Here is a 112,106-nt window from a genome sequence, read left to right as displayed (position 1 = left end):
ACGGAAGCCCGCGCCGCAGCCCACTCGCCCTGCGGTGCCTTGCACGCTGCCCGTCCCTTCCCCTCCCGCCCGTCCGCAGGCATCGGGAGGAGGCACGCCCGCCGAGGAGCGCTCGGCGGGCGTGCCACGATCCCCTGGAGTCACCATCCGCATCACACCCGCCATATCCGGCACCGTAGCGGTCCGCGCCGGCATCGGTCTGCTCGCCGCGATCGGCTTCGCGCTCTCCTACGACGCCCTGCGCCAGACGGCCGTCGCCATCCACATCCGCGGACTGCTCACCTACGCCTTTCCCCTGGTGATCGACGGGTTCATCGCCATCGGCATCGCCGCCCTGCTCATCCTGCGCACCGCGCCGCTGTACGCGCGCCTGTACGTGTGGGCACTGGTCGGGCTCGCCACCGCCACCAGCATCTGGGCCAACGCCCTGCACGCCGTCCGCCTCAACCAGCAGACGCGGCACGAGAACGGCCTGCACCTGGACGACGTCACCGTCGGCGTCCTCTCCGCCATCGCCCCGCTCGCCCTGGCCAGAGTCGTCCACCTCTACCTCCTCATCCGCCGCCACCCCGTCCACCGCCACAACCGGGCCGAAGAAGCACAGGCCGCGATCCGCCACACCGGCCACCGCCCATCCGCCACACCTACGCGGGCGCTGCCGGAGCCCAGCACGGGCGGCGAAGACAAGGCGCCCGACGTGGCGAAAAGGACCGCGATCACGCCGCCGAAGCCGGACACGGCCGCGACGCCCAGCGCACAGGGGCGTCAGCCCAGTGCCTCGATGGACGAACTCCTGGCCATCGGCCGCACCGCGCCCCGTGGCCGAGGCGGACGCATCTCGCGCCGCAACGTCGAAGAAGCCATCCGCGCCGCAGGCCACACCATCGGCAAGGACCGCCTCACCGAGGCCACCCACACCCTCCAGGCCGAAGCCGACCGCCACGAGGCCCAGCGCGCCCTCGCGAACACCTGATCCGCCCTGGCTGCGTGGCGGAAGCCCACCGCCACATCCGCCACCCACGCCCCCGCACCACGAAGACCCCACCGACCCCGTACGACCGGAGACCGCCCCATGCACAACAACAGTCCCCAGCCCCGCACCGAAAACGCGAAGACTTCCACCACTCCAGCCACAGACGCAGCAGCAAGTTGTCGGGTAAGGAATCCTTCCCCGAACCCCGCCCCGGGGGTGGCGGGGCAGACCGGCCCGGGGGTGCCGGTCGAGGGGGCGGGCCCGGTCGACGCCGAGCCGCCGCGACGTCGTCTGCGTCAGCCCGCCCTGCGCGACCGCCGCATCTGCCCCCGCTACAGCGCCGGTGAGTACGCCGAGCTGGAGCAGGCCGCCGACGCCTGCCGGATGACGCCAGGCGGCTACCTCGCCGAGGCGGGCCTTGCCGCCGCCCGCTCCGACAACCCCCAGGCCGCGGTGGCCGACTACCGCCACGCCGTACGCCAGGTGATGGCCGCCCAACGGCAGGTCGCCGCCATCGGCAACAACCTCAACCAGCTCACCCGCCACCTCAACAACGACCAGCCACTCCCCGAAGCGGAAGTCGTCCACAGGCTGTTGGCGCAGGTGCACGAGGTCCTGGACGGGATGGACCAGGCCGTCGAGCACCTGACGCGACGGTGACCGCATGATCCCGAAGATCATCCTCGGCACGGGCAACTCCACCCAGCTCATCCGCTACCTCTACGGGCCCGGACGCGCCAACGAACACACCGACCCCCACCTGGTCGCCTCCTGGAACGACTTCGCCCCCGACCCCGGACGCCACCCCAGCCGCACCACCGCCCAGCTCGCCCGCCAGCTCGACCACCCCGTCAAAGCCCTCGGCGAGCGCGCGCCGAGAGACAAGGTGTGGCACTGCCCCGTGCGCGCCGACCCCGGTGACCGGCACCTGACCGACGCCGAGTGGGCAGACATCGCCCACCGCATCGTGCACGCCACCGGCATCGCCCCCGCAGGCGATGCGGAAGCCTGCCGCTGGGTCGCCGTCCGCCACGCCCCCGACCACATCCACATCGCCGCCACTCTGGTACGCGAGGACGGCAGGCGCCCCGTACGCGACTTCGACCGCAAGAAGGCCCAGGCCGAAGCCCGCCGCATCGAGACCGACTACCGTCTGCGCCGCCTCACCCCGGGCGACGGAAGCGCCGCCCAACGCCCCACACGGGCAGAGCAGGAGAAGGCCCACCGCAGCGGCCACACTCGGACCGCACGGGAGCGGCTGCGCACCACCGTCCGCACCATGATCGCCGCCGCCACCAGCACCGAGGAGTTCCTCGACCTGATCGAGCGGACCGACGGCATCGACCTACAGGTCCAGCGCTTCCCGTCCGGTGACGTACGCGGCTACAAGATCGCCCTTGAAGGCGACACCAACACCGCCGGGCAGCCCGTCTGGTTCGCCGGCTCCACCCTCGCCCCCGACCTGTCACTCCCCAAGATCCGACAGCGCCTCGACGCCACCAAAACCGCACCCACCAGCCAGCGCACGCCCAACCCCTGGCACGAAGCGAGCGCCGCCACCGAACGCATCCCCTACCACCTCGACCAGGCCGACGACGCAGCCGCCCAGGCCCACCTCGCCGCCCTCGGCGAAGCCCCCGACGCCCTCCCCCTCATCGCACCACCAGCGCTCCGCCCCCACCTCCACCAGGCGGCCACCACCTTCGAGCCCGCCACCCGCTCCCGCACCCGAGCCGAACACCACCACGCCCGCGCCCTGCGCAACGCCGTCCGCTCCGTGCTGCGCGAACCGGCGCCGAAGGACACAGCCGCGCTCGCGATGCTCCTCGACGCGGCGCTCCTCGTCGTCCTGGCCGCCGAGCGCTGGCACGAGCGGCGCCACCACCAGCAGCAGGCCAACGCCGCCCGCCACACCCTTGCCCCGCTCCAGACCGCCTACGAGCAGGCCGCAGCCGCACCCCTGGCCGCGCTCGCCGAGCGCAGGCCGCCACACCAGACGCAGGAACGGCACGCCGCCCTCGTTCGCGACGTGCTGCCCGCACACGCGGACCAGATCATCAACAGCCCCGGGTGGGAGGCCCTCACCGCTGTCCTCACCGACGCGAAAACCGCAGGACACGCCCCAGCCCGCCTCCTCGAACAAGCCGCAGACGAACGCACCCTGAGCGACGCCCGCGCCCCGGCCAACGTCCTCATCTGGCGCATCAACCGCCTGAGCCAGCACCCCGCACCCGACCCCCGAGCCCAAGCCGCCCAAGCACGCAGCAGCGCCACGCACCGCGTCGCCCCCTCGCAGGTGCCTGCCTCCGCCGCTGTCCCGGCCCAGCCACAAGCCGCCCGACGACACCGCCGCTGATCTTGCACACAACGTCGGCCCAGAGCGCCTCTCAGGACTGTGTGACGGGGTCGAGTACGAGCCTGGTGGAGGACTTGTCCAGGACCGTCACGGAGGGCAGTTGCTCGTCCGGCGTTCCAGCTGGGTAAGCGGTGATGGTGGGGTGCGCATCACGGTCGGTGTCCCAGTCGCGGATGCTCTGGACGAGACGGTTGGCGAGTGGCTGGCCATTCGGGCCGTGTCCGACGGCACCGAGTTCGGCGCCGCGCTGGGGGTCGTCCAAGCGTCGGAGGGTGAAGTAGGCCAGGGAGTCGCCTTCGGCGAGGGCGGGGCTGCGGACCGGGATGGCGGGGTTGCACAGTCCGGATCGCACGGCGGTGGTGTCGGCGGCGATGCGGCAGGTGCCCTGCTCGGTGGCGGTCAGGCGCAGCCATACGCCGTCGAAGGAGTCGGTCGGGCCCACTGTGACGTGTGACCAGGCTTCGGTCCGCTGCTCGCCGAGCACCCCGTGCAGTGTGTGGGGGTCGATGTCCTGGTCAGCGTCCCAGTAGAGGGTGACGTGGCCGCCGTCGTCGATGGTCCCGTCGTGTTCGCCTTCCTGGCCGATCATGGGGACGAAGCCGCACAGTTCGACGGAGTCAGCTCGCAGACGGTCGGGTTCGCGGACGAAGGCAATCGAGCGGGTCTGGCCGCGCCAGCGCAGCGGGACCACGAGCCGTCCGCCGGTGGCGAGCTGATCCCACCAGGCGGTGGGCAGGTCCCAGGAGCCGACGGTCAGGATGATTCGCTCGTACGGGGCATGCGCGGCATCGCCCAGGGCGCCGTCACGGGTGGCGACGTGGACGTGCTCGTTGCCGGTGGCCTTGAGTGCTCGGGTCGCCTCGGCAGTGACGTCAGGGTCGATGTCGACGGTGGTGACCGCGCCGGTGGGGCCAGTGAGGTGGGCCAAGAGCGCTGCGTTGTAGCCGGTCCCCGCGCCGATCTCCAGAATGCGCTGGCCGGGCCGGACGTCGAGCTGCTGGAGCATCATGGCGACGATGGAGGGCATGGACGCGCAGCTCAACGCCGTACCGTCATCGGCGCGTTTGGTGATGACGGCCTCATCCGCGTATGCCTCTTCCAGGCCGGCTGCCGGGAGGAAGCGGTGGCGGGGAACATCGCGCATGGCCTGAGTGACGCGTGGGTCGCGCAGGGTTCCCTCGGCGGTGAGCTCGTCGACCAGACGGGTGCGCAGCTCTTCGGGTGAGGAGCCTGTGGCGGTGTTCATCGGGGTCCTAGGAGTCCTTCCGTGCGGTGCCCGGCGTGGGAAGCGGAGAGCAGATCGTAGTGGATTGGCCTGGTTTGCTGGGCCGGTCCGGGCCTCTATCCGGCCAGCAGGAGGCAGGCGTCCCAGCGGGCAGTGCCCGAGAGGGCTTCGGCAGTGGTGAGGCGGATGCCGGTGGTGCCTTCCAGCAGCCCTGCGGCCTCGGGTGCCCCGTTCTGGTGCAGATGCTGGCCGAGCCGCTGATGCAGGGCGGTGAGGCGGGCGCTGAGCTGGGTGTCGGGGTGAGCGTCGGCGGCAACAGTGCGGGCGGTGTGGAGGAGACCGGCCCAGCCGTGGCACAGCGAGGCGTCGGTGAGCTGACAGAGCTGGGCTTCGTCGTCCAGGCATGCGGCCAGGGCCTGCTCGGCCCGTCGCTGAGCGGTGGTGTCGCTGAGGGCGAGGGCGGCCAGTTGCTGGGCTCGGACCAGGCCGGGGGTGCCGTAGCACCAGGAGGGTCGACCGGGGCCATGCCAGGTGACGACGTCTTGGGTCTGCTCGGTGCGAGAGAGCGTCTGGGGCCACCAGGGTGCCTCGGCCGGGCCCTGCCGCCAGTGGTCGAGCCAGGAGCTGACGCGCGTGAGCATGCCGGTCTGACCAGGAACGACGATGCCGTGGCGCGTCGCGGTGGCGGCGAGGGCGAGGGGTCCGGCGATGCCGTGGGCCAAGCCCAGGTTGCCGTGCCCGCCGAGCGGGCAGGGACGGCCGCTGGTGTCGTCCGAGGTCCACCAGCCCGGCAGCACCCCGCCGTCAGCCTTGACCGGTTCGGCCAGGCGTACGAGGTAGGTCAGCACCTCCTTGAGGAGCGCTTCCCCGCTGTCCTCGTGTCGGTGGAGGAGGTAGGCGCCGAGACCGGTGAGGCCGCGGATGAGGTCGAACTCCCGCAGCCGAGGCTGGTGCCCGGTGTCGATGCGAGCATGCGCGGTCTCCAGCCGGGTGCGGACCAGGACGGCGATGTGGGCGTCGAGTCGGGCGAGGGCAGTGGCATAGGCGGGGTGGCCAGCAGTGTGGAGGGCGAAGGAGACAGCGGGGGCGCCGTGAAAGAGGCCAGCAGCGTCCGGGTGGGCGAGCACCGGGGCGCGGGTCATGGCCGAGGCCCAGGCGTGCGCCGTCTCCCAGCCGACGTCACCGTTGCGGGCGGCGGTGAAGTGGGCCAAGGCGATGCCGGGGGCTCCGGTGGACAGCGACTGGCTCCATCCGGGCGCCGGTTCCCTGTGCGGTGGCGGTCCGCCCGCCGGGAGGAGGGGCACCGCGCGATCCCGCCTTGTCGGGCCTGCCAGGTGACGGCGACTTGTCGGGCAAGGCGACGACAGACGGCCTCGCCTTCGCGTTCGATGCCGCGCTGCCGGTTGTGGTGCATGTGCAGCAGGGACTCGACCACCCCGTCCAGGTCGGTCTCGGGCGGGAGAGCACGACGGTAAGCGGCCAGCGCGCGGTCACGCGCCTGCCAGGCGGCAGCAACCTCAGCGGGCAAGCCGTCGACGACGTTCGGTTCGGCCAGACGGAGAGCGTGGTCGGTGACCATGCGGTCGGTCGCGCTGTTGGGAGCGGGACGCGCGTACAGCCATGCCATGGCCTCATGCTGGCCGAGGAGACTGCGGACGGTGGCGACCATGCCGACGGCCGTCAGCGCGAGCGGATCGACCACGTTTTCGGGCAGGTGTCGCAGCTGTGCGGCGACCACAGCGGAGTCGGCGGCGAAGACCTCCTCGGCCGCCTCCATCACACTGCCTGCTCCGTAGCGACCGGTCTCCGGGAGGTAAGTGCCCAGCGTGAGCGGCCCGGCCAGATCGGCCTCGCGCAGATGCTGTGCCCACTGGACGAGCGCTGTGGTGCGCGCGACGCTCTCCTGGGCGTCGCGGGTACGCAGCCGCAGGCGCAGGTGGTCGCTTTCGTAGGCGCTGCGGTAGCGCACGAACCACCAATCGCGGTCCGCCTGGAGGGCTGTCAGCAGCGCGGGAAGGTGATCGGTGATGATCTCCGCCATCCGCTCCGGATGGGTGGGGATCTGCGCGTGCAGCCAGCGAGCCTCCGTGTGGACGGGCAACTGTCCGTGGGCGGAGTTGGCCAGCATAGGCAGTGGGCCGGACAGCGGGTTGGGAGCGGGTGGTCCGACGGCGGTCAGGGGGAAGGCAATCTCGTGGGCGTAGCCGTCAATCCATCCCAGCGATCCGGTGGTGTCCCGCGCTTCGGTGAGCTGGGCGGTCTTGTAGCGGTCCAAGTGGGCCTGGAGCAGCGCGGTGTGGGCAGGTTCGTCCAGGTCGAGGCGGAGGCCGCGGTCTTCGTCGCGCAGTTCCACCAGGCCGGGGCAGTGCCAGCGGCGGCGCCAGGCGGCCAGCGCCTCGCGCAAGCAGGCCACGTCGGAGGCGCGGCCGTGGGGCAGGGCGAGGTCGCCGCGCTCCAGGCGCCAGCGGGCCGGGGAGAGCACGCTGCGGCGGTACCGCACCCTCGGTAGGTAGGGCAGCTTCGCGTGCGGGCCCCAGTCGAACTCGGTCCAGGCCGCCAGACCGCCACGAGGGACCTGGAGGAGGAAGCGAGCCAGAGGCGGGAGCTGTTTCTCGATCGACAGGGCGTGGAAGATCTGCGGCTCGATCACACGGCGGCGGGAGACGCTGACCAGGTGCAGGCGTTCACGGGTGGCGGTCAGTGCCAGGTCCTCCAGCCCGATCACCTCCGCGCCTCTGCCGTCCGTTTCCGAGGCCGGCTCCCGGTGTTCGCCAAGCGGGATGAGGTGCGGCAGGAAGGCGCCGGTACGGCAGATGTTCTCCGCGTGCGGGTAGACCGGGGGAACCGAGACCTGGGCGGCCAGCGCTCCGTCGGTGACGGTGGGCAGCTTCGCGTACACCTCGGCAAGGCCGGGCGCGATGTTGGTGAAGCGGGCGGTCAAGGTGCCGGCGGACCGGCCCGGGGAGACGGTGAGCGTGAACTCGCCACGGTCGACCGCTGCCGCGTCGGTCGCGTGCAGTCGGGCGGAGATCTCCACGTGTGGCGGGATGTACCTCTCGTCGAGGAAACCACCGGAAAGCTCGTCGACCATGGCGTCGGTGAGGGTGATCTCCTCGGCGCCGTCGGCGACAGCCTGCCAGGCCAGCGCGGCCAGCCGCTCGTCCCGGCGAGCGAGGAGGGGGCGCGGGGCGGGCCGGGTGCCGCTGGGGTATCCGGCCGGGAAGCCGAGTCCCGCATCAGGATGGACGGCCTCGGTCACGGGGACGAGGGTGCCGGTGCCGTAGCGCTCACAGAAGGCGACGAAGTACTCGCGCCACGCGGCTGGCCCGGTCGGCTCCCGCGTGAGCCGTATCAGCGCGGAGGCGGCCCGTTCGGCCTCCCGCGCCACCTGCTCGGGCAGCCGGACGTCGCATCCTAAGCGCAGGTCGAGACCGACCGGAGTACGTCCGGCAGCCGAGAGGCGCCGCATGCGCTGCCCCAACTCGGTACGGATCCGGTTCTGCTCATGACGGTCCGCGCGATGGTGGCGGTGAAGTCCGGCCTGCACGGCTTCCAGTCCGGCCAGCAGCCCGGACGCCTCCGGCACCTTGGCCGCGCCCGCAGCGTGCAGCGTCTCCACCAGGTGAGCCAGCGGATCGGGAGCCGTAAGCGGGGAGCGGAGACTGGTGATCAGGAGGCCGCGTCGCACCAGTTCGGTGAGCATCTCCCGCGCCCTCTCGGACGCGGCCCCAGGAAAGCGCGCGGCCAGCCTCTCCACCGCAGCGCCGAAGGGGATCGGGACGGACGTCACCTCCCAGGCCGCCTCCACAGCCGGAGTGGCGCGGACGGCGACCCGGCCGGGACCGTTCGGGGCCTCGATATGCCGACCGCGACGGACAGCGAGGTTGGTGAAGACCACCGACAGCCGCTCCAACAGGTCCGGCAGGGACTCAAGCCGGGCTGTGACATCCACGATCCACTGCGCATCCACACGGGCAGTCCCCGTGTGCTCTTCGCACCAGCCCACGCGAGCCGGACCACCGAGTGTGACGGGCGCGGCCCCGGCGAAGAGCCCGAAGGGAGTGGGGCGAGAGACGGTACGCAGCAGGTAGCGGGCCACGGACAGGGCAATGCGCCGCGTCCTCGGTACAGCGGTGCGGTGTCCCTTGCAGACCGCGTCCACGCGCTCGGCGAGGCCGGGGCTGGCCAGACGGACCGCCTCGGCAAACCGCGTATCGGTCCAGATGCGCCCCAGCCACTCCCGCGTGGCTTCGAGATTGTCCAGGTCGGGCCAGGAGCCGGGGGTAGACGTCAGGGGTGTGGAGGCGGCGCGCAGCACTGCGGTGCTGCCGTGTCGGTACAGCAATGGATGGGTCGGTGTGCGCATCGGCATCCCTTCCAACCGGTTCGCCGGGGACCAGGCGGGTGGGGCCGGGAGAAGGCTCCGGCCCCACCGGGCGGACTGTCGGTCAGGTGCTGGCGCAGGACGAGGCGCAGCTCGGCTTGCAGCCGTCGTCGGTGCTACAGGCTGTCGGCAGCAGGTCGGGGCGGACGTCGGAAATGACGTGCACGTCGAGGACAAAGGGGTCCTCGCCGGTCTCAGCGACAGGGGCTGGGGGCGCCGAGACGGTATGGGTCTCCGCCGGTGCCTCGCGGGCGAGTGTTTCGGTGGTCATCTGACCTCCTGCGGTTGTGGATGGGCCCCTGCCCACTCGTGGCAGGGGAGCTGTAAAGCACGCGGCGCGGAGCCGAGCGGGACGGCACGGCACGTGGCCAAGTTGAGGAGCGGGATATGGCACGGAGGGAGCGACTGGTGGTGCCGGCTTCGGCCGGTGACGCGCTCCCATGTGACGAGCCTTCAGCTCTCGGCACGGGTGCCGCAAGAGTGCCTATGCCGTCGTGCCCCGGTGGACGGGCGGGGCGGGGCTGTGAGGACCGTCCGCGTCGCGGCATACGTGCCGGGACTCGCCCGGCGGAACGGAGGACATGATCGTGTCCTCCGTCATCACGGCCGGGCACGAGGCTTGAGCGTCCTCCGCAGTCAGGGCATCAGGGACCACCGCCGCGTGCAGGCTCTCGGGAGTCTGGCTGACGACGGCGGCACCGATACCGAAGACATTCGCAGCCACCAGGACGATCCCTGCGAACACGCCGTCCCCGTCCGGCTTTGGCATGCGGTGGCGGGCGCTCACCGGTCCGCCCGCCCAGCTTCGGCCGGGTCGAGCAGCTCGGTGTCACGGACGAGGGCCTGGCGTTCGGTGTGGTCGTCCACCCGCGCCCACAGAAACGCGCGGTCCGCGTCCACCCCGGCGTAGCCGCTGCCGATCTGCACCACCGTGCCCTGGAACTCCTCCGACGCCTCCCGCTCACGCCGCTCGGCTGGCACGTAGGAGATGCCGCGCACCCGATCACCGACCCGGAAAGGAGCCACATCCCGCCTGCTCACGCGACACCGCCTCCTGCGGCCTCTGGGGCGGGACGTCCGCAGTGCTCCAGGTCCAGGTAGACCTCGAAGTCCTGCGCGCTCCACAGGTGAGGAAGGCCGTGGGCCCTGCGGAAGGCGACGGCCTCAGCGGCTATCGGAGCCGTCGGCCGCCCGGCCACCAGGCACGGGGTACTCGCCGGTTCGCTGAAACTGGAGCGCAAGGACATGCCGCCTCCCAAGGCCGATGCCGCAGTGGGGTGGTGGGGCCTGCTTGCTCCCGCCGAGGGCGCGGGAGCAAGCAGGCCCCCTTCGTGCCCGCCGTCTCAACTCCACGAATTCGGGGGCTCATTCACCGTGGCCGCAGGCATAGTGGGGCCGCAAGTGAAACCGCACTGAAAACGTCGCTGCGGGGAAAATGGCACATGCCAGGGCAAGCGCATCGCTGTTTCAGCAGGCGCGTGCCGTGCCACACTCCGCACATCGCAGCGGCAGCGCACGCATACGCGGGGGAGGCAAGCAGGTGCCAGCACGAGCCAGACCAACAGCACGGCGCATCGAACTGGGCTACGAGCTGCGAGAGTTGCGCAAGCAGGCCGAGCTCACCCTGGAAGAGGCCGTCCACGGGCTGCCGCTGTCGGACACCAAGCTCTACCGCGTCGAGACCGGCTTGCAGGACCTGCGCAATGCCGGCGACCTGCGCAAACTGCTCGCCCGGTACGGCGTGGCCGAGGAAGAGGACATCGAGCGGCTGCTGTCTATCCAGCGCGCGGCATCCAGCCGCGAATGGTGGACCCAGTTCAAGGGATCGATGCCCTCAGGGATGCCGCGCTTCATCGGCATCGAGTCCGCCGCCGTCGATATACAGGCGTTCCATCCCGTCGTGGTCCTCGGGCTGCTCCAGTCCGAGCGCTACGCCCGAGCCCTGTACGAGATCGCCAAGCCGGTCGAGGACACCACCAACGAGTTCATCGACCAGGGCGTGACGCTGCGCATGAAGCGCAAGGAGTACCTGACCCGCGCCGAGGAACCCGGCAAGCTGTGGGCGATCCTCTACGAGCCCGCCCTGCGCTACCTCGTCGGCGGCCCCGAGGTGATGCGCGAACAGTACGACGAGATCACAAGGCTGGCCGCGCTCGACAACGTGACCGTCCAGGTCCTCCCGCACACCGTGCGCGGGTACGTCGCGGTGAACGACTTCAGCATCCTCCACCTCGGCGACACCCTGCCGGTCACGGTCCAGGTAGACAACGCCTGGGGCGCCTCCTCGGTCTCCGACACCCCGCGCGAGGTCGCCAAGTTCTCCCGGAAGTTCAACACCCTGGTGGCGTCGTCCCTGCCGCCCGAGGACACCCCGAAGTTCCTGCAACAACTATCGCGAGAGATCACCGAATGACCACACACCCCCGCACCCTCACAGCAACCGACCTCGCAGGTGCGGCCATCTGGTTGAAGTCGTCCTACAGCAGCGGCTCCGGCAACAACTGCGTAGAGATCGCCGACCTGACCCACACCCCCCACCGCGCAGTCGCCATCCGCGACTCCAAGAACCCTGACGGCCCCGCCCTGCTAATAGAGCCCGAGCAATTCAGTCACCTCATTAACTGCGTACGCGGAAGGCAAGCCACTACCTGACCCCTTGTTCCGCTCACCGGCAGACCTCGCCCGCCGCCTGAAAGCGCGTATACCGACCGCTACGGAACTTGGGGCAGCTCAGCACAGACGGGGCATCCGACCGAGGCCGGTGCTCGTAGCATCTACCAGCCCGTAATGACAAAAAAACCTCTACCCTGAACATCGGCCGTCTGATGCGTCTGAAACGTGAGGGTCGCGAGTGAGACTGAGGCAAGAGGCTCGTGTCCTCAAAGAGAAGGCCGTTTCTTCGATGGTCGCGGCGGCCGAGGCATTCAACTCGCCGCACGATCGAGGGCGAGAAACGAAGGTACTTCTGCACCTTCAGCACTCCTTCGAGATGCTGCTGAAAGTTGTCCGCCGTGGCGGTGGTCGCTGGCGATGATCTCGGGGAAGTGCTTGTTGAGGCGATTGACGTCGCTCATGCCGATACGGCGCGGCGATGCGGTGCCGGGTGCGGCTGCTGCGGCGGCAGCCTCCGCGATGCTACCGACCGCTCCTCCACCTGCCGAACTACGCAGTCACCGCGTTCGGCGAGCGCCTGGACCGGCACGGTACCGAGCCGGGGTTCACGGCCGTCCTCGCCTACTCGGACGGACATCCGGTCGGCTACGCCTACGGCAACACCATCGAGCACGGCGACCGCTACTAGCAGCGAACCAGCCCGACGCCGGCGGAGAAGTACACCGAGCGCCCAGCGGTGGCCCTGAAGGAAATCGGCGTCCGACCGACCTGGCGCAAGACCGGCACCGCCCGCCGCATCCACGACGCCCTCCTCGCCACACGCGACGAATCGTTCGTCACGCTCATGGTCAACCCGGCCGCTGGCGACGGAAAGGTCCACGCGCTCTACAAATCGTGGGGATACGAGGACATTGGGCAAAGCCAGCCGTCACCGGCTTCACCGGTCCTCATCGTAATGATCCGCGACGCCCTCTGACCCAAGAGGCAGGCAGGCTAAAACGTCGGGGCGACCGAGGGGGTCTGGTGCGTATGACGGCGGCGCAGACGGGTTCGCTCGCCCCGACGCGGTCATGAGCCTCGACGGCGTCACGTGCTCGCGTCGCATGATCAGCCGTCGTCCCTTAGCTCGAGCTTCAGGCCGAGGGCACGAGCGACCTTGGCGATAGTCGCGGTCGTGACGTCATTGTTCGCCTCGATGCGCGCGATGGTCGGACGCGATACCCCTGACCTCTCGCCGAGCTCCCCCTGTGACCACCCCTGCTTCTTGCGGGCCTCGCGGATGACGTCACCAAGGCTCGCCTCGGACTCCTGCTCCATGCGCCTTATCCCTCGGTCTCGGAGCACACGTCCCGGTGGGAGCTGTGCTCGGCGTGGAGGGCGTCCGCTGCGATGTCGGCGATCTGCCCGATAAACGCCGGATCGGTCACGTACGACTGGATCTCTTTCGACTCGTTCACCGTCTTCAGGACCGCGAGCCCGACGGCACCACTGAAGCCCTCGGACGCTTTGAGCTGGGCGACGGTGTTGTTCTTGGCCATCGCCACTGCCTCCTCGTTCGCGTCGAGGAAGCCCCAGAAGGTCGTGATGAACCCGGAGACGCTCTCGGGGCTAACGTCGACGCCCTTGGCCTTGAACATTTCGTTGACCTTGTCTATGGCCTCCTCGAGCGGGCCGCGCTTCGGCGCGGCACTGCCCATGTGCTCGCCGTCGAAGATCGGGAGCTTGATGCCCTCACCGCTCCCCTCACTCACCGAGTGGTCCTCATTGATAGCGGAGGGCACGAGCTTGACGCCGGAGAGCTGCACGCCCTCAAGGAAGCTGTCGTCGTGGTCGTTGCCGTCGGTGTGGAGGTTGCGGCCGAGCAGCGTCGCCAGGATCGCGCGGCGGTGCAGCTCCGGGTCCTGGTAGTCGACGATCTGGCTGAGGAACTGCCACGCATTTCGGTACCCGAGCACGTCGGCGCGGAACGACTCCAGCTGCTCCTTCCGCGCCTTGTCCTTCGAGAGCACTGCCTGACGCCACTGGCCGCCCCAGCGGTTCTTGATCGGCGACAGCGCCTTGGCGAGCGCCTCGCCACCGGCGTCCTTGAGGAAGGCGTTGGCGACGGCGTCCATCTCCTCGTGCGTGTAAAGCCCGGCTGTGTCGAGACGCTCCCCCACCGTGATCAGCGCGTTGGGATCAACGTCGCCGTCGACGTGCGCGTCGGAGTAATAGAGCTTGAAGTCCTTCTGGACGCTCGCCGGAGTGTTGCGGAAGTCGACGACCATCGGCGCGGTCTTGCCGGGGTAGATCCGGTTCAGCCGGGAGAGGGTCTGCACGGTGGCGACGCCGGAGAGCTTCTTGTCGACGTACATCGCCATCAGCCGCGGCTCGTCGAAGCCCGTCTGAAACTTGTTCGCCACGATGAGGACTCGGTAGATGCCCTCTTCGCGGAACGCCCTGCCGACGTCGCTCACGCCGTTCACCGACACCTCGGTGACACTCTCGCCGCTTTCGTCGGTGAGCGACCCCGAGAAGGCAGCGAGCGTGTGCAGGTCGTAGCCCTTCTCTGCGATGTACGCGTCCATCTTCCGCGACCAGCTCAGCGCCTCGACGCGCGAGCTCGTCACGACCATGGCGCGCGCCTGACCGCCGAGCATGTGCATGACGTTGCGCTGAAAGTGCTCGACGACGACCCGGACCTTCTGCGCGATCGCGGTCGGGTGCAGCCTCGCGTAGCGGACGATGCTCGAGACCGCCTCGCCCGTGTTGACCTGGATCTCGCTCTCTGACTCCTCGACCTCGAGTGTGTTCTTCACCCGAAGGAACATGTCGTAGGTCGAGTAGTTGGTGAGCACGTCGAGGATGAAGCCCTCCTCGATCGCCTGGGCCATCGTGTACGTGTCGAAGGCATCCCAGCGGTCCCCGACCTGAGTGCCGAACAGGCGCAGGGTCTTCCCCTTGGGCGTCGCGGTCAGGGCGATAAAGGTGATGTTGCTCGACGCGGCGATGGCTGAGTCCTTGGCCATGAGGAGGTCGTCAGCGCCGATGTCGTCCTCCCCTGCGTCCAGCTCGACGTCGGCGAGCAGTTCTTTAAGCTGACGCGAGGCCGAGCCCGACTGCGATGAGTGCGCCTCGTCGGCGACTACGGCCCAGCGCCGGCCGCGCAGCTCCTGGGTGTCCTCGATGAGCTTCATGACCTCTGGGAAGGTCTGCAAGGTACAGGTGATGATGTGGTCGCCCTCAAGGAGCGCCTTCTTCAGCTGCGGCGACTTCGCGCCGGACTTCTCCCCGACGGCCACGACGAGCCCCTTGCTCGACTGCACCAGGTTCATGTCGTCGCGGATGTTCTCGTCGAGGACCGTGCGGTCGGTGACGACGATAACCGAGTCGAACGTCGACTTTGAGTCGGCGCTCATGTGGCGGATCAGGCGGTGGCTCAGCCAGGCGATCGTCTTGGTTTTGCCCGAACCGGCCGAGTGCCAGATCAGGTAGCGCTTGCCGGTGCCGTTCGCCTCGACGTCGGCGACAACGCGCTCGACGGCGCGCAACTGGTGGAATCGAGGGAAGACGAAGCGGCCTTCGTCCTTCTTGCCGGACTTGCCCGGCTCGAAGAGCGCGAAGTCCTTGAGGATGCGCATGAAGGTCGGGCGGGCAAGGATCTCGCGCCACAGGTAGTTGGTCGACGAGCCAGTCTCCGACGGCGGATTGCCCGCATGGCCGTCGTTGCCCTGGTTGAAAGGCAGGAACACGGTGTCCCCGCCTTGGAGCTTCGTCGTCATGTAAACGAGGTCGTTGGAAACCGCGAAGTGCACGAGGGCGCGCCCAGGCGCGAGCAGCGGGCGGCTCCTCCCCGGCTTTCGGTCTTCCTTGTACTGGCGGATCGCTTGGTTGACCGTCTGCGTGTTGTCGGTCTTGAGCTCCAGGGTAACGACCGGCAGGCCGTTAGCGATGAGCACGACGTCGATGCTCTCGTTGGTCTTCGTGTCGAAGCGCACCTGGCGCAGGATGCGGAGGCGGACGGAGCCAGCCGCCTCGACCACCTCGGTCAGGTTCGGGTTCGCCGGCGGGAAGGCCATCATCGCGCCAAACTTCGCGGCAGGACGGCCTATCTGGGCATAGGAAAAGCCCTTGCGCAGCACGCCGAGCAGGCCACCGACCGGGTGCCCGGTCGTGGGGTCCATCCGCGTCACCTTGGCGAGCTCCTTGGTGATGTGCTCGAGGAGCTTCCGCTCAGCGTCCGCCTTCTGCTCGCCGACCAGGTCGCCAGGGACGGCCTTCTCGTACTCGTCCGGGTACTGAGTGGCCAGCCAGTGCAGCACGTCGGTCGGCACCATCGCGAGGCCGACGTCCCAGCCGGTCGGCTTCCCGTCGTCCTCGTACAGCCAGCCGCGCTCGGCCAGCTCCGAGCAGAGGTTCTTCTCGAACTCCCGCTCCATCATCTGCGCGTGGCTCATGCGACTTCCTTCTTGCCGGTGACGACGTCGGTGATAAGCGCCGCTCGGCGCACAAGGAGCAGGGACTTGAGATCAGCGACCTTCGTCAACATGTCATCGACGCGAGCGGCCGCTTTATCAAGCTCGTCTGCGATCCTGATCTGCTCGTCGAGGGGCGGCAGCGGCACTGGAGTCGCGTCCAGCACGGTCTTGGTCACCCGCTGGGCATTCGGGCGCACGCCTGTCGCAATAGCGGCGAAGTAGTCGATGTACCGCGAGCTGCGGAAGAGATGGTGGACGTAGCGGGGCTCGAAGCGGTCCGAGATCCAGAACGCCTTGTAGTCCGGGCTGATGTACCCGGTGAGCGACGACACCCCAAGCCCTCCGTGGTTGAGCCACATCATGTTGGCCGCGAGCTGGCCCGGCCGCACGACCCGGTATTTCGAGACGTCCAGCGACGCCTGTTGGCCTTCGGTTCTCGTGTTCAGCTCCACGCCCCGGTACTCGGAGATCGAGAGCAGCGGCCCAGGCGGGTCGTCGCCGTTCCGCTCGGTGCTCTCGGTGAAGTCATAGCCGAACTTCGTGCGGTCCCAGTGGTCGGGGATGCCGGACAGGGGCGAGTGGGCACTCAGCTGGGAGGTGTCGTGAATCGCGGGAAGACCGCAAACCAGGCGTGTGCGTACGACGGCCTCGCGGTTCCGAAGTATGCCCGCCAGATCATCGAGCTTGCCGATGATCTCTTCGATCTCACCCGTCTCTCGGTCGAGGTAGTCACTAAGGAGGGCCTGATCATCACGCGAGGCATCAAGCACTTTGTATTCCTGCACAAAGCGCGGCGTGATCCGCCGGAGATTGCCCACGCCTTGCAGTGAATGCGCCCCCTCGTCCAGGAACGGCTGGCTCTGAAAGGTGTACTGCAGAAATCTCGGGTCAGCGCCATCGTTAGCCCTGACAACATGGACCTCAGTGGAGGCAAGACCAGCGACGGAAGGGATGTCAGCGATGATCGTTCTTCCAGCCTCGAACGTCGGCGTGATCTTCGGCACGAGGATGTCTCCTCGCCGGAACTGCGTGTAGCTCAATTTCGGCGACCATGGCAACGTACGACTGTAGTCGCAGTTGACACCAGGCCAGATCGCTTCCAAAGGCATGAAGGCGACGTCGGTGCCATCAGCTAGCGACTTGAACTCGGGAGTTTCCGGGTTGACTTCTGCGAATTTCCAGACAGGAGCGAAAGCTTTCACTCTGCGCTCACCTGCCGGAACAAGTCGCCCAGCTCCCCCATGAGCTTTTCCACATCGGAGTCGATCTCAGCGAGAGGTCGGGGCTCCTCCGGAACGTAGAAGATCCGCGTGAACGGGATGTCCGTGCCGTGTTTCGCTTTGCTCTCGTCCCACTGCGCATCGGGGGCATACGGGAGCACTTCGCGCGCCATGTGCTCGTCCAGGTCCTCACTCAGAGGCACGCGCTCCGTAATCTTCCAGCCCGGGACGATTACAGGTTTACCCTTGCGATCGACGGCGAGCGGCGCGGAATCATCCGCGACGCCCATGGTCTCCATGACCGCGTCGACAAGACCGACGGGGGTCTTCAGCCCAGCGGCCTTCGCCGCTTGGGGGAACGCCTTCGGCAGATCGTTCCACGGGGTGCCGTCGAGCGACTGCAGCACCGCGACATGGTCCTGAGTGAAATCACGACGGCTGCGCAGCGCCTCGACCGCGGCATCACTGAAGCGTGTCGCGAACCGGGCCTGCTTGTACACCGGCACGTCGCGGAACATGAAGTCCTCGTGCGCCATCACGCGAGAGATTGCAGGATCGGCGAACTCGAACGCCTTGTACGCCTCCAGCAACCTGGCTCGGTGGGCCTTTCCCATATTGCGGCGCTTCTCACCCATGGGCTTCCGCAGCGATTCCGACTGGTCCGAGCCGTCGAGGAGCTGGATCTTGTGCTTGCGCTCAGCGTCCTTGTTCGTGTCGAGAATCCAGACGTAGGTCGCGATGCCGGTTCCGTAGAACATGCTCGTGGGCAGGGCGATGATCGCGTCGATGAGGTCCTCTTCCAGGAGCCACCGGCGGATCGCGTTCGGCCCGTTGTCGCTGTTGAACAGGGGCGACTGGTTCGAGACCACCGCAGCGCGGCCGCCCCGCCCATTCTTGCCAGCGGGGCTGAGCTTCGAGGCGCAATGGGCGAGGAAGAGCATCTGCCCGTCGGAGGTGCCGGGCAGGCCGTGGCTGAAGCGCGAGCCTTCGGTCTTGGCCTGCTTCCGTACCGACTCTTCCTCGACCTCCCAGTCGATCCCGAACGGAGGGTTCGAGAGCACGTAGTCGAAGGTCTGCCCTTCGTAGAGGTCCTCGACGAGGGTGTTGCCCTTCTTGATCGCGTCGGGACGACCGCCCTGGATGAGCAGGTCGGCCTTGCCAAGCGCGAAGGCGGACGGCATGAGCTCCTGGCCGTAGAGCGTGACGTCGACCTTCTCATTGGTGCGCTTTAGCGCCTCCTGAGCGATCAGCAGCATGCCGCCGGAGCCGGCCGTCGGGTCGTAGACCGAGCGCGCGGCGTGGTCGGACGCGATCGTGTCGTCATCATCGCTGATGAGCACGTCGACCATGAGCCGGATCGCGTCTCGCGGCGTGTAGAAGTTACCGGCCGCCTTGCCCTTCTTGTTGAAGGCGCGGTACATGACGTCCTCGAAGACGTCGCCCATGCCCGTGTTGCTCAGGCTGCCGGGACTGAGGTCGAGCGTGGAGAAGTGCTTGACGACGGCGTGCAGCCGGTTGGCGTCGGCGAGCACCTTCGCGCGCCGGTTGAAGTCGAACGAGATCCAGATGTCGGCGATGTTGTTCGAGAACCCGTCGATGTAGCTCTTGAGGGACTTGTCCACGTTGTCGTCGACCGACGCGATCGCGGCCAGATCGAGCGGCGAGACGTTGTAGAAGCCCAGTCCGAAGCGGTCCTTGACCGCGATGTCGATTAGGTGCTGAGGCATGCCGGCCAACGCGTCGACGTACTTGTCGACATCGTCCTTGCTGTCGGCAAGCATGCACTCCAGACGCCGAAGCACCGTGAACGGCAGGATGTAGTCGCCGTAGTCCTCTTCATCGACGATGTTGCGCAGGTACTTGTCCGCGGTGTCCCAGACGATCCGTGCTGTCGTCTTCCTGGATGCCTCTGCCGACTCGGCCATGCGTGCTCGTTCCCGATTGTCCCAGTACTGCTCTGCATCAAAGACTTTACATCGGCACCTGTATCAGGAACGTGACATTGCGGCTCGCGTCCGAGGCGATCGGACCACGCCGGCGATGCGCGTTCCGCGAGGCCCTCCGCCCCCCCCGAAGCTGCCCGATCTGTCCGATGCCCTGACCTGCTAGGTTGTGACTATCGCGGTTCAGGGTGACCCCCGTTCGTCATTCGGGACGAAGAGGTAGTGCGTCAAAGCGTTCCACAGCTCCGCGAGGGCTGGTCCAGAAACGTCGGCGGTAAGTGACGGAAGACTTGCTGGCCACACGGAGAAATGCGTGAGCGATGCGTGAGCGGACGGTCCAGCATCAGCCGTCAGGTGCAGGAACAAGCAGCATGCCGGACGCTGCTGAGCTGCGAGGACAGCACCGTCCGGCATGAACGAGCACCCTCGATCAAGGATTCGATCCCACTCCTAAAGCGGGTGTCGCAGGTTCGAATCCTGCCGGGGGCACCGGACAGAAGGCCGTCTGCCCACCCGGGCGGGCGGCCTTTCGCGTTCCAGGGATCAGTGCCGTGGGACGCATGTATACCCGCCAGTAACGCGGGCTGCTTTGATGGGTGGGCTCATGCAAACCCCCCACATCGCAGGAGACGCAGTGCGCAAGCCGATAGCGCGGATTCCGGTTCGGGTACGGGCAGGCAGGACGGCGGGGGCCGTCGTCGGGGTCGGGGCCGCCGTGGCGGTGCTGGTGGCGGCCGTGCCCGCCACGGCCGTCGGCCACGCATCAGGGCAGGCATCCGGGCAGGCCGTCGGGAAGAGCTCCCAGCGGACGGAGACGCCCCGGCTGAAGGTCCTCACGTACAACGCGTTCTTGATGAGTCGGTCCCTGTACCCGAACTGGGGCCAGGACCACCGGGCCCAGGCGATTCCCGCGGCGGACTTCTTCCAGGGGCAGGACGTGGTCGTGCTCCAGGAGGCGTTCGACAACTCCTCGTCCGAGGCGCTGAAGCGGAACGCGGCCGACCGGTACCCGCACCAGACGCCCGTCGTCGGACGGAGCAGGAGCGGGTGGGACGCCACGGGCGGCGCGTACTCGGCGACCACCCCGGAGGACGGCGGCGTGACGCTGCTGAGCAAGTGGCCGATCGTACGGCAGGAGCAGTACGTGTATCCGGACGCGTGCGGCTCGGACGCGTACTCCAACAAGGGCTTCCTGTACGCGGTGCTCGACGTGCACGGCACCAAGGTGCACATCGTCGGCACGCACACCCAGTCCACCGACTCGGGCTGCGGCGAGGGGGAGGCCGTCGCCGACCGCGCGGCGCAGTTCCGGCAGATCGACGCCTTCCTCGACGCGAAGCACATCCCCTCGGACGAGCAGGTCATGCTGGCCGGTGACCTGAACGTCGACTCGCACGGCGACGAGTACGGGTCGATGCTGGCGAACGCCGGTGCCGTGCCCGCCGACGCGCGTACGGGGCACCCGTACTCCTTCGACACGGACGAGAACTCCATCGCCGCCGAGCGCTACCCCGACGACCCGAGCGAGGACCTCGACCACGTGCTGCACCGGCGCGGCCACGCCCGCCCGGACAACTGGCGGAACCACGTGGTGAAGGAGCGGAGCGAGCCCTGGACGGTGTCGAGCTGGGGCAAGGACTACACCTACGTCAACCTTTCGGACCACTACCCGCTGACGGCGGGCTGAGCGGGCACGGCGAGAAAGCCGATTAGACGGCCCGAGGCGAGGTACCCGGCCCGGCGTGACCGACGTAGCGCAGCAGACAGGGAAGCGGCACGTGGACGGGCAGACGCCCGTCAGCACGCTCGTCTCCCGCGCCTCCGCGCAGCTCTCTCAGCTCGTTCGGGACGAGATGCGGCTGGCGTGGGTGGAGCTGAGCGTCAAGGGCCGGAGCGCCGGGCGCGGCGGTGGGCTGTACGGCGCCGCCGGGCTCCTCGGGCTGCTCGCGGCCATGGCTGGGGTGGCGACGGGGATCGCCGGGCCGGCCGAGGTCTGGCCGGTGTGGCTGTCCGCGCTCGTCGTCACCGGCGTGCTGCTCGCCCTCGCGGGCGTGCTCGCGCTGATGGGCAGGGCGCAGTTGCGCAAGGCGGCGCCGCCCGTACCGCGGCAGGCGATCGAGGGCGTGCAGGCGGACATCGAGACGATCAGGACGAAGGGCAGGACACGCCGATGACCTCGAAGGACACCCGTACCAGCACCGATACACGCGCCGATACGCACGCCGACGCGAAGAGCGCGGCCAACGGCGCGGGCGCCGCGGACTCCGACGGCGTCACGGACACCGACGGTCTGCGCGCCAGGATCGACCGTACGCGCGACGAACTGGGCACCACCATCGAGGAGCTGGTGGCCAAGGCGGATGTGAAGACGCGGACCCAGGAGGCCGCGGCGCACGCCGTGGAATCAGGCCGCCGCAACGCCAAGCCCATCGCCGCGGCCGGTGGCGCGCTCGTCGCCGTGACCGCCGCCGGGCTGCTGGCCCGCCGCCGCTTGGGCGGCAAGGGTCACGGCGCGGGACGGGCACGCGCCCTGCGCCGCCTCGACGCGCTGAACGCGCCCGCCGTGCGCGAGCACGCCGAGGCCCTCGGCGCGGCTGGCAAGGCCGCGGGAAAGAGCGCTGGCAAGACGGCCAGGCGGACCGCCCAGCGTGCCGCGCGGGAGACCGCGCGCAGCGCGCGCAGGACCACGGACACGGCAGGGTCGGCGAGCAGGCGCGCGAGCCGGACCACGAGCAAGGCGGCGGGCAAGCACGGCAAACGGTGGTACAGGAGCGCGCGGCACACCGTGCCGTTCGCGAAGCGGCACTGGTACGACTCCGTGCCCGGCAGCACCGCCCTCGCCTACAAGGCGGGCAAGGCAGTCGGCGCGACGAAGCGCGGCACGAAGGACGCGGTCCACCACTGACCGACGGCAACAGTGCCGGTGGCCGGTGACGGGCCGCCGGTCCGTCACCGTTGCCACCGGCCACCGGCATCAGCGCCGACGCGGCGGGCGGGTCCTGGCCGGGCCCGCCCGCTCGTCGTGCCCGCTGACCCGCCCCGTGGCGCGCGGCGCGTCGTCGCGCGGCCTCAGTCCTCCCCCGCGACGCTCCACTGACGGGACGGCAGGTGGACGAGGACGAGCACGAAGGCGCCGACGGCGAAGTTGCGCGCCGCCGCGTCCAGGCCGTTCCAGTCCGAGGACTGCCACATCGCGAACCACTCGCCGCCGACGGCTATGAACCCCGCGCCGAACAGCAGCAGATGCATCACCAGCCCCAGCGTGCTCGCCCTGCGGGCCCGCTCGTACGTGCCGGGGCGACGCAGCCCGCCTGCCCACAGCGCCGTCGCCCAGACCAGCACGAGGGCCGTCACCGTCTCCCAGGCGATGATCGCGACGTACGTGGCGTCCTGAAGCCCTCTCGACTCGATCGCGCGCCACATCAGGTCCTCGTCCTTGAACGTGGTGTCCATGGCGAGCACGTGCCGCACGAACTGCTGGTTCGTGCCGAAGTCCGTGATGTTGCCGAAGGCCACCAGCGCCATGTAGAGCGCGAGCGTGCCCGTCAGGGCCGTGGCCACGACAGGGAGCGTGCCCAGCCGCAGCACCCCTCCCCGCGCGCCACTGCCGCCTCCGCGAGCACCGCCGCCGGCACCGGCCCGGGCCGACGGCCGTCTCCCCGTACGTTCCTTCTCCCTCATCGTTTCCCCTCCCCGTCCCCGCGCCCCGGTGCTCGGGTGTCCCGTTCTGGGCCCCGAGGACTAAGCCGAAAGGCCGAGCACATTCCGAAATAGCGTTGCTTGTCGCTCCCGTTGGAATGGACAAGCCTGTCAGCAGAGCCGTACCACCGGGACGTCAGGAGAGACCGACCATGTCTGTTCAGCTCAATCACACCATCGTCCATGCCACTGACAAGAAGGCGTCGGCCGACTTCCTCGCCACCCTGCTCGGCCTCGAAGTGCAGCCGCAGTACGGGCCGTTCATCCCCGTCGTGACCGGCAACGAGGTAGCTCTCGACTTCGCCGACGCGGGCGACGGGCCGATCACCCCGCAGCACTACGCGTTCATCGTGTCCGAGGACGAGTTCGACGCCATCTTCGGCCGCATCAAGGACAGCAAGATCACCTACTACGCGGACCCGCACCGCCAGCGCCCCGGCGAGATCAACCACAACGACGGGGGCCGCGGCGTCTACTGGTCCGACCCCGACGGCCACATCCTGGAGATCATCACCCGCCCCTACGGCAGTGGAAGCGGTAGCTGACGCGAAGCGCCATCCCCTCGACCACGGGGCGCACGACTACGGGCCGGGACAGCGTGTCCCGGCCCGTAGCGTGCGGCTTCACCGTGAGGCGTTATCCGAAATTGGTTATCTGTTAGCTGTCAGCTGATACCCGTCAGCTGACATCCGTCAGAGGATGCGGGTGAGCTTCGAGCCGAAGCTCGGCTCGCTCATGTCGTCCTGGAGCGCGACCGGTACGCGCACCTGGCCGGGGCCGTCGCCCACCGTGAGGTTGCCGACCACGTCGCCGGCGGCGCCCTCGTGGGGAACGCTCTTGCCCTTGTCGCTCAGCGCGAGCTTGACCTTCAGCCCGGACCAGCCGACGGCGGACACGTCCTTGGTCGCGACGACCGGTGTCTTGCCGCCGAGTTGGTCGTCCACGTAGCCGACGACGTCGCCCTTCTGCACGACCTTGCGGGACTGGAGCGCGTCCTGTGCGGAGTCGATCAGCTTCTTGCTCTCGCCGAGCACCGTGTCGAGGATCGACGGCTTGTACTGTCCCAGCACGGCCCCGATGATCAACTGCTTCGTGCCACCGATTTCCTTCTCGGCCGCGAAGAGCAGGTTGCCGCCCGCCCTGGTGGTGGTGCCGGTCTTGATGCCGACGACGCCGTCGAGCGGAACGAGCCGGTTCCAGTTCAGGTGCTTCTCGCCCTTGGTGTCGGTGTACGCCGGCAGCCGGACCGTCTTGTTGAACAGGTCGATGGCCATTGCCTTCTTGGCCAGCTTCACCTGGTCAGCAGCGGTGCTCACGGTGGAGTGCTTGAGACCGCTCGGGTCGGTGTACTTCGTGTTCGTCATCCCGAGGTCCTTGGCGGCGGCGTTCATCTTCTTCACGAACGCCTCCTCCGAACCCGCGTCCCAGCGGGCGAGGAGTCGTGCGACGTTGTTCGCGGACGCGATCATGATGGCCTCCATGGCCTCGCGCTGCGAGATCTTGTCGCCCTCCTTCACCTCCACCGTCGACTCGTTCTGCGCGCTCAGGCCCGCCTCGTCCTCCGCCTTCTTGTCGACGGGGATGTTCACGCCGTCCGAGCCCTTCTTGACGGGGTGGTCGCGCAGGATGACGTAGGCCGTCATCACCTTGGCCACACTCGCGATCGGCACGGGCTTCTGCTCCCCGTAGGAGCCGAGCGAGCCCAGCCCCTGGACGTCGAGCACCGCCTGCCCCTCGGAGGGCCACGGCACCGAAGGCTTCGAGCCCTCGAAGGTGAACGTGTCCGAGGCGGTGAGCGTGAGCGTGGACTCCGGCAGCGGGCGCACGGCCTGTGCGATCACGAACAGGACCAACAGCAGCAGCACCAGCGGAGTCCAGATCTTCACCCGGCGCGCGGCCGTGCGCAGCGGGGTCTCCGGAGGCGGAGGCGTATTGGTGAGCTGCGCCAGCAGGTCCAACGGCGCCTGGTCGGGCCGCGGCTGCAAACGCGTCAGCTCCGCCTCGGTCAACGGGCGCTGCTCCGCCTGCGGCTGCGCCCCGGCCTCCGACGGCGCCGCCGCGGAAGCGGACGCCGCTGCCGCGCCCTGGCCGCCCGCGGACGGTTCGGCCTGCGGCAGCGGAAGCCGCGGGTCCTGGGCGCCCGTACGCGGCTTGCCCGAGGGCTTCGGGGGCACGGCGGGCGTGGGCTTCTTGGGGGCACGCGGTGCGTCGTCGGCGGACTTCAGCGGTACGAACTGGCTCGTCCGCTCCGACTCCGACTCCTCGACGGGCTCCTTGTTACCGCCCTTGGCGTCCTTGGCGCTCTGGTCGCTCGCGGCGCCCTTCGCACCCTTGGCTTCTTCGGCGCCCTTGGTGTCCTGCTTGTCCGCACCGAGGGCGCGGAAGACGGCCGTGGGCTGGTCGACGGCTCCGGCACTCTCGTCCTTGGCGCCCTCACCCTTGTCGGAGGGCGCGTCCGAGGCGCCCTTGTCCTCGGCCTTGCCCTCGTCCCCGCCCTTGTCGGGGCCGACCGCGCGGAAGGTCGTCGTGGGCTGGTCGACGGCCGCCCACGAGGGCGTGCTCTTTCCGGACGGGGCGGCCTTCTCCGAGCCGGAACCCGTGGCGGACCCGGGGCTCTTCGCGGAAGTCCCCTCGCCCTTGCCGCCCTTGGCGTCCTTACCGCCCTCGTCCTTACCGCCCTCGTCGTCCGCGGAGTCCTTGTCGCCGTTCTTCGCTGCCGTCGGCTCGTCGTCCTCGTCGCCACGCTTCGTGCTGCCGAAGAAGGCCGAGGTCATGTGCTCGGCGCGACGCGCCGCGGCCTCTTCGTCGTCGGCGTCGGCGGTGCGGTCGGCGTCGGGCCGCAGGACGCCGAACATGGCGGTCGGCTGGTCCACCTCCGCCTCGGCGCCCCGGGTGCCCTCGGCCCCCTCAGCGCCCTTGCCGTCGTCCCCACCACCGGCGACGGCACCAGCACCGCTCTTGGCCGCCCCGGCGCCCTTCGCACTCTTGGCAGCGCCCTTGGCGGCACTCTTGCCGGGCTTGCCACCCTGCTTACCGCCCTGCTTGCTGCCGGACTTGCCACCCTTGGCCGCCCCGGCGCTCTTACCTCCCTCGGCACTCGCGGCGCGCTCGCCGCCCTTCTCGGGCTCCTCCGGGTCGCCGTCGCCCGGCTTCGGGCGTATCGGCAGATCGCTCGGCGCAGCTTGGCCGGAATCCCCCTCGCCCTCCGGCGCTTTACCGCCCTTGGAACCAGAGGCGGCGGGTTCGTCGCCGCCGCTCCCCTTCTTCTCGGACCTGTCGGCTTCGTCGGCTTCACCGGGTTCGTCAGCTTCGCCGGAGTCCGCACCCTCCGGGTCGTCGTTCGCGTTCGCAACCCATGCGGCGACGGCCACCTTCAGCCGCTCGTCACCGCCGCCCTCGCCGTTGCCCTTACGGTCGCCCTGCGCCTTGACCTCAGTGTCACCGTCCGAAGACGCAGTGTCACCTTCGGTCTCGACGGCCGGGGACTCCACCTCGGGTTCGGCCTTCGCGGCCCTCCCGTTGTCGGACGGAACCACTCCGCCGTCCGCCGTCGTCTCCCCCGACGACCTCTCGCGCTTCGACTTGTCGGGGGACTCGCCCGCCACCGATGCCTCCTGATGCTGATGCTCGCCGCTCGCCATACCAGTTAACAGTGTCCTGTGCACCGTGCCCGCCACGTCACGCGGCGGCGGCTCCACAGGTCTGCTACCGGCCTTCCCAACCGGGCAGACGAGAACGACATACCTACTGGTTCCCGCCCATAACGTCCACGCACTCTCGACAGACCATTGTGAGAGGGGTCACCCTGTCATTCATCCACGCGGGGAGGCATGGATGGGCAGGAGCCGCAGAACAATTCCGGAGGAGCTTCTGTTGCTCGCCTTGGACCCGGCCACGGGCACCACGGCGCAGCCACAGTCGCTCGACCTCGGCCTGGCCGGGGCACAGCTAGTGGAGCTGGCTCTGGCAGGACGGATAGCCCCTGATGGGGATCGTATCGCCGTGGTGCTGCCACGGCCGACCGGAGATCCGACTCTGGACTCCGCGCTTGAGTTGCTGCGAAGGCGTGGCAGCCCGGTGCGCGCCGTTCACTGGATCGGCGGACCCCGGCTGGGGTTGCGCCAAACCTATCTCACACACCTGGAGCGGTGCGGCATGGTGCACGCCGTATCCGGCCAGATGTGCGGGGTGCTGCCGACGACGCGCTACCAGGCGACGGAGACAGCGATCAGCCGGGAGATCAGGACCCGGCTGGACTCGGCGATCCGCACCGGCGTACCGCCGGACCCGCGGACCGCGGCGCTCGCCGCGCTGGCCCACGCGGTCGGACTCGGCAAGCACCTCTACCCCGGGAACGAGGGGCGGTCATGCCGCTCCCGCCTCCGGGACCTGATCAGGCACGACCCCATGGGTGGTCTGGTCGCGCACGCCGTCATGGACGTGCAGAACGGTGTCGCGGCCCAGCCGCGGCGCCCGGCGGGGAACAACAGCGGTGGCGGCCCGGTCGGCCGCCCACCGGCGACGGCGCGGGCGACCTCATCCCCCGGGCCCACGCAGTCGCGGCAGTTCCCCGAGCAGGCACGGCAACCGGCGGGCGGCATGGCCCGCGCCGGCGCCCGCTGAGGCAGGAGGAGCACCACCGCGCGTACGTCCGGTCACCACCAGGGCATGGCGCGGGCACGGCACCAGGGCACCACTGAGGGCGTACGACCCTGGCGCGCACCACAGCACCACAGCACCACAGCGCCACAGCACCGTAGGCAGGCAGCACCGCACACAGCACGAGGCAGTACGCCGTACCCACGGCTGAACCACCACCGGGAGCCGCGAAAACGCGCGGGGTGGCGATCCGACCGCCTAGGACGACGGCCGGGTTCGCCACCCCGCGCGGGCGTGCGCGGCCCCGTAAGCCCTCCACGGAGGGCCCTGGACCCCGGGAGCAAGGGCACCCCTGTGGCGCGGCGACAGAGCGCTCGGGGGCGTGCCGAAGGGCCTGCACGGGCATGCGCGCACCCCACGTCCGCCCGCGCACAACCCTGCCGCGACTGAGGGCGGAGTCCGTACGCGTACCGCCGTCGGCCCCGTACGCCCACGTGCGGGGCGGTGCTCACTCCGCGACGCCCGCGCGCCGGTTGTGCGCGCGGCTGGCCGTATCCCGACGCAAACGCGTACTCAAACAGGCACCCTCTGTTGCCATTTGCCAGCGCAGCCGCACATGTTGGTGGCAACCTGCTGGAAGTAGTCGTACTTACGCGGAGGTGCAGATCCAGTGGCGTCCAACGTGAACCCCACCGTCCGACGCCGAAGGCTGGGGCAGGAACTGCGTCAGCTACGCGAGCGGAAGGGCATGACGGCCGAGGAGGTCGCGGACCGTCTGCTCGTGTCCCAGTCCAAGATCAGCCGCCTGGAGAACGGGCGCCGCAGCATCAGCCAGCGCGACGTCCGTGACCTCTGCGGGGTCTACGAGGTCGACGACCGGCGGATAGTCGACTCGCTCATGCAAATGGCCAAGGAGTCCCGCCAGCAGGGCTGGTGGCACGCCTTCGGCGACATCCCGTACAGCGTCTACATCGGCCTGGAGACCGACGCGTCCTCGCTGCGCGTCTACGAGCCGCAGGTCGTGCCCGGCCTGTTGCAGACCAGGGCGTACGCGGAAGCGGTCTGCGTGGGCGCCCTCCCGGAGGCGTCCAACGCCGACATCGAGAAGCGGGTGCAGGTCAGGATGCGGCGCCAGGAGCGCATCACCGACCCCCGGCAGCCGCTGCGCCTGTGGGCGGTACTGGACGAGTCGGCGCTGCGGCGGGAGATCGGCGGCCGTCAGACGATGATCGAGCAGTTGGAGCACCTCAACGAGATGGCGACCAAGCCCCACGTCACGATCCAGGTGATGCCGTTCTCGATGGGTGCGCACCCCGGGGTCAACGGGCAGTACGCGATCCTGGAGTTCCCCGACACCTCGGACTCGTCGGTGGTCTATCTGGAGGGCGTGACGAGCGACCTCTATCTGGAGAAGTCGCACGATGTGCAGCTCTACAGCGTGATGTACGAGCATCTGCGCGCCGAGGCACTGAACCCGGAGGAGACCCGCCGGTTCATCGAAAAAGCGGCCAAGGATTTTGCCAAACCCTGAGGGCGGAGAGGGTACCCCTCGCCTGTCTGCGGTGTGAAGACCGGACTGGAATATGCCATCCAGTCGAGTGAAGGACCTCTTCGCGCCCCGATATCGGGGCGTACGGTCGATCACAAGGCACCAACAAATGGAGCAGACATGGCTATTCGACAGGGAAACACCGACAACTGGACCAAATCGACCTATTCTGCCAACGGCGCGTGCGTCGAGGTGAGGTCGCCGATCGTGTCCGCGATCGCCGTCCGTGACTCGAAGGCGCCTGGCGGCCCCTCGCTCAGCTTCCGTCCGGAGAGCTGGACCGGGTTCGTCGACGCGGTGAGCGCCAGGGTTCTCGACCCTCGCTGACCGACTCGGCTTCTGCCACGTATTCGGCGCGGCAGAACGCCACGAGTGCGACAAGGTAAGTGACACCAGCAACACCCAAGAGCCCTCTCGACTGGTCCGCCGTCCCGGCCGAGGGGGCTCGGCCTTGCATCACCCCGCATCACCTCGCGCCGCTCCGCACCACCCCACGCCACCCCGTCGCGCCGACACTCCCGTCCTTCGGATGTCCGCCCGTTTCGGGAACTGCCTCTCCTCCTCCGCAGTTGTCACTGTGAGGAGCTTCCGTGAGGGTCCTCCCCGCGTGTCCCTCCCCTCACCCTCACCGGAGTTCCTGACGGAGTTCGTCCACGTAGGTGTCGGTTCCCGGCACCGTCGGGAGGAAAGGAGCCACCAACTCCACGCGTCCCAGGCCCGAACCGGCCACCGCCTCGTCCAGGCCCGTGAACCATGCCTCCCAGCACTCGCGCGGGTCCTGCTCCAGGAACCACAGCAGCGTGAGCCGGGTGCCCACGCCCTCGACCTGCTTCACGTACGACATCCGGTCACCCGGCAGCGGTGTGGGCCGGAAGAGGGTGACCATGGCCGTCGGTGAGCCCTTCAGCCGCTCCGGCAGGTGCGTGTCGCGCAGCCAGGCGGCGAGTTCGCCGCAGCGCTCCGGGCTCTCGGCGTCGATGACCTGCATGACCAGCCCGCGGTAGGGGTGGTCGAGCGCGTGGAAGTCGCGGGGGCCGCTGTCGCCGTCGCGGTAGACCGTCGCCTCGTGGTCCTGGAAGCTGGTGAAGACGTGGGTGCGCTCCTGGTGCACCCGGTTGTCGCGGTTGAGGCGCTTGTTGATGCCGACGGTCCACTTCATGTGTTCGTCGTAGCGGCCCTCGGTGATCCAGTACGTCGAGAGGTAGCAGCCCGCCGTCACGGGCTTCGCGACGGCCGAGTCCTCCGGGTAGCGCAGGAGTTGCAGCGTGCGGGTGGCGACCCAGCGGCGGCCCGCGTAGATCCAGGGCATGGCCATGGCGCCAGCGATGAAGTGGTCGTCCTCGTACCAGCGGTTGTAGGCGTGCTCGTGCCCCGGGTGCGGCTCGACCATCGTGATCAGGGCGTGTCCGGGCCGCACTCCGTACGGGCCGACCGCGGCCAGCTCGGCGTACGTCCCGCTCCGTGTGTCCTCCGGCATGGGTGCCTCCCTGTGGCGACGACGGTCCCCCCGCACCCCCGCACGTATAGCTGAGGTGGCATCAGAAGACGAGGGGTGCGACGCACGGGGAGGGCGCCCGGGGCGTGCGCGGCTCTGGTCTTCTCGCGGGCGCGTCCCTACCCTGACGAGCCGTCAGTTACGGCTCAGCGGGTGGGAGGGACCGACAGTGCTGCTCGAAGGCAGGACCGTGGTGGTGTCAGGCGTCGGCGCGGGGCTGGGGCACCAGGTCGCCGCGGCGTGCGTGCGGGACGGGGCGAACGTGGTGCTGGGGGCCCGTACGGAGACGAATCTCGCCAAGTCGGCCGCCGAGATCGACCCGTCCGGTGCGCGCACAGCCCATCTCGTCACCGACATCACCGACGACGACCAGTGCGCGGCGCTCGCCGCGCTGGCCGAGTCCCGCTTCGGCGGGATCGACGCGGCCGTGCACGTCGCGGCGCTCGACAGCTACATGGGCGGCCTGGAGGACGCCGACTTCGGCGCCTGGCGCGACGTGCTCGACGTCAACCTCCTCGGCACCCTGCGCATGACACGGGCCTGCCTGCCCGCGCTCAAGCGGCGCGGGGGCGGCGCCGTCGTCCTCATCGGCACGCAGTCGTCCGTGGCCGCGCCCTCGCAGGTGAGGCAGGCCGCTTACGCGGCGTCGAAGGGCGGGCTGGTGTCTGCCATGTACTCGCTGGCCCGCGAGCTGGGCCCGCACCGCGTCCGCGTCAACACCGTGCAGCCCGGGTGGATGTGGGGGCCGCCCGTGCAGGCGTACGTGCGGTGGACCGCCGACGCGGAGGGGGTGCCGGAGGAGGAGGTGCGGGAGCGGCTGGCGTCGCGGATGGCGCTGCCCGAGCTGGCGACCGACGGGGACGTCGCCGACGCGGTCACCTTCCTCGCGTCCGAGCGGGCCCGCTCGATCACGGGCCAGTGCCTCCTGGTGAACGCGGGCGAGCTGATGCGCTGACGCGTGACGCCGGCCCCTTGGCGGTGTGCCTCCGCTGAAACCTCCCGGCCGCCTCCCTCTTCGGCGTCCCGCACGCGAGATGCCCCCAGTCCCTCCAGGGAGCCGTTACGCGCGCGGGTAGCGGAGGAGCCAGGCCGGGCTGGCAGCGCCGGGGGCGTGGAGCGCCGGGCCCTGCGTCATCTCCATCGCGAAGTCGTCCGCGAGTTCCAGGATCGTCGCGCGCCCCTCCAGCTCCGCCACCCACCCGGGCGGCAGCGCGGTCTCCCCGTGGATCGCGCCGAGGAGGTTCCCGCAGACGGACCCCGTCGAGTCGCTGTCCCCGCCGTGGTTGACGGCGAGCAGCAGCCCGTGGCGGACGTCCTCGGCGACCAGGGCGCAGTAGACGCCGATCGACAGCGCCTCCTCGGCCGTCCAGCCCTCTCCGAGCGCCGCGACGCGCTCGGCTGTCGGCATGCCCTGGCGCACGGCGCCCAGGGCGCGCTTGAGCGCGTCCGAGGTCTCCTCGTGGCCCGGGCGGGCGGCGAGCTGGGCCAGTGCCTTCTGGACCGCGTGGTCCAGGGAGTCGCCGCGGGCCAGCGCGTGGACGATCGCGGCGAAGGCGCCGGCCGCGAGGTAGCCGGTGGGGTGGCCGTGGGTCTGGGCCGCGCATTCGACGGCGAGCTGGAAGACGAGCTGGGGCTCCCAGCCCACGAGCAGCCCGAAGGGCGCGGAGCGCATGACGGTGCCGCAGCCCTTGGACTGGGGGTTCTTGGGCGTCTCGACGGTGCCCATGCGGTCGTCGGCGAGACCGCTGAGGCAGGCGTTGCCGGGCGCGCGGCGCGCGTACAGCCACTCCTCGCGCGCGAGCCAGCCGTCTTCCTTCTTGCGCTCGTCGGGCCCCCAGTCGCGCTGGGTCGCCGCCCAGCGGCGGTAGGCGGCGTGCACGTCGGTGGGCGGGTGCCAGGCGCCCGTGTCGCGGCGGACGTGGGCGCGGATCAGGCCGTCCATGGTGAACAGCGTCATCTGCGTGTCGTCGGTGATCGCGCCGCGTCGCCCGTAGGCCGCTACGTAGTCCGTGACGCCGCTCGCGCCGTGCGTGCGCCGGATCGTGTCCAGCGAGTCGAACTCGATGCCCGCGCCGAGTGCGTCACCGATCGCGCCACCGAGCAGACAGCCCCGCACCCTGCTGCGGAAGTCCTGCTGTTCGGCGCGGCCCCATATGGCATCGCTGCCGGAAGCGGCCACCGTCCTCCCCTTCCCTTGCTCCCTCGTGTCGCCGTCGTCTCGCTGGCCGCGCGGGGAACGCGTCGCCCTGCTGTGCCGTTCCGGACGCTGCCGTGCCGGACGTACGCCTTCCGCCCCGCCTGACCGGGTCAGCACTCTAATCGACAAGGTTCTGTCAGTTGTGGGCGCTGTGTGAGCTGTCCGTGGTGTCCGGATGACGGGGCGGAAGGGGCGGGCAGTGGGTTCAGCGGGGGTCAGTCGCCCAGTACCGGCAGCAGCTCCGGGAGGTGGCCGTCCGAGGCGTGGGCCGCCGCGCTGCGCTCCTCGGAGACCGGCCCGTACGTCGTCGTACGGACCCTCGCCGGGCGGCCCGCCTCGTCGGCGATGGCGATCAAGTCCTGGATGGAGCGGTACGAGCCGTAACTGGAGCCCGCCATGCGCGAGATGGTCTCCTCCATCAGCGTGCCGCCCAGGTCGTTCGCGCCGGAGCGCAGCATCTCGGCCGCTCCCTCGGTACCGAGCTTGACCCAGCTCGTCTGGATGTTGGGGATGTGCGGGTGGAGCAGGACGCGCGCCATGGCCGTGACCGCGCGGTTGTCGCGGGTGCTGGGCCCGGAGCGGGCGATGCCCGCGAGGTAGACGGGGGCGTTGGTGTGGATGAAGGGCAACGTGACGAACTCGGTGAAGCCCTCCACGCCCTTCGCCTCCGCCTTGCGCTGAATGTCCGCGAGCAGCCGCAGATGGCCCAGCCAGTGGCGGGGCTGGTCGACGTGCCCGTACATCATCGTCGAGGAGGAGCGGATGCCCAGTTCGTGCGCGGTCTCGACGACCTCCACCCACGTCGCCGCCGGCAGCTTGCCCTTGGTGAGGATCCAGCGGACCTCGTCGTCCAGGATCTCGGCGGCCGTGCCCGGGATGGTGTCCAGGCCCGCTTCCTTGGCGGCCGTCAGCCACTCGCGGATGGACAGGCCGGTGCGGCTGGCGCCGTTGACGACCTCCATCGGTGAGAAGGCGTGCACGTGCATGCCCGGGACGCGCTCCTTCACGGCGCGCGCGATGTCGAAGTACGCCGTGCCGGGCAGGTCCGGGTGGATGCCGCCCTGCATGCAGACCTCGGTGGCGCCGACGTCCCACGCCTGCTGGGCGCGGTCGGCGACCTGGTCGAGGGAGAGGGTGTAGGCGTCGGCGTCGGTACGGCGCTGCGCGAAGGCGCAGAAGCGGCAGCCCGTGTAGCAGACGTTGGTGAAGTTGATGTTCCGCGTGACGATGTAGGTGACGTCGTCGCCGACCGTCTCGCGGCGCAGGTCGTCGGCGGTGCGGCACAGCGCGTCCAGCGCGGGCCCGTCGGCGTGCAGCAGCGCGAGGGCCTCGTCGTCGGTCAGCTTGGTCGGGTCGTCGGCGGCCTGCGAGAGCGCGGCCCGTACGTCCGTGTCGATGCGCTCGGGCACCATGCCGGGCTTGGCGCGCTCGCGCAGGTCGTCCCAGTCGCCGTAGACCTCGTCGAAGTCGTCGCGACGGTCGCCCGTGCGGCCCTCGGTGTCGATGGTGCGGTGCAGGTCGGTGCGGCCGACGGGGGCGATGTAGCCCTCGTCTGGCTCCTGCCAGGGGCGGCCCTCGACGGTGGCGTCCTCGCGCGCGAGGCCCGTCTCCGGGTCGGCCAGCGCGGTCACGTGGGGCAGCAGCCTGGGGTCCATCCAGGGCTCGCCGCGCTGGACGAACTCGGGGTAGGCACACAGCCGTTCCCGCAGCTCGAAGCCGGCCGCCGCCGACTGTGCGGCGAGTTCGTCCAGCCGCGGCCACGGCTTCTCGGGGTTCACGTGATCGATGGTCACCGGGGAGACTCCGCCCCAGTCGTCGATCCCGGCGCCGATGAGACGCGCGTACTCGCCGTCGACGAGGTTCGGCGGCGCCTGGAGGTTCCCGGCGGGGCCCATGATGTGCCGGGCCACGGCGACCGTCGCGACGAGCTCGTCGAGGTCCGCGTCCGGCATACCGCGCATCGCCGTGTCCGGCTTGGCGCGGAAGTTCTGGATGATCAGCTCTTGGATGCCGTGGTACGCGCGGGCGACGCGGCGCAGCGCGAACAGCGACTCCACGCGCTCCTCGTACGACTCCCCGATCCCGATGAGCAGCCCGCTGGTGAACGGCACGGAGGAACGGCCCGCGTCCTCCAGCACCCGCAGCCGGACCGCCGGTTCCTTGTCCGGGGAGCCGTAGTGCGGCATTCCCGGCTCGGACCACAGCCGCTCGGCCGTCGTCTCCAGCATCATCCCCATGCTCGGCGCGACGGGCTTGAGCCGCTGGAAGTCGGTCCACGACAACACGCCCGGATTGAGGTGCGGCAGCAGACCGGTCTCCTCCAGGATGCGGATGGAGATGGCCCGTACGTAGGCGATGGTGTCGTCGTAGCCGTGGGCGTCGAGCCACTCCCGGGCCTCGGGCCAGCGGTCCTCCGGCTTGTCGCCGAGAGTGATCAGCGCTTCCTTGCAGCCGAGTTCGGCTCCGCGCCGCGCGACGTCCAGCACCTCGTCGGGCGACATGAACATGCCGTGGCCCTCGCGCCGCAGCTTGCCCGGCACGGTCACGAAGGTGCAGTAGTGGCACTTGTCGCGGCAGAGCCGGGTCAGCGGAATGAAGACGCTCTTCGAATACGTGATCACTCCCGGCCGTCCCGCGGCCTCCAGACCCGCGTCCCGCACCCGGGCGGCCGAGGCGGCCAGATCGGCGAGATCGTCGCCGCGCGCCTGGAGGAGCACGGCGGCCTCCGTCGCGTCCAGCGCGACACCGTCGCGGGCGCGGCGGAGTGCACGTCGCATGGCGTTGGCTGTGGGGACTGCCTGCGCGCTCGAAGTCATCCCCCGAGCATACGAGCAAGCGCTTTGTGCGGTTCGGGGCGGTAAGGGGGCTCGCGGGGGCCAGGGCAGGGCGGGGCAGGGCGGGCCGCTCCGGGCGCGGCGCGACGGTCAGGACGGCGCGGCGCGACGGTCAGCGCGCCGTGTCGGCGGTGTCCAGTTCCCCGCTCTCCTCGTCGCTCAGCGAGGACCGCAGGCGCGCGCTCGCGCAGTTCATGTGCGCGGCCATGGCGCGCTCCGCCGCGTCCCCGTCGTGGGCGCGGATCGCCGCCAGGATCTCCGCGTGCTCCTTGAGGGTGCCGGACACGGTGCCCTCGACCCCGCCCGCGCGCTCCATCCACACCTGGAGCAGCGCGCGGATGCTGTGCAGGATGTCGCTGAGCACGGAGTTTCCCGCGATGTTCGCGGTCTCCAGGTGGAAGGCGATGTCCGCCTCGACGAACGCGGGCACGTCGTCGCCCGCCTCCCGCATCCGGTCCAGGAGCTGCTGGAGCCGATCGGCGTCCTCCTCCGACGCGCGCTCGGCGGCGAGCCGCGCGGACACGTTCTCCATGAACGTCCGCACCTCGACGAGGTCATGGGTGCGGCGCTGGCCCAGCATGAGGCCCCAGTTGATGGCGCGGGGCAGGAACTCGGAGGTCCCGGCCCGCACGTAGGAGCCTGAGCCCGGGCGGATCTCGATGATGCCCAGCACGTCGAGCGCGGAGAGGGCGCCGCGGACGCTGGAGCGGGCGACGTTCAGCGCCTCGGCGAGCTGGCGCTCGGCGGGCAGCCGCATGCCCGGCTTGAGGTGCCCCTCGGAGAGGTGGTCGAGCAGCCGCTTCGCGACCTCGCTGACGGACGACTCCCGGACGACCGGGCGCAGCAGCGCCTCGAAGCTCGGCTCGTCGGACCGGGCGGGCTGGCCGGGCTGGCCGGGCTGGCCGGGCTGGTCAGGCTGGGCGCTCACGCGGCGTTCCCTTTCACGTACGGAGGCTCCCTCGGTCGGCGCCGCTCCCGGCGCGTGCTCCCGGAGGGAGGGCGGGCGGCGGCCCGGCTCCAGTACATCAGAGCACGTCGCAAAGGGGTCCCGGGTGGGCCGTCAAGGGGATTCAAAAGCGACATACATCACTTTGGTAAATTGGTGACCAATTTGCTGGTGCAGGCTTAGCGTGCTCCGTACAGCCCCCTGTCCAGCGAGTTCTCTCGCGGAGCCGCCGCCAGGTGGACAGGGTTTCTTCTCCGGACGACGCGGTCCGGATCGGAAGAGGAGTTCGTCATGAGTGCCACCGCCGCTCCAGCCGTGGAGCGATCAGCGATCAAGAAGATCGCCGTCCGGCTCGTCCCCTTCGTCGCCCTGATGTTCTTCGTGAACTATCTGGACCGGACGGCCATCTCCTTCGCCGAGCCCAACGGCATGGGCCAGGACCTCGGTCTGACCGCCGCCCAGTTCGGCCTCGCGTCGGGCGTCTTCTTCATCGGCTACATCGTGCTCGAAGTGCCCAGCAACATGGCGCTGCACAAGTTCGGCGCCCGCCGCTGGCTGGCCCGCATCATGATCTCGTGGGGCGTCGTCTCGCTGCTGTTCACATGGGTGCAGAGCAGCGGGCAGCTCTACTCGCTGCGCTTCCTGCTGGGGGTGGCCGAGGCCGGATTCTTCCCCGGCGCGATCCTCTTCCTCAGCCAGTGGGTGCCCGCCCGGCACCGCACGAAGATCCTCGCCCTCTTCTACCTCGCCCAGCCGCTGACCACGGTCATCGGTGCCCCTCTCGCGGGCTGGCTCATCAACCAGCACGGCGCCTTCCTGGGCCTTGAGGGCTGGCGCTTCATGTTCCTCGGGGTCTCGATCCCGGCGATCGTCCTGGGCGTCGTCGCCTGGTTCTACCTGATCGACCGCCCGGCCGACGCGAAGTGGCTGACCCAGGCCGAGAAGGACTGGCTGACGGCCGAGCTGGCGCGCGAGAACACCGCCAAGACGGACGGTACGGACGGCGCCGACGGGAAGGCCCAGGGCGGCCAGGACAGTCATGGCAGCCACGGCAAGGCGGCGCTCAAGGCCGCGTTCACCAGTGGGCGCGTCTGGACGCTGGCGGTCATCTACTTCGGCTTCATCTACGGGCTGTACGCGCTCGCGTTCTTCCTGCCGACGATCATCAAGGGGTTCGAGGAGCAGTACGACACCAGCTTCGACGTGCTCCAGACCGGGCTGATCACCGCGATCCCGTATCTGCCCGCGGCCATCGTGCTGTTCTTCTGGTCCCGGCACGCCACCCGGCACGGGCTGCGGTCCTGGCACATCGCGGGCCCAGCGGTGGTCGGCGGGCTGAGCATTCCGCTCGCCCTCTACATGGGCTCACCGGCCGCCACCATCGCCGTGATCACGGTGACCGCGTGCGCGATCTTCGCCGCGCTGCCCACCTTCTGGTCGCTGCCCTCCCAGTTCCTGACCGGGGCCGCGGCTGCCGCGGGCATCGCGCTGATCAACACCGCGGGCAACATCGCGGGGTTCGCAGCGGGCTACATCACCGGCTGGCTCAAGGACTTCAGCGGCACCTACTACCTGCCGCTCTTCCTCGTCGGCGCGTTCATGCTGCTGTCCGCCATGCTGATGCTCCGGCTCAGCGCACGGGAGGGGAAGGGCCCCCGGACGCCGGAGGGGTCGACGGGGCCGACGGGATCGGCAGGTTCGACGGGATCGGTGGTGGCCGAGGGCGCCCCCTCCGCGCCGCAGCCCCTCGCGCCTCCCGCCACCGGCCGCTGACTCGCCGCCCTGCCCCACCGCCCCACCGCTTCCCCCACGGTCCTGGAGGCCGCCTCTCATGACTCGACTGTTCAACGAGCCCTCCGCCTTCGCGGACGAGGCCCTGGAGGGCTTCGTCGCCGCGCACCGCCGCTGGGTACGCGGCGTCCCCGGAGGCGTCGTACGCAGCACGCCCACGGTTCACGGGCAGGTCGCGGTCGTCGTCGGCGGCGGCTCCGGCCACTACCCCGCGTTCTCCGGCCTCGTCGGCCAGGGCCTGGCGCACGGCGCGGCGGTCGGCAACGTCTTCGCCTCGCCCTCCGCGCAGCAGATCCACCAGGTCGCCTGGGCAGCGCACTCCGGCGGCGGAGTGCTGCTGGCCTTCGGCAACTACGCCGGGGACGTACTGCACTTCGGGCAGGCGGCGGAGCGGCTGAACGGCGAGGGCATCCGCTGCGAGACGCTCGCCGTCACCGACGACGTGTCCAGCGCCGAAGCGTCCGAGCCGGAGCGGCGCAGGGGCGTGGCGGGCGATCTGACGGTCTTCAAGACGGCGGCAGCGGCGGCGGAGCAGGGGCTCGCGCTGGACGAGGTGGTGCGCCTCGCGCGCCTCGCCAACGCGCGTACGCGCTCCTTCGGCATCGCCTTCTCCGGCTGCACGCTGCCCGGCGCCGAAGGGCCCCTGTTCGAGGTGCCGGAGGGCCGGATGGCCGTCGGCCTGGGCATCCACGGCGAGCCCGGGCTCGGGGAGCGCGAGGTCCCCAGTGCGGACGAGGCGGCCGGGCTGCTGGTCTCCACGCTGCTGTCCGAGCTGCCCGACGGCGTGGCCACGCCCCGTGGGCAGCGAGCGGCGGTGCTCCTGAACGGGCTGGGCTCGGTCAAGTACGAGGAACTGTTCGTCGTCTACCGGCGCGTCGCGGCCCTTCTGGAGGAGGCGGGCGTCGAAACCGTCGATCCGGAGGTCGGGGAGCTGGTCACCAGCTTCGACATGGCGGGCGTCTCGCTCACCCTCTGCTGGCTGGACGACGAGCTGGAGCCGCTGTGGCGGGCTCCGGCCGACGCGCCCGCGTACCGCAAGGGGAGCGTGGCACCGGCCGGTGCCGGGGACGGGGCTGGAACCGGAACCGGAGCCGGGGCAGCGCCTGTTGCCGTTCCCGCGACCGGGCCCGCCATCGAGCCCGTGCCCGCGCCCGTTCCGGGTGCGAGCGACGCCTCCCGCCGTGCGGCCCGTACCGCGCTGGCCGCCCTGGAGGCCGCAGCGCGCACCGTCGCGGAGCAGGAGGAGGAACTCGGGCGGATCGACGCCGTCGCGGGCGACGGGGACCACGGCATCGGGATGCGCCGCGGCTCCTCCGCCGCGTGCGAGGCGGGCCGTGAGGCGCTCGACCAGGGCGCCGGAGCGGGGACGCTGCTCCAGCGCGCCGCCGACGCCTGGGCCGACCGAGCGGGCGGCACCTCGGGCGCGCTGTGGGGCGTCGTCCTGCGCGCGTTCGGCACCGCGTTCGGCGACCAGGAAGCGCCAGCACCGGGGACCGTCGGCGACGCCGCCGCGGAGGCGTCGGCCGCCGTGCGACGGCTCGGCGGGGCCGAGGTCGGCGACAAGACCATGGTGGACGTGCTGGTGCCGTTCGCCGAGACGCTCGGCAAGGGCGTCGCCGAGGGGCGCGCGCTGACCGTCGCCTGGGACGACGCCGCGACCGCCGCCGAGCGCGCCGCCGAGGCCACCGCCGGTCTGCTGCCCCGGATGGGCCGGGCCCGCCCGCACGCCGAGAAGAGCCTCGGGACCCCGGACGCGGGCGCCGTCTCGCTCGCCCTGATAGCCCGCGCGGTGCACGGCGTACTGGCCGCCAGGACCGCAGGGGGCTGAGCCGACGGACGGCCTCCCCCGCACTCGCCCCCGTGCCCGTGCCCGCGTCGACGAGCCGACGTACCGCACCACCCCGAAGTACCGCACCACTAAGGAAAGCTGAGATGGCTGACAAGGCTGACACCGCACCGCAGGCCCCCGCGCTCCGCATCGTCGTCGGCAGCGACGACGCCGGATACTCCTACAAGGAGGCACTGAAGCAGGACCTGGAGGCCAGCGGACTCGTCGCGTCCGTACGGGACGTGGGCGTCGACGCGGACGGCCACACCGCCTACCCGAAGGTCGCGATAGCCGCCGCCGAACTCGTCGCCGCGGGCGAGGCGGACCGCGCCCTCCTGGTGTGCGGCACGGGCCTCGGCGTGGCCATCGCCGCGAACAAGGTGAAGGGCATCCGCGCCGTCACCGCGCACGACAGCTTCTCCGTCGAGCGGGCCGTCCTCTCCAACAACGCGCAGGTGCTCACCTTCGGCCAGCGCGTCGTCGGCCTGGAACTCGCCCGCAGGCTGGCGGCGGAGTGGCTGACGTACCGCTTCGACACCTCGTCCGCCTCGGCCGCCAAGGTCCAGCTCATGTGCGACTACGAGGAGAGCCGCGACGGCGACGACGCGACCGGCACCGGCACCGCCTCGGGCCCCGGCAACGGCCCCGGTCACGAGGCGGCCTGACATGGCCCCCGACCACCCCACGGGGGCCTCGACCGCCTCGGCCGTCTCAACCACCCCGACCGCCTCGGCCGTCACCATCGGCGTCAGCCTCAAGATGTACTTCGGGCATCACGAGACGCTCAACTGGTGCCGCCGCATCGCGGCGATCGCCGACCGGCACCCCGCCGTCGCCAGCGGGCTCGCCGAGACCTTCGTCCTGCCCTCCTTCCCGACGCTCGCCCCCGCCTGCGGCATCCTCGCCGGATCGGGCGTACGGATCGGCGCGCAGGACCTGTGCGCCGAGGACAACGGCGCCTACACGGGCGAGGTCGCGGGCCCTCAACTGAGGGAGATCGGCTGCTCCTACGCGGAGGTCGGCCACGCCGAACGGCGCCGCCTCTTCGGCGAGGACGACCACACCGTCGCCACCAAGACGGCGGCCGCGCTGCGGTCCGGGCTCACCCCGGTGCTCTGCGTCGGCGAGCCGGAGCGCGTGCGGGTGGGAGAGGCGACGGAGCGCTGCATCGACGAGGTGTCCTCGGCGCTCGCCGTCGCGGCGCGGGACGGTGTGGGCGGTGTGGGCGGTGTGGGCGGTGTGCTGGGGCGCGTCCTGGTCGCTTACGAGCCACAGTGGGCCATCGGCGCCCCGGAGCCCGCCTCGCCCGAGCACATCGGCGCCGTCTGCGCGGACCTGTCCGCGTGGCTGGCGGAACAGCCGGGCCTGACGGGCAGCCGGGTCATCTACGGCGGCAGCGCGGGCCCCGGCCTGCTGACGCGGCTCGACGCGCGCGCGGGCGGCCTGTTCCTGGGCCGGTTCGCCCACGACCCGGCGGCCTTCGCCCGGATCCTCGACGAGGCCGTCGCCCTCCACGGCCTCCCCCAGGGGAGCCATCCGCAAGGGGGCCCGCCGCAGGGGAGCCGCCCGCAGGGGACGACCGGCGGCCACGGAAACGGAACCGACACCCTGGAAAGGAGCGCGTGATGGCCTACGGCCTGAGCACGTACGCGTTCTTCTGGCGCCTGTCCGAACGGGCCCCGAAGCCGCTGACGGTTCGCGAGATGCTGGAGAACACGCGCGCCCTGGGGGCCGACGTCTTCCAGATCTGCGACCACCCGGTGATCGAGTCCTTCACCGACGCCGAGCTGACGGAGGTGCGCGCCGCCGCCGACGACCTGGGCATCCGCCTGGAACTCGGCACCCGAGGCGTGGCCCCCGGCCACCTGCGCCGCTACCTCCGCCTCGCCGAAGCGCTGGGCGCCACCTTCGTGCGCAGCATGCTCAACACCGCCGACCACCGTCCCTCCACCGACGAGGCCACGGCCCTGCTGCGCGAGACCGTGCCCGCCTACGCGGAGCGCGGGGTCACCCTCGGCCTGGAGACGTACGAGCAGGTCTCCACGGACGATCTGCTCACCGTCGTACGGGCCGTGGACAGCCCCCACCTGGGCGTCTGCCTGGACCCCGGCAACAGCGTCGCCCGCCTGGAGCGGCCCGTCGACGTGGTGGAGCGCACCGCCCCTCACGTGGTCAACATCCATGTGAAGGACTTCGCGTTCAGCCGCCGCGACGGCTGGATCGGCTTCACCCTCGCGGGCTGCCCGCTCGGCGAGGGGCTGCTCGATTACGCCCACATGGTGGAGCGGGTCCTTCCCGACGAGCGGGACATCAACCAGATCGTGGAGCACTGGCTCCCGTGGCAGGGCGGCTTCGAGGAGACCGCCCGGCTCGAAGACCAGTGGACACAGCACAGCGTCAACACCCTCATGAGGAGCAAGTGATGTCCGAGCAGGAGACCGAGCAGCGGACCGTCGCCGTCATCGGCGCCGCGGGCAAGATGGGCCAGCGCGTCTCGAACAACCTCGTGGAGAGCGACTTCCGGGTCCTGTTCAGCGAGAACTCGCCCAAGGGACAGGAACTGCTCCGGGAGAAGGGCCGCGAACTGACGGACTCGGCCGAGGCCGCCGCCCAGGCCGACGTCGTCATCCTCGCCGTGCCCGACATCGTGCTGGGCACCGTCTCCGAGGCCCTGGTGCCCCTGATGCGACCCGGCTCGGTGCTGCTCACCCTGGACCCGGCCGCCGCGTACGCGGGGCTGCTCGCGCGCAGGGCCGACGTCGTCAACGCGGTGGCGCACCCCTGCCACCCGTCCGTCTTCCTGGAGCGCACCACCAAGGAGGAGTGGGCCGACACCTTCGGGGGGATCGCCGCGCCCCAGGAGGTCGTGGCGGCGTACGAGGGCGCCGACGAGAGCCGCAAGGACCTGGCCGACGAGGTCATCCGCACCATGTACGCGCCCGTCGTCGACGTCCACTGGGTGACGGTCAAGCAGTTGGCCGTGCTGGAGCCGACCCTCGTCGAGACCATCGCCTGCATGGTCGGCGCCCTGCTCACCGAGGCCCTGGACGAGACGGTCAACACCGTCGGCGTGCCCGAGAAGGCCGCCCGCGCGATGCTGCTCGGCCACACCCAGGTGGCGCTGGCCAACACCCTGAAGGGGTCCAACCCGTTCTCCGACGCCTGCCTGATCGCCATGGACTACGGGCGCGAGTCGATCGTCAAGGACGACTGGAAGAAGGTCTTCCAGGACGACGAGCTGGACAAGGTCATCACGCGGATGCTGAAGATCAAGGAGATCAGGCGCGCCGAGGCGGCGTGAACGGAGGGGGGAGGGGAGAGGGGAGCGGGGAACGGGAAGGGGGCACCGGGTTGGCGGTGTCCCCTGACGGCTGACAGATGGCGGATGGCGGATAACAGGTAGCGGATATCAAGTAACAGATAACGCTATCCGTCATCTGTCAGCCGTTACCCGTCAGCCCGCGCCCGCGCCCGCTCACAAGTACCGCGCGTACGCGTCCAGCGTGCGCAGTACCTCGGTCTCCTCGCCCGCGGGAAGCCGCAGGACGACCTGGTCGATGCCCAGTTCCGCGTAGTGCTCCAGCTTGCCCGGTGACGGTTCCACGAAGCTGGGCACCACCATGGGCCGCTCCGGGCCGCGCCCGGCCCGCTCCCATGTCTCGTGGAGGACCGGGAGCGCGTCGGCCAGGCCGCTGCCTCCGATGGGGATCCAGCCGTCCGCGTACTCCGCGATCTGCGCGAACAGCTTCGGCCCCGCGGCCCCGCCCAGCAGCACAGGCGGTCCGCCCCGTCGCGCGGGCTTGGGGTGCGCGAGGCTGGCGCTCACGGAGCCGAAGGTGCCCTCGTAGGGCGTCGGTTCCGGATCCCACAGTGCCCGCATCAGCGCGATCCGGTCACGTACCAGCTCCCTCCTGCCGGACCATTCGACGCCGTGGTCGGCGGCCTCCTCCACGTTCCAGCCGAAGCCGACGCCGAGCCCGCCGAGGCTGAACCGCCCCTCGGAGAGCAGGTCGAGCGTCGCGATCGTCTTGGCCAGCGCGATGGGGTCGTGCTGGGCGACGAGGGTGACGCTCGTGCCGAGCGCGATGCGCTCGGTCACGGTGGCCGCGGCGGCGAGCGCGACGTAGGGGTCGAGCAGGCGCCCGTACTCGCGAGAGAGCGGTTCCCCCATCGGCGACGGGGTCTCGCGGCTGACGGGGATGTGGGTGTGCTCGGGCAGGTAGAGCCCGTCGAAACCGCGCTGTTCGACCTCGCGGGCGAGCCGGGCCGGGCGGATGGTCTCGTCCGTCGAGGGGATTGTCGTCGCGATCCGCATCCAGGGCCCTTCTCTCGGCGTCCTGACGAGTGGTCTACGGTTCTACGGTTCCGTGGCCCAGGCCCGTACGACGGGTGGGCCACCGTCACTCTGCACACGATCACGGGGGAAATCCATGCGAACTGCCACTCTTGTTCTCTTCCTCGGGGCCCTGCTGGGGCTGGGGCCCGTCGCCGCGCACGCCTCGACGCCCGCGTATCCGCACAAGAGCCCGTCGTCGGAACGGACATCGGGCCAGACCACGAGCCGGACGACGGGCCAGACGTCCACTCAGACGCCCAGCCGGACCTCCGGCCTGATCTCGGCGCACTCCGCTTCCGCTTCCACCGTGCAGGCGGCGCCGGGGCGGTCCTCGGGCGGGAGCAGCGGCGGGGGTAGCCGCAGCGGCGGCAGCAGCACGGGCGGCACCGTCAGCGGCAGCGGCGGCATCAGCAAGGACAGCGGTTCCAGCAGCGGTAAGAGCCGTTCCACCAGCGGGGTCACCACCACCGGTACCACCGGTACCAGCGGCACGAGTGACAGCAGCACGACGAGCAAGTGGGTCAAGCGGCTGCTGATGTACCTGCTGCTGCCGCTCGTCCTGATCGTGGCGCTGGTCGTCTTCCTGGTTCGCCGCGCCCGCCGCGACTGAACCCGGGTGCGGCGAACCCGCCGCGTCCTGGCCCGGCGGGGCCGTGCCCGCGCGGCCCCGCCACCGTCCTTTCCCGGGCCCCTGCCCGGCGCACCGAAGCCCCTCGTCACCCCCTCTTCTCCGAGTTATCCACAGGGCTTTCCCTGCCTGTCCCGCCCGCGTACAACTGTGTCTCGCGGCACTTTCGACGCAAGGGGGGCGGTCCGGGATGGAACGACGCGAGGTCATCAAGCTGTCCGCGGTTGCGGGCGCGGCCAGTGTGCTTACGCTCAATACCGTGAGCTTCGCTCGCGCCGCGGGCGGCGGCGTGGACAACGGCCCGGACGGCAGCCAGGACGGCGGTGGTGCCGGGCGGGACGGCGGCGCCGAGGAGAGCCGGACCGTCCGCGGCCATCTGCCCACCGGCGCACCGGACTTCGTCTATCTGCCGGTCGAAGTCCCCGGCGGCGTGCGCGAGATCGCCGTCTCGTACACGTACGAGAAGCCGCAGGTCCCCGCGGGCACTCCGGGGAACGCGTTGGACATCGGCATCTTCGACGAGCGGGGCACGGCGCCCGGCGGCAAGGGGTTCCGCGGCTGGTCGGGCGGCTTCCGCACCAGTTTCGCGATCAGCGCCGAGAAGGCCACTCCCGGCTATCTCGCGGGCCCGGTGCGCGAGGGCACCTGGCACATCGCGCTGGGGCCCTACACGGTCGCGCCCCAGGGCCTGGACTACGAGGTGACGGTCACCCTCCGCCGCGGCGAGCGGGGCGAGACGCCGAAGCCCGCCTATCCGCCGGAGCGCGCCAAGGGGCGGGGCAGGGCCTGGTATCGGGGCGACTGCCATCTGCACACCGTCCACTCCGACGGGCAGCGCACCCCGGCGGAGGTCGCCGCCGCCGCGCGCGCCGCCGGGCTCGATTTCCTCACCACCACCGAGCACAACACCACGTCGGGGCACGCCGCATGGGAGGGGCTGTGGGGCGAGGATCTCCTCGTCCTCTGCGGCGAGGAGGTCACCACGAGGAACGGGCACTATCTCGCCCTGGGCACCGAGCCGGGCACCTTCGTGGACTGGCGTTATCGCGCGCGGGACGACGCCTATGAGCGCTACGCCCGCAGAATCCGCCGGGCCGGTGGCCTGGTGGTCCCGGCGCACCCCAACTGCCCGTTCGTGGGCTGCCAGTGGAAGTTCGGCTACGAGGACGCGGACGCCGTCGAGGTCTGGAACGGCCCCTGGACAGCCGATGACGAACTGGCCGTCGCCGCCTGGGACAACATGCTGGTCTCGGCCGCCGAGAGCGGCGACGGCTGGCTTCCGGCCATGGGGAACAGCGATGCCCACCGCGAGCCCCAGGTCGTGGGACTGCCCCAGACGGTCGTCCTCGCCGAGGACCTGTCCCGGCGCGCGCTGCTCGACGGTATCCGCGCGGGCCGCAGCTATCTCGCCGAGTCCTCGAAGGTCGGGCTGAAACTGTCCGCGAGCGGCGGCCGGGGCGGGCACGCGGGCATCGGTGACCGCCTCCGCGTCCCCGCCGACGCGGAGGTGACGGTCAGGATGGAGGTCTCGGGCGCGCCCGAGGGCGCCACGTTCCGCCTGCTGACCGACCAGGGGGAGATGCGTTCGGGTCCCGTGAGCGCCGCGCCCGTCGAGTGGCGTGCCACGGCTTCCCTGGCCACGTACGTCCGCGCGGAGATACGCCACAAGGTGCCCGAGGGCTCCCCCTCGGGGATACCGGGCGCGATGGCGGCCATGACCAACCCCGTGTGGCTGGACGCCACCGCCTAGCCTGCCGTCCCCGTCCCCGCGCCCGCTCTCCCCGCGCCCGCTCCCACAGGCTCTCGGGCGAGCCTGCGCAGGACGGTCTCGGAGGGTGATCCGGGGTCCACGGTGTAGGTGCACAGCGTCTGGTCCGGGTCGAGGGTGAGCCGGAAGGCCTCGTAGGTGACCGTCAGCTCACCTGCCCCTGGGTGGTGGATGCGCTTGGTGCCGGAGAGCTTTTCGCGCACCTCCTGCTCCTCCCACAGCACGCGGAACTCCGGGCTCTCCTCCAGCAGCCGTGCGAGGACACCCTCGACCCGGGGGTGGCCGGGGTGGCGTCCGGTCTCGGCACGGAGGGCGGCGACGGTCTCGGCGGCCACGCTGTCCCAGTCGGGGTGCAGCGCCCGGCTCTCGGGGTGGAGGAAGACGAGCAGCGGGCTGTTCCGCTCCTCCGGGGGCAGCGTCTCCATGTCGTAGGCGATCCGCGCGCCGAGCCGGTTCCAGGCCAGGTAGTCCAGTCCGGGGCCCACCACGAAGGCGGGCACGGTTTCCATCGAGTCGAGGAGGCGTTGGATCTGGGGCCGTACGACGAGGTTGTCGGCGCCCCCGTGCCGGTGGCGCGGCGCGGCCAGGTTGCGCAGGTGGCTGCGCTCGTCCTCGGTCATCCGCAGCGCCCGTGCCAGGGCTTCCAGCACCGAGTCCGAGATGCCGTGCGCGCGGCCCTGCTCGATGCGGATGTAGTAGTCGACGCTGATGCCCGCGAGCTGGGCGACCTCCTCGCGGCGCAGCCCGGGCACGCGCCTGCGGTTCGGCATCCGGGGCAGCCCCGCCTCGCCCGGTTCCAGAGCGGCCCGGCGGGCTCTCAGGAACGCGGCAATGCCCATCGTCTCCGTGTGCTCGCCTCGTGCCATGGCTCCAGTATCCGCCGGGTGGTACTGCCGGACCCAGGCTGAGCCTGATCTGGTTGCCGGCCGCGGGAGCCCGCAGAGTCGTCCCCGTAGACGCACGGACACAGCCACAGGCACAGCCGCGCACAGGCACACGCACACAGAACGAGGGGTACGCAGCGATGCGACGCAGGATTCTCGGCGGGACGGGCATCTCCGTCAGCGACCACGCGCTCGGCGCGATGATGTTCGGGGGCCTGAGCGACACGGACGACGACGAGGCCGTCCGCATCATCCACCGCGCGATGGACGCGGGCATCAACTTCATCGACACCGCCGATGTCTACTCCACCGGCGGCTCTGAGCGGGTCGTCGGCAAGGCGCTCAAGGGGGGCCGTCGCGACGAGGTGGTCCTCGCCACCAAGGGCCACCTCCCCATGGGCCCCGACGCCAACCAGGGCGGCAACTCGCGCCGCTGGCTCACCCGCGCCCTGGAGGACAGCCTCCGCCGCCTGGGCACCGACCACGTCGACCTTTACCAGGTGCACCGCCCCGACCCGGACACGGACATCGACGAGACGCTCTCGGCGCTGTCCGACTTCGTCCGCTCGGGCAAGGCGCGCGCCGTCGGCACGTCCACGTTTCCCGCCGAGCAGTTGGTCGAGGCGCAGTGGGCGTCGGAGCGTCGCGGTCATGTCCGCCTCCGTACCGAGCAGCCGCACTACTCGCTGCTCGCGCGCGGTGTGGAGCGGGCGGTGCTGCCGACGGCGCAGAAGTACGGGCTCGGCGTGCTGACGTGGGGGCCGCTGTCCGCGGGCTGGCTGTCGGGCCGCATACGTTCCGCCGCGGACATCGACCTCGGCCAGGGGCGCGGCAGCGTGGAGCGGCACAAGTTCGATCCCGCGCTGCCGGGCAACGCGCGCAAGCTGGAGGCCGTCGGCCTGCTCGCCAAGCTGGCCGAGGAGGCGGGGCTGCCGCTGCCCCACCTGGCGACGGCGTTCGTCCGCGCCCACCCGGCGATCACCTCGGTCATCCTCGGCCCCCGCACGATGGACCACCTGGACTCGCTGCTCACGGGCGCGGAGGTGACGCTGAGCGCGGACGTCCTGGACCGTATCGACGAGATCGTCCCGCCGGGCACGGACCTCAACGCGGACGACTTCTACTTCACCCCGCCGCCCCTGACCGACGCGTCCCTGCGCCGCCGCTGAACGGGCCCGCCCAGGCCGGGCCAGGCCCGGGGAGTCGCCCCCGTCGACGCACCTCAGCCGCTGCCGCTGCGCCCCTGTACGGGCTTGCGGCAGTCGGGCACCCTGCCCGGGAGTGGGATCGCGGGGGCGGAGTCGAGGACGTAGCAGAGCTGCGCGTGCAGGAACTCCGCCTCGGCGGCGGAGAGCGTCAGCGGCAGGTCGGAGTGGTGCTCGCCGTCCCGCAGCAGCCACAGCGGGACGGTGACCCGCCCCTCTCCGTCCCACGACACGGCGGTGTTGGGCACGCGGTGCACCTGCCATCCGGTACGGCTCACGCGACGGCTCCCTGTGCCGTGCCGACCGGGTGCCCGTGAAGGATCCACGGTCCCGCCTCCGCCCCGTCCGGCGCCAGGCCGTCCAGCGCCAGGCCCAGCGCGCTACGGCGCTCCGCCCGCCGCGCCTCCCGCTCGTGCGCCCGCAGGTACGGCCGCACGAGAGGCGTCCGGCTGCCGTCCACCCACTCCTCCGGCTCGGGCGTCCGGCGCAACGGCATGCGGGGCGGGTCCAACGGCCTGACGACGAGGCGCCGTCCGGACGTCGTGCGGGGCCCCGGGGCCGGTTCGGGGACCGGCTCGGCCTCGTTCCGGCAGGTGCAGCAGGTGCAGCAGCACCCCGGTACGGGCACGAACCGGCTCAGCAGCCGATGCAGCACCCTGTGGAGGAAGGGATGGGCAGGGTCGGACATGTCGTCAGCTCCTTGTTCTAGCTGGTGGCCATGCCCCGGGGCCGGTGAGGTCGGCCGCCGGGGTCTTTCTACCTCTACGCAACCGCACGACTACGCACAGCGGTACCGTTGGACCCACGCTGGGACTTGAAACCCTTGAAAGTTCCCTTGGACGGCGGGAGTTGTCAGCGATGGGCCAACGCTCACCACGCGTACCGAACGAGCGGTTGACCGCTCTCGTCAGGGAAACCGGCTGGTCGCACACCCAGTTCGCGTGGGCGGTCAACCGCGTCGGCGCGGAACGGGGCGATTCCCTGCGCTACGACCAGTCGGCCGTGTGTCACTGGTTGCACGGCACCATGCCGCGCGCGCGAGTACGGCCACTGCTCCTCGAAGCCCTCGCGCGACGGCTGAACCGGCCGGTCACCGAGAGCGCGGCGGGTTTCCCCACCGCACCGGATACGGGGCCTGGCCCGTCGGGCATCCCTACCGTAGAGAGTCTTGTCGACCTGGGGAGCCATGACATGGATCCCTCGCGCAGGGGCGTACTCGGCGTGGGCCTGTTCTCCGTCGCCCTCACGATTCCCGGCTGGCCGGACGTGGTGGGCCGCGCCGAGGCCGTGCAGAGCGGGCGTGCCCGGCGCATCGGGCAGGGCGAGGTGGACACGGTCGTCGCGATGACCGAGCGCATCTCGGACCTGGACGACGAGTTCGGCGGGCGTCACGCCCGCCCCATGGCGGCGGCGTTCCTGGTCAACACCGTCGCCCCCTATCTGCGGGCCGACGCGCCGGAGGCGGTACGCAAGTCGGCGCTCTCCGCCGCCGCCTACCTGAGTTTCCTCGCGGGGTACATGGCCGTCGACGAGGGGCACCATGGGCTCGCCCAGCGCTACTACGTCAAGTCCCTGGAGCTGGCCGGGGCCGCCGACAACCACCTCACGTACTGCGCCACGCTGCGCGGCATGAGCGTGCAGGCCATCAACCTCCGGCACGACCGGCTCTCCCTGGAACTCGCCGACGCCGCCGCCGAGGCCGCCCCGCAGGCCGGTCCCCGCGTTCGCGCTCTCCTTTCCGGGCAGCAGGCACACGCGGCGGCCCGTGCTGGCGACCGCCCGGGGGCCCTGCGGCTGATCCGGGAGACCGAGGCATCGCTGGACCGCGCCGAGTCGCGCGAGGGACGGACGTTCACCTCGTACGACCCGGCCGCGCTGAACTACCACATCGCCGAGATCCGTCACGAATTCGGCGACCCGCACGGCTCCGTCGAAGCGCTCCAGGAAGCCGAACGGCTCAGGAACAGCAACCACCGGCGCACGCGCGTGCACCGTGGCGGTCTGCTCGCCGAGCGGCAGCTCGGCGTCGGGCATCTCGAAGCCGCCTGCGCCACCTGGAACCGGGCGCTGGACGAGTACCCGCACGTCCAGTCCGGGCGTGCCGACGAGCGCGTCGTCGACGCGGTGCGGCTGTTGCGCCCATACCTCAAGAACCCCGTGGCCAGGGCCGTCCACGACCGGGCGCGCGCCCTCGCCCCAAGCGGCCCGAACGCCCCGAACGGGCGGGGAGGTGTCACCGGGCTCCTCTAGGATGCGAGCATCCGGGGGCGGAGGGGGACGAACCGTGAAGCGCGCACTCGTCGGGCTGTCGACGCCGATCACGTACGACTACGAGAACGTCCTGGGGCAGACGGAGCACGGCGGGACCATTCCCAACGCCGTACTGGAGAACGTGACGGGGCTGCTGCTCTGCTACGACGAGATCTGGTTCGTCTCGCGGGAGTTCTGCCCCGTGGACCTGCGGGAACTGCCGTACGTCAAGTTCATCGACGACCACCCGGACCTGTGGCAGCGCAGCCTGGTGGCGCGCGAGCAGTACGACTACACGGACTTCCGGGAGACCGTCACGAGGATCGGCGAGGCCCGGCCCGACGACTATCCCGATGTGGTGGACAGGATGCGGCGGGCCCTGCCCTACGCGTTCGGGCCCGACAACCACTCCCGCGGCATCACCCCGGGGTTCGGTCAGGGCAATTCCGCCGACCCCGTCCTCTTCGTCCAGGACCTCGGCATCGCCGCCGCCATGGACATGGACGTGGACCTCGTCTCCAACAGCATCATGGCCAGGGCCCTGCGCGCCCTGGGCCGGGCCGCGCCCGGTGGCGGGGTCGAGACGTTCGAGCAGTGGCAGCTCCAGGCGGCGGAGGAGGTGGTAGCGCTGCGGACGATCGACCATCTCGGGCGGCGCGGCGCCTATCACGAGTCGATCGAGGACCTGCGCGCGCACGCTCGTCTCCAGGAGTTCCGGGACTACATGAGCGAGGCGGACAGGCCGGACGCGGACGCGACGGCCCTCGCAGCCGAGGTCTGCCGCCTCGCCACGCGGCACTCCGTTGAGGTCATGGACCGCTTCGTGCGGGGCAGGGGAAAGCTGCGCACCATCGGCAGGGCGAGCATCGGCCCGGCGGGCAACCTCGTCCACCCGGGACTCGGCAGCCTGCTGAGCGGTGCGCTGTCCCTGGGCGAGTGGAACAAGGAGAGGAAGCAGCGCCAGAACGTGGCGTGGGCGCTGTTCGTGCTCCAGGCGCGGAACGGCCGGTAGCCCCCGGTAGACCGGCCGTTCCGGCTCACAGCGAGTGCCGACGCCCCTGGGGTGCGCCGCCTCCGCGCGTCACCGTTCCGGCGTGCGGACCGTGCGGACCGTGCGGCCCGGCGTGTGGGCGGTTCGCGTGCGAGTCGGCGGCCGGTTTCGCCGTGCCGCCCTCGCGCGTCGGGGTCCCACGGCTCGTCGCGCTCAGCGCCGCCGCCTGGGCCACTGTCGTGCTTCCGGGTGCGAGAGGGGGCCGGGCGACGTCGGGGCCCACCGGCCCGTGGTGTGTGGGAAGGGGCGGATAGTAGGTGCCCGCGTCCTGCGGGAGGAGCTTTGCCGCGTAGTAGGACACGCCCTGCGCGATGGCGCCCGCACCGCCCAGCGCCGGACTGAGTGCACCGGCGCTGGAAGCGCCGTACACGGCCGCGCCGACGACGTTGACGACACCGCTGGCGGCTTTGTAGTAATTGGGTTTCGGGTGGATGTGGTCCGGGTGCCAATAGATCTGCCAGGCGTGTCCGGCCTCGTCGGCGACCTGTTTGAGCCCGACGATCCCGTTTACCGCGACACCGGCCCCATAAGCCTTGAGGTTTCTCGTGATGGTGCCGATCCCCTGAAGGGCGAGGGGAAGACCTTCAAGGGTGGCTTCCAGTGCTCTTTGACTCCGGGGAGACTCGCTCATATTTCCCGCCACTTGCCGTATGCCGTATGCCGAATCCGCGGTTTCGCGGTTCATTCCGGAATACGGCGAAGGGCGCCCTCGTGACGCGGCCGTTGACGGGCCTCATACGGTCCGGCCAGCGCTTTTAACGCTTTTCCCAGCCCCGCCCCCTCCCCTCCCCCGTACCTGTCTCACCCCGTCCGCACCGTCTCCGTGTCGCGCCCCGAGCGCAGCACCGTGCCGGGCACGGCGCCCGTGACGCGGTCGTCGCGGACCGTCTCCACGCCGTTGACCCAGACGCCGACGATGCCCGTGGCCTCGGAGTCGAGACGGGGGCTGTCGCCCGGGAGGTCGTGGAGGAGGCGGGCCGGGCCCGCGTCGATGCGGTCTGGGTCGAAGAGGACGAGGTCCGCGTGCCAGCCCTCGGTCACGCGGCCCCGCTCGCGCAGCCCGAACAGCCGCGCCGGGTCGTCCGTCAGCATCTTCACCGCGCGCTCCAGGCCGACCAGTTTCCGCCCGCGCAGGCAGTCGCCCAGAAAACGGGTGGTGTACGGGGCGCCGCACATGCGGTCCAGGTGGGCGCCCGCGTCGGAGCCGCCGAGCAGCACGTCCTCGTGCTCCCAGGTGCGGCGGCGCAGCTCCCAGCTCGCGGGGTCGTTGTCGGTGGGCATGGGCCACAGCACCGTACGCAGGTCGTCGGCGGCGCAGATCTCGACGAGGCACTCGAAGGGGTCGAGCCCCCGCTCGGCGGCGATGTCCCGGACGACGCGCCCCGACAGGCCCTCGTTGGCGGCCGAGTAGGTGTCGCCGATGACGTAGCGGTCGAAGCGCGCGAGGCGCCGGAAGACACCGGCCTCCTTGCTGTCGGCGCGCCGCAGCATCTCCGCGCGCACCGCCGGATCGCGCAGCTTCGCGACGCGCTCGGCGGGCGGCAGCCCCAGGATGTCGCCCCAGCCGGGGATGAGGTTGAGGGCGCAGAAGGTGCCCAGCGACATGTTCATCGGGGTGAGGATGGGCATCGTCAGCGCGACGACGCGCCCGCCCGCCTTGCGGGCCCGCTCGCTGGCCTCCAACTGCCGGGGCACGCGCTCGGGCACGGCGGCGTCGATGGTGAGGACGTTCCAGTTCAGGGGGCGTCCGGCGACGGCGCTCATCTCGGCGAAGAGGTCGATCTCCTCGTCCGAGAACTGGTCGAGGCAGCCGGAGACGATCGCCTCTATCTGGGTGCCCTCGTGCTCGGCAACCGCGCGGGACAGGGCCAGGAGTTCTCCGGGCCTGGCGTGCCGGGAGGCGACGGGCTCGCCGTCGCCGTCGGAGTGGGTGGCGGACTGGGTCGTGGACAGGCCCCACGCGCCCGCGTCCATCGCCTCGTGGAAGAGGCGCAGCATCTCGGCGAGCTGCTCCTCGCTGGGCTGCCCGCCCACCGCGTCCGCGCCCATGACGTGCCGCCGCAGCGCGCAGTGGCCCACCATGAAGCCCGCGTTGACGGCCGTGCGCCCCTCCAGCGCGTCCAGGTACTCGCCGAAGCTGTGCCAGTTCCAGGGGGCGCCCTCCTCCAGTGCGACCAGGGACATGCCCTCGACCTTGGACATCATCCGACGGGTGTAGTCGGCGTCCTCCGGGCGGTCCGGGTGGAGGGGCGCGAGGGTGAAGCCGCAGTTGCCGCCCGCGACGGTGGTGACGCCGTGGTTCATCGACGGGGTGGCGTAGGGGTCCCAGAAGAGCTGCGCGTCGTAGTGGGTGTGCGGGTCGACGAAGCCGGGCGCCAGGACGAGCCCGGCCGCCTCCTGGCTGGAGCGCGCCTCCTCGTGGACGGTCCCCGGTTCGGCGACGACGGCGATGCGGCCGTCCCGTATGCCGACGTCGGCGGTGTACGAGGGCGCACCCGTGCCGTCCACCACGGTCGCGCCCTTGATCAGGTGGTCAAGCATGGTTCCGTCTCCTCCTCGGGCTCGGGTTCGGATCGGCCTCGGGGCCCCGTGCGGCGGCCGGTTGGTCACCGGTTCCGGAACGAACGCTCACCGGCCGCGGGACGGGGCCCGGCCCCGGCGCCCGCCCCGCAACCGGTAATGGCGCGCGCTCAGCCCCGCGCGGCCCGTGCCGCGTCCCGGAAGCGGGTCGTCCTGTGCACCGGGTCCGTGTCGATCTGCGGGATGACGTGCTCGCCGATGAGCCGGATCGTGTTGAGCGTGTCCTCCGGCGGGATGCCGATGGGCAGCCCGAACGAGAGCTGGTCGGCCCCGGCCTGCTCCCAGCGCTTGCACTGCTGGAGCACCTCGTCGGGGTTGCCGCAGATCATCAGCTCTTCGGCGATGAGCAGATCGATGACCTCGTCGGTGTACTCCGGCAGCAACTCCGGCCACTCCGGGATGCCCTCGGGCCGGGGGAAGGTGTCGTGGTAGCGGAACAGCAGCGACTGGAGGTAGTGCAGGTTGCCCTCGACCGCCAGCCGCCTGGCCTTCTCCGTCGTCTCCGCGCAGATGGCCGTCGAGGTGACCATGACGTTGTCGTTGACGAAGTCGCCCACCGGCTCCGCGTCCTTGACGGCGCCCTTGTACGACTCCAGCACCCACTCCATGTCGGAGACCTTCTGGATGCTGAAGCCGAGCACGCCGAGGCCCTTCTTGCCCGCCATGGCGTACGAGGAGGGCGACCCGGCCGCGTACCACATGCCCGGGTGCGAGCCCCCGTACGGCTTCGGCAGGACCTTGCGCGGCGGCAGCGACCAGTGCTTGCCCCGGAAGCCCGGGTACTCGTCCTGGAGCCACATCCGCGGGAACTCCGCGATGGTCTCCTCCCAGATCTCCTTGGTGTGGTTCATGTCGGTGATGCCCGGCAGGAAGCCCAGGATCTCGTGGGAGCCCGCGCCCCGGCCCGAGCCGAACTCGAAGCGCCCGCCGGACAGGTGGTCGAGCATGGCGACCTTCTCGGCGACCTTCACCGGGTGGTTGACCTGGGGCAGCGGGTTGAAGATGCCGGAGCCGAGGTGGATGCGCTCGGTGGCGTGCGCGAGGTAGCCGAGGAAGACGTCGTTGGCCGACAGGTGCGAGTACTCCTCCAGGAAGTGGTGTTCGGAGGCCCAGGCGTACTTGAACCCCGACCTGTCCGCCTGGATGACGTACTCGGTCTCCTCGACCAGGGCGTGGTGCTCGGCCTCCGGATCGGTCCTCGCCCGCGAAGCGGGCACGTATCCCTGCACAAAGAGCCCGAATTCCAAGGCGGTTCACTCCCTCTTCGGTCCTGCCTCTGTTTCTGACGATGCGTCAGATCTGGATGTGCACGACTCTGGCACCGGCTCCGTGGAGCGTCAATACCTGATGCCCCATCAGGCAACGGGCCGGGTGCGGCCCCGGCCTCACAGCAGCGAGAGGCCCGCCATCCAGCCGCCGTCCACGACGAACGGCTGGCCCGTGATGTACGAGGAGTCCTGGGACGTCAGGAACAGGGCGAGGGCCGCGACCTCGTCCGCCCTGCCGATACGCCCCTGCGGCACGACCTTCGCGTAGAGCGCGTCCAACGCCTCCCGCGAAGCCTGGTCCGACTCCGGGTCCGCCATCCCGGGGTCCACATCCAGGCCGTTCGCCGACGCCTGCCGCGGATTGGTCATCGGGGTGTCGATGGCGCCGGGGCACATGGCGTTGACGCGGATGCCCTTGGCCGCCAGCTCCATCGCCGCCACCCGTGTCATGCCGACGATGGCGGCCTTCGTCGCCGCGTACGAGGTCAGGAAGGCCATGCCGGACAGCGCCGTGTACGAGGCGGTGTTCACGATGGTGCCGCCGCCCGCGGCCGTCAGCTCCGGCGCGAGGGTGCGCATGCCGAGGAAGCAGCCGACCTGGTTGACCTCCACCACCTCGCGGTACTCCGCCAGCGAGGTGCCCGTCAGCTCGGCGAAGCGCACGATGCCCGCGTTGTTCACCAGGCCGTCCACCTTGCCGAACCGCTCCTTGGCGACGGCGACGGCAGCGGCCCAGTCCTCCTCGCTGCGGACGTCGAGACGGACGTACGCCGCGTCCCCGCCCTCCCCGCCGCCCCCGCCCTCCCCGGCGCCCCCGCCCCTGTCTCCCGCCAGCTCCTTGGCCAGCCGCTCGCCCCGCTCGTCCAGCACGTCGCCGAGCACGACGCGCGCGCCCTCGGCCGCGAACAGCCGTGCCTCCTGCTCACCCTGGCCCCGCGCGGCCCCGCTGATGACGATGACGCGCCCGTCGAGTTTGCCCATGTCCAGCGCCTCTTTCCCTGTCCCTGTGTGGTGAACGGTGCGGTCCGGCCCCTGGGCCGGATCCGGGGTCGCCTCCGGGCCCGGTCCGTCAGTCCTCCAGCAGCGGCGCCACCCCCGTGGCGAACGCGGCCATCTGGTCCAGGAGTTCGTCGCGCCCCCGGCTGCGGAAGCGGACCTGGAGCTGCCGCACCCCCATCGCCGCGTACGCGCGCAGCGACTCGGCCAGCGCCTCCGGCGCACCCGAGAGCGTGTGCCGCCCGGTGTCCCAGCCGGGCGTGCCCACGTACAGCGGCTCCGCGATGGCCCCGACGGTGAACGGCTCCTCGACGCCCGCCGCCTCGCGCAGCGCCCGCAGCTTCTCGATCTGCCCCGGCAGCCGGTCCCTGGGGTCGCCCTGCGGCAGCCACCCGTCGCCCCGTACCGCCGCACGGCGCACCGCCGCAGGGGAGGAGCCGCCCACCCAGATCGGGGGCCTGGGTGTCTGCGCCGGCCTGGGCCGCTGCCCGAGCCCGGAGAAGCGGAAGCGCTCCCCCGCGAACTCGGGGAACTCCTCCTCGCCGAGCGCCGCCTTCAGCGCGTCGACGGTCTCGTCCAGTACGGCGCCGCGCCCCGCGAAGTCGGCGCCCAGCACGTCGAACTCCTCGCGCACGTGCCCCGCGCCGACGCCGAGGATCAGCCGCCCGCCCGAGAGGTGGTCGAGCGTGGCGTACTGCTTGGCCGTGGCCAGCGGGTGCCGCAGCCCGACGACCGCCACGTGGCTGAGCAGCCGCACCCGCTGGGTGGCCGCTGCCAGGAAGGACAGGGTGGCGACGGGGTCGTACCAGACCGTGCTCATGGCCGCCGCCAGCCGCCTGGGGATCGCGACGTGCTCGCAGCAGGCGATGTAGTCGAACCCGTGCAGATCGGCGGCCCTGGCGACGGCGACCAGGTCCTCGGCCCCCGCCTCCGCCTCCCACGGCTCGGTGTAGATGGCGCTCTGCGACTGGACCGGCAACTGCATCCCGTACAGCACGACGCACCCTCCTCGGCTCGGTGCGGGCACGCCGCGCGCCCGCCGCTGTGCGGGCCCCATGGTGTTATCTGACGGGCCATCAGACAAGAGGAGTGCGGCCCCCGACGCAAGCTGGCATGATCCGGATGCGCGCCTCGGGCAACCGTTGTTTACCGTAGGCGGTGTACACAGGTGTCAACTGGTGCACCATGAGTGACTGAAGAGGAATCGGTGAAGCGCATTTACGCGCCTCCCGGCTGCCTCGCCCCGCCCCCGGCGGAACCGGCCACTCGCCGCAAACCGAACACTGTCCCCAGCACTCCATGACCGAGGACACCGATGACCGAGATACCGGTGGCGCTGATCGTCATCCTGGCCTTGGGCACAGTCGCCGCCATCGTCACGGCCCTGCTGCTCGTCCGCGCGCGGGGGGAGGCGCGCCGCCTGCGGGCACGCGTCGACTCCGTCGAGCAGGACCTGCGGTCCGCCTCGCGCTACAACGCCACCCTCACCTCCCGGCTCCAGGCAGCCGAGAGCGAGGTCCAGCACCTGTCGAGCGCCCGGATCCCCGACCTGACGGTCGCCATGTCCCACACCGACGTCCCCGTGCGCGGCCCGCTCCACAGCGAGACCGTGGGCAGCGGCCTCGACCAGGCCCTCACCACCGTCCTCGACCAGTTCAGGGACGCCGTCGACAAGGAGCGGCTGCGCGTGGACGCCGCCGCACAGGCCGCACTGCGCGGCGCGGCGACCACGATCCAGGCGCTGCTGTACCAGCTCCAGACGCTGCTCCAGCGGATGCAGGAGCGCTACGACGACCCCGCCGTCGCCGAGGACCTCCTCGCCGCCGACTTCCTCAACGAGCAGGCGCTGCGCCGCATCCAGTCCACGGCCGTGGTCTGCGGTGCCTGGCCCGGCCTGACGCGGCAGAACTCGCACCTGGCCGACATCGTCGTCGGCGCCAGCTCCCGCCTCAACGGCTACGAGCGCATCCAGGTCACCAACCAGTTGCGCGACCCCGTGGGCGTGGTCGCGCGCGCCGTGGAGCCCGTCGCCGTCGCGCTGACGGAGCTGCTGGCCAACGCGCTGCACTACTCCCACCCCGATCTGCCCGTCGCCGTCACCCTCCAGCAGGGCAACCGGGGCGCCTCTGTGATCATCGACGACGCGGGCGTCGGCATGCACGGCGACGAACTGCGCCGCGCGGAGCGGCTCATGGGCGGCCAGGAGGCGGTGCTCATCACCGAACTGGGCGACCCGCCGCGCAGCGGCTTCGCCGCCGTGGGCCGGCTCGTGCGGCAGTACGGGTTCAGCACCCATGTGGAGACCTCGCCGTACGGCGGCGTCCGGGCCATCGTGCACATCCCCGGCGACCCGCTGCTGACCCTGCTGGACGAGGAGGAGCACCCGGTGTCCGCGATGGCGCCCCTGCCGCCGACGAGCGCGTCGTCCGTCCCGGCCACGCCGGAGGGCGCGAGCCTCCCGGTGCGGGGCCGCTCGACGAGGGCGCCCGAGGCGGCGCCAGCGCCCGCGGCACCCGAGGTCCCGGCGGGGGCACCCGAGCCCGAGCCCGCGTCGGCCGAGGCCGAACTGCCGCGCAGGCGCAGGCGCCGCGCCCTGCCGGAGGAGAGCGGCGCGCCGCAGTCCTCCGGTGCGCACGCCCGCGCGGGCGGCGAGGGCGAGGGCGCGCACGAGGCGTACGGGCACTCCTCGCACTCCGCCCAGTCCGGCTACTCCTCGCGCCGCTCCGAGCCCGCGCCGCAGCCCGACGCGCGGGAGAGCGCGGCACGCTGGGCCGCCTTCCAGCAGGGCACGGCCTCGGGCCGCGCCGCGGTCCAGGAGAGCGAGTCCGCCGCCTCCGCCTCCGCTTCCCACGGCGGCGCGCCGCTGCCCGAGCAGATACCCGAACCCACGTCCGTGCCCGCACCCCGTGCCCCGTACGACGGTCCCCGTACCGAGTCCGACGCCGACCCCCGTGAGTCCGAAGGGAATTCCCCCGCATGACATCCCCCGCACGCAGGTCCGTCCGAGAGGACACGTCCTGGGTACTGGCCCCGCTCCTGGACCTGCCCCACGTCGTCCACGCGGCCGTCATCTCAGGAGACGGTCTCATCGAGGGGGCTTCGCCCGGCCTGGAGCGGGAGGCGGCGGAGGGCGTGGCCGCCATGATGTCCGCCCTCCAGGGCGCCGCCCGCACCACCACCGTCGCGTTCAGCGGCGACTTCGGGGTCAAGCTGCGGCAGACCGTGATCGAGTCCGACCAGGGCTGGGTCTTCGCGATCCCGGCCGGTGAGAACACCTGCCTGGCCGTGTTCGCCGAGCCCGAGGTCAACATGGGCGTCGTCACCCACCACATGCAGGTGCAGGTGGCGACGCTCGGTGCCAAGACCATGAACGCGCCGCCCCGCGACGACGCCCCCGACCGGTCTCCGCACGACGCGCCCGCATGAGTCCGCCACCCCGTGACAGCAGGCGCCTCGTCCCGGCCTACCTGGCCACGTCAGGGCGCGCCCGGCCGAGCCGCAACACCCTTGACCGGCTGACCGTGCTGTCCGGCTCGGCGGGCACGCTGCCGGGCGGACTCCGGCCGGAGGAGCGGCGGCTGCTGGAGCTGCTCCTCCCCGGCGCGCTCTCCCTGGCCGAGACGGCCGCTCATCTGCGGCTGCCGGTCAGTGTCGTGCGGGTCCTCGCCGCCGACCTGGTCGACGCGGGCCATCTCCAGGCCCGTGCGCCGATACCCGATGCCGAACTGCCCGAGCGGCAGATTCTGGAGAAAGTTCTCGATGGACTCCGCACTCTCAAGTCGTCCTAGTCCAGGCCCCGAGCCGGGCTCGGCGTCCGACGGCATGTATCTGGACCCTTCCGCCAAGACGCTGGTGAAGCTGCTGGTCGCCGGGCCGTTCGGGGTCGGCAAGACGACGTTCATCCGCTCGCTGTCCGAGACGGCTCCGCTGCACACCGAGGAGGTGATGACGCAGACCGGGGCGCTCGTCGACGACCTCGCGGGGGTCAGGGAGAAGTCCACGACCACCGTCGCGATCGACTTCGGGCGGCGCACCCTGCCGGGCGACCTGGTGCTCTACATGTTCGGCACGCCGGGCCAGCGGCGGTTCAGGCCGCTGTGGCAGGACATCGCGCGCGGGGCCCTGGGGGCCCTGGTGCTGGCCGACACCCGGCGGCTGGCGGACTCCTTCGAGGTGATGGACATGATCGAGGAGGCGGGGCTGCGGTACGCGGTCGCCGTCAACACCTTCCCCGACTCGCCCTCGCACGGCGTCGACACCCTGCGCGACCACCTCGATCTGGACCCGGACACCCCGCTGGTGCTGTGCGACGCGCGCGACCGCGACCAGTCGGCCGACGCGCTGATCGCGCTCGTCGGCCACGTCCTCTCCCACACCCCGCAGACCCCGCCCCCGCCCCCGGACCCGTCGTCGGCACAGGCACAGGCACAGGCCCCGGGCAGCGCACCGGCACAGCACCAGGAGCCCGCGTGAACACCCCGCACCCCCCGCCCCCGCCCCGCAGGCACGGCCCGCCCCCGGGGCGCCCCGGCGCCTCCCGCGCCACCGGCGTCATGCCGCCGCCCATGGCGCCGCCCGGCAGCGAGGTCACCGCGCTGTACGGCCCGGAGTTCGCCGCCGACCCGCACGGCGTCTACGACCGCCTCCGCGTCTACGGCCCCCTCGCGCCCGTGGAGGTCGCGCCGGGCGTGGGCGCGCTGCTGGTCCTCGACTACCGCGCCGCGCTGGATCTGCTGCACGACCCCGTCACCTGGTCGAAGGACTCGCGGGTCTGGCAGGACACGATCCCCGAGGACTCGCCGATCCGGCCCATGATGTCGTGGCGGCCCAACGTCTTCTTCAGCGACGGCGAGGCCCACACCCGCTACCGGCAGGTCATCACCGACAGCTTCGACCGCATCGAACCCCACGTCATGCGCGGGCACGTGCAGGAGCTGGCCGACTCCCTCATCGCCAGGTTCGGCGCCGACGGCGAGGCCGACCTGATCTCACAGTACGCGCGGGTGCTGCCGCTGCTGCTGTTCAACCGTGTCTTCGGACTGCCCGACTCCTACAGCGACCGGCTGGTCAGCGCCCTCTCCGCGCTCTTCGAGGCGAACACCCCGGAGGAGGCCGCCGCGGGCAACGCGGCGTTCGAGAGCTACATCGGAGAGCTGGCAGCGGCGAAGAAGCGGGAGCGCGGCGCCGACCTCACCTCCTGGTTCATGGACCACCCGGCGGGCCTCAGCGACGAGGAGGTCATCCACCAGATCGTCCTGACGATGGGCGCGGGGCACGAGCCGACGACCAACCTGATCGGCAACGCGCTCGCCCGGATGCTCTCCGACGACCGCTACTACAGCACCCTCTCCGGCGGCGCCCTCACCCCGCGCGACGCCATCCTCGACGTCCTCCAGAACGAGCCGCCGATCTCCAACTACTCGGCGCACTTCCCCACCAGGGACGTGCTGTTCCACGGCACCTGGATCCGCAAGGGCCAGCTCGTGCTCGTCTCCTACGCGGCGGCCAACACCCAGCACGGGCGCACGGCCCCCGGCCAGGGCGGCGGCACCGGCGGTTCCGGCGGCGGCGCGCACCTGGCGTGGGCCGCGGGGCCGCACTCCTGCCCTGTGCACCGGCCCGCGCTGCTCATCGCGACGACCGCGATCGAGCGGCTCACGGCCTGGCTCTCCGACATCGAACTGCGGGTGGCCTTCGACACGCTGGAGTGGCGCAACGGCCCCTTCCACCGTGCCCTCGCCGAACTGCCCGCCCGTTTCACGCCCATCGTCCCCGACCAGGCGGGAGCCACCCCGTGGAAGAGCAGCCCCTCGTCATCGACCCCGCAGGCAGCGACATCCACGGCGAGGCCGACCGCCTCCGCCGGTTCGGGCCAGCGGCCCGGATAGAGCTGCCCTCGGGCATCCCCGCCTGGTCCGTCAACAGCTTCCCGCTGCTCAAGGAGCTGCTGACCGACGCGCGGGTCTCCAAGGACCCGCGCAAGCACTGGCCCGCCTGGCAGCGCGGCGAGTTCAGGGACACCTGGGTACGGGCCTGGATCGACGTGGACAACATGTTCACCGCGTACGGCACCGACCACAGACGGCTGCGGAAACTCGTCGCGCCCGCCTTCACGGCGCGCCGCACCGAGGGGCTGCGCCCCAGCGTCGAGGCCATCACGGCGGATCTGCTGGGCGCGCTGGAGGAGCAGCCGGAGGGCGAGAGCGTCGATCTGCGCGCCGCCTACGCGCACCCGCTGCCGATGCGGGTCATCTGCGAGCTGTTCGGGGTGCCCGAGCGCGACCAGCCGGAGGTGCGGCGGATCGTGGAGCGGGTCTTCGACACCTCCGCCACCCCGCAGGAGGCGGCGGAGACCGCGCGGGACATCCGGATCGCGTTCGGCGCGCTGGCCGAGCTGAAGCGGCGGGAGCCGGGCGAGGACCTGACCAGCGTGCTGGTCTCGGCGCGTGACGAGGAGGACGGTTCGCGGCTGAGCGAGAGCGAGCTGATCGACACGCTGATGCTGGTGATCGGCGCTGGCCACGAGACCACCGTGAACCTCATCGCCAACGCCGTCCACGCGCTCCTCACCCACCCCGACCAGCTCAAGCTGGTGCTGGAAGGCGGCGCCACGTGGGACGACGTCATCGAGGAGACGCTGCGCTGGGCGCCCAGCATCTCCAATCTGCCGCTGCGCTTCGCCGTCGAGGACATCGCGCTCCCCGACGGCGGCACGATCCGCCGGGGCGACGCGATCCTCACCACCTACGCGGCGGCGGCGCGCGACCCGGAGAAGCACGGGCCGACCGCGTCCGCCTTCGACGTCACCCGCACCGACAAGGAGCACCTGTCCTTCGGGCACGGGGTGCACTTCTGCCTGGGCGCGCCGCTGGCCAGGGTGGAGGCCCGTACGGCGCTGCCCGCGCTCTTCGCGCGCTTCCCCGGCATCCGCCTGGCGGTTCCGCCGGAGGAGATCGTCCCGATCACCTCGTTCATCTCGGACGGGCCCGCGACGCTTCCCGTGCTGCTGAACTGACGCGGAACGCGCCGACGCCGCCGCACCGCACCGCACCGTGTGACGGGGAGGGGCCGCCCGACCGCGGGCGGCCCCGGCCCCGGATCACGCTCCGGCCCACAGCCCGTCCGGCGTGAGCCCCAGCAGCGAGATCGCGTTGCCGCGCACGATCCGCTCCACCAGATCGGGCGCCAGATGCCCCATCTGCTCCTCGCCGACCTCCCTGGACCTGGGCCAGGTGGAGTCGGAGTGGGGGTAGTCCGTCTCGTAGAGCACGTTCGGTACGCCGATGGCGTCGATGTTCTTCAGGCCGAACGCGTCGTCGAAGAAGCAGCCGTAGACATGATCGGCGAACAGCTCGGACGGCGGGCGCAGCACCTTCTCGGCGACGCCGCCCCACCCCCGGTTCTCCTCCCAGACCACGTCCGCGCGTTCGAGGATGTACGGGATCCAGCCGATCTGGCCCTCCGCGTACATGATCTTCAGTCCGGGGAAGCGGTCGAACTTGCCGCTCATCAGCCAGTCGACCATCGAGAAGCAGCAGTTGGCGAAGGTGATCGTCGAGCCGACGGCCGGGGGCGCGTCGGCGGATGTGGACGGCATCCGGCTGGAGGAGCCGATGTGCATGGCTATGACGGTGCCCGTCTCGTCACACGCGCGCAGGAACGGGTCCCACTCATCGCCGTGGATGCTGGGCAGACCCAGGTGCGGGGGAATCTCGCTGAAGCAGACGGCGCGGACTCCTCGCGCGGCATTGCGCCGCACCTCGGCCGCGGCCAGTTCCGCGTCCCACAGCGGTACGAGGGTGAGGGGGATCAGGCGTCCGCCCGCCTCGGGCCCACACCATTCCTCCACCATCCAGTCGTTGTACGCGCGCACCCCGAGCAGGCCGAGTTCACGGTCCTTGGCCTCCGTGAAGGTCTGTCCGCAGAAGCGCGGGAAGGTGGGGAAGCAGAGCGCCGACTGGACGTGGTTCACGTCCATGTCCGCGAGCCTGTCCTTCACGCTGAAGGACCCCGGGCGCATCTGCTCGTAGGTGATGGCCTCCAGCCTGACCTCGTCCCTGTCGTAGCCGACGGCCGTATCGAGCCTGGTCAGCGGCCTGTGCAGGTCCTCGTAGACCCACCAGTCGGCCACCGGGCCCGCGTCGCCCGGACCCCCCATCAGGGGGGCGAACTTCCCGCCGACGAAGGTCATCTCCTTCAGCGGCGCCCGGACGATACGGGGACCTATGTCCTGATACTTCGACGGGAGCCGGTCCTGCCAGACGTTGGGGGGTTCGACCGTGTGGTCGTCCACCGAGATGATCTTCGGGAAGGTCTCCATGGCGTCCACGGTAACCCCGATCTGACGATCCGTCAGCTAGCGGAATGCCAGCGAAATTTGGGGACCTCGTAGAGAGGCCGGTACCGAGCTGACGTAATCGCCGATGACAAGGCAAACTGGCCCTGCGGAGTGGAGCGCAGAACGCAGGGGGCACCATGGGCGCCGAGGGGCACCGGGGACGCGAACCCGAGCAGCAGGAACGACGGCTGCGCTTCGCCGTGCTCGGACCCGTCCGTGCCTGGCGCGGTGACCAGGCACTCAACATGGGCTCCCCGCAGCAGCGCGCCCTCCTCGCGGCCCTCCTGCTGCGCGGCGGCCACACGGCCACCGCCGAGGAGCTGATCGACGCGATCTGGGGCGAGGAGCCACCGGATCAGGCCAAGGCCGCGCTGCGCACGTACGCGTCCCGCATCCGCAAGGCACTCGGCGCCGACGCCGAGGTACTCGTCAGCGAATCCGGCGGCTACGCGATCCGCGCCACCGCCGACGCCGTCCTGGACGTGGACACCGCAGCGGCCCTCGCCACCGACGCCGAGAAGTCGGCGGCCGGCGGCGACCGCTGCCGCGCCCGCACCCAGTACAACGCGGCCCTGGACGAGTGGGACGGCGAGCCGCTGGCCCACGTCCCCGGCCCCTACGCCGAGACCCAGCGCATCAGGCTGGAGGAGTGGCGCCTCAGCCTGCTGGAACACCGGCTCGATCTCGACCTCCAGGTCGGCTGCCACGCCGAGGCCGTCAGCGAACTGACCGCGCTCACCGCCGCGCACCCGCTGCGCGAGCGGCTGCGCGAACTGCTGATGCTCGCCCTCTACCGCAGCGGCAGGCAGGCCGAGGCCCTCGCCGTCTACGCCGACACCCGCCGCCTGCTCGCCGACGAACTGGGCGTCGATCCGCGCATCGAACTCTCCGAGCTGCAACAGCGCATCCTGGAGGCCGACGAGGGCCTCAACCACAACCCGGACGAGCCCGAGAGCACCGGCGTCCCCACCCTGACCCGCCCGGCGCAGCTCCCCGCCACGGTGGCCGACTTCACCGGGCGCGCCTCCTTCGTCGCCGAACTGAGCGACCAGCTCGGGGAGGCGGAGGGCACCGTGATGGCGGTCTCCGCCGTCGCGGGCATCGGCGGCGTCGGCAAGACCACGCTGGCCGTCCACGTCGCCCACGCGGCGGCCGAGCACTTCCCCGACGGACAGCTGTACGTGGACCTCCAGGGCGCGGGCCCCTCGGCCGCCGAACCCGAGGCCGTGCTCGGCGCGTTCCTGCGCTCGCTGGGCACGCCGGACTCCGCCATCCCGGACGGCGTCGAGGAACGCGCGGGCCTCTTCCGCTCCCTCCTCGCGGGCCGCCGCGTCCTGACCCTCCTCGACAACGCACGCGACGCGGCGCAGGTCAGGCCCCTGCTGCCCGGCACGGCTGGCTGCGCGGCACTGATCACCAGCCGGGCCCGCATGGTGGACCTCGCGGGCGCGCACCTCGTCGACCTCGACGTCATGAGCCCCGAGGAGGCCATGACCCTCTTCACCCGCATCGTGGGCGAGGAGCGCGTCACCTCCGAACGGCAGGCGGCGATGGACGTCGTCGCCGCGTGCGGGTTCCTGCCGCTGGCCATCCGCATCGCGGCGGCCCGGCTCGCGGCCCGCCGCACCTGGACCGTCTCCGTCCTCGCCTCCAAGCTCGCGGACGAGCGCCGCCGCCTGGACGAACTCCAGGCGGGCGACCAAGCGGTCAAGGCCACCTTCGAACTCGGCTACGGCCAGCTCGACCACGAACAGGCCCGCGCCTTCCGCCTGCTGGGCCTCGCCGACGGCCCGGACATCTCCGTCCAGGCGGCCGCGGCCATGCTCGACCGCGACCCGGCGGTGACGGAGGACCTGCTGGAGTCCCTGGTGGACACCTCCCTCCTGGAGTCAGCGGCCCCCGGCCGCTACCGCCTCCACGACCTCGTCCGCCTCTTCGCCCGCGCCTGCGCCGAGCGCGACGAACAGCCGCCGAGCGAACGGGACGCGGCGCTCTCCCGGCTGCTGGACTTCTACCTCGCGACGGCACGGAACGTGCACGCCCTGGAGCGTCCTGGCGAGCGCCTGGTGGAACACCTCGCGACGACGGCCTGCCCGGGCCTCGCCTTCGCCGACCAGAGCACGGCCATCGACTGGCTCTTCGCCGAGTCCGGCTGCTTCCTGGCAGCGGCCCGCCAGCTCGCCTCGGGTCCGACGCTGCGCCGCGCGGTGGACCTGCTGATGGCCACGAGCGATCTGGGCGAGGCGGGCATCAACGTCCGCCAGTACGAGCAGGCGGCGGAGACGTTGAAGAAGGCCGCCCAGATGGCCGGGGACACCCACGCCGAGGCCCGCGCCCGCTCGGTGCTGACGGGGCTCCACCTGACGACGGGCGCCTTCGACCGCGCGGACGACGAGGCCCGCATGGCGGGCGTCCTCGGGCTCGCGGCCGAGGACCCGATCTCCTCGTCGTACGCGCTGAACGACCGCGGGATCGTCGCGAACTACCAGGGCAGGCACACCGAGGCCGAGGAATACATCCGGCAGGCGCTGGACCGGTTCCGCGAGTACGCGAACAAGCCGTCCGAGGCCAGCGCACTGTGTAACCTCGCTCGCTCGCACGTCGGCACCGGACGGGCCTCCAGCGCGGTCCAGCTCGCCGAGCAGGCGGTCGTCATCTACCGCCAGCTCGATGTCTCCATGCGGTTGGCCAACGGTCTCTACGCGCTGGGGATCACACTCGTCGCCGCCCACCGCTTCCAGGAAGCGGAGTACAAGTTCCTCGAAGCACTGGAGATCTTCCGCCAGAGCCGTCAGCACCTGTGGGAGGGCATGACCCACTTCCGGCTGGCGGAGGTGTATCTCGCGACGCACAAGCCCGCCCAGGCGGCGGCACAGGCGGAGCGGGCCCTCGCGCTGCGCGGGATCGGCGGGGAATGGCGGCGGGGAACGTTCCTGCTCGTACTCGGCAAGGCGCTGGACGCCCTGGGGCAGAGCGACCGTGCCCGTGCCTGCTGGCGCGACGCTCTCGCTATCTTCGAAGAACTCGGCACCGCTGAGGCGAGCGAGGTCAGGGAGCTGCTCCGCCCCACCGTGGCCGCCTGAGACAGTCCGCCAACCGGACGTTCATCGATCGTTTATCGCCACCCGCCATGCTCATTGCAATCGATCCGTCGCGTCGGGGGGCAGGCGGACCGATGGGGGAAGGCCGCAGACCGACTAAGGTATGCGGTCCTGCAACACCCGTCCGGCGACCCACGGGGGAGTCGCCGGGCGGGCACCGTCACCCAAATGAATAGAAACAGGGGGATTCACCATGGGTACTCACGAGAAGAAGACCACGACCGACGACAACCCGACCACCAAGGACCGTCACCAGTCGAGCGAGCCCGCCAACGAAGAGGCCACGGTCGGCACCGTCGGTACGCAGGACCGTCACCAGTCGAGCGAGCCCGCCAGCTAAGACCAACCACCACGGGGGACATGCGTGGGCCGTCATCGGCGACGGAGAGGGGGAGTCGCCGGTGACGGCCCGCGCGTGTGCGCAAGAGGGACAGATGCGGGTATACGGATATCAGAACCCGTCACTTCATGGTGAGTTCCAGCCATGACCGGATTCGTCCGAACATTATGCGACTAGCGTCACGCGCAGCACCAAAGGTCAAGCCCGTTCCCCTTGGGAGGAGTCTCTCTATGACCCGTTCGAAAAAGATCATCGCGACCTGTGCGATAGCCATAGCGATGGCCGTCGGTTCGGCCGGGCCCACGCTAGCCGCGGACTCCGACACGGTGACCACCGAGGACCGCCACCAGACCGTCGCCCCGCCGACGTCCGAGGACCAGGGACCGGCCGTCGCCCAAGCCACCTAGGACGCGACCGCACCTCCTGAGCCCAGCGCCGGGCATGGGGCAAGGACCGTAGCGCCCCGGTCTCTTCCGTCGGCTATACCGTCCCCAGGTCCGCGCTCACCCAGTGTTCGGGGCGCATGCGGATGATGATCTGTTCGCCGTGCTCCTTCCAGGACCAGGCCACGTAGCCGTCCACCTTCTCCTGCGGGAGGTAGCGGGCTGACATCTCGCGGAGCGCTTCCTGGGTGGCCGGGGAGGTTTCGGTGACCGGGCCCTCAGCGGAGACGTAGCGGATCGTGGGCTCCAGGCGGTCGGCCATGATCGTGAAGCGGCCGGCGCTGCCGATGAGCCTGGCCTTGACGGAGTCGCGGCCCGTCATGATCCACAGTTCGCCGCCGGGTGCGTACTGGTACCAGATGGGGACGGTCAGCGGTGCCCGGTCCGCCTCCTCCCGCGCTACGGAGAGGGCGCCGATGTGCGGCTCGGCGAGGAAGTGTTCGCGTTCTTCACGGGACAGGGCCATGTCGTGCTCCTTCGCGGAACGTGCCGTAGCTGTCAGGGAGACGCGCGCCCGGTCGGCGGTGCGCCGGGCGCGCAGTCTTCAGCTTCTCCCGCCCGCCCCGTATTCCGGCGTACCGACGCGGAATCGCGCAGCCACGCGGGACGCGCCCCTCGCTCAACCCCCGGAGCGCAGCCGCGTCTTCAGCACCTTGCCGCTCGCGTTGCGCGGCAGCCGGTCGACGAATTCGACCTCGCGCGGCACCTTGTAGTTGGCCATCTCCCGGCGTGACCAGGCGATGAGGTCGTCGGCCGTCACCGTCGCGCCCTCGTGCCGTACGGCGAACGCCTTGCCGACCTCGCCCAGCCGCCCGTCCGGCACGCCGACGACGGCGACGTCCGCGATGCAGGGGTGGCGGGCGAGAAGCTGCTCTATCTCGGCGGGGTAGGCGTTGAAGCCGCCGACGATGAACATGTCCTTGATCCGGTCGGTGATGCGGAGGTTGCCGTCCGCGTCCATGACGCCGACGTCGCCCGTCCGCAGCCAGCCGTCGGGCGTGAGGACCTTCGCCGTCTCCTCCGGCTCCTCGAAGTACCCCGACATCACGTGATAGCCGCGCACGAGGACCTCGCCGGGTTCGCCTGGTGGCTGAACGGCACCCGACGAGGCGACGACACGGACCTCGGTACCGGGGATCGCGCGGCCCGAGGTGCCCGCGATGATCTCGGCGGGGTCGCCCTGGCGGCACATGGTGACGGTGCCGCTGGCCTCGGTGAGCCCGTAAGCGGTGAGCACGGTGGCGATCTTCAGCTCGCTGCGCAGCCGTTCGACCAGCTCCAGCGGCACGACCGCGGCCCCCGTCACCACCAGGCGCAGCGCGGACAGATCGTGCTGCGCGCGGTGCGGGTGGTCCAGCACGGACTGGTGGAGGGTCGGCGGCCCCGGCATCACGCTGACGCGCTCCGCCGCGATGTGCGCGAGCGCGGTCTCGACGCTGAAGACGGGCTGCGGGATCATCGTCGCGCCCCGCGTCAGACAGGCGATGATCCCCGCCTTGTACCCGAACGTGTGGAAGAACGGGTTGACGATCAGATAGCGGTCGCCCTCTTCCAGGCCCGCGAGCCCCGCCCAGGTGTCGTAGACGCACAGGGTCTGCTCGTGGGTGATGACGGCGCCCTTGGGGTTGCCCGTGGTGCCCGAGGTGAAGGTGATGTCGGAGGGGGAGGACGGGTCGATGGCGTCGGCCCGTTCCCGTACGGCCTCGGGCGGCACGTCCGCGCCGCCCGCGAGGAACCCGCTCCAGGTGTGGAAGCCCTCGGGCGCGTCGTCGGAGAAGACGACCGCGGTACGCAGGTGCGGCAGACCGGGCAGCGGTCCTTCGCCGGACACGGTGGCACTCTCCGGCGTCTCCGACAGGCCCGGCGCCTCCGACGGTTCCGGTACCTCCGACGCGGCGCGCCGCAGCGACGCCACGTACGAGGTCCCCAGGAACGTCCCGGTGACGAAGAGCATCGTGGCGCGGGTCCGGCGCAGCACGTACGCGGCCTCGGTGCCCTTGAAGCGGGTGTTGACGGGGACGAGGACGCCGCCCGCGGTCACCGCGCCGAGCGCCGCGGTGATCCAGTCGACGGTGTTGGGCGCCCAGACGGCGACCCGCTCCCCCGGTGCGAGGCCCGCGGCGACGCAGGCCGCTGCCGCGCGTTCGACGCGCGCGCCGAGCTGCGCGTAGGTCAGCCGCGTGCGGCCGTCGACGACCGCCTCGTGGTCCGCGTAGCGCCGGGCCGCGTCGCGGACGAGGTCCGGAATGGCGCGCCAGTGGGTGGCCGGGGGCCGGGGGCCAGGGGCTTCGCCCCGGGAGGACGCCGTCTCGCGCATGCAAGTCTCCCGCCGAGTAGCCGGTTACTAGCTGACTATCCGTCAGATTAGCTGTAGCCTCCTCCGCTGTCAGCAGTCCCGGACGCGGCGGGGTGACGGCCACGCCCTGGACAGGCACACACGCGGATACGCCCGGAGGTGGCGATGGGGGCAGCGCTCAACGACCTCAAGGACGCGACGGCGATCGTGGGGGCCGGCCAGACCCCCTTCGCCAAGAACCTCCCCGAATCCGAGAAGGCACTGGCCTGCCGCGCGATCCTCGCCGCACTCGACGACGCGGGCATCGCGCCGTCCGAGGTCGACGGGCTCGCCTCGTACACGATGGAGGAGACCGACGAGGTCGAGGTCGCCAAGGCCATCGGCGCCGGTGACGTGACCTTCTTCTCCAAGGTCGGCTTCGGCGGCGGCGGTTCCTGCGCCACCGTCGCGCACCTGGCCGCCGCCATCGCGACGGGCCAGGCGACGGTCGGGGTCGCCTGGCGCTCCCGCAAGCGCGGCTCAGGGGCCCGGCCGTGGACCAACACCCGTGTCCAACTGCCCACTCCTGCCCAATGGACGCGCCCCTTCGGGCTGCTGCGCCCGGCGGACGAGATCGGGATGCTCGCGCGGCGCTACATGCACGAGTACGGCGCCACCCGCGACCACTTCTTCAACGTCGCGCTCGCCTGCCGCAACCGCGCCAACCAGAACCCGGCCGCGATGATGTACGAGCGGCCGCTGACCCGCGAGATGTATATGACGGCGCGCTGGATCAGCGAACCGCTCTGCCTCTTCGACAACTGCCTGGAGACGGACGGGGCCCTGGCCTGCGTGCTCGTCTCAGCCGACCGCGCCCGCGACTGCCGACAGCGCCCCGTCTACGTCCACTCGGCCGCCCAGGGGCTGCCCGCGCAGCACCACGGGATGGTCAACTACTGGAACGACGACCCCCTCACGGGCCCCTCCTGGACAGCGGCCGAACACCTGTGGAAGTCCGCCGACTTCGGCCCACAGGATGTGGACGTCGCGCAGATCTACGACGCGTTCACGCCGCTGATACCACTCTCCCTGGAGGGCTACGGATTCTGCGACCGGGGCGAGGGCGCCGCCTTCACGGAGGGCGGGGCCCTGGAGATCGGCGGGCGGCTGCCCATCAACACGGGCGGGGGCGGGCTCAGCGAGGCGTACGTCCACGGCTTCAACCTGATCACCGAGGGCGTCCGCCAGCTCCGCGGCACTTCGACGGCCCAGGTGCCGGACGCCGCGACGTGCCTGGTCACGGCGGGCGAAGGGGTGCCGACATCGGCGCTGTTGCTGCGGAACTGAACGGGGGCGGGGCGAGAGGCGGGGATGGGCTCGGGAGCGGGAGCCGGGAATCCGGGATGGGAAATCCGGAATCTGAAATTGGGAGGACAGATAACAGATGACAGATTCTGTTAATCAACTATTGTCACCTGTCAGCGACGACGACGGCGCCCCCTTCTGGCGGTACGCCGCCGAGGGCGAACTGCGCGTCCAGGCGTGTGCCGCCGAGTCCTGCGGGGAGCTGCGCTTCCCGCCCCGGCCCTGCTGCCCGTACTGCCACTCCTTCGCGAGCGAGTGGCGCAGGATGAGCGGGCGGGGGCGCGTGTGGTCGTACGTCGTCCCGCATCCGCCGCTGCTTCCCGGGTACGCCGAACAGGCGCCGTACAACGCGATCGTGGTGGAGCTGGCCGAGGCCCCGCACATCCGGCTCGTCGGCAACCTCGTGGCCTCGCCCGACGCGCCCCTCAACTCCGTCGACCCGTCCCGCCTGCGCATCGGCGCCCCCGTGAAGGTCGCCTTCACCCGCCTCCCCGACGGCACCCACGTGCCGCGCTGGCTGCTGGAGCGGCCGTGACGGGGGGCGGGGGCGAGGGCACAGGCGGAGACGAGACCGGTGCGGGGTCCATGATCCGGACGGAGACCGTGGACGGTGTCGCCGTCGTCACCCTCGACCGCCCAGCGCGGCACAACGCGATCGATCTGGAGGGGGCGGCCGAACTGGCCGCCGTATGGCGCGGGTTCCGCACCGATCCCTCGGTGCGCGCCGCCGTCGTCACGGGGGCGGGCGGCCGGGCGTTCTGCACCGGCATCGACCGCGAGGCGGCCGTGGCGGCGGGGGCGCGTCAACCGCACTCCCCCTACGCCCTCGACGACCCCCTGCTCACCATCGGCCCCAAGGCCAACGACCTGTGGATACCGGTCATCGCCGCCGTCGAGGGGATGGCGTGCGGCGGGGCCTTCTACCTGCTGGGCGAGGCGGAGTTCCTGATCGCCTCCGAGGAGGCCGCGTTCTTCGACCCGCACACCACGTACGGCATGGTCAGCGCGTACGAGGCGATGGCCATGGCCCAGCGGATGCCGCTCGGCGAGGTGGCGCGGATGGCGCTGATGGGGACGGCGGAACGGATCTCGGCGCGCCGCGCGTACGACGTCGGCCTGGTCTCCGAACTGACCCCGCCGGGCGGCGCACTGGAGGCGGCGCTGCGCTGCGCGCGCGTGCTCGCCTCGTACCCGGCGGAGGCGGTGCAGGGGACGGTACGGGCCGTATGGGCAGCCAAGGAGGCGGTGCGGGGCCAGGCCATGGCCCAGGCCCCGCACCTGATCGCGCTCGGCAATCTGCCGCCTGATCAGCAGTCCGGGCTGTTCGGCGCCCGGAGTTCCGGGTTCCGGCTGCGCTGAGGCGACGTGGGACGGTACGCGCGGCTCAGTAGGTCTTGCGGTACACGTCGGTGACCTTGCACTCGCCGCCGCCGTTGGAGCCCTGCTCGGGCACGTACGGGGTGGACACGTCCAGAGTGTCGGTCCCATACGCCTCGACGAGGGCGATGGTGCGGTCCTCGGTCGCGATCGTCGCGCTGTTGGCGTCGGTGAACTTCACCGTCACCTCATAGGTGACGGTCTCCGACGTGCTGTTGCTGGCGGACAGGCTCGCGGTGATGCCGGTCGCCTCGTCGTAGGAGCAGTCCGAGATCCGGATGTCGCGCATGGCGTCGTTCCTGCTGCCGCCGCTGCCGGTGGTGCTCGTGCCCGAGGACGTGGTCCCGGAGGACGTGGTCCCGGTGGACGAGGTGCCGCCGCTGAGGTCGTCCTTGCCGACGTCGCCCGTGCTGCCGGTCGTGCCGATCACGTCGTCGCTGCCGCCGCTGCTGCTACTGCTGCTGTCGCTGTCGCTCTTGCCGCAGCTTCCACCGTGCGAACCGCGGGCACCGGTCAGCAGGACGAGGGCGACCCCGAAGACGGCCACCGCCCGAACATGACGAAGCTTCACGCTTCTTCAACTCCCCGTTACTTACGCAAAAGTAGTGACATGTACCCGTCTTCTTGACGAGCGCACGTCACCCTAGCAGCGCTGTGACGGGTGGTACGGAAGTGTCTTGAGAGACGCATGTGACTTCGCACGGCTGCCGCTCCCGCCGCCTCTCCGGACGCTTACGTGGGGGACGTCAGCGGTGGCGGGGCGGTTCCCGCGGGCGTAGCGTCGAACGTGGACGACGCACCCTTCGGCGCCCGCCTGTCCGCTCCAGGGCAGGTCAGGACGCCGGAAAGCGAGGCGAGGCGATGATCCGGAACATCCTCGGGTCCCTGCTCGCCCTCATCGGAGCGACGGCCGCCGTATGGAGCCCCTTCCGTCCTTGGTACGACGGCCGTCTCGGGCGCGACTTCCGCGTCGACGAGCTGTTCACGGGCAGCGGCATCACCGGAGGAGCCGCGACGCCGCTCTCCGGCATGCTGCTGCCCATGCTCGTCGGCGCCCTCCTCACGGTCGTCGCCGTGCTGCTGAGGGCCAAGTCGCCGGCGGCGCTGGCGGGCCTGCTCGTGCTCGGCTTCACGGCGCTGTGGATGGTCCGTCAGGGCCAGGCCGAGGGCAGCCTCACGGCGGGCGGCAACGGCGGCGAGGGGCTGGGCACGGGGGTGGCGGGAGCGGCTGCCGGAGGCGTCGTGCTGCTCGTCGGCGCGCTCGTGATGCGGGGCCGACGAGGTGGGCGGCGGGCACGGCGCCGCGAGGCGGCCGAGGAGGCGGACGGCGACTACGGGTACGGACCCGGCTACGGGTACGAGCCCGCGCCGCCCGGCTCGACGCCGCCCCAGCCGTGGAACCCCGGTCATCCGCCCGCCCAAGGGTGGGAACCGGAACCGGGAGCGGAGCCGGATTCTCCGTACCGGGCGCAGGGCGGACAGCGCGACCCCTGGCCCGTCGCCGACCCCGGCAAGCAGCAGGACTTCAGGCCGACTCCGCCGACCGGTTCCGTACGCCAGCCCCGTCCCGACCCGTACGGCCACCCCGGGCAGGCGTGGCAGCCAGGGCAGCAGGGTCAGCCGGGGCACCCGGGACAGCCGGGGCAGCCGGACGCCTCCTGCCAGGGCGCACCGCCCACTGGCCCGTCCCATCCGGAACCGGAAACGGAAGTGATCCCTCTCCCCGAGCGCGAGGCGGAGCCGACGGAGACGACGGAACCGCGCGACATGCGGGGAGCGGCGACGCCGGAGGACACGGAACCCTGGCCCCCCGAGCAGCCCCCCAAGGACATGGACGAGACCCAGGTGCTCCCCCCGACCGCCCCGGAGAGCCCCGGAAGCCACCGAACCCCGAACCACCGCGACGCGGCCTGACCCCCGGCACCCCCGGCCCTCTCAGCCGGAGCCGGACAGGCCCGGCGAACCAGACAGCGGGGCAGACCAGACGCGGCCCGGACACACAGCCGACCGCAGCCCGCGCAAGGCAGACCCGGAAGGGCGGCACCAGCCCCCTTGACCGGAACCGGACAGGCCAGAAAGCCAGATCGGGCAACCCGGCAGACCAGACGCAGCCCCACCCGTCAGGCCCAGCCCGGACACACAGCCGACCGCAGCCCGCGCAAGGCAGACCCGAAGAGGCGGCGCCAGCCCCCCTCAGCCGAGCCGGACAGGCCGGGCGGACCAGGCGCGGCCCTGCCCGTCAGGCCCAGCCCGGACACACAGGCCAGCCAGCCGCAGCCCGCGCAGAGGGCTGGCCCGCAGAAGGGGCGACGCGCAAGGGCGGTCGGGTCAGGCCTGGCGGGACTGGCCCGTGCCCTTGGCCGCGTCGAGGGCGTAGACGCAGCGGTCCTTGCTGCACGCGTACACCACGCCGCCCGCCGCGACCGGCGACCCCGTGATCTCGCCGCCCGTCGCGAGCTTCCAGCGGAGCTGGCCGCCCACCGCGTCCAGCGTGTAGAGGCAGTGGTCAGCCGACCCGAAGTGCACGCGTCCCGCGGAGACCACGGGCGCGCCGACCACGTCGCCGCCGGCGGCGAACCGCCAGCGCGGGGTGCCGCTGACCGCGTCGAGCGTGTAGAGCGCGCCGCCGCTGCCCAGGTGGACCAGGCCGTCCGCGACGACGACGGACTCCGTGGAGTGCCGCGCCTCCGTGGCGATGCGCCAGCGGTCGTGGCCGTTGGACGCGTCGATGGCGTAGACGGTGCCGAGGTAGTCGGCGAGGTAGATGCCGCCGCCCGTGACGGCGGGGCCTGGCGCGAAGGCCGGGGCGCACAGGAAGGCGGCGGGGGCGTCGAAGCGCCACCGCTCGGCGCCCGTCGCACCGTCCAGCGCGAAGACCCGCGACCCGGCGCACACGTACACCGTGCCGTCCTCGGCCGGTGTCACCCGCACGGGGACGCCGCCCGTCGCCGAGACGTCGCCGACCGGGTACGACCAGCGCTCCGTGCCGCCGCGCGCGTCCACCGCGTAGAGGCGTCCGTCGCCCCAGGTGTAGACGGTGCCGTCGTGGAGTACGGGTCCCGCCTCGGGGGTCTCGAAGTCGGACTGGGCCCCGGTGAGTTCCCACAGCCGCTCGCCGTTGCCCGCCTCCCACGCCTGGACGCCGCCGCCCCGGGTGCCGGTGACGACGGTGCCGCGGTCGACCTTCAGCGCGTAGACCCAGCCGTCGGTGGCGAGCCGCCAGCGTTCGGAGCCGTCCTGGGCGTCGAGGGCGTAGAGGCTCGGCCCGTCGGAGGCGTGCACGCGACCGCCCGCGACGGCCATCGACCACGCCACCTCGCGGGTCTTGAACTGCCGCCGCCCGCTGGCCACGTCGAGCGCGTGCACCTCGAAGGAGGTGACGTACAGCAGGTCGTCGGCGACGACGGGCGTGCCCCACACGTCGTTCGACATGCGGAACCGCCACGGCCGCCAGCGCTGCTGCTGCGGCGGGACCGAAGGCGGCGGGGGCGCGCCCGCTCCGGGGCCGCCGGCGCCACCGGCGGCGGCCTGCGCTTCGGGACCGGCTCCGGCGCCGGGGCCCGTGACGCCGGTGGCGCCCGGTACGCCGGAGACACCGGACGGGTGGTGGGGCATGGGCGGCGCGGTGGGCGGGGGCGCGGGCTGCGCGGCGTGCTGGCCGCCGTTGGGCGGGCGCACCCAGCCCGTCGCGGGGCCGGTGTCCGCCGACCGCGCGTCCTCGGAACGGCGCGGTCCGGGGCCGATCGGCACATGCGAGCCGGGAAGCCGTACGGGGTTGCCGTCGGCGCCCTGCGCTGGCGCGACCGGCGGCGAGCTGGGCGGCGCCATGTGCGGCCCCGACTGCGCGGCGGGCGGCGAGGCCACGGAGGCCGCCGCTGCGGCTGCTCCGGGGCCCGCGCTCGCGCCCGTGTTGGCGCCGACGGCCGCGGGACCGCCGGGCCCGGCGGGGATGCCGTGGCCTCCGTGCCCGCCGTGCCCGTCGTATCCGCCGTGCGCGCCGCCGCCGTGTCCATGCTGGCCGTGCTGGCTCTGCTGACCGTGCTGGCCGTGCGCGTACGCCGCCGCGTGCCCCGGTCCGTGCTGGCCGCCCTGCCCCTGGCCCTGGCCCGCGCCGTGACCGGCCGGGACCGCCTCGGGCGGCGCGCCGTGCGCGGGGGCCTGGTCGGGGCCGGGACCGGGACCGGGTACGGGTGCGGCGTGCTGCGGCCTGGGCGGCGGCTCGCGCTTCGGCACGGGCGCGGGCCGTACGCCGCGCTTGCGCTCGATGAGCGCGACGGCGCCGCCCGGCAGCCAGGCGGAGGCCGTGCCGCTGTCGTCGCCGCCGGACGAGAAGAGATGCGGCGCGAGCTGTGCCTGGAGGTCGGCCGGAGTGGGGCGTTCCTCGGCCGCCATGCGCATACAGGACTCGATCAGGGGACGCAGCTCCTCCGACATGCCCTCCAGATCGGGGCCCTCGCGCAGCAGCATGAAGACGGTCTCCACCGGGTTCGCGCCGTGGAAGGGCGCGTGGCCCGTGGCCGCGAAGACGAGGGTGGAGGCCAGCGAGAAGATGTCGCTGGCCCCTGTGACGCTGCGGGAGTCCCTGGCCTGCTCGGGTGACATGTACGCGGGCGTGCCGACGGCCACGTTGGTCATGGTCAGGCGCGTGTTGGAAACGCCGGACGCGATGCCGAAGTCGATGACGCGCGGCCCGTCCTCGACCACGAGCACGTTGGAGGGCTTGAGGTCGCGGTGGACGAGTCCGGCCCCGTGGATCGACTGGAGCGCCTCGGCGACCCCGGCCGCCAGCCAGCGCACCGCCTGCACCGGGAGCGGCCCGCACTCATTGACTATCTCTTCGAGGGAGGGTGCGGGCACGAACGCCGTCGCCAGCCAGGGCACGGCCGCGCGCGGGTCGGCGTCCACGACGGCGGCCGTGTAGAAACCGCTGACCGCCCGCGCCGCCTCCACCTCGCGGGTGAAGCGCACCCGGAAGAGCTGGTCCTCGGCCAGCTCCGTACGCACGGTCTTGATCGCGACGCGCCGCCCGGACGCCGAGCGCGCGAGATAGACCAGCCCCATGCCCCCGGCACCGAGACGGCCGAGCACCTCGAACGGGCCGATCCGTCGCGGATCGTGCTGCGTAAGCTGCTCCACCACTTGCCTGCCACCTCCCCGTAGGGGCTCTTCGACTTCCGCCCCGTGCAGCTTCTCACTGCCGTGCCGGACCTGCGGTCCAGAGGCTGATTCTTCCTGGCGAAGCCGACGGTTGCGAACCCGGGGGCAGCCCGGACGTGTCTTCGCCTTACGGGTCAGCGCACCGACGCGGGAGATTTCCGGCATTCCTACCATCCGGAGACGCGACGTGCCCACCCGCACCCTTCACCGTGCGCCGGGAGTGTCGCCCCTCGCTCTTCGTCTCTCGCCTCGCGCCCCGTGCGGTGCGGACCGGACCTGTGCCGGGCCGCGCCGTCCACGGCCCGGCGCAGGGGCCGGACACCTCTCCCCCGCTTCCCCCGTGTCTCCCCGCCCCTCTCCGTTCCGCGGCTCCGCTGCCCTGTCCGTCGGGTCCGCCCTGCCTGTCCTGCGGCTCCGCGCCGTTCCGCGGCTCCACAGTGATCAGCTACGGTTCCGCGCCGGGTACGGTTCAGCCCGCGGCCTCCCCGGACGACGGCTCCAGCACGGCGAAGCTCGCGCCCTGGTCGTCCGTCAGGACGGCGAAGCGCCCGTACGGGCTGTCCTCGGGGCCGCGCAGGACGCGCCCGCCCAGGCGGACCGCCGTGCGCGCCGTCTCGTCGCAGTCGGCCGCGGCGAAGTAGGTGAGGAACTGCGCGGGCATCCGCGGCGCGAAGGTGCTCTCGATGAGACAGCGGCCTCCGACGGCGTGCGCATCGTCCACCGGATCGCCCTCCAGGGCCCAGAGCGCGAAGTCCGCTCCCCCGCCGGCGTCGATGTCCCGCATGCCGTAGCCGAAGACCTCGGTGTAGAAGGCGTCGGCCGTCATCTTGTCCCGTGCGTAGACCTCCGCCCATATGTAGGCGCCAGGACGCTCGCGCACCTCGAAGCCGCTCTGTGTCCTGGTCTGCCAGAGCCCGAACACGGCGCCTTCCGGATCGGCCCCCACCGCGTTGACCCCTACGCCGTTCACCGGCATGGGCTCCATCAGCATCTGGCCGCCCGCCTCGCGGATGCGGGAGGCGGTCAGCTTCGCGTCGTCCGTCGCGAGATAGAGGTTCCAGACGGTGGGCATGCGCCCGTCGGGCTTCACGAAGAGGCCCGCGACCACACCGTCGTCCAGATAGGCGAGCGTGTACGCGTCCCTGCCGCTCACCGGTTCGCCGAAGCTCCAGCCGAACAGCCCGCCGTAGAACCGCTTGCCCGCCTCCAGGTCGGCCAGCATCACGTCGGCCCAGCAGGGGGCGCCCTCGCGGGGCCTGTCCACATGCCTGTCCAGATGCCTGTCCGCATGTCTGCCCACGTGTGCGGCCATGGTTTCCGTACCTCCCTGGGGGCGGATTCCGACCTGTACGGGAACGCTAGCCGTGTTCGGGGGCAAGCGCAGTGAAAAGCACCGAACACCGGCGGTTCCGCATCCCGCCCGCGCCCCGGCCGTGCTCCCGTGATGACGCCGCTTCACCCCATTTGCATGCGCCGAATCGCGCCCCGATCACCCCTCGGTAAGCTGACGGCATGACAGGACAAGTTCGAACCGTCGACGGCCGAGTAGCCGGGCGCCGCGGGCAGGCGACGCGGCAGAAGCTGCTCGACTGCCTCAGCGAGATGCTCAGCTCGTCGCCGTATCGCGACGTCAAGGTCATTGATGTCGCGCGGAAGGCGGGCACGTCCCCTGCGACCTTCTACCAGTATTTTCCGGACGTCGAAGGCGCCGTGCTGGAACTCGCCGAGGCCATGGCGAAGGAGGGCGCGGGCCTGACCGACCTCGTGGCGGGGCGGTCCTGGACGGGCAAGTCGGGCTGGCAGACGGCGGAGGAGCTGGTCGACGGCTTCCTCTCCTTCTGGCGGAAGAACGACGCCATCCTGCGCGTGGTCGACCTGGGCGCGGCCGAGGGCGACAAGCGGTTCTACAAGATCCGCATGAAGATCCTCAACTCGGTCAACAACTCCCTCGCCGACTCCATCAAGGAGTTGCAGTCCAAGGGCAGGGTCGACAAGGACGTGAACCCCGCCGCGATGGCGGGCGCCCTCGTCGCCATGCTGGCCTCGGTCGCAGGGCACCAGAAGGGCTTCCAGAGCTGGGGCGTCAAGCAGGCGGAGCTGAAGCCGAGCCTCGCGCTGCTGGTGCACCTGGGTGTGACGGGCAAGAAGCCCGTCAAGTAGGCGGCTGGAGTGGCTTGAGTGTGCGGGGCGCGGCGTCGCTCCGGCACGCCGGGGCGTCGGGCGTGTTGGTTGCCGTGGGCGCCGTTCTAGCGGCGCTCCAGCCTGAAGAGGCGCAGGCGGCGCTCGACGCGTGACTGGTACACCGCGTAGGGCGGCCAGAAGCCGAGCACGGCCTGCCACGCCTCCTCTCGTTCCGCGCCCGCCAACTGGCGCGCGGTGACGGGGATCTCCTCGCCCTTCCAACTGATCACGGCCTCCGGGTGACGGCGCAGGTTGGCGGTCCACGCGGGGTGTCCCGGCTTGCCGAAGTTGCTGCCGACGAGCAGCCAGGTGCCGCCCTCCTCGGGCATGCAGGCCAGCGGCGTACGCCGTTCCAGGCCCGTCTTCGCGCCCTTGGCGGTCAGGACGACGCCCGGCAGCATCTGGTCGCTGAGCATCTTCCTGCCACCGGTGAGCCGGTGGACCGTGCGGTCCAGGGCCGGGACGACGTACGGGGCGACCTTCGCGAAGCCCCTCGTCGAGGACATCCGCTGCACCATCCGCGCCCTGTCCATCACGCCCTCACCGCCGCGTCGGCGCCGGTTTCGAGAGTGGGCGACGGGGACGGCGGGGGCGGCGAGGGCGGCGCGAAGAGGCCCGCGCGGGCCGCGGCGTGGTCGCGGAGGCGGTGGGCCGGGCCGAGGAGGAGGTCGTCCCCGGCCGCGCGCTTGAAGTAGAGGTGCGCCTCGTGCTCCCAGGTGAAGCCGACTCCGCCGTGCAACTGCACCGCCTCTCCCGCCGCGAGCCGCAGCGCGTCCAGTGCCTGCGCCAGCGCGAGCCCCGCCGACACGCTCCCCGGAACCGGGCCCGGAACCGGCCCTGGGCCGTTGCCGGAGGCGGCGGGTCCGGGTCCACTCGTCTCCCAGGCGGCGTAGTACGCGGCAGACCGCGCGGCCTGCACCCGTACGTACACATCGGCCAGCCGGTGCTGCACGGCCTGGAAGGAGCCGATGGCCCGGCCGAACTGCTCGCGCGTCTTGACGTATTCGACGGTACGCTCCAGCGCTCCGTCCGCCGCGCCGACGGCCTCCGCCGCGAGCGCCGCCGCGGCCGAGGCGCCCACGCGCGCGAGCGCGTCCCGTACGGCAGCGGCGTCGTCGTGGCCCAGCAGCTCGGCCGGGGTGTCGCGCAGTTCGGCGCGGGCGACGGCGCGGGTCTCGTCGAGCCCGGTCTGCCGGGCCCGCACCAGGCCCTCGGCGCCCTCGCGCACGAGGAACAGCAGCGTCCGGCCCCGTACGAAGCCGCCTGTGTGCGCCGCGACGAGGAGCAGGCCCGCGCTGTGGCCCGACAGGATCTGCGCGGCCTCGCCGTACAGCCGCCAGCCGTCGTCCGTGCCGCCCGTGCCGTCCGTGCGGTCCACGCGGCGCGCCTGGACGCCGCCCGCGCGCCCGCCGCCCGACCAGTCCGCGTCCGGGGCCCGGCCGCGGCCGTCGCCCGCTGCCGCTTCGGCCCCCTCCGTCGCGTCGGCGCCGACGAGGCCGAGCGCCAGTGGAAGCGCGCCTCCGGGGACGGCCAGCGCGGCGGTCAGGGCGCCGGAGGCCAGCCGGGGCAGCAGTGCGGCGCGCTGTGCGTCGGTGCCGAGGGACCGTACGAGCGGGGTACTCAGCACCGTGCTGGCCAGCAGTGGCGAGGGCAGCAGCACGCGGCCCGCCTCCTCGCAGGCCAGCGCCAGCTCGACACCGCCGCAGCCCGCACCCCCGTACTCCTCCGGCACGGTGAGCCCCGGCAGCCCCAGTTGCCCGGAGAGGAGGCGCCACAGGTCCTCGTCGTAGCCGTGTCCGGTGAGCACGGCGGACTTCACCTCGCCGGGGCCGCACCGTTTGGCCAGCGACTCCCGTACGGTGCGCCGGATCTCGTCCTGCTCCTCGGTGAACGCGGTGTCCATCGGCACTCCCCTCAGATCTGACGGGGCGTCATGCTAGGGACGCGCTGACGAGATGCCCAGGGGTGCGGGCCGCCCAATCGTCGCGACCTCGCGGAGCGAACTTCAAGGGGTGCTCCGGACAGCCGTCGCACCCCTCCAGCTCCGCAAGCATCTGATGTACCGTCAGATTCCATGGCCGCCGCTGCACTTCACACCACCGCACGCACCGCCGCACACAGGACCGGGCGGCGCGGGGTCGCCGTAGCCGGGGTCGCACTGTCCGACACCGGGCGGGTCGACGACGCCACGCCGTACGCGCTGCACGCCCAGGCCGCGCGGCGCGCGCTCGCCGACGCCGGACTGGAGCGCTCTGCGATCGACGGGTTCGCCTCGGCGGGGCTCGGGACGCTCGCGCCCGCGGAGGTCGCCGAGTACCTCGGGCTGCGCCCCACCTGGGTGGACTCCACCTCCGTCGGCGGCTCGACCTGGGAGGTCATGGCCGCGCACGCCGCCGACGCCATCGCGGCGGGGCACGCGGAGGCGGTCCTCCTCGTCTACGGCTCGACAGCGCGCGCCGACCTCAAGGCCGGGCGCCGCACGGCGAACCTCTCGTTCGGCGCACGCGGCCCGCTCCAGTTCGAGGTGCCCTACGGGCACACCCTGATCGCGAAGTACGCGATGGCGGCGCGCCGCCACATGCACCAGTACGGGACGACCCTGGAGCAGTTGGCCGAGGTCGCGGTCCAGGCCCGCGCCAACGCCGCCGCCAACCCTGACGCCATGTACCGCGCGCCCCTCACCGTGGACGACGTCCTCGCGGGCCCGATGATCGCCGACCCGTTCACCAAGCTGCACTGCTGCGTGCGCAGCGACGGCGGCTGCGCGGTGCTGCTCGTCGCCGAGGACCGGGTGCCGGACCTGGCGCGGCCCCCGGTGTGGGTGCTGGGCTCCGGCACGGCCGTCTCGCACACCACCATGTCCGAGTGGGACGACTTCACCGTCTCGCCCGCCGCCGTCTCGGGGCGCGACGCGTTCGGGCGCGCGGGGGTGCGCCCCGACGAGATCGACGTCGCCGAGATCTACGACGCCTTCACCTACATGACGCTGGTCACCCTGGAGGACCTGGGCTTCTGCGCGAAGGGCGAGGGCGGCGACTTCGTCACGGGCGGGCGGCTCACGCTGAAGGGCGGCCTGCCCACCAACACCGACGGCGGCGGCCTGTCCGCCTGCCACCCCGGGATGCGCGGACTGTTCCTGCTGGTGGAGGCGGTACGGCAGTTGCGCGGCGAGGCGGGTGAGGGGCGGCAGGCACCGGGCAAGGACGGCGGGCTCCCGCGCCTCGCCGTCGCGTCAGGGACGGGCGGCTGGTTCTGCTCCTCGGGCACGGTGGTGCTGGGCCGCGACTAGGTTCGGGGCACGACGGGCCGGGCCGGGGTTCGACGGGTCCGGGGACGCGACGTGTCCCGTAGGGGCACCCCCGCCGGGCCGGCCCTCTCAGGCGCGGGCGCCAGCGCTGGTACCCGTACCCGTACCGCCGGGCGGTCGCGGGGCCGCGCAGGCCGCGGTGCCGCCCGGCATCCGCCGGCGGTTCTCCGCGACGAGCCGGTACACGCCGTGCGCCGCCCACCGCACGGGCGGCAGCGTGAGCAGCGCGCCCAGCAGCGGCCAGCCGCCCCGCGAGCGCATCAGCAGCCTGGCCACGGCCTGGGCCCCGCCGTGCACCTCCCCGCCCTCGGTCACCCAGAGCACTTCCCGCTCGGCCCTCTCCCGCGTGGCGCCGAGCGCCTCCAGGTCGGCGAACTGCCAGGGCGTGGCCTCGCACCGCGCGTGGAGGCGCCGCTCGGCGAACCTCACCGAAGTCGTGCAGAACGCGCAGTCTCCGTCGTAGACGAGCACAGGGTGTCTCCGCATACCCCCATCATCCGCGCCTCGTCCGCGCCCTCACTCCAGGGGCGTGAACACCGGCACGGACACCGTCGCCCCGCCCCCCCCTTCCTCCGGGTCACCCTCCGTACGGAACGTCACCCGCAGCGCCATCCCCACCCGCAGCGCGCCCTCCTCGCACCCGACGATCTCGGTCATCATCCGGGGCCCCTCCGCGAGGTCCACGACGGCCGCGACGTAGGGGACGCGCGCCGCGAAGGGCGGCAGGTCGTTGAGGTGGACGACGGACCAGGTGTAGAGCGTGCCGCGTCCACTCGCCTCCTCCCACACGACGTCCTCGCTCCAGCAGCGCGGGCAGAACTCGCGCGGGTAGTGGTGCGCGGCGCCGCACCCGTCGGCCCGGCAGCGGCGCACCAGCAACCGCCCCTCGGCGGCGGCGTCCCAGTACGTGCGCGTGAAGGCGTCGACCTCCGGAAGGTTCGCCGGACGGTTCGCCGAACGGCCCACCGGGCGGCCCGCCATCAGAAGATCCCCAGGGCGCTGTCGAGCGACCACGTCTGCCAGCTCATGCCGAAGAGCGCGACGAGCGAGATGAGCGCCATCATCGCGTTCTGCCCCTGCTCGGCCCAGTCGTGGATCATCAGCACGAGGTAGAGGAGGTTGAGCACCAGTCCCCCGACCAGCGCGACGGGCGTGAGGAACCCGAGCACCAGGCCGAGCCCGAGCGCGAGTTCCGCGTACACGACGACGTACGCGATGGCCTTGGGCCTCGGCTTCACGACCGTGTCGAACCCCTTGCCGACCGCGCGCCAGCGGTGCTTCGCCGCGACGTCACCGGCCCAGGCGATGCCCGTACCGCGTTCGAACCAGCCCTTCTTGTCCTTGTGCCGCCAGCTCTCCAGCCACCACAGGCCGAGGCCGACGCGCAGCACGGCGAGCCACTGGGCCCCGCTGAGCCACACGGTCTCCATCTCCATGGGCCAACCTCCTTGCCCTCACTGCCGATCTGACGGCACGTCAGTTCATCGGAATGCCCCCGGGTGCGCAAGGGGTCATGGGCACTAAGCTCTCCGTCATGCCCATGACCGATGAGGGAAGACCCGTCCACGTCATCGGCGCCGGACCCGGGGGACTCGCGACGGCCGCCGCACTCAGAGCGCGCGGGATCAGCACCGTGGTGCTGGAGAAGTCCGACTCCGTCGGCGCCTCCTGGCGCGCGCACTACGACCGGCTGCACCTGCACACCACACGCCGCTGGTCGTCGCTGCCGGGCCTGCCGATCCCCCGCTCGTACGGGCGCTGGGTCGCGCGCGACGATCTCGTGCGCTATCTGGAGTCCTACGCCGAGTACCACCAGATCGAGGTCGCGACGGGCGTCGAGGTGGACAGCCTCGACCGCCAGGGCGACCAGTGGGTGCTCCACGCCAACGGCGGGCGGCGGCTGACCACTCCGGTGGTGGTCGTGGCCACGGGCTGCAACCACACGGCGCATCTGCCCGACTGGCCGGGGCGCGAGAGCTTCGAGGGCGAGCTGCTGCACGCCTCGCGCTACCGCCACGCCGCCCCGTACGCGGGCAAGGACGTGCTCGTCGTCGGCGTCGGCAACACAGGCGCCGAGATCGCCGTCGATCTCGCGGAGGGCGGCGCCTCGCGCGTACGCCTCGCCGTGCGCACCCCTCCGCACATCGTCCGCCGCACCACCCTGGGCTGGCCCGCGCAGGCGAGCGCGGTGCTGTGCCGCCGCCTGCCGACGCGCCTGGTGGACGGGATCGCCGCCCAGTTGGCGAAGGCGTCGGTCCCCGACCTCTCCCCGTACGGGCTCCCGAGGCCCACGACCGGCCTCTACTCGCGGGTGCGCGAGGGCGCGATCCCGGTGCAGGACGTCGGCCTGGTCAAGGCGGTGCGCGAGGGCCGCGTCGAGCCCGTGGCCGGTGTCGAGTCGCTCGACGGCTCCAAGGTCCAGCTCACCGACGGGACGACGGTCACTCCGGACGTCGTCATCGCCGCGACGGGCTACCGGCGCGGGCTGGAGGACCTCGTCGGCCACCTCGGCGTGCTGGACGCGCGGGGCCGCCCCGTCGTCCACGGCAGACGCACCCACCCGGACGCGCCCGGACTGCACTTCACCGGGTTCACCAACCCCATCAGCGGGATGCTGCGTGAAATCGCCCGCGACGCGGACAAAATCGCCAAAGCGATATCCAAGGCCGCCGCCTAGCACCCGGCAATGTAACAAGGTGCCCTGCGCATGTAACATACGGGCGAGTAACTCGAAGGAGCAACGGGCGCCTGATACTTTCCTCTTGGGCGTCGGACGGCAGAAATTTGCTAACCATTTTCGCGGAAACGTGGAGACGTCCTGGATCCTGAAAGTCATGGCTCAGCGGAAATTCGGCTGAACCACATTCACTTGAGGTGTGCATGCGCAGCAAGTTCGCAAAGGCAGCAGTCGTCCTGGCCAGCCTCGCGGCCATCACCGGCGCCACAGCGGCAACCGCACAGGCGGCCGACGAATACCGCGGCTTCCCCACCCAGCAGGCCTGCATGGACAAGGGAGCCGAGCTGACGAACAACGGCCAGACCGACGGCTTCATGTGCACCGAGCAGAGCGACGGCTGGCTCCTCGAAGTCGGCAACGACTGAACCGCGCACACGCGCTGAACTGAACAAACGTGCATTGCCCCGGGCCGCTGCGGCGGTCCGGGGCAATTCTCTGTCCGTGTGCGGAGAAGTCCGAAATGATCAACCTCTCCTGAATTAGCACGGGAAAATAGACATGGGGGCATGGGCCGCAGGGAGCGCGTCGGAAAATACCGCGCCACCATTGTCCGCGCCGCGTAACAAGACCCTTTGCCGACTTGAAATGCGGGAACTCCCCATGATCTTCTGTTGATTGTCCGAGGGCAGCTCGCCGCGACGGAACACCCATGCGGCAGGGCGCCTTCGGCCACTGCGGGGCGAGAGGCATGGGGCCCTCGCCCCCACCCTCCACGGAAAGCAATCGAGGGCTACGCCCGCATGGCGAATGACGACGACACGGTCTCGGTCACCCCCTACTACGAGGACTGACGACCGTCGCCACTGCCCGCGGCGCGGAGGGGCCGCCGTCGCGCGTACGCGCCCTCCCCCGCTCTTCCGTCGCCAGCCCCCCGCCCCCTGGACCCCGCGGCGCGACCCCCCGACACTGGCCGGGGACCCGCCCTCCCCGGAAAACCGGGCGGCCGACCGGACCCGCAGGGACACCACGGCGGACGGCGCGGTGGGTACGGCCTCTTCCTGACGCCCTGTCAGTTCAGTAATCTGACAGGGCGTCAGTTGTGTTGGCCACCACACAGGAGTGGGCGAGAACGATGCTTGGATCGACTCACGGCACCCTCACCACCACCTCCCGTCCGGCCCGTGTCGTGGCCTGCGGCGAGCACTCGGCACAGGTCGTGCACGGCACAGCGCCGGACGACGGGCTCGACGTCAGCGGTCGCCCGCTGCACGCGCCCGTACCCGATCTGGACCGGCTCTTCCGGCCCGAGTCCGTCGCCGTCGTCGGAGCGTCGGACGCCGAGGGACGGCCCAACACCGGGATCACCCGCCAGCTCATCGCGTGGTCGGAGCGAGTGGGGGCCAGGCTCCACCCCGTGCATCCGACCAGGGAGACGGTGTTCGGGCTGCCCTGCTCCTCCTCCGTCGCCGATCTGCCCGAGCCCGTCGACGTGGCGGTGCTGCTCGTCGGCGACCCGGTCCCGGTGATCGAGCGACTGGCCGACACCAAGACCCGGTTCGCCGTCGCCTTCGCCTCCGGCTTCGCCGAGACCGGCGAGGACGGCGCGGCGGCGCAGGAGCGGCTGGCCGAGGTCACCGAGCGCTCGGGCCTGCGCCTGCTCGGCCCGAACACCAACCTCAACGCCTTCGAGAGGTTCCGCGACGACCTCGAAGGGCCCGCCATCGCCCTGATCACGCAGTCGGGCCACCAGGGGCGTCCCGTCTTCACCATGCAGGAACTGGGCGTCCGCCTCTCACACTGGGCTCCGACCGGCAACGAGGCCGATCTGGAGACCGCCGACTTCATCTCCTACTTCGCCTCCCGTCCCGAGGTCGGGGCGATAGCCGCCTATGTGGAAGGGCTCAAGGACGGCCGCGGCTTCCTGCTCGCCGCCGACCGTGCGGCCCGGAACCGGGTGCCCGTCGTCGCGGTCAAGGTGGGGCGCACCGAGACCGGGGCGCGCACGGCCGCCTCGCACACCGGCAAGCTCACCGGCGCCGACGCGACCGTCGACGCGGCGATGCGGCAGTACGGCGTGATACGCGTCGACGGACTCGACGAACTCCAGGACACCGCCGCGCTGCTGGCGCGGGCACGCGCGCCGCGCGCCGAGGGCGTCGCCGTGTATTCGATCTCCGGGGGCACCGGGGCACACTTCTCCGACCTGGCCAGCGCGGCCGGGCTCGAACTCCCCACGCTCTCGGACACCAAGCAGGCCGAGCTGCACCAGTGGATCCCGGACTATCTCAGCGTGGCCAACCCCATCGACAACGGCGGCCACCCCGTGGGCGACTGGCGCGGACGCAAGATCATCGACGCGATCCTCGCCGACCCGGACGTCGGCGTGCTGGTCTGCCCCATCACCGGGCCCTTCCCGCCGATGAGCGACAAGCTCGCGCAGGACCTCGTGGACGCGGCCGAGGAGACGGACAAGCTCGTCTGCGTCATCTGGGGCTCGCCCGTCGGCGACGAGGACGCCTACCGCAAGACGCTGCTCGGCTCCTCTCGGGTGGCCACCTTCCGTACGTTCGCCAACTGCGTGACCGCCGTGCGCGCCTACCTCGGGCACCACCGCTTCACCCGCGACTACCGCTCCCCCTTCGACGAGGCGCCCCGCACTCTCTCCCCCTCCGCGCGCAAGGCCCGCGCGCTGCTGCGCGAGGGGCAGCAGCTCAGCGAGCACGCGGCGAAGCAGCTCCTGCGCGCCTACGGCATCCGCGTGCCCCGCGAGCAGCTCGTGACCAGCGCGGCGGGCGCCGTGCGCGCTGCGGCGCAGGTCGGCTACCCGGTGGTGATGAAGGCATCGGCCCCGCAGCTCGCCCACAAGACCGAGCTGGGCCTGGTGAAGGTCGGCCTGACCTCCGCCAGCCAGGTGCGCGACGCCTATCGCGACCTGACCGACATCGCGCGCTACGAGGGCGTCGAGCTGGACGGCGTCCTCGTGTGCCAGATGATCGAGCAGGGCGTCGAGATGGTCGTGGGCGTGGGCCAGGACGACCTGTTCGGGCCGACGGTGACCGTCGGGCTCGGCGGCGTGCTGGTGGAGGTACTGCGCGACGTGGCCATCGGCATCCCGCCCTTCGGCGAGGACCGGGCCCGCGCGATGCTCGGCGAACTGCGCGGGCGCGCCCTCCTCGACGGCGTGCGGGGGCTGCCGCCCGCCGACACGGAGGCCCTGGTGGAGGTCGTCCTGCGCGTCCAGCGCATGGCGCTGGAACTGGGCGACAGCCTCGCGGAACTGGACATCAACCCCCTGGTGGTCCTGCCCCGGGGACAGGGCGCGGTGGCGCTCGACGCGCTGGCCGTCTGCCGGTGAAGGGCGCCCCGGCGGCGTGCCCCGCCCGCACCCGCGCGGACCGAGCAGAGCGACAGCGGCAACCACAGCGACGACCGCGACAACGGCCGTGACAGCGACAAGGAGCAGCGTTCCCATGAGCACCTCCCCCGGTGATGAGCCCGTGGAAGAAGTTGTACGCCACGCCACTGACAACGGCGTCTCGTGGATCACCCTGGACCGGCCCAAGGCCATGAACGCCCTCACCTGGGACCAGCGGGAACGCCTCATCGCGCTGCTGGACGACGCCTCCGCCGATCCCGCCGTACGCGCGGTCGTCCTCACCGCGAAGGGCCGCGCGTTCTGCGCCGGAGCGGATCTCAAGGGCGGGAGCGCGGGCGGAAGCGGGGGCACCGGCACCCCGGCGCGCGTCCCCGGCGACGTGGCGCGCACCCTCCGCCGTGGCGCCCAGCGCCTCGTCGCCTCCGTGCTGGACTGCGAGAAGCCGGTGATCGCGGCGGTCAACGGCACCGCTGCGGGCATCGGCGCGCATCTCGCGTTCGCCTGCGATCTCGTACTGGCGGCGGAGGGCGCCACGTTCGTGGAGGTGTTCGTGCGGCGCGGTCTGGTGCCCGACGGGGGCGGCGCGTATCTGCTGCCGCGTCTCGTGGGGCCGCAACGGGCGAAGGAGCTGCTGTTCTTCGGGGACTCGCTCCCGGCCGCCGAGGCGGGACGGCTCGGGCTCGTCAACCGGGTCGTCGCGCCCGACGCGCTGGAGAAGACCGCGCGCGCCTGGGCGGAACGCCTCGCCACGGGCCCCACCCGCGCGCTGGCGCTCACCAAGGAACTGGTCAACGCCTCGCTGGACGCGGACCGTGCCACCGCGTTCGCCGCCGAGGCGCAGGCGCAGGAGGTCAACATGACGACGAGGGACGCGGCCGAGGGCGTGTCCTCCTTCGTCGAGCGCCGCACCCCCGAGTACCGGGGGCACTGACCGGCGCCGACCGGCGCCACCGAGCCGCCTGCCGGGGGTTCACATCTGATGGCCCATCAGATTCAATGAGTCCATGATGGGACACGCAGGCATGGCAGCGACCGCGGTGCGCTATCTGCGGTCGGTGGGCGCGACGGCGACGGCGGCCGCACCCGACGAGGCGGACCGGGGCACGCCCCTGACGGCCTGTCCCGTGCCACGCCCCGGCCTGCGCGCGGTACGGGACGACGAGCGAGCGCCGCTCGATCCCGCCGAGTTCCGTCGCGTGCTGGGCAGCTTCGCCTCGGGCGTCACCGTGATCACCGCGCCAGGCGAGCGTCCCGCGCCCCCACAAGAGGAGCCGCACGGGGAGCAGGGGGCGCCCGCCGGGTTCGCGTGCCAGTCCTTCGCCTCACTCTCCCTCGACCCGCCCCTGGTCGCCTTCATGATCGCCCGTACGTCCACGACCTGGCCCCGTATCGCCCGCGCCGGTGTCTTCTGCGTCAACGTCCTGGGCGCGGAACAGGGCGAGCTGTGCAGGGGGTTCGCCGTGCGCGGCGGCGACAAGTTCGCCGGGGTCGGGTGGACGCCGGCGCCCGTCACGGGCTCGCCGCGCCTCGACGGGGTACCGGCATGGATCGACTGCGCGATCCACGCCGTGCACACCGGAGGGGACCACCTGATCGTGGTGGGGCGCGTCCAGGCGCTCGACGCGGTACGGGACGACGCGGCGCCGCTGCTGTTCCACCGGGGCGCCTTCGGCCGCTTCACCCCCTGAACCCCCTGAACCCCCTGACGCCCCTGGACCCGCTGACCGCCGCCGCCCGCTCCCGCTCCCGCGCGCCGTCGGGACGCCTGTGCACGCCCAGCCCCGTGCGGCCCGGCGCCACGGCGGGGCGCAGTACGAGCGCGTCGTCGTAGTCGCCGCCCGCCTCGTGGCGGTACGGGAGCGTCGCGGCCGTGGGGAGGTCGCGGAGGCGTTCGCGCAGTTCGTCGGCGTACCGCTGGTAGCCGGTGGCCGTCAGCCGGTCGGCACCGTAGACGACGAACGGCGGCACCGAGGGCATGCCGGTGTACCAGAACGTGCCGTGCAGCAGCGGGAACAGCACCTCGTCCACCTGCCCGTGCACGCCTCGTGGGCCAAAGCCCGACGCACGCGCCCCGACGGTGGTGACCACCATGGCGCGCTTGCCCGCCAGGCCGCCGTCTCCGTAGCGCAGCGCACGCCCGTCGGGGGACCGGAGGCCGAACGCGAGGCCCTGGACGAGGACGCGGTCGAACCAGCCCTTCAGGATCGCGGGCGGACCGTGCCACCACAGGGGGAACTGGAAGACGAGCGCGTCGGCCCAGGCGATCTTCTCCTGTTCGGCGCGGATGTCGTCGGCCAGCGCGTCGGCGCGGTACGCGCGCTCCTGCGCGGCGCCGACCAGCAGCCGTCCGTCGTCCTCCGGTGTCCCGCCCAGGTCGGCGGCGTCGAGGACCGGCTTCCAGCCCATGCGGTACAGGTCGGAGACCCGGCTCTCGTGACCCTGTGCGGACAGGGCGCGCAGGCCGTCGTCGAGCAGGGAGCCGTTCAAGGAGCGGCGTTCGGGGTGCGCGAATATCCAGAGAATCCTCATGCCGCCGATCCTCGCGACGGCCCCTTGTCGCCACGAGTGGCCAGATGGACGCGAGGTGAAAGAATCTGGCCATGCCGCCCGCAGCCTCCCCTACCGCTCGCCCTCACCGCGTCGCCGTCCTCGTCCGGCACGGGGTGATGCCGATGGAGCTGGGCCTCGTGCACCAGCTCTTCCGCGCGGCCAGGGCACCGGGCACGGACCGCCCGCTGTACGAGGTGGTCACCTGCGCCCTCACGCCGGGGCTGGTCCGTACGGACGCCGACTTCCCCGTACACGTCGCGCTCGGCCCCGAGGCCCTGGACGGCGCGGGGACCGTCGTCGTCCTGGCCACGCACGAGCCGAACGCGCCGGAGACGGACGGAAGGCTGGACGGGCCGCTCGCGGACGCGTTCGCCCGCATACGGCCCGGCACGCGCGTCGCCTCCGTCTGCACGGGCGCCTTCGCGCTCGCGGCGGCGGGGCTCCTGGACGGCAGGCGCGCCACGACCCACTGGAAGTCCACCGAGGACTTCCGGCGCCTCTTCCCCGCCGTCACGCTCGACCCCGACGTCCTCTACACGGACGAGGGCGACGTCCTCACCTCGGCGGGCGAGGCGGCCGGGATCGATCTGACGCTCCACATGATCCGTTGCGACCACGGGGCCGCCGTCGCCAACGACGTGGCCCGCTCCACGGTGGTGCCCCCGCACCGGGAGGGCGGGCAGGCGCAGTTCATCCCGCGCCCCGTGCCCGAGCCCGGACAGCGCGCCTCCACGGGCGCCGCGCGCGCGTGGGCGCTGCGTCATCTGGACCGTCCGCTGTCCCTGCGCGAGCTGGCTGAGCGGGAGGCCATGAGCGTACGGACGTTCAGCCGCCGCTTCCGCGAGGAGGTCGGCCTCACCCCCGTGCAGTGGCTCACCCAGCGTCGCCTGGAGCGGGCGCGGCAACTGCTGGAGGAGACCGGGCTGCCCGTCGACGCGGTCGCCCCACGCGTCGGCTTCGGCACCGGCGCCTCCCTGCGCCAGCACTTCCAGGCGGCGCTCGGCGTGACACCGAGCGCCTACCGCGCCACCTTCCGCGCCCCTGACCTGGATCCGGGCGCGGACCCGGACCCGGACCCGGACGCGACTCCGGCCCCCGGGGACCGCCTCACGCCGTGACCGGCTGCCTTCGGATCACCAGGGCCATCAGCGCCGCCACGGCGCACAGCGCGCCCGAGCCGATCCAGGCCACGTCGTAGGAGCCGAAGGTGTCGCGCGCCAGACCCGCGAGGAAGGCGACGGCCGAGGCGCCCACCTGGTGCGAGGCGAGGACCCAGCCGAAGACGATGGAACCGTTCTCGCCGAAGTGCTCACGGCACAGGGCGATGGTGGGCGGCACGGTGGCGACCCAGTCGAGCCCGTAGAAGACGATGAAGAAGAGCATCGAGGGGCGCACGTCCTGCGCGAAGAGCAGCGGCAGGAAGAGCAGCGAGACGCCGCGCAGCGCGTAGTAGACGGCGAGCAGCCTGCGCGCGTCGAAGCGGTCCGTGAACCAGCCCGAGGCGACGGTCCCGATCAGGTCGAACACCCCGATCACCGCGAGCAGTGAGGCGGCGGCCGGCACGGGCATGCCGTGGTCGTGCGCTGCCGGGACGAAGTGGGTGGCGACCAGGCCGTTGGTCGACGCGCCGCACACCGCGAAGGTCCCGGCCAGCAGCCAGAAGACCTTCGTGCGCGCCGCGTCCCTGAGCGTTGCCAGGGTGCGCCGGGCCGCGCCCGGCGGGGGCGTGGGCGGAGTGACGTAGTCCGGGCCCGCTCCGTAGGGCAGCAGCCCGGTGTCCTCGGGGCGGTCGCGCAGCACGAACAGCACCAGGGGCACGACGGCCAGCGCGCAGAAGGCGACCGTGAGCGAGGCGGCGCGCCACCCCGGGCCCTCCACCAGGAGCGCGACCAGCGGCAGGAAGACGAGCTGCCCCGCCGCGCCCCCGGCCGTGAGGATGCCGCTGACGAGGCCGCGGCGCCGGATGAACCACCGGTTGCTGATCGTCGCGGCGAACGCGAGCGCCATGGACCCGGTGCCGAGCCCGACGAGGAAGCCCCAGCACAGGACGAGCTGCCAGGTGGCGTCCATGAAGACGGTCAGCCCGCTGCCCGCCGAGATCAGCAGCAGGGCGCAGGAGACGATACGGCGCACTCCGTAGCGCTCCATGAGGGCCACGGAGAAGGGCGAGGTGAGCCCGTAGAGCAGCACGTTCACCGACACGGCCGCCGAGACGGTGCTGTGGGACCAGCCGAACTCCTCGTGCAGGGGGTCGATGAAGACGCTGGGCGTGGCGCGGAAGCCCGCGGCGCCCACGAGGGCGATGAACGCGACGGCCGCCACCCACCACGCCCGGTGGACGCGCGGAACCCGCTCCTCCGGCGGCGCGCCGGTACGCGCCTCGGTGAGGGGTCCTGGGGAGGTTTCGTCGCGGTCCTCTGGCGAAGGGAGTTCGGTTGTCCGGGTCACGCAGAACAGCCTCTGCCAGCGTCCCCGTACGAACGAGTGGCCCGAAAGCCATGATGTGCGAGGATCGGGCCATGCCTGTCTTCCGTCATCCGGGCCGCCACCGCGTCGCCGTCCTCGTGCGGCACGGTCTGCTGCCACTCGAACTGGGCATTCCGCACCGCCTGATGGGCCGCGCCAAGACCGAGGACGGCACGCTGCTCTACGAGGTCGTCACCTGCTCCGCCGAACCGGGCCCGGTCCGTACGGACGCCGACTTCACCGTCAACGTGGACCACGGCCCCGAGGCGCTGGACGACGCCGACACGGTGATCGTCCCCGCCGCGCACGAGGCGGACGAACCCTTCGCCGAGGGGGTGCTGAGCCGCCCGCTCGCGGACGCGCTGGCCCGCATACGGCCCGGTACCCGCGTCGCGTCCATCTGCACGGGCGCCTACGTGCTCGCGGCGGCGGGGTTCCTGGACGGCAGGCGGGCCACCACCCACTGGGCGTCGTGCGCGCGCTTCCAGGCGCTCTTCCCGAAGGTGAGCGTGGACCCGGACGTGCTCTACGTGGCCGACGGAAACGTGCTGACCTCGGCCGGAGTCGCCTCCGGCATCGACCTGTGCCTGCACATGGTGCGCGAGGACTACGGCACGGCCGTCGCCAACTCGGTCGCCCGACGCACCGTCGTACCGCCCCACAGGGACGGCGGCCAGGCCCAGTTCATCGAGCGGCCCGTCCCCGTGGCGGGCATCCACAGCACCGGCACAGCGCGCGCCTGGGCGCTGGAGAACCTCGGGCAGCCCCTCACGCTGCGCGCCCTGGCGGAGCGCGAGTCGATGAGCGTGCGCACCTTCACGCGGCGCTTCCGCGAGGAGGTCGGCGTCAGCCCGCAGCAGTGGCTGACCCGGCAGCGCGTCGAGCGCACACGGCAGTTGCTGGAGGAAACCGACCTGCCCGTCGACCGCATCGCCGCCGACGCGGGTTTCGGCTCGGCCGCGTCGCTGAGAGCGCACTTCCAGGCGGCGCTCGGCGTCTCGCCCAGCGCGTACCGGCGCACGTTCCGCACGGGCCGCGACACGGAGACGGTCGCGGCCTGACGCTTACCCGGCTCGGCCCGACTCGGCCCGGCTCGGCCCGACTCGGCTCGTCAGAACGTGAGCACGCCGCGCGCGACCCTCCCGTGGTGCGCGTCGTCGGCGGCCTTGGCGAAGTCCTCGACGGGATAGACCTCCGTCACCAGCTCGTCGAGCAGCAGCAGCCCGCGCCGGTAGAGGTCCGCGTAGAGGGCGATGTCCCGCTGGGGGCGCGAGGAGCCGTAGCGGCAGCCCAGGATCGACTTGTCCAGGTACATGGACGACACCAGGAACGACGCCTCCGCGTCGGCCGGCGGCACCCCCAGGAGCACGGCCTGGCCGTGGCGGTCCAGGAGATCGACGGCCTGCCGGATCAGCTTCGTGCTGCCCACGCACTCGAAGGTGTGGTCGGCGCCCGTCGGCAGGATCTCGCGCACGGCCGCGCCCGTGTCCGCCACCGTGGACGCGTCGACGAAGTGGGTGGCGCCGAACCGCCTGGCCACCTCCTCCTTCGCCGGGTTCGCGTCCACCGCCACCAGGGGCGAGGCCCCGGCGATGCGGGCGCCCTGGAGGACGTTCAGCCCGATGCCGCCCGTGCCGATGACGACAACGGACTCGCCGTGGCCGACCCGGGCCCTGTTGAGGACGGCGCCCACCCCGGTCAGCACGCCGCAGCCGATGAGCGCGGCCGAGGTGAAGGGGATGTCGTCCGGGATGCGCACGGCCTGGACCGCCTGGACGACGGTGCGCTCCGCGAAGGCCGAGTTGGAGGCGAAGTTGAACAGTTCCTCGCCGTTCCTCGTGAACGGGCGCCCCGGTCTGCCGATGGCCGCGCGGCACATGGTGGGGCGCCCGCGGTCGCACTCCGCGCACGTCCCGCAGTTGGCGAGCGTGGACAGCGCGACATGGTCACCGGGCGCCACATGCCGCACCCCCTCGCCGACGGCCTCCACGACGCCCGCGCCCTCGTGCCCCAGGACGACGGGGACCGGGAAGGGGATGGTCCCGTCGACCACGGAGAGGTCGCTGTGGCAGAGGCCCGCAGCCCGTATCGCGACCAGGACCTCGCCGGGACCGGGGCCACGCACCTCCAGGTCGTCGGCCACCTGTGCCTGCTTGCCGTCGAAGATGACACCGCGCATGGGCCCGCTCCCTCGGTCCTGGTTCCCTCGGCCGCTGTTGCGCGAGGGGTGCTGCTGGTGCGCCGACCGCTACGTCTACCGCTGTGACGCCGCCATGCCGCCGCCATGCCGCCGCTGCGCCGTCCCGGTCCGCCCCTAGGAGGGCCAGACCAACGACTGGAGTTCGCTGTACGCGTGCAGCCCGAACGAGCCGCCGTCGCGCCCGATGCCGGACTCCTTGAAGCCGCCGAAGGGCGTCTCCGGGTGACGCTGCACGGTGTTGATGCCGATGTTGCCGCTGCGCAGCCGCGCCGCGAACGCCCAGGCGTGGCCCGCGTCCGAGCTGAACACGTAGTCGGACAGCCCGTAGGGCGTGCCGTTGGCGATCCGGACCGCCTCGTCCTCGTCCTCGAAGGGGAGGGCGACGACCACGGGGCCGAAGATCTCCTCCCGCGCGACGGTCATCTCCGGGGTGACACCGGCGAGAAGGGTGGGTGCTACGTAGAAGCCCGGTTTCAGCGCCGGGCGTTCGCCGCCCGCCACGACCCTGGCGCCTTGGGCGCGCGCGCCCGCCACGTAGGACTCGACGCGGTCGCGCTGGGCCGCCGAGATGAGGGGGCCGACCAGCGTGCCGGGATCGGCGGGATCACCGACTGTCAGTGCCTCGGCGTACTGTGCGAGAGCGGTGACGACCTCGTCGTAGAGCGAGCTGTGGACGAGGACGCGGGTCGGCGCCGTGCAGATCTGACCGCTGTGGAAGGCCCACGTCGACGCGACGGCGCCCAGCGCGGACTTCACCGTGCGCGCGTCCGCGTCCTCCAGGACGACTGCCGCGCCCTTGCCCCCCAGCTCCATGAGGGTGCGCTTCATCCCCTTCGCCGCGGTCTCGGCGATCTTCTTGCCCACGGAGGTGGAGCCGGTGAAGCTGATCATGTCGACGTCCGGGTGCCCGACCAGGGCCTCTCCCGCCGCCGCGCCCGATCCCGTGACCACGTTGTACAGCCCGTCGGGCAGCCCCGCCTCCTGGAGGAGCGGCCCCAGCTCCAGACAGCTCAGGGGGTCCTGGGGAGCCGGTTTGCACACGACCGCGTTCCCCATGGCGAGCGCGGGGGCGGCTTTGCCCGCGAGGTTCACGACGGGGAAGTTGTACGAGGTGATGCACCCCACCACGCCCACGGGCCGCCGCACCGCGGCGGCGCCGATCAGGCCGCCTGGCGCGAGCGCGCTCGCGCGCACGGGCTGCGGCGCGAGGGGGACAGTGGCGGGTTCGAGCGCGCCGCGCGCGTAGCGGCGGAAGCGGTCGGCCGCGGTCGGCATCTGCATCCCCGAGGCGACCTTCGCCGTGGCGCCCGTCTCCGCCTGGAGCAGGGGCACGAGCGCGGGGCCGCGTTCGGTGAGCAGGTCGGCGATCCGGTCGAGCACGGCGGCGCGCTCGCGCGGCTCCGTGCGCGCCCACTCCTCCTGTGCGCCGCGCGCGGCCCGTACCGCGGCATCCACCTCGGCGCCATCCGCGCCCGCCTCGGGGGCGAGGCCGACGGGCTCCTCGGTGGCCGGGGCGATGACGGGATAGTGCCCGGCGGCCGGTTCGTGCCAGCGTCCGTCGATCCAGTGCCGGTAGCTCTTCGCGGGCGTCGGGCTCTCGGTGCCCTTCGTGGACGCTGTGCCCTGTGTGCTCTGCGTGCCCTGTGTGCGCGTCATGCGCGTGGCTCCTTCGGGAGGCCCAGCACGCGCTGGGCGATGATGTTGCGCTGCACCTCGTCCGAGCCGCCGTAGAGGGTGTCCGCGCGGGTGAAGAGGAACAGCCGCTGGAGCGGATCGAGGGCGTACGGGCGCTCCGGCGTCCAGTCGTACGGGCCCAGCGCGCCCGCCGCGCCCCGTACCCGCACCGCCAGCTCGCCGAGCCGCTGATGCCAGCCGCCCCACAGCAGCTTGGCGACACTGGGCGCACCCTCGGCCTCGGTGCCGGGCCCGTGCGCGTGCCCGTGCCCCTTCCCGCTCCCGTGCCCGGCGCGCCCGTTGCCGTCGCCGTTCCGGCCCAGCGTGCGCAGGGCGTTGCAGCGCATGGCGTGCAGCTCCGCCCAGGAGCGGACGAGCTGTTCGCGCAGCACGGCGTCGGCCCCGGCGGCGCCCGTACGCAGCGCCAGGCCGACCACCTCGGCCAGCTCGGCGGCGAAGCCGATCTGCTGCACGAGGGTGGACACGCCGCGCTCCACCGCGAGCAGCCCCATCGCGACGCGCCACCCCTCGCCCTCCTCGCCCACGCGGTGCTCCGCGCGGGCCAGCGCGCCGTCGAAGAAGACCTCGTTGAACTCGGCCGTCCCCGACATCTGCCGGATCGGCCGCACCTCGATGCGCCCCGGCTGGTCCATGGGCACCAGCAGGAACGACAGTCCGCGGTGCCGCCGCGACCCCGCCTCGGTGCGGGCCAGCACGAAGCACCAGTCCGCTTCCCGCGCGAGGGAGGTCCAGATCTTCTGGCCCGTGACGCGGTACGTGCCGCCGCCGTCGCCGCCCTCACCACCGTCCCGGACGGCCGACGTCCGCACCGCGGCAAGATCCGATCCGGCGCCGGGCTCGCTGTAGCCCTGGCACCACAGCTCCTCGCCGCGCGCGACGGGGGGCAGGAAGCGGTCGCGCTGCGCGGGCGTGCCGTAGGCGAGCAGCGTCGGCGCGAGCAGGTTCTCGCCGATGTGCCCGACCCGCCCGGGCGCCCCGGCGCGCGCGTACTCCTCGGCCCAGACGACCTGCTGGGTGAGGCTCGCGGCGCGGTTGCCGTACGCGCCGTGCGTACGGTCCCAGCCCATGCCGATCCATCCGGCGGCGCCCAGTTCGCGCTCCCACGCGCGGCGGACGTCCGTTGCCTCGTGCTCGCTGCCGGGGCCGCCTTGGCGGGCGGCTGCCGCGAAGTCGCCGACGAGATGGGTGCGGAGCCATGTCCGCGCCTCCTCCCGGAACGCCTCGTCCCCTCCCTCGACCCCGAAGTCCACGGTTCCGGTTCCTCCCTCCGGCCCTTCGCTCCTGCGGCCCTTCGCCCTGTCGTCCCTCACGTCACGCGTGGGGACCGTCACGCGTTGGGCCGCTCCTTCTTGGCCGCCGCCTCGGCCATGGCGCGCAGTTGCCCGAGCAGGGGCATCGGGTCCTGGCCCACCGTGGCGGGCAGCACGTCCGCGATCAGCTCCGGCGTCCACACGGCACGCGCAGCGCCGTCGCCACCACCGGCATCCGCCCCGGTATCCGTCCCCGCACCCGTCCCCGAACCCGCACCCGCTCCCGTCGCGTACGCCGCGCGCAGCTCCCTCGGCTGCGCCCAGACCGCGATCTTGGGCCCCGCGACGGTATAGACCTGGCCCGTGATGTCCTCCTCGCGGGCCCGGTCGCTGAGCAGATAGACGACGAGCGCCGCGACGTCCTCCGGTTCGCCGATCTCCTTCAGCTCCATGGGCACGTTGGCCGACATCCGCGTACGGGCCACGGGCGCGACGCAGTTGGCGGTCACCCCGTACTTGTTGAGGCCGAGCGCCGCGCTCCGGACCAGCGAGATGATGCCGCCCTTCGCCGAGGCGTAGTTGGCCTGCGAGACGGAGCCCTGGTGGTTGCCGCTGGTGAAGCCGATGAGCGTGCCGGACTTCTGCTTGCGCATGACCGCGCTCGCGGCGCGGAAGACGGTGAACGTGCCCTTGAGGTGGGTGGCGACGACAGGGTCCCACTCCTCCTCGCCCATGTTGAAGAGCATGCGCTCGCGCAGGATCCCGGCCACGCAGACGACGCCGTCGACCCGCCCGTACTCCGCGAGGGCCGTGTCGACGATCCGCTGGCCACCCTCCATCGTCGAGACGTCGTCGGCGACCGCGACCGCCTCGCCGCCCGCCGCTGTGATCTCCTTGACGACCTCGTCGGCGATCTCGCTCCGTGGCTCGCCGCCCTCGATGGAGACGCCGTAGTCATTGACGACGACCCTCGCGCCCTCGCGGGCACAGGCCAGCGCCACGGCCCGCCCGATGCCGCGCCCGGCTCCGGTGACGGCGACCACCTTGCCTGCCAAGAAGTTCCCCACGTCGCGCCCCTTCCCGCGGTTTCTGACGGTCCGTTAGATTTTTGAGCACGCACCCACGGAACACAAGACCCGTACGCGAACCCGCCCGAACCCGCCCCGACCCCAGACCGGACCCGCCCCGTACCCGCCCCGAGGGAGGCCAGGATGACCCTGCCGCCGGAGTTCCACGACATCGCCAAGCGCGTCAACAACTGGGGACGGTGGGGTGAGGACGACGAGCGCGGCACCCTGAACCTGATCACCGACGCGATCGTGCGCGACGCCGCGACGACGGTCCGCACGGGCCACCGCGTCCCGCTCGCACTCCCGCTCCAGCAGGACGGCGTGCAGACGGGCATGATCCCGGGGCGGGTCAACCCGCTGCACACGATGGTCGCGCTCAACCACGAGATGTTCGGCCCCGGCACCGTCGCCACCAGCGACGACGCCGTCACCATGGGCCTCCAGGCGGCCACCCACTGGGACGCGCTCACGCACGTCTCCCACTCGGGCCGGATCTACAACGGCCGCCCCGCCGACACGATCACCGCACACGGCGGCGCCGCCTTCAGCGGCATCGACAAGTCGCGCGGCATCGTCTCGCGCGGGGTACTGCTGGACGTGGCCAGGGCGCGGGGCGAGGAGGTCCTGGCGGGCGGCCACGCGGTGACGCCCGACGATCTGGCCGCGGCGGAGGAGCTGGCGGGGACGCGCGTACGCGCTGGGGACATCGTGCTCGTCCGCACGGGCCAGATGCGGCGGTACCTGGCGGGCGACAAGCAGGCGTACGCGTTCCCGTCACCGGGCCTGTCGGTCCGCACTCCCGAGTGGTTCCACGCGCGCGACGTGGCGGCCGTCGCGAACGACACGCTCACCTTCGAGATCTTCCCGCCGGAGATCGAGAACCTCTGGCTGCCCGTCCACGCCCTCGACCTGGTGGAGATGGGCATGCTCCAGGGCCAGAACTGGAACCTGGAGGAGCTGTCCGAGGCGTGCGCCGAGGAGAGCCGCTACGCGTTCCTGCTGGCGGCGGACCCGGAGCCGTTCGTGGGCGGCACGGGCACGCCGGTGGCGCCGGTGGCGGTGCTGTGACGGCTACGGAGAGGGACGGCGCGACGGTCCCGTAGCGGACCCCGCGAAGGGGAAAGCCGGTCGGGTGGCGGTGCGCCCATGCGCACCCCGAGCACGGCACGGCGGACCGCCACCCGGCTCCGACGCTCGGGCCCTGCCTCCAACGGAGGCCGGCGCCGGAACACGACCCGCACTCGCCGAGGAAGCACACGGCCCTCGGCGTCCCCTCGCGACGAATCGCTCCATCCAAGGGTGATCAACCAGATACGAGACGTCAACACCTGGTCTGGACTTTGAGGGTTATGCCCCGATTGTCCGAGCCCACACCCGTCCGTACACACCCATCGCGAACGCGTCCGGAGCGGCGTCCCCGACACCGGAACCGGCCGCCGCACCGGCACCGGCGCCGACTCCGGAACCGGCGCCGACTCCGGAACCGGCCCCGGAACCGGCTCCCGCGCCGGATCCCGCACCGGCTCCGCCGGGCTCGGCGCAGTCCGGTTCGCCCGGCCGGTCGCAGTCCAGCTCGCACCAGATGCTCTTGCCGCCCTCCTCGCGCTCCCAGCCCCACCTGTCGGCGAGGCCCGAGACCAGCTCAAGGCCGCGGCCGTTGGTGTCGTCACCGTCGGCCTGCCGCTGGCGCGGCGGGCGGCTGCTCACGTCCGCGACCTCGACGCGCACGGCCCCCGACTCCCGCAGAACGGGGCGTACCGGCAGCAGCATGCGCAGCACGGCGGGACAGCCCGTATGCACGACCGCATTGGTCACCAGTTCCGAGATCAGGAGGATCAGGGTCTCCGCCAGCGGCTCGTCCGCGTCGATACCGCACCCCGCGAGCCTGGATCTGGCCCACCTGCGGGCGCGGCCGACCTCCATCGGGTCGGATCCGATTTCCAACTGCACCTGAAGCACCTGCACCGCTCACACCATCCGAATCGGCGGACACATCGCCTCTTGTCTCCTCGTCGTCACAGAACGTGACCCCGGCAGAGAACAGCATGGTTGACGCATAGTCACTGCAACAAGCGCTTCAGGCATATTCCGGCGCAAAGGAGTAGACGTACTGCATACTGTGCGACCCTGCCCAGGCGCAGTCGAACGACACCGCATCATGCACTCGTTTCGCTTTTGCCGCGCCCAGGAACCGCTCGCACCCCAGGGAGGGTACCGGAGCGGAATGACGTCCCCCGCTCGCTGCCCACCACATCGAGGACACAACCCGATATCGACGCAGCGTAATCACGCAATCCCGCATTACGCGTCTAAATTGCGCATCGGACCACTAAGCGTCACTTAGCGCCCCAGTGGTTACTCAGAGCGCACCCGCCAGTTCCTCCTCGGCCGCCGCCGCGTCCTGCCACTGCCCGGCCCGCAGCCACGCCCGCTTGAGGTGGAGGTGGACCTCGGACTCCCAGGTGAAGCCCATGCCGCCGTGCACCTGAAGGCAGTCCCGCGCGTTGCGCACGGCCGCCTCGTCCGCGAGGAGTTTCGCCCCCGCCGTCTCGGCCGCCTCACCCGTCACCGCGGCGGCGTAGACGGCGGCGCGCGCGGTCTCGGCGCGCACCAGCATCTCCGCGCACAGGTGTTTGACCGCCTGAAAGGCGCCAACAGGCCGCCCGAACTGGTGCCGCGCCCGCGCGTGGTCCACCGCCATGGCGACGGTGCGCGAGGCGCTGCCGAGCTGGAGCGCCGCGGTGAGCAGCGCGGCCTCCCGTACGGGAAGGCCGGGAACGGCGGCCTCGCGGGCCTCGGGGACGGGGACCCGGTGCAGCGGTGTCAGCGGGTCGACGGAGCGCAGCGACGTGGCCCCGGAGGCGTCGCCGAGCACGGTGTCGGCCTCGTCCAGCCACTCCACGAGGCCGCCGTCCACAGCCGTGACCACGGCCTCCCCCTCCGCCGCAGCCGCCGCCACACCCTTCGCCGCCTCCTCGGCACCCCCGTTCTCCCGGCTCGCGGCCAGGTGCGTCGCGACGAGGGGGCCGGGCAGCAGCGCGCGTCCCGCCTCCTCGAAGAGGAGGACGGCCTCGGGCATGCCCAGGCCGACCCCGCCCGCCGACTCGGGCAGCCGCAGCCCGAAGAACCCGGCCGCGCCCAGTTCCCGCCACAGCGCGCGGTCGAGCCCGAAACCGGCCGCCCGTTTTGCCCCGCCTCCCCCCTCTTGTCCTTCCGGGGCCGCTGCGGCCCGCCCTGCCGCCCGCAGCGCGTCAGGGGAAAAACGGCGCTCCAGCAGATCGCGCATGCCCTGGCGCAGCGCCCGCTGCTCCTCGGTGAGCCGGAAGTCCACGCCGTCACCGTCCCTTCGGGAGGCCGAGGACGCGCTCGGCGACGATGTTCCGCTGGATCTGGGAGGTTCCGGCGGCGATGGTGTACGAGAGGGAGGACAGGCGGTCGGCCGTCCACTCCTCGTCGGCGTCGAGGGCACCGGGACCCAGCACGGCCGCCGCCGCGTCGTACAGCTCCTGCCGGGCGTGCGAGTAGCGCAGCTTGAACACCGAGGCACCCACCCCCGGCACCCCGCTCCCGCCCCGCGCCAGCGCGTGCCCCGCCTCGCTGACGTTCCACTGCGTCAGCCGCCACAGCGCCGTGAACTCGGCGTGCAGCCGCCCCAGGCGCCGTCGCAGCACCGGGTCGTCCCACGTCCCGTTCGCCTTCGCGGCGCGCGCGACCCGGCGCAGCACGCGGCGGCAGGCGACGACCTCGCCCACGAAGGCCGTGCCGCGCTCGAAGGAGAGGGTCACCATGGTGACGCGCCAGCCGTCGTTCTCCGCGCCGACCCTGTTGCCCACGGGGACGCGCACCTCGTCGAGGAAGACCTCGGCGAACTCGGCGGACCCGGCGAGCGTGCGCAGCGGCCGTACGGTGATGCCGGGCGCGTCCATGGGCATCGCCAGCCAGCTGATGCCTCGGTGCGGGGGCGCGTCGGGGTCGGTGCGCACGAGGAGTTCGCACCAGTCGGCGACCTCCGCGTGCGAGGTCCAGATCTTGGCGCCGGTCACGACGTAGTCGTCGCCGTCCCGGATCGCGCGGGTGCGCAGCGAGGCCAGGTCGGAGCCCGCCTCGGGCTCGCTGAAGCCCTGGCACCAGACCTCTTCGCCGCGCAGTACCGGCGGCAGCCAGCGGCGGCGCTGCTCCGGTGTGCCCTCGGCCGCGATGGTGGGGCCCGCGTGCAGCAGTCCGACGAAGTTGGCGCCTACGTAGGGCGCGCCCGCCAGTTCGGTCTCCTCCAGGAAGATCAGATGCTGCGCCGGGGTGGCACCCTGGCCGCCCGCGTCCCGTGGCCAGTGCAGCCCCGCGTACCCGGCGTCGTGGAGCATGCGCTGCCAGCCGAGGTCGTAGGCGCGCCGCCCCGGCCAGTCCAGGGGGTCCGGCCTGGCGGGCAGCTTGGGCAGCACCTCGCCCAGCCAGGCGCGCAGCCGCCGCCTGAAGTCCTCTTCCTCCTCGGTGGACGTCAGGTCCATCAGGCGCCCCCGGCCGGGAAGGCACCGGCACCGTTCGGTGCGGGGCTCATACGAGGTCCAGCCCCAGCATGCGGATGGCGTTGCCCCGCATCAGCTTGTGCACCGTCTCGTCGTCGAGGCCCTTCACATGGTCGAGGGCGACCTCCTTGGTGTGCGGGAAGGTCGAGTCGACGTGCGGGTAGTCGGTCTCGAAGGTGGCGTTGTCGCGCCCGACGGTGTCGAGGGAGGCGACGCCGTGTTTGTCGCGGAAGAAGCAGCAGAAGATCTGCCGGTAGTAGTACGTGGAGGGCGGCTCGGGGATCAGGTCCCGCACCCCGCCCCACGCCCTGTGCTCCTCCCACACGTCGTCGGCGCGCTCCAGGGCGTACGGAATCCAGCCCATCTGGCCCTCGCTGTAAGCGAGCTTGAGCCGGGGAAACCTCACCAGCACGCCCGAGAAGAGGAAGTCCATCATCGACGCCATCGCGTTGTTGAAGGACAGCGACGCCTGGACGGCGGGCGGCGCGTCGGGGGAGGCGGCTGGCATCTGCGAGGACGAGCCGATGTGCATGTTGACGACGGTTCCGGTCTCCTCGCAGACCGCGAAGAAGGGGTCCCAGTAGCCGCTGTGGATGCTGGGCAGCCCGAGGTGGGTGGGGATCTCGCTGAAGGTGACGGCGCGCACGCCGCGTGCCGCGTTCCGCCTGATCTCGGCGACGGCCAGTCCGATGTCCCACAAGGGGATGATGCACAGCGGGATGAGCCGCCCGCCGCTGCCGCCGCACCACTCCTCCACCATCCAGTCGTTGTACGCGCGCACGCAGGCGAGCGCGACCTCCTTGTCGTGCGCCTCGGCGAAGGTCTGCCCGCAGAAGCGCGGGAAGGTCGGGAAGCACAGCGACGCCTCGACATGGTTGAGGTCCATGTCCCTCAGCCGCTCCACGGGGTCCCAGCAGCCGCGGCGCATCTCGGCGCGGGTGATGCCCTCCAGGGTCATGTCGTCGCGGTCGAAGCCGACGGCGGCGATGTTGCGCTTGTACGGGAACTTCAGGTCCTCGTAGATCCACCAGTCGGCCGGAGGGCCGTCCGGGTCCATCGTGATCCGGTACTTGCCGCCCGTGTACTCCAGCTCGCCGATGCCCGTGGTGAGCGGCTGGGGGCCGCGTTCGCGGTACTTGCGCGGCAGCCAGGTCTCGAAGAGGTGCGCGGGCTCGATCACATGGTCGTCGACGCTGATGATGCGCGGTAGCTCCGTCACGGGATATCCCCTCGCCCGTATCTGATGACCCGTCAGAAAGAGGCTAGCCCCGCGACCTCTGGACCGACAAGGCGTGGAGGCTTACGCTTCCCGCACGATCTGACGGAACGTCAGTTGACGTCACTCCGGGTCCCGCACGGGCCCGACAGGGGAGGGCGCATGACCGGCACCGCGGACGCAGTCGACGCACCGGACGCACTGGACGCCTCGCGCACCCTGTGGGAACTGCTCGCGCGCAGGGCCGCGCTCAGCCCGGAGGCGCCGGTACTGATCCAGGCCGGGGACGGGGACGAGGGCGGAAGCGCTGGCACCGGCACCGAGGGGCCGTCGGACCGACGCATCAGCTTCGGCGGGCTGCGCACGCGCGCCGAGCGCACGGCGGCCGGGCTGTACGCGCTGGGCGTGCGCCCGGGGGACACCGTCGCCTGGCAGCTCCCCACCCGCATCGAGACCGTGGTCCTCTCCCTCGCCCTCGCACGCCTCGGCGCCGTACAGACCCCGGTCATCCCCTTCTACCGCGACCGCGAGGTCGGCCTCGCGCTCCGTGCGACCCGGGCCCGGTACTTCGTCCACCCGGGCCGCTGGCGGGACTTCGACTACGGGGCGATGGCCCGTCGCGTCGCCCCGGAACCGGAGGAACCAGAAGAGGCGGAAGAGGCGGAGGGGACCGGCGGGGAACCCGTACAACTGCTGGCCGTCCACGACGCGCTCCCCGACGGCGATCCCGCCACCCTCCCGCCACCCCCGTCCGACGGCACGGCGGTGCGCTGGATCTACTGGACCTCCGGCACCACCTCGGACCCGCGCGGCGTGCGGCACACCGACCGCAGCCTCATCGCGGGCGGCTCCTGCCTCGCCCACGCGCTGCGGCTGCGCCCGGACGACGTCGGCTCGATCGCCTTCCCGTACGCGCACATCGGCGGCCCCGACTATCTGGTGATGCTGCTGCTCTACGGGTTTCCCGCCGTCCTCTTCGAGAAGTTCGCGCTGCCGGACGCGCTGGACGCGTACCGCCGCAACGGCGTGACCACGGCGGGCGGCTCCACCGCCTTCTACGCGATGTTCCTGGCCGAGCAGCGCAAGCGGCCCGGCACCAGGCTGATCCCGTCGCTGCGGCTGCTCGCGGGCGGCGGCGCGGCGAAACCGGCGGAGCTGTACCACGAGGTCGTCCAGGAGCTGGGCTGCCAGCTCACCCACGGCTACGGGATGACCGAGGCCCCCATGATCACCATGGGGGCCCCCGACGACACCCCGGAGAACCTCGCCACCACCGAGGGCAGGCCGCCCGAGGCCATGGAGATACGGATCACCGACGCCGACGGCAAGCCGCTGCCGGCGGGCACGGACGGGGAGGTGCGGCTGCGCGGCGAGGCCGTGTGCCAGGGCTATCTGGACCCGGAGCAGACGGCGGAGGCGTTCGACGCGGACGGCTTCCTCATCACCGGCGACCTGGGGCACCTCACACCGGACGGCTATCTGGTGCTGACCGGGCGCACGAAGGACATCATCATCCGCAAGGGAGAGAACATCTCGGCCAAGGAGATCGAGCAGCTGCTCTACGAGCACCCCGCCGTCGGCGACGTCGCGGTGATCGGGCTGCCCGACAAGGAGCGCGGGGAGCGGGTGTGTGCCGTGGTGGAGCGGGCCGAGGGGGCCGGGACACTGACGCTGGAGGAGGCCACCGCGTATCTGCGGGACGCGGGTCTGTCCGTGCACAAGCTGCCGGAGCAGTGGGAGACCGTGGACGTGCTGCCGCGCAACGACGCGCTGCGGAAGGTGCTGAAGTACAAGCTGCGCGAGCGGTTCGGGTGACCTCGGACGATCCGGGTGAGGCGTCGGCCCGGCGAAAAGGGGCAGCGGCTCAGGCGGAGAGCGGGCCTGCCGTGGCGCCGCGCCCAGTGGCCGCGTCCAGGTCCGGGTAGCAGTCGAAGAGACGGCGGACACCGAGCGCCGCCAGCACGCGGTTCACATGCGATCCGTCCACGGCACCCTGCGCGGGCAGGATCAGCCGGAGGCTCCCCGCGCAAGAGCGCATCAGCCGACGCGACGCGATCAGGACACCCACGCCGCTGGAGTCGCAGAAGAGCACGTCGGAGAGGTCCAGAACCAGACTTCGCCGACCGTCGGCCACCGCGTCGTGCACGTGCTGCCGTACCGCGGGGGACGTGACCAGATCCATCTCGCCGGAGACCCGGAGGACGGCCCACTCCCCCCGCTCCTCCTCCAACACCTTCAACGACACAGGTCTCGCATCCCCTTCGATCGGCGTGGTGCGCCCCTTCTCGGCCTGGTGCGCTCCTTCTCGACGTGGCGCGCCGTGATCGCGTACCGGAAGTGATCCTTCCTCGACTCGGCTGCCCTGCCGGTCGCAGTCAAAACTGGCCCCTGGCCAAGACCCTATGCCCTGGACCTTCTGTTCCTCCCCATAGTTCCAGTCACACCCGCATAACTCCTGGCGGAATTCGAGAGTGATCGTTCCGGGGCGGCGGGTGAGGGCGAGCGGAAGGTGACGTGATCAGTACGGTCAGCAGTCGCTCCGGGGCGCACATTGCCGCAAAGGGGCGTGCGTTGTCCGCCCCTCGCACTACATTCGATGTGTTGAAGCGCGTGACGAGGGCGGTACGTACGGGCTGGGGAGCCACATGGCGAATGACACACCACCGCGCTGGGACCGGAAGATGCAGCAGCGCCTCGCGCGGGGTGAGGCCGCCGCGCTGGGCGAGCTGTACGACAGGTTCGCCTCGCTCGTCCACAGCCTCGCGCACCGGGTCCTCGACGACGAGGAGGCGGCCGACCAGACCACGCGCGAGGTCTTCGCCCACGTCTGGGAGCATCCGGATGCGTACGACCCGAAGGAGGGCCCGCTGCGCTCCTGGATCGCCGGAGTCACCCAGCGCCGGGCCGCGGCCCGGCTGCGTCAGCGGCACCGGGACCTCGGGCCGCGCTCCCCCGAGCGCTTCGAGCAGATCGAGGAGAAGGTGCGCGCCGCGTCCACGGCAGCCCGCGCCGACTACATCGTCACCTCCATGCCCGCCTCCCTGCGCGCGGCGCTGGAGCTGGCCTACTTCCAGCGCCGCGACTACCGCCAGACCGCCAGGCAACTGGGCGTCACCGAGGACGAGGCACGGCGCAGGCTGCGCCTGGGCCTCCAGCTCCTCTCCTCAGCGCGCACCCGGCCCCTGCCCGCCCAGCCGCGTGGTCTCGGACGGCCGGAATGAACGCCCCGCACGGCCAGGGCGGACCGGGCGACCGGGAAGGCCCCGGCGGGCCCGGCGGCCGGGGCGGCGTCCCCTCCGACGGCAGCCCCGGCACGGGCGGGCCAGGGCAGGGGCCCGGGAGCGGAGCGGCCCAGCCGCCCCGTATACCGCCGCCCCGGACCGCAGCCGACGACGCACCCGCCCCGCCGCCCGGCCCCTCCCCCGCGCCGCGCCCGCCGTCCGGCGCGGCCCGGCGCGAAGAGGTGCCGGAGCAGCGCGGGGCCACCGAGGACGCGGGGGACTCCGTGCGCGACGGTACGGAGGACGACGCGGGGGACTCCGTGCGCGACGGTACGGAGGACGACGCGGGGGACTCCGTGCGTGACGGCGGCGAGGACGCACCGGGCCCTCCCGAGCCGCCCGGGCCCCCGGAGCCGCCCGCATACGACCACCGGGTCCTGAAGTCGCTGCTCGGCGCCTGGGCGCTGGCCGCCTGCTCTGCCGAGGAGACGGCCGCGATCGAAGCCCATCTGACCGACTGCGCCACCTGCGCCGAGGAGGCACTGCGGCTGCGGGACGCCGTCGGCCTGCTGCACCCCGAGGACAGCCTGGACCTCGACCCGATGCTGCGCTCACGCGTCCTGGAGGGCTGCCTCGGGCGGCGTCCGGCCCGTATCCCGGTACCGGAGTGGGCCGCTCCGTACGACGCCGAGACCGCGCGGCTCGACGCGCTGCTGCGCGACATGGCCGAGGAGGAGTGGCGGGCCCCGGTGCTGCTGCGCTGGTTCGACGGCCGGGAGGAGGCGACCCGCGAGACCACCGTCGCCGGGGTGATCGGGCATCTGCGCGCCGTGGACGGACTCGTCTCGGCGGCGCTCGGCCTGGACGACCCGCTCGCCGAGCTGGCCGTGCAGGACAGCGCGG

97 protein-coding genes and 2 pseudogenes (1 of these 99 cut by a window edge) are annotated in these 112,106 nt (G+C 71.6%); 51 read left to right on the top strand and 48 right to left on the bottom strand.

Going from position 1 to position 112,106, the window contains the following annotated elements; genetic code table 11:
• Positions 1 to 121 precede the first annotated feature (121 nt).
• From ACYVOO_RS38485 to ACYVOO_RS38475, 3 genes are all read left to right on the top strand, one after another.
• Positions 122 to 973 carry a DUF2637 domain-containing protein gene (locus ACYVOO_RS38485; RefSeq protein WP_461020363.1) on the top strand — a complete coding sequence of 284 codons (852 nt, stop codon included), beginning with the start codon at positions 122 to 124 and terminating at the stop codon, positions 971 to 973.
• Between the two features lie 240 nt (positions 974 to 1,213).
• The gene (mobC, locus tag ACYVOO_RS38480) at positions 1,214 to 1,633 is read left to right on the top strand and encodes a plasmid mobilization relaxosome protein MobC (protein ID WP_461020362.1); all 420 of its coding nucleotides are present in this window, start codon (positions 1,214 to 1,216) and stop codon (positions 1,631 to 1,633) included.
• Positions 1,634 to 1,637: 4 nt separating this feature from the next.
• Positions 1,638 to 3,329, top strand: a complete 1,692-nt coding sequence (locus tag ACYVOO_RS38475) for a relaxase/mobilization nuclease domain-containing protein (protein WP_461020361.1) — start codon at positions 1,638 to 1,640, stop codon at positions 3,327 to 3,329.
• A gap of 31 nt (positions 3,330 to 3,360) precedes the next feature.
• Here ACYVOO_RS38475 and fxlM read toward each other — a convergent pair whose 3' ends face one another.
• The 6 genes from fxlM to ACYVOO_RS38445 form a co-directional block, all read right to left on the bottom strand.
• Positions 3,361 to 4,575, bottom strand: a complete 1,215-nt coding sequence (fxlM, locus tag ACYVOO_RS38470; RefSeq protein WP_461020360.1) for a methyltransferase, FxLD system — start codon at positions 4,573 to 4,575, stop codon at positions 3,361 to 3,363.
• A gap of 95 nt (positions 4,576 to 4,670) precedes the next feature.
• On the bottom strand, positions 4,671 to 5,765 hold the full coding sequence (locus ACYVOO_RS38465) for a lanthionine synthetase C family protein (RefSeq protein WP_461020359.1): 1,095 nt from the start codon (positions 5,763 to 5,765) through the stop codon (positions 4,671 to 4,673).
• Complete coding sequence (locus ACYVOO_RS38460) at positions 5,693 to 8,920, bottom strand: lantibiotic dehydratase (protein ID WP_461020358.1); 3,228 nt, start codon at positions 8,918 to 8,920, stop codon at positions 5,693 to 5,695. Before ACYVOO_RS38460 ends, ACYVOO_RS38465 begins: the two co-directional genes overlap by 73 nt.
• A gap of 82 nt (positions 8,921 to 9,002) precedes the next feature.
• On the bottom strand, positions 9,003 to 9,209 hold the full coding sequence (locus tag ACYVOO_RS38455; protein ID WP_461020357.1) for an FxLD family lanthipeptide: 207 nt from the start codon (positions 9,207 to 9,209) through the stop codon (positions 9,003 to 9,005).
• Between the two features lie 512 nt (positions 9,210 to 9,721).
• The gene (locus ACYVOO_RS38450; RefSeq protein ID WP_461020356.1) at positions 9,722 to 9,979 is read right to left on the bottom strand and encodes a hypothetical protein; all 258 of its coding nucleotides are present in this window, start codon (positions 9,977 to 9,979) and stop codon (positions 9,722 to 9,724) included.
• The gene (locus ACYVOO_RS38445) at positions 9,976 to 10,185 is read right to left on the bottom strand and encodes a hypothetical protein (RefSeq protein WP_461020355.1); all 210 of its coding nucleotides are present in this window, start codon (positions 10,183 to 10,185) and stop codon (positions 9,976 to 9,978) included. Before ACYVOO_RS38445 ends, ACYVOO_RS38450 begins: the two co-directional genes overlap by 4 nt.
• Before the next feature lie 293 nt (positions 10,186 to 10,478).
• Between ACYVOO_RS38445 and ACYVOO_RS38440 the strand changes: the two genes are divergently transcribed.
• Together ACYVOO_RS38440 and ACYVOO_RS38435 are read left to right on the top strand one after the other, a co-directional pair.
• Positions 10,479 to 11,351, top strand: a complete 873-nt coding sequence (locus ACYVOO_RS38440) for a helix-turn-helix domain-containing protein (RefSeq protein WP_461020354.1) — start codon at positions 10,479 to 10,481, stop codon at positions 11,349 to 11,351.
• The gene (locus ACYVOO_RS38435; RefSeq protein WP_461020353.1) at positions 11,348 to 11,590 is read left to right on the top strand and encodes a DUF397 domain-containing protein; all 243 of its coding nucleotides are present in this window, start codon (positions 11,348 to 11,350) and stop codon (positions 11,588 to 11,590) included. Before ACYVOO_RS38440 ends, ACYVOO_RS38435 begins: the two co-directional genes overlap by 4 nt.
• A gap of 323 nt (positions 11,591 to 11,913) precedes the next feature.
• Here ACYVOO_RS38435 and ACYVOO_RS38430 read toward each other — a convergent pair.
• Positions 11,914 to 12,108 (bottom strand): annotated as a pseudogene (locus ACYVOO_RS38430) (hypothetical protein); the annotation flags it as partial.
• Between ACYVOO_RS38430 and ACYVOO_RS38425 the strand changes: the two are divergent.
• A pseudogene (locus ACYVOO_RS38425) lies at positions 12,030 to 12,527 on the top strand (GNAT family N-acetyltransferase). The pseudogenes ACYVOO_RS38430 and ACYVOO_RS38425 overlap by 79 nt on opposite strands.
• Before the next feature lie 131 nt (positions 12,528 to 12,658).
• Here ACYVOO_RS38425 and ACYVOO_RS38420 read toward each other — a convergent pair.
• Genes ACYVOO_RS38420 through ACYVOO_RS38405 form a run of 4 tightly spaced genes read right to left on the bottom strand, consistent with a single transcriptional unit; the run spans position 12,659 to position 19,153 of the window.
• Positions 12,659 to 12,868, bottom strand: a complete 210-nt coding sequence (locus tag ACYVOO_RS38420) for a helix-turn-helix transcriptional regulator (protein WP_461020352.1) — start codon at positions 12,866 to 12,868, stop codon at positions 12,659 to 12,661.
• Between the two features lie 5 nt (positions 12,869 to 12,873).
• Positions 12,874 to 15,987, bottom strand: coding sequence for a type I restriction endonuclease subunit R (locus ACYVOO_RS38415; RefSeq protein WP_461020351.1), 3,114 nt, complete (start codon positions 15,985 to 15,987; stop codon positions 12,874 to 12,876).
• Positions 15,984 to 17,210 (bottom strand): restriction endonuclease subunit S, encoded by a 1,227-nt coding sequence (locus ACYVOO_RS38410; protein WP_461020350.1) that lies wholly within the window; start codon positions 17,208 to 17,210, stop codon positions 15,984 to 15,986. Before ACYVOO_RS38410 ends, ACYVOO_RS38415 begins: the two co-directional genes overlap by 4 nt.
• The gene (locus tag ACYVOO_RS38405; RefSeq protein WP_461020349.1) at positions 17,207 to 19,153 is read right to left on the bottom strand and encodes a type I restriction-modification system subunit M; all 1,947 of its coding nucleotides are present in this window, start codon (positions 19,151 to 19,153) and stop codon (positions 17,207 to 17,209) included. The genes ACYVOO_RS38410 and ACYVOO_RS38405 overlap by 4 nt, the downstream gene beginning before the upstream one ends.
• Positions 19,154 to 19,805: 652 nt before the next feature.
• Here ACYVOO_RS38405 and sph point away from each other — a divergent pair.
• The 3 genes from sph to ACYVOO_RS38390 are packed head-to-tail and all read left to right on the top strand — an operon-like array spanning position 19,806 to position 22,076.
• A complete protein-coding gene (gene sph, locus ACYVOO_RS38400) occupies positions 19,806 to 20,858 on the top strand; it encodes a sphingomyelin phosphodiesterase (RefSeq protein ID WP_461020348.1) in 1,053 nt (350 codons plus the stop codon).
• Between the two features lie 55 nt (positions 20,859 to 20,913).
• Positions 20,914 to 21,345, top strand: a complete 432-nt coding sequence (locus ACYVOO_RS38395) for a phage holin family protein (RefSeq protein ID WP_461020347.1) — start codon at positions 20,914 to 20,916, stop codon at positions 21,343 to 21,345.
• Positions 21,342 to 22,076 (top strand): DUF3618 domain-containing protein, encoded by a 735-nt coding sequence (locus ACYVOO_RS38390; RefSeq protein WP_461020346.1) that lies wholly within the window; start codon positions 21,342 to 21,344, stop codon positions 22,074 to 22,076. Before ACYVOO_RS38395 ends, ACYVOO_RS38390 begins: the two co-directional genes overlap by 4 nt.
• Before the next feature lie 164 nt (positions 22,077 to 22,240).
• Here ACYVOO_RS38390 and ACYVOO_RS38385 read toward each other — a convergent pair whose 3' ends face one another.
• A complete protein-coding gene (locus ACYVOO_RS38385) occupies positions 22,241 to 22,732 on the bottom strand; it encodes a DUF2165 domain-containing protein (RefSeq protein WP_461020345.1) in 492 nt (163 codons plus the stop codon).
• A 290-nt stretch (positions 22,733 to 23,022) separates the two neighbouring features.
• Here ACYVOO_RS38385 and ACYVOO_RS38380 point away from each other — a divergent pair, with 290 nt between their 5' ends.
• The gene (locus tag ACYVOO_RS38380; protein WP_453346192.1) at positions 23,023 to 23,415 is read left to right on the top strand and encodes a VOC family protein; all 393 of its coding nucleotides are present in this window, start codon (positions 23,023 to 23,025) and stop codon (positions 23,413 to 23,415) included.
• A gap of 147 nt (positions 23,416 to 23,562) precedes the next feature.
• Here the strand turns inward: ACYVOO_RS38380 and ACYVOO_RS38375 are convergent, their stop codons facing one another.
• Positions 23,563 to 26,511: a D-alanyl-D-alanine carboxypeptidase gene (locus ACYVOO_RS38375; protein WP_461020344.1), complete on the bottom strand. Its 2,949-nt coding sequence runs from the start codon at positions 26,509 to 26,511 to the stop codon at positions 23,563 to 23,565.
• Positions 26,512 to 26,704: 193 nt separating this feature from the next.
• On the opposite strand from ACYVOO_RS38375, the gene ACYVOO_RS38370 reads away from it, so the two are divergent.
• The 3 genes from ACYVOO_RS38370 to ACYVOO_RS38360 all read left to right on the top strand — a co-directional run bounded on the left by ACYVOO_RS38370 (position 26,705) and on the right by ACYVOO_RS38360 (position 29,345).
• Positions 26,705 to 27,493, top strand: a complete 789-nt coding sequence (locus ACYVOO_RS38370) for a GOLPH3/VPS74 family protein (protein ID WP_453344890.1) — start codon at positions 26,705 to 26,707, stop codon at positions 27,491 to 27,493.
• A 646-nt stretch (positions 27,494 to 28,139) separates the two neighbouring features.
• Entirely contained in the window at positions 28,140 to 29,000 is an 861-nt protein-coding gene (locus ACYVOO_RS38365) for a helix-turn-helix domain-containing protein (protein WP_461020343.1), read from the top strand.
• A 138-nt stretch (positions 29,001 to 29,138) separates the two neighbouring features.
• Positions 29,139 to 29,345: a DUF397 domain-containing protein gene (locus ACYVOO_RS38360; RefSeq protein ID WP_453344888.1), complete on the top strand. Its 207-nt coding sequence runs from the start codon at positions 29,139 to 29,141 to the stop codon at positions 29,343 to 29,345.
• Positions 29,346 to 29,643: 298 nt separating this feature from the next.
• Here the strand turns inward: ACYVOO_RS38360 and ACYVOO_RS38355 are convergent, their stop codons facing one another.
• Positions 29,644 to 30,495, bottom strand: coding sequence for a hypothetical protein (locus tag ACYVOO_RS38355; RefSeq protein WP_461020342.1), 852 nt, complete (start codon positions 30,493 to 30,495; stop codon positions 29,644 to 29,646).
• 187 nt (positions 30,496 to 30,682) lie between these two features.
• On the opposite strand from ACYVOO_RS38355, the gene ACYVOO_RS38350 reads away from it, so the two are divergent.
• Entirely contained in the window at positions 30,683 to 31,468 is a 786-nt protein-coding gene (locus ACYVOO_RS38350) for an SDR family oxidoreductase (RefSeq protein ID WP_461020341.1), read from the top strand.
• A 105-nt stretch (positions 31,469 to 31,573) separates the two neighbouring features.
• On the opposite strand, the gene ACYVOO_RS38345 is transcribed toward ACYVOO_RS38350, so the two are convergent.
• The 3 genes from ACYVOO_RS38345 to ACYVOO_RS38335 form a co-directional block, all read right to left on the bottom strand.
• Entirely contained in the window at positions 31,574 to 32,692 is a 1,119-nt protein-coding gene (locus tag ACYVOO_RS38345) for an ADP-ribosylglycohydrolase family protein (protein WP_461020340.1), read from the bottom strand.
• 233 nt (positions 32,693 to 32,925) lie between these two features.
• The gene (locus ACYVOO_RS38340) at positions 32,926 to 35,526 is read right to left on the bottom strand and encodes a bifunctional FO biosynthesis protein CofGH (protein ID WP_461020339.1); all 2,601 of its coding nucleotides are present in this window, start codon (positions 35,524 to 35,526) and stop codon (positions 32,926 to 32,928) included.
• A 130-nt stretch (positions 35,527 to 35,656) separates the two neighbouring features.
• Positions 35,657 to 36,391, bottom strand: a complete 735-nt coding sequence (locus tag ACYVOO_RS38335) for a FadR/GntR family transcriptional regulator (RefSeq protein WP_461020408.1) — start codon at positions 36,389 to 36,391, stop codon at positions 35,657 to 35,659.
• A 390-nt stretch (positions 36,392 to 36,781) separates the two neighbouring features.
• Between ACYVOO_RS38335 and ACYVOO_RS38330 the strand changes: the two genes are divergently transcribed.
• From ACYVOO_RS38330 to ACYVOO_RS38305, 6 genes are all read left to right on the top strand, one after another.
• Positions 36,782 to 38,263, top strand: coding sequence for an MFS transporter (locus ACYVOO_RS38330; RefSeq protein WP_461020338.1), 1,482 nt, complete (start codon positions 36,782 to 36,784; stop codon positions 38,261 to 38,263).
• A gap of 58 nt (positions 38,264 to 38,321) precedes the next feature.
• A complete protein-coding gene (locus ACYVOO_RS38325) occupies positions 38,322 to 40,109 on the top strand; it encodes a dihydroxyacetone kinase family protein (RefSeq protein WP_461020337.1) in 1,788 nt (595 codons plus the stop codon).
• A gap of 104 nt (positions 40,110 to 40,213) precedes the next feature.
• A complete protein-coding gene (locus ACYVOO_RS38320; RefSeq protein WP_461020336.1) occupies positions 40,214 to 40,774 on the top strand; it encodes a ribose-5-phosphate isomerase in 561 nt (186 codons plus the stop codon).
• Position 40,775: 1 nt separating this feature from the next.
• A complete protein-coding gene (locus ACYVOO_RS38315; RefSeq protein WP_461020335.1) occupies positions 40,776 to 41,735 on the top strand; it encodes a triose-phosphate isomerase family protein in 960 nt (319 codons plus the stop codon).
• Positions 41,735 to 42,532, top strand: coding sequence for a sugar phosphate isomerase/epimerase family protein (locus ACYVOO_RS38310; protein WP_461020334.1), 798 nt, complete (start codon positions 41,735 to 41,737; stop codon positions 42,530 to 42,532). Before ACYVOO_RS38315 ends, ACYVOO_RS38310 begins: the two co-directional genes overlap by 1 nt.
• Positions 42,532 to 43,410, top strand: coding sequence for a phosphogluconate dehydrogenase C-terminal domain-containing protein (locus tag ACYVOO_RS38305; protein WP_461020333.1), 879 nt, complete (start codon positions 42,532 to 42,534; stop codon positions 43,408 to 43,410). Before ACYVOO_RS38310 ends, ACYVOO_RS38305 begins: the two co-directional genes overlap by 1 nt.
• Before the next feature lie 174 nt (positions 43,411 to 43,584).
• Here ACYVOO_RS38305 and ACYVOO_RS38300 read toward each other — a convergent pair whose 3' ends face one another.
• Positions 43,585 to 44,424, bottom strand: a complete 840-nt coding sequence (locus ACYVOO_RS38300) for a TIGR03619 family F420-dependent LLM class oxidoreductase (RefSeq protein WP_461020332.1) — start codon at positions 44,422 to 44,424, stop codon at positions 43,585 to 43,587.
• Between the two features lie 115 nt (positions 44,425 to 44,539).
• On the opposite strand from ACYVOO_RS38300, the gene ACYVOO_RS38295 reads away from it, so the two are divergent.
• Both ACYVOO_RS38295 and ACYVOO_RS38290 read left to right on the top strand, forming a co-directional pair.
• Positions 44,540 to 45,055: a hypothetical protein gene (locus ACYVOO_RS38295; RefSeq protein ID WP_461020331.1), complete on the top strand. Its 516-nt coding sequence runs from the start codon at positions 44,540 to 44,542 to the stop codon at positions 45,053 to 45,055.
• Positions 45,056 to 45,263: 208 nt separating this feature from the next.
• Positions 45,264 to 46,823: a CehA/McbA family metallohydrolase gene (locus ACYVOO_RS38290; RefSeq protein WP_461020330.1), complete on the top strand. Its 1,560-nt coding sequence runs from the start codon at positions 45,264 to 45,266 to the stop codon at positions 46,821 to 46,823.
• On the opposite strand, the gene ACYVOO_RS38285 is transcribed toward ACYVOO_RS38290, so the two are convergent.
• Positions 46,820 to 47,707, bottom strand: a complete 888-nt coding sequence (locus ACYVOO_RS38285; RefSeq protein WP_461020329.1) for a helix-turn-helix transcriptional regulator — start codon at positions 47,705 to 47,707, stop codon at positions 46,820 to 46,822. The two genes, ACYVOO_RS38290 and ACYVOO_RS38285, sit on opposite strands and share 4 nt — an antisense overlap.
• A 158-nt stretch (positions 47,708 to 47,865) precedes the next feature.
• Between ACYVOO_RS38285 and ACYVOO_RS38280 the strand changes: the two genes are divergently transcribed.
• Complete coding sequence (locus ACYVOO_RS38280) at positions 47,866 to 48,894, top strand: aldo/keto reductase (RefSeq protein ID WP_461020328.1); 1,029 nt, start codon at positions 47,866 to 47,868, stop codon at positions 48,892 to 48,894.
• A 53-nt stretch (positions 48,895 to 48,947) separates the two neighbouring features.
• On the opposite strand, the gene ACYVOO_RS38275 is transcribed toward ACYVOO_RS38280, so the two are convergent.
• A complete protein-coding gene (locus tag ACYVOO_RS38275; RefSeq protein WP_461020327.1) occupies positions 48,948 to 49,208 on the bottom strand; it encodes a hypothetical protein in 261 nt (86 codons plus the stop codon).
• Complete coding sequence (locus tag ACYVOO_RS38270; protein WP_461020326.1) at positions 49,205 to 49,618, bottom strand: hypothetical protein; 414 nt, start codon at positions 49,616 to 49,618, stop codon at positions 49,205 to 49,207. The genes ACYVOO_RS38275 and ACYVOO_RS38270 overlap by 4 nt, the downstream gene beginning before the upstream one ends.
• A gap of 170 nt (positions 49,619 to 49,788) precedes the next feature.
• Here ACYVOO_RS38270 and ACYVOO_RS38265 point away from each other — a divergent pair, with 170 nt between their 5' ends.
• Positions 49,789 to 51,180 (top strand): tetratricopeptide repeat protein, encoded by a 1,392-nt coding sequence (locus ACYVOO_RS38265; RefSeq protein ID WP_461020325.1) that lies wholly within the window; start codon positions 49,789 to 49,791, stop codon positions 51,178 to 51,180.
• A 34-nt stretch (positions 51,181 to 51,214) separates the two neighbouring features.
• Positions 51,215 to 52,192 (top strand): hypothetical protein, encoded by a 978-nt coding sequence (locus tag ACYVOO_RS38260; RefSeq protein WP_461020324.1) that lies wholly within the window; start codon positions 51,215 to 51,217, stop codon positions 52,190 to 52,192.
• A gap of 25 nt (positions 52,193 to 52,217) precedes the next feature.
• Here the strand turns inward: ACYVOO_RS38260 and ACYVOO_RS38255 are convergent, their stop codons facing one another.
• The 5 genes from ACYVOO_RS38255 to ACYVOO_RS38235 form a co-directional block, all read right to left on the bottom strand.
• Positions 52,218 to 52,862 (bottom strand): hypothetical protein, encoded by a 645-nt coding sequence (locus tag ACYVOO_RS38255; RefSeq protein WP_461020323.1) that lies wholly within the window; start codon positions 52,860 to 52,862, stop codon positions 52,218 to 52,220.
• A 170-nt stretch (positions 52,863 to 53,032) separates the two neighbouring features.
• Complete coding sequence (locus ACYVOO_RS38250) at positions 53,033 to 54,772, bottom strand: N-acyl-D-amino-acid deacylase family protein (RefSeq protein ID WP_461020322.1); 1,740 nt, start codon at positions 54,770 to 54,772, stop codon at positions 53,033 to 53,035.
• A 149-nt stretch (positions 54,773 to 54,921) separates the two neighbouring features.
• Entirely contained in the window at positions 54,922 to 56,058 is a 1,137-nt protein-coding gene (locus ACYVOO_RS38245; RefSeq protein WP_461020321.1) for an LLM class flavin-dependent oxidoreductase, read from the bottom strand.
• A gap of 138 nt (positions 56,059 to 56,196) precedes the next feature.
• Complete coding sequence (locus ACYVOO_RS38240; RefSeq protein WP_461020320.1) at positions 56,197 to 57,060, bottom strand: SDR family NAD(P)-dependent oxidoreductase; 864 nt, start codon at positions 57,058 to 57,060, stop codon at positions 56,197 to 56,199.
• Between the two features lie 88 nt (positions 57,061 to 57,148).
• Positions 57,149 to 58,060 carry an LLM class F420-dependent oxidoreductase gene (locus ACYVOO_RS38235; RefSeq protein ID WP_461020407.1) on the bottom strand — a complete coding sequence of 304 codons (912 nt, stop codon included), beginning with the start codon at positions 58,058 to 58,060 and terminating at the stop codon, positions 57,149 to 57,151.
• Positions 58,061 to 58,390: 330 nt separating this feature from the next.
• Here ACYVOO_RS38235 and ACYVOO_RS38230 point away from each other — a divergent pair, with 330 nt between their 5' ends.
• Genes ACYVOO_RS38230 through ACYVOO_RS38205 form a run of 6 tightly spaced genes read left to right on the top strand, consistent with a single transcriptional unit; the run spans position 58,391 to position 64,090 of the window.
• Positions 58,391 to 60,055 carry an ATP-binding protein gene (locus ACYVOO_RS38230; protein ID WP_461020319.1) on the top strand — a complete coding sequence of 555 codons (1,665 nt, stop codon included), beginning with the start codon at positions 58,391 to 58,393 and terminating at the stop codon, positions 60,053 to 60,055.
• The gene (locus tag ACYVOO_RS38225) at positions 60,052 to 60,501 is read left to right on the top strand and encodes a roadblock/LC7 domain-containing protein (RefSeq protein WP_461020318.1); all 450 of its coding nucleotides are present in this window, start codon (positions 60,052 to 60,054) and stop codon (positions 60,499 to 60,501) included. The genes ACYVOO_RS38230 and ACYVOO_RS38225 overlap by 4 nt, the downstream gene beginning before the upstream one ends.
• Positions 60,498 to 60,863 carry a DUF742 domain-containing protein gene (locus tag ACYVOO_RS38220; RefSeq protein ID WP_461020317.1) on the top strand — a complete coding sequence of 122 codons (366 nt, stop codon included), beginning with the start codon at positions 60,498 to 60,500 and terminating at the stop codon, positions 60,861 to 60,863. Before ACYVOO_RS38225 ends, ACYVOO_RS38220 begins: the two co-directional genes overlap by 4 nt.
• On the top strand, positions 60,835 to 61,548 hold the full coding sequence (locus ACYVOO_RS38215) for a GTP-binding protein (RefSeq protein WP_461020316.1): 714 nt from the start codon (positions 60,835 to 60,837) through the stop codon (positions 61,546 to 61,548). Before ACYVOO_RS38220 ends, ACYVOO_RS38215 begins: the two co-directional genes overlap by 29 nt.
• Positions 61,545 to 62,963 (top strand): cytochrome P450, encoded by a 1,419-nt coding sequence (locus ACYVOO_RS38210; protein WP_461020315.1) that lies wholly within the window; start codon positions 61,545 to 61,547, stop codon positions 62,961 to 62,963. The genes ACYVOO_RS38215 and ACYVOO_RS38210 overlap by 4 nt, the downstream gene beginning before the upstream one ends.
• Positions 62,870 to 64,090, top strand: coding sequence for a cytochrome P450 family protein (locus ACYVOO_RS38205; RefSeq protein WP_461020314.1), 1,221 nt, complete (start codon positions 62,870 to 62,872; stop codon positions 64,088 to 64,090). The genes ACYVOO_RS38210 and ACYVOO_RS38205 overlap by 94 nt, the downstream gene beginning before the upstream one ends.
• A gap of 84 nt (positions 64,091 to 64,174) precedes the next feature.
• Here ACYVOO_RS38205 and ACYVOO_RS38200 read toward each other — a convergent pair whose 3' ends face one another.
• Entirely contained in the window at positions 64,175 to 65,395 is a 1,221-nt protein-coding gene (locus tag ACYVOO_RS38200; RefSeq protein WP_461020313.1) for an amidohydrolase family protein, read from the bottom strand.
• A gap of 155 nt (positions 65,396 to 65,550) precedes the next feature.
• On the opposite strand from ACYVOO_RS38200, the gene ACYVOO_RS38195 reads away from it, so the two are divergent.
• From ACYVOO_RS38195 to ACYVOO_RS38185, 3 genes are all read left to right on the top strand, one after another.
• A complete protein-coding gene (locus ACYVOO_RS38195) occupies positions 65,551 to 68,496 on the top strand; it encodes an AfsR/SARP family transcriptional regulator (protein ID WP_461020312.1) in 2,946 nt (981 codons plus the stop codon).
• Between the two features lie 211 nt (positions 68,497 to 68,707).
• Positions 68,708 to 68,854: a hypothetical protein gene (locus tag ACYVOO_RS38190; protein ID WP_461020311.1), complete on the top strand. Its 147-nt coding sequence runs from the start codon at positions 68,708 to 68,710 to the stop codon at positions 68,852 to 68,854.
• Between the two features lie 230 nt (positions 68,855 to 69,084).
• The gene (locus tag ACYVOO_RS38185; protein ID WP_453344857.1) at positions 69,085 to 69,261 is read left to right on the top strand and encodes a hypothetical protein; all 177 of its coding nucleotides are present in this window, start codon (positions 69,085 to 69,087) and stop codon (positions 69,259 to 69,261) included.
• Positions 69,262 to 69,334: 73 nt separating this feature from the next.
• Here ACYVOO_RS38185 and ACYVOO_RS38180 read toward each other — a convergent pair whose 3' ends face one another.
• Positions 69,335 to 69,763 (bottom strand): pyridoxamine 5'-phosphate oxidase family protein, encoded by a 429-nt coding sequence (locus ACYVOO_RS38180; RefSeq protein WP_461020310.1) that lies wholly within the window; start codon positions 69,761 to 69,763, stop codon positions 69,335 to 69,337.
• Between the two features lie 153 nt (positions 69,764 to 69,916).
• A complete protein-coding gene (locus ACYVOO_RS38175) occupies positions 69,917 to 71,614 on the bottom strand; it encodes a fatty acid--CoA ligase family protein (RefSeq protein ID WP_461020309.1) in 1,698 nt (565 codons plus the stop codon).
• A 144-nt stretch (positions 71,615 to 71,758) separates the two neighbouring features.
• Between ACYVOO_RS38175 and ACYVOO_RS38170 the strand changes: the two genes are divergently transcribed.
• The 3 genes from ACYVOO_RS38170 to ACYVOO_RS38160 all read left to right on the top strand — a co-directional run bounded on the left by ACYVOO_RS38170 (position 71,759) and on the right by ACYVOO_RS38160 (position 74,296).
• Positions 71,759 to 72,919 carry a lipid-transfer protein gene (locus ACYVOO_RS38170; RefSeq protein WP_453344854.1) on the top strand — a complete coding sequence of 387 codons (1,161 nt, stop codon included), beginning with the start codon at positions 71,759 to 71,761 and terminating at the stop codon, positions 72,917 to 72,919.
• Between the two features lie 97 nt (positions 72,920 to 73,016).
• Positions 73,017 to 73,472 (top strand): Zn-ribbon domain-containing OB-fold protein, encoded by a 456-nt coding sequence (locus ACYVOO_RS38165; protein ID WP_461020308.1) that lies wholly within the window; start codon positions 73,017 to 73,019, stop codon positions 73,470 to 73,472.
• Between the two features lie 50 nt (positions 73,473 to 73,522).
• A complete protein-coding gene (locus ACYVOO_RS38160; RefSeq protein ID WP_461020307.1) occupies positions 73,523 to 74,296 on the top strand; it encodes an enoyl-CoA hydratase/isomerase family protein in 774 nt (257 codons plus the stop codon).
• A gap of 25 nt (positions 74,297 to 74,321) precedes the next feature.
• Here the strand turns inward: ACYVOO_RS38160 and ACYVOO_RS38155 are convergent, their stop codons facing one another.
• Positions 74,322 to 74,885: a hypothetical protein gene (locus ACYVOO_RS38155; protein WP_461020306.1), complete on the bottom strand. Its 564-nt coding sequence runs from the start codon at positions 74,883 to 74,885 to the stop codon at positions 74,322 to 74,324.
• Positions 74,886 to 75,175: 290 nt separating this feature from the next.
• On the opposite strand from ACYVOO_RS38155, the gene ACYVOO_RS38150 reads away from it, so the two are divergent.
• Positions 75,176 to 76,228: a hypothetical protein gene (locus ACYVOO_RS38150; RefSeq protein WP_461020305.1), complete on the top strand. Its 1,053-nt coding sequence runs from the start codon at positions 75,176 to 75,178 to the stop codon at positions 76,226 to 76,228.
• A gap of 414 nt (positions 76,229 to 76,642) precedes the next feature.
• Here ACYVOO_RS38150 and ACYVOO_RS38145 read toward each other — a convergent pair whose 3' ends face one another.
• Entirely contained in the window at positions 76,643 to 79,453 is a 2,811-nt protein-coding gene (locus ACYVOO_RS38145) for an outer membrane protein assembly factor BamB family protein (protein ID WP_461020304.1), read from the bottom strand.
• 487 nt (positions 79,454 to 79,940) lie between these two features.
• Positions 79,941 to 80,783 (bottom strand): VOC family protein, encoded by an 843-nt coding sequence (locus ACYVOO_RS38140; protein ID WP_461020303.1) that lies wholly within the window; start codon positions 80,781 to 80,783, stop codon positions 79,941 to 79,943.
• A gap of 200 nt (positions 80,784 to 80,983) precedes the next feature.
• Between ACYVOO_RS38140 and ACYVOO_RS38135 the strand changes: the two genes are divergently transcribed.
• Positions 80,984 to 81,631, top strand: coding sequence for a TetR family transcriptional regulator (locus ACYVOO_RS38135; RefSeq protein WP_453344847.1), 648 nt, complete (start codon positions 80,984 to 80,986; stop codon positions 81,629 to 81,631).
• Positions 81,632 to 81,717: 86 nt separating this feature from the next.
• Here ACYVOO_RS38135 and ACYVOO_RS38130 read toward each other — a convergent pair whose 3' ends face one another.
• Positions 81,718 to 82,158, bottom strand: a complete 441-nt coding sequence (locus ACYVOO_RS38130) for a nitroreductase/quinone reductase family protein (RefSeq protein WP_461020302.1) — start codon at positions 82,156 to 82,158, stop codon at positions 81,718 to 81,720.
• A gap of 26 nt (positions 82,159 to 82,184) precedes the next feature.
• Positions 82,185 to 83,555 (bottom strand): acyl-CoA dehydrogenase family protein, encoded by a 1,371-nt coding sequence (locus ACYVOO_RS38125; RefSeq protein ID WP_461020301.1) that lies wholly within the window; start codon positions 83,553 to 83,555, stop codon positions 82,185 to 82,187.
• A 171-nt stretch (positions 83,556 to 83,726) separates the two neighbouring features.
• Here ACYVOO_RS38125 and ACYVOO_RS38120 point away from each other — a divergent pair, with 171 nt between their 5' ends.
• Positions 83,727 to 84,941, top strand: coding sequence for a thiolase C-terminal domain-containing protein (locus ACYVOO_RS38120; protein WP_461020300.1), 1,215 nt, complete (start codon positions 83,727 to 83,729; stop codon positions 84,939 to 84,941).
• 87 nt (positions 84,942 to 85,028) lie between these two features.
• Here the strand turns inward: ACYVOO_RS38120 and ACYVOO_RS38115 are convergent, their stop codons facing one another.
• The 3 genes from ACYVOO_RS38115 to ACYVOO_RS38105 are packed head-to-tail and all read right to left on the bottom strand — an operon-like array spanning position 85,029 to position 86,389.
• Positions 85,029 to 85,445, bottom strand: coding sequence for a thiol-disulfide oxidoreductase DCC family protein (locus ACYVOO_RS38115; RefSeq protein ID WP_461020299.1), 417 nt, complete (start codon positions 85,443 to 85,445; stop codon positions 85,029 to 85,031).
• Between the two features lie 30 nt (positions 85,446 to 85,475).
• Positions 85,476 to 85,940 carry a Zn-ribbon domain-containing OB-fold protein gene (locus ACYVOO_RS38110; RefSeq protein WP_461020298.1) on the bottom strand — a complete coding sequence of 155 codons (465 nt, stop codon included), beginning with the start codon at positions 85,938 to 85,940 and terminating at the stop codon, positions 85,476 to 85,478.
• Positions 85,940 to 86,389, bottom strand: coding sequence for a DoxX family protein (locus ACYVOO_RS38105; protein ID WP_461020406.1), 450 nt, complete (start codon positions 86,387 to 86,389; stop codon positions 85,940 to 85,942). Before ACYVOO_RS38105 ends, ACYVOO_RS38110 begins: the two co-directional genes overlap by 1 nt.
• Before the next feature lie 110 nt (positions 86,390 to 86,499).
• On the opposite strand from ACYVOO_RS38105, the gene ACYVOO_RS38100 reads away from it, so the two are divergent.
• The 5 genes from ACYVOO_RS38100 (at position 86,500) to ACYVOO_RS38080 (ending at position 92,700) form a co-directional block, all read left to right on the top strand.
• The gene (locus ACYVOO_RS38100) at positions 86,500 to 87,636 is read left to right on the top strand and encodes a flavin-containing monooxygenase (RefSeq protein ID WP_461020405.1); all 1,137 of its coding nucleotides are present in this window, start codon (positions 86,500 to 86,502) and stop codon (positions 87,634 to 87,636) included.
• A 203-nt stretch (positions 87,637 to 87,839) separates the two neighbouring features.
• Positions 87,840 to 88,061 carry a hypothetical protein gene (locus ACYVOO_RS38095; protein WP_453344841.1) on the top strand — a complete coding sequence of 74 codons (222 nt, stop codon included), beginning with the start codon at positions 87,840 to 87,842 and terminating at the stop codon, positions 88,059 to 88,061.
• A 707-nt stretch (positions 88,062 to 88,768) separates the two neighbouring features.
• On the top strand, positions 88,769 to 90,991 hold the full coding sequence (locus ACYVOO_RS38090; protein ID WP_461020297.1) for an acetate--CoA ligase family protein: 2,223 nt from the start codon (positions 88,769 to 88,771) through the stop codon (positions 90,989 to 90,991).
• Positions 90,992 to 91,106: 115 nt separating this feature from the next.
• Complete coding sequence (locus ACYVOO_RS38085; RefSeq protein WP_461020296.1) at positions 91,107 to 91,943, top strand: enoyl-CoA hydratase/isomerase family protein; 837 nt, start codon at positions 91,107 to 91,109, stop codon at positions 91,941 to 91,943.
• 91 nt (positions 91,944 to 92,034) lie between these two features.
• Positions 92,035 to 92,700, top strand: a complete 666-nt coding sequence (locus ACYVOO_RS38080) for a flavin reductase family protein (protein WP_461020404.1) — start codon at positions 92,035 to 92,037, stop codon at positions 92,698 to 92,700.
• On the opposite strand, the gene ACYVOO_RS38075 is transcribed toward ACYVOO_RS38080, so the two are convergent.
• On the bottom strand, positions 92,690 to 93,541 hold the full coding sequence (locus ACYVOO_RS38075) for an NAD(P)H-dependent oxidoreductase (protein ID WP_461020295.1): 852 nt from the start codon (positions 93,539 to 93,541) through the stop codon (positions 92,690 to 92,692). The two genes, ACYVOO_RS38080 and ACYVOO_RS38075, sit on opposite strands and share 11 nt — an antisense overlap.
• A gap of 71 nt (positions 93,542 to 93,612) precedes the next feature.
• Here ACYVOO_RS38075 and ACYVOO_RS38070 point away from each other — a divergent pair, with 71 nt between their 5' ends.
• Positions 93,613 to 94,680, top strand: coding sequence for a GlxA family transcriptional regulator (locus tag ACYVOO_RS38070; protein WP_461020294.1), 1,068 nt, complete (start codon positions 93,613 to 93,615; stop codon positions 94,678 to 94,680).
• Here ACYVOO_RS38070 and ACYVOO_RS38065 read toward each other — a convergent pair.
• Positions 94,670 to 96,010, bottom strand: a complete 1,341-nt coding sequence (locus ACYVOO_RS38065; RefSeq protein WP_461020293.1) for an MFS transporter — start codon at positions 96,008 to 96,010, stop codon at positions 94,670 to 94,672. The two genes, ACYVOO_RS38070 and ACYVOO_RS38065, sit on opposite strands and share 11 nt — an antisense overlap.
• A 71-nt stretch (positions 96,011 to 96,081) precedes the next feature.
• Here ACYVOO_RS38065 and ACYVOO_RS38060 point away from each other — a divergent pair, with 71 nt between their 5' ends.
• Positions 96,082 to 97,089: a GlxA family transcriptional regulator gene (locus ACYVOO_RS38060; protein WP_461020292.1), complete on the top strand. Its 1,008-nt coding sequence runs from the start codon at positions 96,082 to 96,084 to the stop codon at positions 97,087 to 97,089.
• 50 nt (positions 97,090 to 97,139) lie between these two features.
• On the opposite strand, the gene ACYVOO_RS38055 is transcribed toward ACYVOO_RS38060, so the two are convergent.
• From ACYVOO_RS38055 to ACYVOO_RS38040, 4 genes are all read right to left on the bottom strand, one after another.
• The gene (locus ACYVOO_RS38055) at positions 97,140 to 98,207 is read right to left on the bottom strand and encodes a Zn-dependent alcohol dehydrogenase (protein WP_461020291.1); all 1,068 of its coding nucleotides are present in this window, start codon (positions 98,205 to 98,207) and stop codon (positions 97,140 to 97,142) included.
• A 135-nt stretch (positions 98,208 to 98,342) separates the two neighbouring features.
• The gene (locus ACYVOO_RS38050) at positions 98,343 to 99,884 is read right to left on the bottom strand and encodes an aldehyde dehydrogenase family protein (RefSeq protein ID WP_461020290.1); all 1,542 of its coding nucleotides are present in this window, start codon (positions 99,882 to 99,884) and stop codon (positions 98,343 to 98,345) included.
• The gene (locus ACYVOO_RS38045; RefSeq protein WP_461020403.1) at positions 99,881 to 101,173 is read right to left on the bottom strand and encodes an acyl-CoA dehydrogenase family protein; all 1,293 of its coding nucleotides are present in this window, start codon (positions 101,171 to 101,173) and stop codon (positions 99,881 to 99,883) included. Before ACYVOO_RS38045 ends, ACYVOO_RS38050 begins: the two co-directional genes overlap by 4 nt.
• 77 nt (positions 101,174 to 101,250) lie before the next feature.
• Entirely contained in the window at positions 101,251 to 102,240 is a 990-nt protein-coding gene (locus ACYVOO_RS38040) for an SDR family NAD(P)-dependent oxidoreductase (RefSeq protein ID WP_461020289.1), read from the bottom strand.
• 144 nt (positions 102,241 to 102,384) lie between these two features.
• On the opposite strand from ACYVOO_RS38040, the gene ACYVOO_RS38035 reads away from it, so the two are divergent.
• Positions 102,385 to 103,311: a cyclase family protein gene (locus tag ACYVOO_RS38035; protein ID WP_461020288.1), complete on the top strand. Its 927-nt coding sequence runs from the start codon at positions 102,385 to 102,387 to the stop codon at positions 103,309 to 103,311.
• 279 nt (positions 103,312 to 103,590) lie between these two features.
• On the opposite strand, the gene ACYVOO_RS38030 is transcribed toward ACYVOO_RS38035, so the two are convergent.
• The 4 genes from ACYVOO_RS38030 to ACYVOO_RS38015 form a co-directional block, all read right to left on the bottom strand.
• Entirely contained in the window at positions 103,591 to 104,208 is a 618-nt protein-coding gene (locus tag ACYVOO_RS38030) for an ATP-binding protein (protein ID WP_461020287.1), read from the bottom strand.
• Positions 104,209 to 104,602: 394 nt separating this feature from the next.
• Entirely contained in the window at positions 104,603 to 105,574 is a 972-nt protein-coding gene (locus ACYVOO_RS38025; protein ID WP_461020286.1) for an acyl-CoA dehydrogenase family protein, read from the bottom strand.
• 4 nt (positions 105,575 to 105,578) lie between these two features.
• Entirely contained in the window at positions 105,579 to 106,748 is a 1,170-nt protein-coding gene (locus tag ACYVOO_RS38020; protein ID WP_461020285.1) for an acyl-CoA dehydrogenase, read from the bottom strand.
• 46 nt (positions 106,749 to 106,794) lie between these two features.
• On the bottom strand, positions 106,795 to 107,985 hold the full coding sequence (locus ACYVOO_RS38015; RefSeq protein ID WP_461020284.1) for an amidohydrolase family protein: 1,191 nt from the start codon (positions 107,983 to 107,985) through the stop codon (positions 106,795 to 106,797).
• A 159-nt stretch (positions 107,986 to 108,144) separates the two neighbouring features.
• Between ACYVOO_RS38015 and ACYVOO_RS38010 the strand changes: the two genes are divergently transcribed.
• On the top strand, positions 108,145 to 109,797 hold the full coding sequence (locus tag ACYVOO_RS38010) for a class I adenylate-forming enzyme family protein (RefSeq protein ID WP_461020283.1): 1,653 nt from the start codon (positions 108,145 to 108,147) through the stop codon (positions 109,795 to 109,797).
• A gap of 49 nt (positions 109,798 to 109,846) precedes the next feature.
• Here the strand turns inward: ACYVOO_RS38010 and ACYVOO_RS38005 are convergent, their stop codons facing one another.
• On the bottom strand, positions 109,847 to 110,227 hold the full coding sequence (locus ACYVOO_RS38005) for an STAS domain-containing protein (RefSeq protein WP_453344825.1): 381 nt from the start codon (positions 110,225 to 110,227) through the stop codon (positions 109,847 to 109,849).
• Positions 110,228 to 110,627: 400 nt separating this feature from the next.
• Here ACYVOO_RS38005 and ACYVOO_RS38000 point away from each other — a divergent pair, with 400 nt between their 5' ends.
• Both ACYVOO_RS38000 and ACYVOO_RS37995 read left to right on the top strand, forming a co-directional pair.
• Positions 110,628 to 111,203, top strand: coding sequence for a sigma-70 family RNA polymerase sigma factor (locus ACYVOO_RS38000; RefSeq protein ID WP_461020282.1), 576 nt, complete (start codon positions 110,628 to 110,630; stop codon positions 111,201 to 111,203).
• On the top strand, positions 111,200 to 112,106 hold the 5' portion of the coding sequence (locus ACYVOO_RS37995; RefSeq protein WP_461020281.1) for a zf-HC2 domain-containing protein. It continues 632 nt past the right edge of the window; only the first 907 of its 1,539 coding nucleotides appear in the window; its start codon is at positions 111,200 to 111,202; its stop codon lies beyond the right edge, outside the window. The genes ACYVOO_RS38000 and ACYVOO_RS37995 overlap by 4 nt, the downstream gene beginning before the upstream one ends.

The sequence above is a fragment of the Streptomyces daliensis genome, assembly GCF_054782395.1.
The sequence above is the reverse complement of the archived record's forward strand: the minus strand, read 5'-3'. Positions and strand labels throughout refer to the sequence as shown.

What these genes read in the sequence shown, in the direction of transcription:
- ACYVOO_RS38285 (WP_461020329.1), bottom strand. Translation starts at nt 47,707, where the DNA reads ATGGCACGAGGCGAGCACACGGAGACGATGGGCATTGCCGCGTTCCTG.
- ACYVOO_RS38190 (WP_461020311.1), top strand. Translation starts at nt 68,708, where the DNA reads ATGGGTACTCACGAGAAGAAGACCACGACCGACGACAACCCGACCACC.
- ACYVOO_RS38185 (WP_453344857.1), top strand. Translation starts at nt 69,085, where the DNA reads ATGACCCGTTCGAAAAAGATCATCGCGACCTGTGCGATAGCCATAGCG.
- ACYVOO_RS38290 (WP_461020330.1), top strand. Translation starts at nt 45,264, where the DNA reads ATGGAACGACGCGAGGTCATCAAGCTGTCCGCGGTTGCGGGCGCGGCC.
- ACYVOO_RS38160 (WP_461020307.1), top strand. Translation starts at nt 73,523, where the DNA reads ATGATCCGGACGGAGACCGTGGACGGTGTCGCCGTCGTCACCCTCGAC.
- ACYVOO_RS38090 (WP_461020297.1), top strand. Translation starts at nt 88,769, where the DNA reads ATGCTTGGATCGACTCACGGCACCCTCACCACCACCTCCCGTCCGGCC.
- ACYVOO_RS38265 (WP_461020325.1), top strand. Translation starts at nt 49,789, where the DNA reads ATGGGCCAACGCTCACCACGCGTACCGAACGAGCGGTTGACCGCTCTC.
- ACYVOO_RS38435 (WP_461020353.1), top strand. Translation starts at nt 11,348, where the DNA reads ATGACCACACACCCCCGCACCCTCACAGCAACCGACCTCGCAGGTGCG.
- ACYVOO_RS38270 (WP_461020326.1), bottom strand. Translation starts at nt 49,618, where the DNA reads ATGTCCGACCCTGCCCATCCCTTCCTCCACAGGGTGCTGCATCGGCTG.
- ACYVOO_RS38110 (WP_461020298.1), bottom strand. Translation starts at nt 85,940, where the DNA reads ATGGCGGGCCGCCCGGTGGGCCGTTCGGCGAACCGTCCGGCGAACCTT.
- ACYVOO_RS38020 (WP_461020285.1), bottom strand. Translation starts at nt 106,748, where the DNA reads ATGGACCTGACGTCCACCGAGGAGGAAGAGGACTTCAGGCGGCGGCTG.
- fxlM (WP_461020360.1), bottom strand. Translation starts at nt 4,575, where the DNA reads ATGAACACCGCCACAGGCTCCTCACCCGAAGAGCTGCGCACCCGTCTG.
- ACYVOO_RS38420 (WP_461020352.1), bottom strand. Translation starts at nt 12,868, where the DNA reads ATGGAGCAGGAGTCCGAGGCGAGCCTTGGTGACGTCATCCGCGAGGCC.
- ACYVOO_RS38075 (WP_461020295.1), bottom strand. Translation starts at nt 93,541, where the DNA reads ATGAGGATTCTCTGGATATTCGCGCACCCCGAACGCCGCTCCTTGAAC.
- ACYVOO_RS38195 (WP_461020312.1), top strand. Translation starts at nt 65,551, where the DNA reads ATGGGCGCCGAGGGGCACCGGGGACGCGAACCCGAGCAGCAGGAACGA.
- ACYVOO_RS38375 (WP_461020344.1), bottom strand. Translation starts at nt 26,511, where the DNA reads ATGGCGAGCGGCGAGCATCAGCATCAGGAGGCATCGGTGGCGGGCGAG.
- ACYVOO_RS38080 (WP_461020404.1), top strand. Translation starts at nt 92,035, where the DNA reads ATGGCAGCGACCGCGGTGCGCTATCTGCGGTCGGTGGGCGCGACGGCG.
- ACYVOO_RS38330 (WP_461020338.1), top strand. Translation starts at nt 36,782, where the DNA reads ATGAGTGCCACCGCCGCTCCAGCCGTGGAGCGATCAGCGATCAAGAAG.
- ACYVOO_RS38175 (WP_461020309.1), bottom strand. Translation starts at nt 71,614, where the DNA reads ATGCGCGAGACGGCGTCCTCCCGGGGCGAAGCCCCTGGCCCCCGGCCC.
- ACYVOO_RS38060 (WP_461020292.1), top strand. Translation starts at nt 96,082, where the DNA reads ATGCCTGTCTTCCGTCATCCGGGCCGCCACCGCGTCGCCGTCCTCGTG.
- ACYVOO_RS38125 (WP_461020301.1), bottom strand. Translation starts at nt 83,555, where the DNA reads ATGGACACCGCGTTCACCGAGGAGCAGGACGAGATCCGGCGCACCGTA.
- ACYVOO_RS38120 (WP_461020300.1), top strand. Translation starts at nt 83,727, where the DNA reads ATGGCCGCCGCTGCACTTCACACCACCGCACGCACCGCCGCACACAGG.
- ACYVOO_RS38445 (WP_461020355.1), bottom strand. Translation starts at nt 10,185, where the DNA reads ATGTCCTTGCGCTCCAGTTTCAGCGAACCGGCGAGTACCCCGTGCCTG.
- ACYVOO_RS38370 (WP_453344890.1), top strand. Translation starts at nt 26,705, where the DNA reads ATGGGCAGGAGCCGCAGAACAATTCCGGAGGAGCTTCTGTTGCTCGCC.
- ACYVOO_RS38230 (WP_461020319.1), top strand. Translation starts at nt 58,391, where the DNA reads ATGACCGAGATACCGGTGGCGCTGATCGTCATCCTGGCCTTGGGCACA.
- ACYVOO_RS38010 (WP_461020283.1), top strand. Translation starts at nt 108,145, where the DNA reads ATGACCGGCACCGCGGACGCAGTCGACGCACCGGACGCACTGGACGCC.
- ACYVOO_RS38170 (WP_453344854.1), top strand. Translation starts at nt 71,759, where the DNA reads ATGGGGGCAGCGCTCAACGACCTCAAGGACGCGACGGCGATCGTGGGG.
- ACYVOO_RS38310 (WP_461020334.1), top strand. Translation starts at nt 41,735, where the DNA reads ATGGCCTACGGCCTGAGCACGTACGCGTTCTTCTGGCGCCTGTCCGAA.
- ACYVOO_RS38050 (WP_461020290.1), bottom strand. Translation starts at nt 99,884, where the DNA reads ATGACGCGCACACAGGGCACGCAGAGCACACAGGGCACAGCGTCCACG.
- ACYVOO_RS38360 (WP_453344888.1), top strand. Translation starts at nt 29,139, where the DNA reads ATGGCTATTCGACAGGGAAACACCGACAACTGGACCAAATCGACCTAT.
- ACYVOO_RS38460 (WP_461020358.1), bottom strand. Translation starts at nt 8,920, where the DNA reads ATGCGCACACCGACCCATCCATTGCTGTACCGACACGGCAGCACCGCA.
- ACYVOO_RS38475 (WP_461020361.1), top strand. Translation starts at nt 1,638, where the DNA reads ATGATCCCGAAGATCATCCTCGGCACGGGCAACTCCACCCAGCTCATC.
- ACYVOO_RS38055 (WP_461020291.1), bottom strand. Translation starts at nt 98,207, where the DNA reads ATGCGCGGTGTCATCTTCGACGGCAAGCAGGCACAGGTGGCCGACGAC.
- ACYVOO_RS38300 (WP_461020332.1), bottom strand. Translation starts at nt 44,424, where the DNA reads ATGCGGATCGCGACGACAATCCCCTCGACGGACGAGACCATCCGCCCG.
- ACYVOO_RS38255 (WP_461020323.1), bottom strand. Translation starts at nt 52,862, where the DNA reads ATGAGCGAGTCTCCCCGGAGTCAAAGAGCACTGGAAGCCACCCTTGAA.
- ACYVOO_RS38280 (WP_461020328.1), top strand. Translation starts at nt 47,866, where the DNA reads ATGCGACGCAGGATTCTCGGCGGGACGGGCATCTCCGTCAGCGACCAC.
- ACYVOO_RS38085 (WP_461020296.1), top strand. Translation starts at nt 91,107, where the DNA reads ATGAGCACCTCCCCCGGTGATGAGCCCGTGGAAGAAGTTGTACGCCAC.
- ACYVOO_RS38305 (WP_461020333.1), top strand. Translation starts at nt 42,532, where the DNA reads ATGTCCGAGCAGGAGACCGAGCAGCGGACCGTCGCCGTCATCGGCGCC.
- ACYVOO_RS38165 (WP_461020308.1), top strand. Translation starts at nt 73,017, where the DNA reads ATGACAGATTCTGTTAATCAACTATTGTCACCTGTCAGCGACGACGAC.
- ACYVOO_RS38355 (WP_461020342.1), bottom strand. Translation starts at nt 30,495, where the DNA reads ATGCCGGAGGACACACGGAGCGGGACGTACGCCGAGCTGGCCGCGGTC.
- ACYVOO_RS38390 (WP_461020346.1), top strand. Translation starts at nt 21,342, where the DNA reads ATGACCTCGAAGGACACCCGTACCAGCACCGATACACGCGCCGATACG.
- ACYVOO_RS38315 (WP_461020335.1), top strand. Translation starts at nt 40,776, where the DNA reads ATGGCCCCCGACCACCCCACGGGGGCCTCGACCGCCTCGGCCGTCTCA.
- ACYVOO_RS38070 (WP_461020294.1), top strand. Translation starts at nt 93,613, where the DNA reads ATGCCGCCCGCAGCCTCCCCTACCGCTCGCCCTCACCGCGTCGCCGTC.
- ACYVOO_RS38180 (WP_461020310.1), bottom strand. Translation starts at nt 69,763, where the DNA reads ATGGCCCTGTCCCGTGAAGAACGCGAACACTTCCTCGCCGAGCCGCAC.
- ACYVOO_RS38415 (WP_461020351.1), bottom strand. Translation starts at nt 15,987, where the DNA reads ATGAGCCACGCGCAGATGATGGAGCGGGAGTTCGAGAAGAACCTCTGC.
- ACYVOO_RS38240 (WP_461020320.1), bottom strand. Translation starts at nt 57,060, where the DNA reads ATGGGCAAACTCGACGGGCGCGTCATCGTCATCAGCGGGGCCGCGCGG.
- ACYVOO_RS38220 (WP_461020317.1), top strand. Translation starts at nt 60,498, where the DNA reads ATGAGTCCGCCACCCCGTGACAGCAGGCGCCTCGTCCCGGCCTACCTG.
- ACYVOO_RS38325 (WP_461020337.1), top strand. Translation starts at nt 38,322, where the DNA reads ATGACTCGACTGTTCAACGAGCCCTCCGCCTTCGCGGACGAGGCCCTG.
- ACYVOO_RS38140 (WP_461020303.1), bottom strand. Translation starts at nt 80,783, where the DNA reads ATGGCCGCACACGTGGGCAGACATGCGGACAGGCATCTGGACAGGCAT.
- ACYVOO_RS38320 (WP_461020336.1), top strand. Translation starts at nt 40,214, where the DNA reads ATGGCTGACAAGGCTGACACCGCACCGCAGGCCCCCGCGCTCCGCATC.
- ACYVOO_RS38095 (WP_453344841.1), top strand. Translation starts at nt 87,840, where the DNA reads ATGCGCAGCAAGTTCGCAAAGGCAGCAGTCGTCCTGGCCAGCCTCGCG.
- ACYVOO_RS38115 (WP_461020299.1), bottom strand. Translation starts at nt 85,445, where the DNA reads ATGCGGAGACACCCTGTGCTCGTCTACGACGGAGACTGCGCGTTCTGC.
- ACYVOO_RS38380 (WP_453346192.1), top strand. Translation starts at nt 23,023, where the DNA reads ATGTCTGTTCAGCTCAATCACACCATCGTCCATGCCACTGACAAGAAG.
- ACYVOO_RS38100 (WP_461020405.1), top strand. Translation starts at nt 86,500, where the DNA reads ATGACCGATGAGGGAAGACCCGTCCACGTCATCGGCGCCGGACCCGGG.
- ACYVOO_RS38215 (WP_461020316.1), top strand. Translation starts at nt 60,835, where the DNA reads ATGGACTCCGCACTCTCAAGTCGTCCTAGTCCAGGCCCCGAGCCGGGC.
- ACYVOO_RS38250 (WP_461020322.1), bottom strand. Translation starts at nt 54,772, where the DNA reads ATGCTTGACCACCTGATCAAGGGCGCGACCGTGGTGGACGGCACGGGT.
- ACYVOO_RS38340 (WP_461020339.1), bottom strand. Translation starts at nt 35,526, where the DNA reads ATGACTTCGAGCGCGCAGGCAGTCCCCACAGCCAACGCCATGCGACGT.
- ACYVOO_RS38455 (WP_461020357.1), bottom strand. Translation starts at nt 9,209, where the DNA reads ATGACCACCGAAACACTCGCCCGCGAGGCACCGGCGGAGACCCATACC.
- ACYVOO_RS38295 (WP_461020331.1), top strand. Translation starts at nt 44,540, where the DNA reads ATGCGAACTGCCACTCTTGTTCTCTTCCTCGGGGCCCTGCTGGGGCTG.
- ACYVOO_RS38200 (WP_461020313.1), bottom strand. Translation starts at nt 65,395, where the DNA reads ATGGAGACCTTCCCGAAGATCATCTCGGTGGACGACCACACGGTCGAA.
- ACYVOO_RS38000 (WP_461020282.1), top strand. Translation starts at nt 110,628, where the DNA reads ATGGCGAATGACACACCACCGCGCTGGGACCGGAAGATGCAGCAGCGC.
- ACYVOO_RS38405 (WP_461020349.1), bottom strand. Translation starts at nt 19,153, where the DNA reads ATGGCCGAGTCGGCAGAGGCATCCAGGAAGACGACAGCACGGATCGTC.
- ACYVOO_RS38150 (WP_461020305.1), top strand. Translation starts at nt 75,176, where the DNA reads ATGATCCGGAACATCCTCGGGTCCCTGCTCGCCCTCATCGGAGCGACG.
- ACYVOO_RS38105 (WP_461020406.1), bottom strand. Translation starts at nt 86,389, where the DNA reads ATGGAGACCGTGTGGCTCAGCGGGGCCCAGTGGCTCGCCGTGCTGCGC.
- ACYVOO_RS38035 (WP_461020288.1), top strand. Translation starts at nt 102,385, where the DNA reads ATGACCCTGCCGCCGGAGTTCCACGACATCGCCAAGCGCGTCAACAAC.
- ACYVOO_RS38225 (WP_461020318.1), top strand. Translation starts at nt 60,052, where the DNA reads ATGACATCCCCCGCACGCAGGTCCGTCCGAGAGGACACGTCCTGGGTA.
- ACYVOO_RS38135 (WP_453344847.1), top strand. Translation starts at nt 80,984, where the DNA reads ATGACAGGACAAGTTCGAACCGTCGACGGCCGAGTAGCCGGGCGCCGC.
- ACYVOO_RS38235 (WP_461020407.1), bottom strand. Translation starts at nt 58,060, where the DNA reads ATGCAGTTGCCGGTCCAGTCGCAGAGCGCCATCTACACCGAGCCGTGG.
- ACYVOO_RS38130 (WP_461020302.1), bottom strand. Translation starts at nt 82,158, where the DNA reads ATGTCCTCGACGAGGGGCTTCGCGAAGGTCGCCCCGTACGTCGTCCCG.